General features: G+C 34.5%; 92 protein-coding genes (2 of these 92 cut by a window edge). 65 read left to right on the forward strand and 27 right to left on the reverse strand.

Translation table 11 applies throughout. The annotated features are described in order from the left end of the window. The 4 genes from nusA to ACNQGH_RS03900 form a co-directional block, all read left to right on the forward strand. Positions 1–871 carry the 3' portion of a transcription termination factor NusA gene (nusA, locus tag ACNQGH_RS03885; protein ID WP_143385956.1) on the forward strand. The gene continues 383 nt to the left of window position 1, outside the view, so the window shows 871 of its 1,254 coding nt (coding positions 384–1,254); its start codon lies beyond the left edge, outside the window; the stop codon is at positions 869–871. Between the two features lie 101 nt (positions 872–972). After that, positions 973–3,870 (forward strand): translation initiation factor IF-2, encoded by a 2,898-nt coding sequence (infB, locus tag ACNQGH_RS03890; RefSeq protein WP_417954671.1) that lies wholly within the window; start codon positions 973–975, stop codon positions 3,868–3,870. Positions 3,871–3,947: 77 nt separating this feature from the next. Continuing rightward, on the forward strand, positions 3,948–4,418 hold the full coding sequence (locus ACNQGH_RS03895) for a hypothetical protein (RefSeq protein ID WP_417954672.1): 471 nt from the start codon (positions 3,948–3,950) through the stop codon (positions 4,416–4,418). Positions 4,419–4,454: 36 nt separating this feature from the next. Further along, complete coding sequence (locus ACNQGH_RS03900) at positions 4,455–5,054, forward strand: DUF6563 family protein (RefSeq protein WP_417954673.1); 600 nt, start codon at positions 4,455–4,457, stop codon at positions 5,052–5,054. Positions 5,055–5,080: 26 nt separating this feature from the next. On the opposite strand, the gene ACNQGH_RS03905 is transcribed toward ACNQGH_RS03900, so the two are convergent. Beyond that, complete coding sequence (locus tag ACNQGH_RS03905; protein WP_417954674.1) at positions 5,081–5,473, reverse strand: SPOR domain-containing protein; 393 nt, start codon at positions 5,471–5,473, stop codon at positions 5,081–5,083. 221 nt (positions 5,474–5,694) lie between these two features. Between ACNQGH_RS03905 and ACNQGH_RS03910 the strand changes: the two genes are divergently transcribed. From ACNQGH_RS03910 to queG, 10 genes are all read left to right on the forward strand, one after another. Beyond that, positions 5,695–7,029, forward strand: a complete 1,335-nt coding sequence (locus ACNQGH_RS03910) for a c-type cytochrome (protein WP_417954675.1) — start codon at positions 5,695–5,697, stop codon at positions 7,027–7,029. Between the two features lie 29 nt (positions 7,030–7,058). Further along, positions 7,059–10,115, forward strand: a complete 3,057-nt coding sequence (locus ACNQGH_RS03915) for a TAT-variant-translocated molybdopterin oxidoreductase (protein ID WP_417954676.1) — start codon at positions 7,059–7,061, stop codon at positions 10,113–10,115. Positions 10,116–10,153: 38 nt separating this feature from the next. After that, positions 10,154–11,557, forward strand: a complete 1,404-nt coding sequence (nrfD, locus tag ACNQGH_RS03920) for an NrfD/PsrC family molybdoenzyme membrane anchor subunit (RefSeq protein WP_417954677.1) — start codon at positions 10,154–10,156, stop codon at positions 11,555–11,557. After that, positions 11,550–12,074 (forward strand): DUF3341 domain-containing protein, encoded by a 525-nt coding sequence (locus ACNQGH_RS03925; RefSeq protein ID WP_417954678.1) that lies wholly within the window; start codon positions 11,550–11,552, stop codon positions 12,072–12,074. The genes nrfD and ACNQGH_RS03925 overlap by 8 nt, the downstream gene beginning before the upstream one ends. Positions 12,075–12,082: 8 nt before the next feature. Then, positions 12,083–12,631 (forward strand): c-type cytochrome, encoded by a 549-nt coding sequence (locus ACNQGH_RS03930; RefSeq protein WP_417954679.1) that lies wholly within the window; start codon positions 12,083–12,085, stop codon positions 12,629–12,631. Positions 12,632–12,658: 27 nt separating this feature from the next. Beyond that, positions 12,659–14,011, forward strand: coding sequence for a quinol:cytochrome C oxidoreductase (locus ACNQGH_RS03935; RefSeq protein ID WP_417954839.1), 1,353 nt, complete (start codon positions 12,659–12,661; stop codon positions 14,009–14,011). Positions 14,012–14,030: 19 nt separating this feature from the next. Then, the gene (locus tag ACNQGH_RS03940; protein WP_417954680.1) at positions 14,031–15,185 is read left to right on the forward strand and encodes a cytochrome c oxidase subunit II; all 1,155 of its coding nucleotides are present in this window, start codon (positions 14,031–14,033) and stop codon (positions 15,183–15,185) included. 28 nt (positions 15,186–15,213) lie between these two features. Further along, complete coding sequence (locus ACNQGH_RS03945) at positions 15,214–17,010, forward strand: cytochrome c oxidase subunit I (protein WP_417954681.1); 1,797 nt, start codon at positions 15,214–15,216, stop codon at positions 17,008–17,010. 161 nt (positions 17,011–17,171) lie between these two features. Further along, positions 17,172–18,194, forward strand: coding sequence for a Holliday junction branch migration DNA helicase RuvB (gene ruvB / locus ACNQGH_RS03950; protein WP_417954682.1), 1,023 nt, complete (start codon positions 17,172–17,174; stop codon positions 18,192–18,194). 46 nt (positions 18,195–18,240) lie between these two features. After that, a complete protein-coding gene (gene queG / locus ACNQGH_RS03955; RefSeq protein WP_417954683.1) occupies positions 18,241–19,164 on the forward strand; it encodes a tRNA epoxyqueuosine(34) reductase QueG in 924 nt (307 codons plus the stop codon). A 40-nt stretch (positions 19,165–19,204) separates the two neighbouring features. Here the strand turns inward: queG and ACNQGH_RS03960 are convergent, their stop codons facing one another. The 4 genes from ACNQGH_RS03960 to ACNQGH_RS03975 form a co-directional block, all read right to left on the reverse strand. Next, a complete protein-coding gene (locus ACNQGH_RS03960) occupies positions 19,205–20,230 on the reverse strand; it encodes a LacI family DNA-binding transcriptional regulator (RefSeq protein WP_417954684.1) in 1,026 nt (341 codons plus the stop codon). Between the two features lie 241 nt (positions 20,231–20,471). Continuing rightward, entirely contained in the window at positions 20,472–21,491 is a 1,020-nt protein-coding gene (locus tag ACNQGH_RS03965; protein WP_417954685.1) for a LacI family DNA-binding transcriptional regulator, read from the reverse strand. A 124-nt stretch (positions 21,492–21,615) separates the two neighbouring features. Beyond that, complete coding sequence (locus ACNQGH_RS03970; protein ID WP_417954686.1) at positions 21,616–23,361, reverse strand: alpha-glucosidase; 1,746 nt, start codon at positions 23,359–23,361, stop codon at positions 21,616–21,618. 35 nt (positions 23,362–23,396) lie between these two features. Then, positions 23,397–24,305, reverse strand: a complete 909-nt coding sequence (locus tag ACNQGH_RS03975) for a carbohydrate kinase family protein (RefSeq protein ID WP_417954687.1) — start codon at positions 24,303–24,305, stop codon at positions 23,397–23,399. Positions 24,306–24,693: 388 nt separating this feature from the next. Between ACNQGH_RS03975 and ACNQGH_RS03980 the strand changes: the two genes are divergently transcribed. The 28 genes from ACNQGH_RS03980 (at position 24,694) to ACNQGH_RS04115 (ending at position 67,607) form a co-directional block, all read left to right on the forward strand. Further along, the gene (locus tag ACNQGH_RS03980) at positions 24,694–26,700 is read left to right on the forward strand and encodes a glycosyl hydrolase family 95 catalytic domain-containing protein (RefSeq protein ID WP_417954688.1); all 2,007 of its coding nucleotides are present in this window, start codon (positions 24,694–24,696) and stop codon (positions 26,698–26,700) included. A gap of 556 nt (positions 26,701–27,256) precedes the next feature. Beyond that, positions 27,257–30,229 carry a SusC/RagA family TonB-linked outer membrane protein gene (locus ACNQGH_RS03985; protein WP_417954689.1) on the forward strand — a complete coding sequence of 991 codons (2,973 nt, stop codon included), beginning with the start codon at positions 27,257–27,259 and terminating at the stop codon, positions 30,227–30,229. An 11-nt stretch (positions 30,230–30,240) separates the two neighbouring features. Next, entirely contained in the window at positions 30,241–31,824 is a 1,584-nt protein-coding gene (locus tag ACNQGH_RS03990) for a RagB/SusD family nutrient uptake outer membrane protein (protein ID WP_417954690.1), read from the forward strand. A gap of 291 nt (positions 31,825–32,115) precedes the next feature. Further along, the gene (locus ACNQGH_RS03995; RefSeq protein WP_417954691.1) at positions 32,116–35,430 is read left to right on the forward strand and encodes a VCBS repeat-containing protein; all 3,315 of its coding nucleotides are present in this window, start codon (positions 32,116–32,118) and stop codon (positions 35,428–35,430) included. Further along, positions 35,423–38,683 carry a VCBS repeat-containing protein gene (locus ACNQGH_RS04000; protein WP_417954692.1) on the forward strand — a complete coding sequence of 1,087 codons (3,261 nt, stop codon included), beginning with the start codon at positions 35,423–35,425 and terminating at the stop codon, positions 38,681–38,683. Before ACNQGH_RS03995 ends, ACNQGH_RS04000 begins: the two co-directional genes overlap by 8 nt. Positions 38,684–38,738: 55 nt before the next feature. Next, complete coding sequence (locus ACNQGH_RS04005) at positions 38,739–40,091, forward strand: vanadium-dependent haloperoxidase (protein ID WP_417954693.1); 1,353 nt, start codon at positions 38,739–38,741, stop codon at positions 40,089–40,091. A 2-nt stretch (positions 40,092–40,093) separates the two neighbouring features. Then, positions 40,094–41,011 (forward strand): GyrI-like domain-containing protein, encoded by a 918-nt coding sequence (locus tag ACNQGH_RS04010; RefSeq protein ID WP_417954694.1) that lies wholly within the window; start codon positions 40,094–40,096, stop codon positions 41,009–41,011. A 140-nt stretch (positions 41,012–41,151) separates the two neighbouring features. Then, positions 41,152–42,459 (forward strand): MFS transporter, encoded by a 1,308-nt coding sequence (locus ACNQGH_RS04015; protein ID WP_417954695.1) that lies wholly within the window; start codon positions 41,152–41,154, stop codon positions 42,457–42,459. Next, complete coding sequence (locus ACNQGH_RS04020; protein ID WP_417954696.1) at positions 42,452–43,627, forward strand: glucosidase family protein; 1,176 nt, start codon at positions 42,452–42,454, stop codon at positions 43,625–43,627. Before ACNQGH_RS04015 ends, ACNQGH_RS04020 begins: the two co-directional genes overlap by 8 nt. A 1-nt stretch (position 43,628) precedes the next feature. Next, entirely contained in the window at positions 43,629–44,567 is a 939-nt protein-coding gene (locus tag ACNQGH_RS04025; RefSeq protein ID WP_417954697.1) for a carbohydrate kinase family protein, read from the forward strand. Between the two features lie 42 nt (positions 44,568–44,609). Then, positions 44,610–45,824, forward strand: a complete 1,215-nt coding sequence (locus ACNQGH_RS04030) for an MFS transporter (RefSeq protein WP_417954698.1) — start codon at positions 44,610–44,612, stop codon at positions 45,822–45,824. Continuing rightward, positions 45,821–47,686, forward strand: coding sequence for a trehalase family glycosidase (locus ACNQGH_RS04035; protein ID WP_417954699.1), 1,866 nt, complete (start codon positions 45,821–45,823; stop codon positions 47,684–47,686). Before ACNQGH_RS04030 ends, ACNQGH_RS04035 begins: the two co-directional genes overlap by 4 nt. 74 nt (positions 47,687–47,760) lie before the next feature. Further along, positions 47,761–48,186, forward strand: a complete 426-nt coding sequence (locus tag ACNQGH_RS04040; RefSeq protein ID WP_417954700.1) for a CBS domain-containing protein — start codon at positions 47,761–47,763, stop codon at positions 48,184–48,186. A 160-nt stretch (positions 48,187–48,346) separates the two neighbouring features. Then, the gene (locus ACNQGH_RS04045) at positions 48,347–50,629 is read left to right on the forward strand and encodes an NADP-dependent malic enzyme (RefSeq protein ID WP_417954701.1); all 2,283 of its coding nucleotides are present in this window, start codon (positions 48,347–48,349) and stop codon (positions 50,627–50,629) included. A 96-nt stretch (positions 50,630–50,725) separates the two neighbouring features. Continuing rightward, entirely contained in the window at positions 50,726–51,307 is a 582-nt protein-coding gene (gene ruvA, locus ACNQGH_RS04050) for a Holliday junction branch migration protein RuvA (RefSeq protein ID WP_417954702.1), read from the forward strand. Between the two features lie 23 nt (positions 51,308–51,330). Then, complete coding sequence (gene sov, locus ACNQGH_RS04055; protein WP_417954703.1) at positions 51,331–58,482, forward strand: T9SS outer membrane translocon Sov/SprA; 7,152 nt, start codon at positions 51,331–51,333, stop codon at positions 58,480–58,482. Between the two features lie 94 nt (positions 58,483–58,576). Continuing rightward, complete coding sequence (gene gcvH, locus ACNQGH_RS04060; RefSeq protein WP_417954704.1) at positions 58,577–58,957, forward strand: glycine cleavage system protein GcvH; 381 nt, start codon at positions 58,577–58,579, stop codon at positions 58,955–58,957. Next, positions 58,911–59,333: a VanZ family protein gene (locus ACNQGH_RS04065; protein WP_417954705.1), complete on the forward strand. Its 423-nt coding sequence runs from the start codon at positions 58,911–58,913 to the stop codon at positions 59,331–59,333. Before gcvH ends, ACNQGH_RS04065 begins: the two co-directional genes overlap by 47 nt. Positions 59,334–59,519: 186 nt before the next feature. Continuing rightward, the gene (deoC, locus tag ACNQGH_RS04070) at positions 59,520–60,263 is read left to right on the forward strand and encodes a deoxyribose-phosphate aldolase (RefSeq protein ID WP_417954706.1); all 744 of its coding nucleotides are present in this window, start codon (positions 59,520–59,522) and stop codon (positions 60,261–60,263) included. An 18-nt stretch (positions 60,264–60,281) separates the two neighbouring features. Then, positions 60,282–62,399 carry an energy transducer TonB gene (locus tag ACNQGH_RS04075; protein WP_417954707.1) on the forward strand — a complete coding sequence of 706 codons (2,118 nt, stop codon included), beginning with the start codon at positions 60,282–60,284 and terminating at the stop codon, positions 62,397–62,399. Between the two features lie 107 nt (positions 62,400–62,506). Then, positions 62,507–63,409 (forward strand): heme o synthase, encoded by a 903-nt coding sequence (gene cyoE, locus ACNQGH_RS04080; RefSeq protein ID WP_417954708.1) that lies wholly within the window; start codon positions 62,507–62,509, stop codon positions 63,407–63,409. 2 nt (positions 63,410–63,411) lie between these two features. Then, positions 63,412–63,999, forward strand: a complete 588-nt coding sequence (locus tag ACNQGH_RS04085) for a cytochrome c oxidase subunit 3 (RefSeq protein ID WP_417954709.1) — start codon at positions 63,412–63,414, stop codon at positions 63,997–63,999. Positions 64,000–64,041: 42 nt separating this feature from the next. Next, the gene (locus ACNQGH_RS04090; RefSeq protein ID WP_417954710.1) at positions 64,042–65,019 is read left to right on the forward strand and encodes a cytochrome c oxidase subunit 3; all 978 of its coding nucleotides are present in this window, start codon (positions 64,042–64,044) and stop codon (positions 65,017–65,019) included. A gap of 16 nt (positions 65,020–65,035) precedes the next feature. After that, positions 65,036–65,386: a cytochrome C oxidase subunit IV family protein gene (locus ACNQGH_RS04095; protein WP_417954711.1), complete on the forward strand. Its 351-nt coding sequence runs from the start codon at positions 65,036–65,038 to the stop codon at positions 65,384–65,386. 76 nt (positions 65,387–65,462) lie between these two features. Further along, the gene (locus tag ACNQGH_RS04100; protein ID WP_417954840.1) at positions 65,463–66,104 is read left to right on the forward strand and encodes a hypothetical protein; all 642 of its coding nucleotides are present in this window, start codon (positions 65,463–65,465) and stop codon (positions 66,102–66,104) included. Between the two features lie 12 nt (positions 66,105–66,116). Next, positions 66,117–66,803, forward strand: coding sequence for an SCO family protein (locus tag ACNQGH_RS04105; protein WP_417954712.1), 687 nt, complete (start codon positions 66,117–66,119; stop codon positions 66,801–66,803). Between the two features lie 2 nt (positions 66,804–66,805). After that, positions 66,806–67,348, forward strand: a complete 543-nt coding sequence (locus ACNQGH_RS04110; protein ID WP_417954713.1) for a DUF420 domain-containing protein — start codon at positions 66,806–66,808, stop codon at positions 67,346–67,348. A gap of 7 nt (positions 67,349–67,355) precedes the next feature. After that, positions 67,356–67,607 (forward strand): hypothetical protein, encoded by a 252-nt coding sequence (locus ACNQGH_RS04115; protein ID WP_417954714.1) that lies wholly within the window; start codon positions 67,356–67,358, stop codon positions 67,605–67,607. Between the two features lie 16 nt (positions 67,608–67,623). Here ACNQGH_RS04115 and ACNQGH_RS04120 read toward each other — a convergent pair whose 3' ends face one another. After that, the gene (locus ACNQGH_RS04120; RefSeq protein ID WP_417954715.1) at positions 67,624–69,033 is read right to left on the reverse strand and encodes a DUF4403 family protein; all 1,410 of its coding nucleotides are present in this window, start codon (positions 69,031–69,033) and stop codon (positions 67,624–67,626) included. 195 nt (positions 69,034–69,228) lie between these two features. On the opposite strand from ACNQGH_RS04120, the gene ACNQGH_RS04125 reads away from it, so the two are divergent. From ACNQGH_RS04125 to tsaB, 3 genes are all read left to right on the forward strand, one after another. Continuing rightward, on the forward strand, positions 69,229–70,665 hold the full coding sequence (locus tag ACNQGH_RS04125) for a TolC family protein (protein WP_417954716.1): 1,437 nt from the start codon (positions 69,229–69,231) through the stop codon (positions 70,663–70,665). A 6-nt stretch (positions 70,666–70,671) separates the two neighbouring features. Then, positions 70,672–71,976 (forward strand): efflux RND transporter periplasmic adaptor subunit, encoded by a 1,305-nt coding sequence (locus ACNQGH_RS04130; RefSeq protein WP_417954717.1) that lies wholly within the window; start codon positions 70,672–70,674, stop codon positions 71,974–71,976. Between the two features lie 83 nt (positions 71,977–72,059). Next, positions 72,060–72,728, forward strand: a complete 669-nt coding sequence (tsaB, locus tag ACNQGH_RS04135) for a tRNA (adenosine(37)-N6)-threonylcarbamoyltransferase complex dimerization subunit type 1 TsaB (protein WP_417954718.1) — start codon at positions 72,060–72,062, stop codon at positions 72,726–72,728. Positions 72,729–72,734: 6 nt separating this feature from the next. Here the strand turns inward: tsaB and ACNQGH_RS04140 are convergent, their stop codons facing one another. From ACNQGH_RS04140 to ACNQGH_RS04155, 4 genes are all read right to left on the reverse strand, one after another. Then, a complete protein-coding gene (locus ACNQGH_RS04140) occupies positions 72,735–73,568 on the reverse strand; it encodes a mechanosensitive ion channel family protein (protein ID WP_417954719.1) in 834 nt (277 codons plus the stop codon). 81 nt (positions 73,569–73,649) lie between these two features. Continuing rightward, on the reverse strand, positions 73,650–74,159 hold the full coding sequence (locus tag ACNQGH_RS04145) for a YtxH domain-containing protein (RefSeq protein WP_417954720.1): 510 nt from the start codon (positions 74,157–74,159) through the stop codon (positions 73,650–73,652). Positions 74,160–74,427: 268 nt separating this feature from the next. Continuing rightward, positions 74,428–74,628 (reverse strand): dodecin family protein, encoded by a 201-nt coding sequence (locus tag ACNQGH_RS04150; RefSeq protein WP_417954721.1) that lies wholly within the window; start codon positions 74,626–74,628, stop codon positions 74,428–74,430. Between the two features lie 120 nt (positions 74,629–74,748). Then, positions 74,749–75,648, reverse strand: coding sequence for a NifU family protein (locus tag ACNQGH_RS04155; protein WP_417954722.1), 900 nt, complete (start codon positions 75,646–75,648; stop codon positions 74,749–74,751). 152 nt (positions 75,649–75,800) lie between these two features. Between ACNQGH_RS04155 and ACNQGH_RS04160 the strand changes: the two genes are divergently transcribed. The 3 genes from ACNQGH_RS04160 to ACNQGH_RS04170 are packed head-to-tail and all read left to right on the forward strand — an operon-like array spanning position 75,801 to position 77,660. Then, positions 75,801–76,799: a PorP/SprF family type IX secretion system membrane protein gene (locus tag ACNQGH_RS04160; RefSeq protein ID WP_417954723.1), complete on the forward strand. Its 999-nt coding sequence runs from the start codon at positions 75,801–75,803 to the stop codon at positions 76,797–76,799. 12 nt (positions 76,800–76,811) lie between these two features. Continuing rightward, a complete protein-coding gene (locus ACNQGH_RS04165) occupies positions 76,812–77,330 on the forward strand; it encodes a gamma carbonic anhydrase family protein (protein ID WP_417954724.1) in 519 nt (172 codons plus the stop codon). Between the two features lie 27 nt (positions 77,331–77,357). After that, positions 77,358–77,660 carry a hypothetical protein gene (locus ACNQGH_RS04170; protein ID WP_417954725.1) on the forward strand — a complete coding sequence of 101 codons (303 nt, stop codon included), beginning with the start codon at positions 77,358–77,360 and terminating at the stop codon, positions 77,658–77,660. 23 nt (positions 77,661–77,683) lie between these two features. Here ACNQGH_RS04170 and ACNQGH_RS04175 read toward each other — a convergent pair whose 3' ends face one another. Genes ACNQGH_RS04175 through ACNQGH_RS04195 form a run of 5 tightly spaced genes read right to left on the reverse strand, consistent with a single transcriptional unit; the run spans position 77,684 to position 81,757 of the window. Further along, positions 77,684–78,397 (reverse strand): LytR/AlgR family response regulator transcription factor, encoded by a 714-nt coding sequence (locus ACNQGH_RS04175; protein WP_417954726.1) that lies wholly within the window; start codon positions 78,395–78,397, stop codon positions 77,684–77,686. Between the two features lie 50 nt (positions 78,398–78,447). Beyond that, on the reverse strand, positions 78,448–79,536 hold the full coding sequence (locus tag ACNQGH_RS04180) for a sensor histidine kinase (protein ID WP_417954727.1): 1,089 nt from the start codon (positions 79,534–79,536) through the stop codon (positions 78,448–78,450). Beyond that, the gene (locus tag ACNQGH_RS04185; protein ID WP_417954728.1) at positions 79,537–79,902 is read right to left on the reverse strand and encodes a DUF4907 domain-containing protein; all 366 of its coding nucleotides are present in this window, start codon (positions 79,900–79,902) and stop codon (positions 79,537–79,539) included. Continuing rightward, positions 79,886–80,893 carry a Kelch repeat-containing protein gene (locus ACNQGH_RS04190; RefSeq protein WP_417954729.1) on the reverse strand — a complete coding sequence of 336 codons (1,008 nt, stop codon included), beginning with the start codon at positions 80,891–80,893 and terminating at the stop codon, positions 79,886–79,888. The genes ACNQGH_RS04185 and ACNQGH_RS04190 overlap by 17 nt, the downstream gene beginning before the upstream one ends. A 15-nt stretch (positions 80,894–80,908) precedes the next feature. Next, complete coding sequence (locus tag ACNQGH_RS04195) at positions 80,909–81,757, reverse strand: hypothetical protein (protein WP_417954730.1); 849 nt, start codon at positions 81,755–81,757, stop codon at positions 80,909–80,911. 229 nt (positions 81,758–81,986) lie between these two features. Here ACNQGH_RS04195 and ACNQGH_RS04200 point away from each other — a divergent pair, with 229 nt between their 5' ends. Next, positions 81,987–83,309 carry a DUF4270 family protein gene (locus ACNQGH_RS04200; RefSeq protein WP_417954731.1) on the forward strand — a complete coding sequence of 441 codons (1,323 nt, stop codon included), beginning with the start codon at positions 81,987–81,989 and terminating at the stop codon, positions 83,307–83,309. Further along, positions 83,310–84,545, forward strand: a complete 1,236-nt coding sequence (locus tag ACNQGH_RS04205; protein ID WP_417954732.1) for a BamG family beta-barrel-assembly machinery protein — start codon at positions 83,310–83,312, stop codon at positions 84,543–84,545. A 1-nt stretch (position 84,546) separates the two neighbouring features. On the opposite strand, the gene murI is transcribed toward ACNQGH_RS04205, so the two are convergent. From murI to ACNQGH_RS04245, 8 genes are all read right to left on the reverse strand, one after another. Next, positions 84,547–85,323, reverse strand: a complete 777-nt coding sequence (gene murI, locus ACNQGH_RS04210) for a glutamate racemase (protein ID WP_417954733.1) — start codon at positions 85,321–85,323, stop codon at positions 84,547–84,549. A 108-nt stretch (positions 85,324–85,431) separates the two neighbouring features. Then, complete coding sequence (locus ACNQGH_RS04215; RefSeq protein ID WP_417954734.1) at positions 85,432–85,932, reverse strand: OmpH/Skp family outer membrane protein; 501 nt, start codon at positions 85,930–85,932, stop codon at positions 85,432–85,434. Positions 85,933–85,952: 20 nt separating this feature from the next. After that, a complete protein-coding gene (locus ACNQGH_RS04220; RefSeq protein ID WP_417954735.1) occupies positions 85,953–86,975 on the reverse strand; it encodes an OmpH family outer membrane protein in 1,023 nt (340 codons plus the stop codon). Positions 86,976–87,013: 38 nt separating this feature from the next. Continuing rightward, positions 87,014–89,758, reverse strand: a complete 2,745-nt coding sequence (bamA, locus tag ACNQGH_RS04225; protein WP_417954736.1) for an outer membrane protein assembly factor BamA — start codon at positions 89,756–89,758, stop codon at positions 87,014–87,016. After that, positions 89,691–90,431: an isoprenyl transferase gene (locus tag ACNQGH_RS04230; protein ID WP_417954841.1), complete on the reverse strand. Its 741-nt coding sequence runs from the start codon at positions 90,429–90,431 to the stop codon at positions 89,691–89,693. The genes bamA and ACNQGH_RS04230 overlap by 68 nt, the downstream gene beginning before the upstream one ends. Before the next feature lie 4 nt (positions 90,432–90,435). After that, positions 90,436–91,119, reverse strand: a complete 684-nt coding sequence (porG, locus tag ACNQGH_RS04235) for a type IX secretion system protein PorG (protein ID WP_417954737.1) — start codon at positions 91,117–91,119, stop codon at positions 90,436–90,438. A gap of 156 nt (positions 91,120–91,275) precedes the next feature. Then, entirely contained in the window at positions 91,276–92,160 is an 885-nt protein-coding gene (locus ACNQGH_RS04240; protein ID WP_417954738.1) for an NAD kinase, read from the reverse strand. A 74-nt stretch (positions 92,161–92,234) separates the two neighbouring features. Continuing rightward, a complete protein-coding gene (locus ACNQGH_RS04245) occupies positions 92,235–92,894 on the reverse strand; it encodes a CBS domain-containing protein (RefSeq protein WP_417954739.1) in 660 nt (219 codons plus the stop codon). A gap of 113 nt (positions 92,895–93,007) precedes the next feature. Here ACNQGH_RS04245 and ACNQGH_RS04250 point away from each other — a divergent pair, with 113 nt between their 5' ends. The 10 genes from ACNQGH_RS04250 (at position 93,008) to ACNQGH_RS04295 (ending at position 103,479) form a co-directional block, all read left to right on the forward strand. Continuing rightward, positions 93,008–93,721 carry a pyridoxine 5'-phosphate synthase gene (locus ACNQGH_RS04250; protein WP_417954740.1) on the forward strand — a complete coding sequence of 238 codons (714 nt, stop codon included), beginning with the start codon at positions 93,008–93,010 and terminating at the stop codon, positions 93,719–93,721. An 83-nt stretch (positions 93,722–93,804) separates the two neighbouring features. Further along, entirely contained in the window at positions 93,805–94,569 is a 765-nt protein-coding gene (locus ACNQGH_RS04255) for an alpha/beta fold hydrolase (protein WP_417954741.1), read from the forward strand. Between the two features lie 49 nt (positions 94,570–94,618). Next, on the forward strand, positions 94,619–94,963 hold the full coding sequence (locus ACNQGH_RS04260; protein WP_417954742.1) for a phage holin family protein: 345 nt from the start codon (positions 94,619–94,621) through the stop codon (positions 94,961–94,963). A gap of 83 nt (positions 94,964–95,046) precedes the next feature. After that, positions 95,047–95,418, forward strand: coding sequence for a hypothetical protein (locus ACNQGH_RS04265; RefSeq protein WP_417954743.1), 372 nt, complete (start codon positions 95,047–95,049; stop codon positions 95,416–95,418). Positions 95,419–95,564: 146 nt separating this feature from the next. Further along, complete coding sequence (locus tag ACNQGH_RS04270) at positions 95,565–96,431, forward strand: DUF3347 domain-containing protein (RefSeq protein ID WP_417954744.1); 867 nt, start codon at positions 95,565–95,567, stop codon at positions 96,429–96,431. Positions 96,432–96,481: 50 nt separating this feature from the next. Continuing rightward, positions 96,482–97,198 (forward strand): DUF3347 domain-containing protein, encoded by a 717-nt coding sequence (locus tag ACNQGH_RS04275; RefSeq protein ID WP_417954745.1) that lies wholly within the window; start codon positions 96,482–96,484, stop codon positions 97,196–97,198. Between the two features lie 2 nt (positions 97,199–97,200). Beyond that, a complete protein-coding gene (locus tag ACNQGH_RS04280) occupies positions 97,201–97,761 on the forward strand; it encodes a helix-turn-helix domain-containing protein (protein WP_417954746.1) in 561 nt (186 codons plus the stop codon). Between the two features lie 104 nt (positions 97,762–97,865). After that, entirely contained in the window at positions 97,866–98,315 is a 450-nt protein-coding gene (locus ACNQGH_RS04285) for a heavy metal-binding domain-containing protein (RefSeq protein ID WP_417954747.1), read from the forward strand. Positions 98,316–98,372: 57 nt separating this feature from the next. After that, entirely contained in the window at positions 98,373–100,904 is a 2,532-nt protein-coding gene (locus ACNQGH_RS04290; RefSeq protein WP_417954748.1) for a heavy metal translocating P-type ATPase, read from the forward strand. Between the two features lie 73 nt (positions 100,905–100,977). Continuing rightward, positions 100,978–103,479 carry a multicopper oxidase domain-containing protein gene (locus ACNQGH_RS04295; protein ID WP_470303805.1) on the forward strand — a complete coding sequence of 834 codons (2,502 nt, stop codon included), beginning with the start codon at positions 100,978–100,980 and terminating at the stop codon, positions 103,477–103,479. A gap of 402 nt (positions 103,480–103,881) precedes the next feature. On the opposite strand, the gene ACNQGH_RS04300 is transcribed toward ACNQGH_RS04295, so the two are convergent. After that, on the reverse strand, positions 103,882–104,097 hold the full coding sequence (locus ACNQGH_RS04300) for a hypothetical protein (protein ID WP_417954749.1): 216 nt from the start codon (positions 104,095–104,097) through the stop codon (positions 103,882–103,884). Positions 104,098–104,704: 607 nt separating this feature from the next. Further along, the gene (locus ACNQGH_RS04305; protein ID WP_417954750.1) at positions 104,705–105,295 is read right to left on the reverse strand and encodes a hypothetical protein; all 591 of its coding nucleotides are present in this window, start codon (positions 105,293–105,295) and stop codon (positions 104,705–104,707) included. A gap of 452 nt (positions 105,296–105,747) precedes the next feature. Between ACNQGH_RS04305 and ACNQGH_RS04310 the strand changes: the two genes are divergently transcribed. The 4 genes from ACNQGH_RS04310 to serB all read left to right on the forward strand — a co-directional run bounded on the left by ACNQGH_RS04310 (position 105,748) and on the right by serB (position 110,787). Next, positions 105,748–107,073: a trigger factor gene (locus tag ACNQGH_RS04310; protein WP_417954751.1), complete on the forward strand. Its 1,326-nt coding sequence runs from the start codon at positions 105,748–105,750 to the stop codon at positions 107,071–107,073. A 254-nt stretch (positions 107,074–107,327) separates the two neighbouring features. Then, positions 107,328–108,002 carry an ATP-dependent Clp endopeptidase proteolytic subunit ClpP gene (gene clpP, locus ACNQGH_RS04315; RefSeq protein WP_417954752.1) on the forward strand — a complete coding sequence of 225 codons (675 nt, stop codon included), beginning with the start codon at positions 107,328–107,330 and terminating at the stop codon, positions 108,000–108,002. 86 nt (positions 108,003–108,088) lie between these two features. Next, a complete protein-coding gene (clpX, locus tag ACNQGH_RS04320) occupies positions 108,089–109,321 on the forward strand; it encodes an ATP-dependent Clp protease ATP-binding subunit ClpX (protein ID WP_417954753.1) in 1,233 nt (410 codons plus the stop codon). 227 nt (positions 109,322–109,548) lie between these two features. Further along, entirely contained in the window at positions 109,549–110,787 is a 1,239-nt protein-coding gene (gene serB / locus ACNQGH_RS04325; protein ID WP_417954754.1) for a phosphoserine phosphatase SerB, read from the forward strand. Positions 110,788–111,002: 215 nt separating this feature from the next. On the opposite strand, the gene ACNQGH_RS04330 is transcribed toward serB, so the two are convergent. Then, positions 111,003–112,526, reverse strand: a complete 1,524-nt coding sequence (locus ACNQGH_RS04330) for a GH3 auxin-responsive promoter family protein (protein WP_417954755.1) — start codon at positions 112,524–112,526, stop codon at positions 111,003–111,005. 95 nt (positions 112,527–112,621) lie between these two features. Between ACNQGH_RS04330 and ACNQGH_RS04335 the strand changes: the two genes are divergently transcribed. After that, on the forward strand, positions 112,622–113,416 hold the full coding sequence (locus tag ACNQGH_RS04335) for a DUF2797 domain-containing protein (protein ID WP_417954756.1): 795 nt from the start codon (positions 112,622–112,624) through the stop codon (positions 113,414–113,416). Positions 113,417–113,470: 54 nt separating this feature from the next. Here ACNQGH_RS04335 and ACNQGH_RS04340 read toward each other — a convergent pair whose 3' ends face one another. After that, a protein-coding gene (locus ACNQGH_RS04340) for an AsmA-like C-terminal region-containing protein (RefSeq protein WP_417954757.1) crosses the window boundary here: on the reverse strand, positions 113,471–115,343 show its 3' portion. It continues 743 nt past the right edge of the window; 1,873 of the gene's 2,616 nt are visible here — the last part of the coding sequence; the start codon falls outside the window, past its right edge; the stop codon is at positions 113,471–113,473.

Raw genomic sequence — 115,343 nt, forward strand, 5'->3', positions numbered from 1 at the left:
TCTTTATAAACAATTTAAAGATTTAATTGGAGATATTTACACTGCAGAAGTGCATCATGTTCGCCCTAGAGTTGTAATTTTGGTCGATGATGAAGGGAATGAAATAATTTTGCCAAAAGAAAAACAAATACCTTCTGATTTTTTCCGCAAGGGAGATAATGTAAGAGGGATAATTGAAAGCGTTGAATTGAAAGGAAACAAACCTCAAATTATTATGTCCAGAACTTCTGAGAAGTTTTTGGAAAAATTATTTGAACAAGAAATTCCTGAAGTATTTGATGGATTGATTATGGTGAAAAAAGTAGTGAGAATTCCAGGTGAAAAAGCAAAAGTTGCTGTAGATTCTTATGATGATAGAATTGATCCGGTAGGAGCATGTGTTGGTATGAAAGGTTCTCGTATTCATGGAATTGTTCGTGAATTAGGAAATGAAAATATTGACGTAATTAATTATACAAGTAATATTCAATTGTACATAACCAGAGCATTAAGCCCTGCAAAAGTATCTTCAATTAAAATTAATGAAGATACTAAAAGAGCGGAGGTTTTCTTGAAACTTGAAGAAGTTTCTAAAGCTATTGGTCGTGGTGGACATAATATTAAATTAGCTGGTTTATTAACTGGTTATGAATTGGATGTTATCCGTGAAGGTGATGTTGCAGGTGCAACTGCCGATGAGGATGATGTTGAATTGACTGAGTTTTCAGATGAAATTGAAGACTGGGTTATTGAAGAATTTGCAAAAATTGGTTTAGATACTGCTAAAAGTATTTTAAAACAAGATGTAGAAGATTTGGTAAGAAGAACAGACCTAGAAGAGGAGACGATTCTAGATGTAATGAGAATATTGAAGGAAGAATTTGACAGTTAGTCATTGCTTCTGACACAATAAAATATTCCACTTTCATTTCTTTCTCTTTTGGAGAAGGTTAGGGTGAGGAACAACAAAAAAGGTAATAATAAAAAGGTTTTATGTCTGAAGAGAGAATTATTAGAATAAACAAAGTTTTAAGGGAATTGAATATTTCTTTAGAAAGAGCTGTGGATTATCTAAAAGATAAGGGTATTGCTATTGAAGCAAATCCAAACACAAAAATTTCTGATGATGTATACAATGTCTTGTGCGGTCAGTTTGCTGGTGACAAAGGGAATAAGGAGGCTTCGAAAGAAGTAGGGGAAGAGAAAAGAAAAGAAAAAGAAGCTTTACGTGTGGAGCGAGAGAAAGAAATCGAAGACAAACGTAAGCAAGATGACGAACGACTAAAACAACAAGAAGTTATAAAAGCGAGAGCTGTTGTGACTGGTCCGGTTCAAGTTGGGAAAATTGATCTTAATCCTAAAAGACCAACAGTTGTTCCTGCTCCTGCTAAGGTTGCTGAAAAAATTGAAATTCCTGTGGTTAAAGCTCCGGTTGAAAAACCTGTAATAGTGGAAGCTGTTCAAAAAGAGCCTGTTCAAAAAGAGCCTGTTCAAAAAGAACTTTCAGAAGAAAAACCCGTTTCAGACAAAAAAGAAATTAAACCTGTTGTTGGAATAAAAGAAGTTAAGAAAGAACCTGTAAAAGAGGTTGTTGCTGAACCGATAAAAGCGGCTCCAGTTGAAGAAACTCCTGTTGATGAGACTATAACAACTCAATATCAAAAATTATCAGGAACTACTTTAACAGGTCAAATAATTGATTTATCTCAGTTTAATAAGCCTAAAAAGAAAAAAGAAGAGCCTAAAATTACTCCAAACAAACCGGGTGCACCTGGAGCTGTAGGAGCTAGTAATGCCAATAAAAATAAACGCAAGAGAATTGCTCCAAAACCAGGTACTCCTAGACCGCCTGCTGTTCCCGGAGTTCCAAATCCGAATAAAATTACCCCGAATACCGGCGGTGGTGGTGGATTCAATGCAAATAGAAGTGCCAGACCTGGTTTCGTAAAAGGAAACAGACCTGCCATTGTTGCAAAAGTTGAGCCTACGGAAGAGGAAGTTAAAAATCAAATTAGAGAGACTTTAGAAAAACTACAAGGAAAAGGTGGTAAATCTAAAGCGGCTAAATACAGAAGAGACAAAAGAGATACGCACCGTCAGAAATCTGATGATGAGCAAAGAGCTATTGATGAGGGAAGTAAAACAATTAAAGTTACTGAATTTGTTACTGTAGGTGAAATTGCAATTATGATGGATGTGCCAATTACTAAAGTTATCGGTACGTGTATGTCACTTGGAATCATGGTTACCATGAATCAGCGTCTAGATGCAGAAACATTGACTATTGTAGCCGATGAGTTTGGTTATGAAGTGGAGTTTATTACTGTTGATATTGAAGAAGCAATTCAGGTTGTTGAAGATAAAGAAGAAGATCTGGTTTTCAGAGCGCCTATAGTTACTGTAATGGGTCACGTCGATCACGGTAAAACATCTTTACTGGATTACATTCGTAAGGAAAATGTTATTGCTGGTGAGTCAGGTGGAATTACACAGCATATCGGTGCCTATGGGGTAACATTAGACAACGGACAAAAAATTGCATTTTTGGATACACCAGGACACGAAGCTTTTACAGCAATGCGTGCCCGTGGAGCTCAAGTTACGGATATTGCTATTATTGTAATTGCAGCGGATGATGATATCATGCCACAAACAAAAGAGGCTATTAGCCATGCTCAGGCAGCAGGTGTGCCAATTATTTTTGCTATCAATAAAGTGGATAAGCCAAATGCTAATCCTGAAAAAATTAAAGAAAAATTAGCAGGTATGAATTTACTTGTTGAAGATTGGGGTGGAAAAATCCAGTCTCATGATATTTCTGCCAAAACAGGATTAGGAGTAAAAGATTTATTAGAAAAAGTATTATTAGAAGCTGAATTATTGGATTTAAAGTCTAATCCAAATAAAGCGGCTCAAGGAACTGTTGTTGAGGCATTCCTTGATAAAGGTAAAGGATATGTTTCTACTATATTAGTACAGCACGGAACCCTTAAAATTGGTGATTATATGCTAGCGGGTAAACATCATGGTAAAATTAAAGCCATGCATGATGAACGCGGAAATATAGTTACTGTTGCGGGACCTTCTACGCCGGTATCAGTTCTGGGATTAGATGGTGCTGCTACAGCGGGTGATAAGTTCAATATTTTTGAAGATGAAAAAGAGGCAAAACAAATCGCTTCCAAACGTTCTCAATTAATGCGTGAACAATCAGTTCGTACACAAAGACATATTACATTAGATGAAATTGGACGTAGAATTGCTTTAGGTCAATTTAAAGAATTGAATATTATCCTTAAAGGAGATGTTGATGGTTCGGTTGAAGCATTGTCAGATTCGTTCTCTAAATTATCTACTGAAGAAATTCAAATTAACATCATACATAAAGGTGTTGGGGCAATTACAGAAACTGACGTTATGTTGGCTTCCGCTTCTGATGCAATCATTATCGGATTTAATGTTCGTCCTGCTGGAAACGCAAGACAATTGGCAGACAAAGAAGAGATAGATATCCGTTACTATTCTATTATATATGCGGCAATCGATGACTTGAAAGACGCGATGGAAGGAATGCTAGCTCCGGAAATGAAAGAAGAAATTCTGGGTACTGCAGAAATTAGAGAGATATTCAAAATTTCTAAAGTTGGTTCTATTGCCGGAAGTATGGTTATGGATGGTAAAATTGTTAAAAACGCCAAAATGAGAATCATCAGAGAAGGTGTTGTTGTCTTTACTGGAGAGTTATTGGCTTTGAAGCGATTTAAAGATGATGTAAGAGAAGTTGCTAAAGGATACGATTGTGGTATTCAAGTGAAAGGATACAATGATATCGAAGAAAGAGATGTTATTGAATCGTACCATGAAGTAGCAGTTAAAAAGAAATTGAAATAAAATTTCAATATTTAGAATTAAAATCCCGATTTTGTCGGGATTTTTTTATTTTTATAAGTTACTAAAAAATGAAATCCATGAATAAATTACTTATATTATTTTTTGTTGCCTTTACTGCTGTTGTGTTTTCTCAGAATAAAACGGAATATCATACAATATCCCTAAAAGACAAAAATGATAAAACATCAGGATTTAATTTCTATGTCGAAAATGTGTATGATGGAAGGCAGTTTAAAGAAAATATCGGAACCGTTCAAAAAGGGGGATTCAACAGAAAGGTTTTAGCGAATTTTGAAAAAGCTTTAACAGAAGAATTCTTTGATTACCTCGCTGTTATTTGTCCAAAACAGGAAAACAAACCTAAAATTTCTATTCGGATTAATGACTTATATGTTTCTGAACTTACTCGAGCAATGTCTGAAACAGGTTATGCAACAGTAGTGATTGATATTATTGAGTCTAAAGGTGGGACTGATTATGTCGTTGGGACATATACCGCTTCGGCAGAGAGTAACGGGATGGATGTTACTAATAAACACGATGAATGATTGAAAAAAGTTTTACTACAATGTTTAACCGATTATATGAAAACAAGCGATAATGATAAAACTCCTATAGTGTTTTCCGGGGATCAGAATATTAAAAGTAAAACGATAACTGCGATTCCTTCCAAGGGTGTTTATTTGACTTATGCTGATGTTTTAAACGACAGACCACTTGACGATAGCAATTTTCAATTTGTAAACAAAAAGGAAAGATTTTATTTGCTTAATAAAGCTACTAATTCTGAAGAGTTGAATTATTACGGATTAAGTGATGGGAAAATTTTTTATTTAAATGTCTCCAAGTATGCAAGTGCAAAATATTATGCTAAAACCGAAATAATAGGAGGTAAATATTATATAGAAGATGTAGTTTACAATGCTAATAATGCCATTGCTATGGGAGCGATGTTTGGGTTGATTGGTGTTGCAATTGCTTCTTCCGCTGGAAATAGCTCCTCAGTGCCGATGCTTATTGATTGTTATTCGGGACAGCCCTCTTTTTTGTCAAATAATGAAATGAAGGCTATGTTGATGCCTTATCCGACACTTTTGAAAGACTTTAAAAACAGCAAGAAGAGGGGTGAAGATATAAAAGCCATACTTAAAAGGTATTACCAAGAAGCCGTGGTTCAATACTAAAAAAGACACCCAATCAGGTGTCTTTTTTAGTATTTGCTTGGTTTTATCAGAAGTACATTTTTGTATTTTTTTCTAATGTTTATTAGATTTCGTTCTGCTTCTATGCGATTTTTGAAATTTCCTACCCAAACTTTATAGTTTGGCGTATTGAATATAATTGTCCCGTCTATGTCGTTAAATTCTTGTTTGAATTCATTTAATGTGTTTTTTGCTTTTTCGCTCTCGCCACTAAAAATTTGAACTTTATACCAGTCATTCGCAGCGTTTGTGACGTTTGTTTTTCTTTTTTCGTTTAGTAATTGTTCGAATTTTGGGTCTTGATTTACCGTGATATTTCGATCTTGCGCATTAATATAGCTTGTCATAAGACCTAATGTAACAGTGTAAAAAAGGGCTTTTCGGGGTGTTAAAATTCTCATAATGTGATAGTTTTTATGCAAAAGTAATACATATAGAATGAAAGGAAATAATAAATATTATTTAGAATTAATATAAATTGAATTTAAGACTATTTTAAGGTTTTGAGAATAGTTCTTAAGTCGTATTTTTGTCCCAGTTTTTAAAGAATGTATTAATTTTTTCTAAAAGTAATATAATAGAAAAAATCGTACCAAATTTTAGTAGATAATCATTATACTATATGGAAAAGGTGGGTAACCATAATTCGATCTCAAGGAAATTATATTTAAGCTTAGGGCTTACGCTGATTTTCTCCTTAACTTCAATTGCGCAAGTTGCTGCTCCAGCAACAACAACAGCAACGCCAGCAGCTCCTGCTGCAACACAAGGTGGTGACCCTGTAAAGGGAAAAGAACTTTTTAATGCAAATTGTGCGGCATGTCATAAATTGGATGCCAAATCAACAGGACCTATGTTAAGAGGTGTTTCTGCTAAGCACGATATGGCTTGGATTTACAAATGGGTTCACAACAGTTCTGAGGTGATCAAATCTGGAGATGCAGCTGCTGTAAAAGTTTTTGAAGAAAACAATAAGGCTGTAATGACAGCTTTTCCTCAATTAGCCGAAGCGGATATTGATAATATTATTGCTTACACGTCTGAACCAAAAGCGGAAGCTCCGGTTGCTGCTGCAGGTGCTGCTTCAGTTCCAGGTGCTGCAGGTAATGATAGCGGTATTTCCAATAATGTTATACTTGGCGCTCTTGCTTTAGTGATGGCTATGCTGGTAGTGATGTTGTTTTTAGTGAATAATGTTTTGACGAAAGTAGCAAAGTCTAATGGAATTCAAGTAGCTCCAAAGGCAGCAACTACTCCAATCTGGAAAGCATTTGCTAAAAATCAATTTCTAGTACTGGTAACGTCTATATTTTTATTATTGTCCGGCGCTTACTTTGTATACGGTTTCTTGATGCAGGTAGGTGTTGATCAGGATTACGAGCCGATTCAGCCAATTCATTATTCGCACAGAATACATGCTGGTAGTAATGGTATTAGTTGTAAATATTGTCACTCTTCTGCGAGAGTGAGTAAAAATGCAGGTATACCGTCTCTAAATGTGTGTATGAATTGTCATAAGAATATTTCTGAAGTTTCTGATACTACTGCAACTCCGGATCATACCAAAGCATTCTATGATGGAGAAATCCAAAAATTATATACCGCAGTTGGTTGGGATCAGACAACTCAAAAATATACTGGAAAAACGCAGCCAGTTAAATGGGTTCGTATCCATAATCTTCCTGATTTTGTTTACTTTAATCACTCACAACACGTTACTGTAGCTGGTATTGAATGTCAGACTTGTCACGGCCCGGTTCAGACTTTTGAGGTTCAAAAACAATTCGCGCCATTAACTATGGGTTGGTGTATTAATTGTCATAGAAAAACCGAAGTTAAAATGGAAGGGAATGATTATTATACAAAAATTCATGAAGAACTTTCTAAGAAATACGGTGTAGACAAATTGACTGCAGCGCAAATGGGAGGTTTAGAATGCGGTAAATGCCACTATTAATCAAATTATTAAGATTTTAATATTTATATATGTCATCAAACAAAAAATACTGGAAAAGTGTTGAAGAGCTAGACGAAAATAGTTCTATTGTTGAGGCGCTTAGAAATAACGAATTTGTTGAAGAAATTCCTACTGATGAATTTTTAGGAAATAATGATGCTTTATCATCTTCGTCAACAACACGTCGCGATTTTTTAAAGTACGTTGGGTTTAGTACTGCCGCTGCTACGCTTGCAGCTTGTGAAGGTCCTGTGAATAAGTCGATACCTTATGTGCTTCAGCCAGAACAAATCATTCCAGGAGTAGCAGATTATTACGCAACCTCAGTTTTTGATGGTTTCGATTTTGCAAATCTTTTGGTAAAAACACGCGAAGGGCGTCCTATTAAAATAGATAATAATACTATTGCCGGGGCAAAATTTTCTGCCAATGCTAGAATTCACGCGTCTATATTGTCATTATATGACAGTATGCGTTTAAAAGAACCTAAAATTGAAGGTAAAAGTTCAACCTGGTCTGATATTGATTCTAAGATTAAATCAAGTATTGCTGATGCAAAAGCAAAAGGGGGGCAAATTGTCCTTTTGACAAATACATTGGCAAGTCCGTCAACTGAAAAGGTGATTGCTGATTTTATTGGTAAAAATCCAAATGCAAAACATGTAATTTATGATGCTGTATCTTCATCTGAAGCTTTAGATGCTTTTGAAGCGGTATATGGTGAAAGAGCTTTGGTTGATTATGATTTTTCAAAAGCTTCTCTTATAGTGTCTGTTGGAGCAGATTTTCTTGGAGATTGGCAAGGTGGGAGTTATGATTCGGGTTATGCTCAAGGCAGAATTCCAAAAAACGGAAAGATGTCTCGTCATTTTCAACTAGAATCAAATATGACTTTGTCTGGTGCTGCTGCTGATAGACGCTTAGCTATGTCTACTGCAAATCAAAAACAAGCATTAGTATATATATATAATGTTATAACTGGCTCGTCTGTTGCGGTTAGTTTAGATGATAAATTTAAATCTGAAGTTAATAAAGCTGCTCAGCAATTAAAAGCTGCTGGTTCAAAAGGAGTTTTGGTTTCAGGTATTCAAGATAAAAATGCACAACTATTAGTTTTGGCTATCAATCAAGTATTGGCTAGTGAAGCTTTTAGTACTTCGGGAACGAGACAAATAAGAAAAGGATCAAACGATAAAGTTACTCAATTGGTTAATGAAATGAAAGCGGGAAGCATTCATACATTGATCATGAGTGGTGTAAACCCTGTTTATACGTTAGCGGATAGTAAATCATTTGCTGAAGGTTTGAAAAAAGTTAAAACTTCTGTGACTTTTTCTTTGAAAGAAGATGAAACTGCTTTACTTACTACAATTGCTGCTCCGGTTCCTCATTATTTAGAGTCATGGGGTGATTTGAGTTTGACAAAAGGGACTTACAGTGTTACACAGCCAACTATTCGTCCTTTGTTCAATACGAAACAATTTCAGGACGTTTTATTGTCTTTAAATGGTATTGGTGGAACTTTTTACGATTATTTAAAAGCTAATGCTGCAACAATTGTTTCGGGTTCTACTTGGAATAAAGTATTGCATGACGGTGTTTTTGTTGGGGCTATCCCGGCTTCTTCTGGATCTTCTGCTGATTACAGTGCTGCGGCTATTGCTTTGGCTCAATCAAAAGCTGCTGAAGGAATGGAATTGGTTTTGTATACAAAAACCGGATTAGGAGATGGGCAACAAGCCAATAACCCTTGGTTACAAGAATTACCAGATCCGATAACAAGAGTTTCTTGGGATAATTACGTTACTGTTTCGAATGCGGATGCTAAGAAGTATGTTTTGTCTAATGAAATTGTAGCTAATGGTGGTTTGAATGGTAGCTATGCTACAATTACAACAGCTGATGGTTTAAAATTAGAAAATGTACCGGTAATAGTTCAGCCAGGTCAAGCAGTTGGTACTATTGGTTTAGCTTTAGGTTATGGACGTAAAGCGGCTTTGAAAGAAGAAATGCAAGTAGGTTTAAATGCTTACTCATTATATAAAGGTTTTAATAATGTTCAATCGGTAACATTGGTTAAAGCTGACGGAGAACACGAATTTGCTTGTGTTCAAGGTCAAAAAACATTAATGGGAAGAGGTGATATTATCAAAGAAACCTCTTTGGAAATTTTCAATACTAAAGATGCTGAGTTCTGGAATGAACAGCCTATGGTATCTTTGGATCACAAAGAAGTGGAAGCTACAAAGGTAGATTTATGGGATTCATTTGATCGTTCTACCGGACATCATTTTAATCTTTCTATCGATTTGAATGCTTGTACTGGTTGTGGTGCTTGTGTAATTGCTTGTCACGCTGAGAACAACGTTCCTGTTGTCGGTAAAGCTGAAATTAGAAGAAGTCGTGATATGCACTGGTTGCGTATTGACAGGTATTATTCTTCTGAAAGTACATTTGCAGGAGATAATGAAAGAAAAGAAAATATTGCAGGTTTATCCAGTTCGTTATCTACATTTAATGAAATGGAAAAGGCAGGAGATAATCCTCAAGTTTCTTTCCAACCGGTAATGTGTCAACACTGTAATCATGCGCCTTGTGAAACTGTTTGTCCAGTTGCTGCAACCTCTCATGGTCGTCAGGGGCAAAATCAAATGGCTTATAATAGATGTGTTGGTACGCGTTACTGTGCTAATAACTGTCCTTATAAAGTGCGTCGTTTTAACTGGTTCTTGTATAACAAGAATAGTGAATTCGATTATCATATGAATGACGATTTAGGACGTATGGTATTGAATCCAGACGTAAATGTTCGTTCTCGTGGAGTTATGGAAAAATGTTCTATGTGTATCCAAATGACACAAGCAACAATTTTAAATGCAAAAAGAGAAGGAAGACCTATCGTAGATGGAGAGTTTCAAACGGCTTGTTCAAACGCTTGTTCTACCGGAGCAATGGTTTTTGGAGATGTAAATGATAAAGAATCTAAAGTTACTAAGCTAGCTGAAGACGAAAGAATGTATCATTTGTTAGAGCATGTTGGAACAAAACCAAATGTGATTTATCATGTTAAAGTTAGAAATACCTAGTACAAAAAATAATTAATTAAGAATCAATATAAAGGATTATGTCGTCTCACTACGAAGCAACCATTAGAAAACCCTTAGTTATAGGTGATAGATCTTATCACGACGTAACTGTAGATGTAGCTGCACCTGTTGAAGGTAAAGCAAACAAACATTGGTGGATTGTATTTTCAATTGCATTAACCGCATTTCTTTGGGGAATGGGTTGTATCATTTACACCGTATCTACAGGTATTGGAACATGGGGTTTAAATAAAACTGTAGGTTGGGCCTGGGATATCACTAACTTCGTTTGGTGGGTTGGTATCGGTCACGCAGGAACCTTAATTTCAGCGGTATTATTACTTTTCCGTCAACGATGGAGAATGGCGATTAACCGTTCAGCAGAAGCAATGACTATTTTTTCTGTTATTCAGGCTGGTTTATTTCCAATTATACACATGGGTCGTCCATGGTTAGCGTATTGGGTTTTACCAATTCCGAATCAGTTCGGTTCATTGTGGGTAAATTTTAATTCTCCTTTGCTTTGGGACGTATTTGCAATCTCCACTTATCTTTCCGTTTCATTAGTTTTCTGGTGGACTGGTTTGTTACCTGATTTTGCCATGTTGCGTGATAGAGCAATAACTCCTTTTAACAAACGTATCTATTCCATATTGAGTTTTGGATGGAGCGGTAGAGCGAAAGACTGGCAACGTTTTGAAGAAGTTTCTTTAGTACTTGCAGGTTTAGCAACTCCTTTAGTGCTTTCTGTGCATACCATTGTATCAATGGACTTTGCTACCTCGGTAATTCCAGGTTGGCATACTACAATTTTCCCTCCTTATTTTGTTGCTGGAGCTGTTTTCTCAGGATTTGCAATGGTAAATACCTTGCTTATCATTATGAGAAAAGTTTCTAACCTTGAAGCTTACATTACTATTCAACATATCGAATTAATGAACATCGTAATCATGATTACTGGTTCTATTGTCGGTGTTGCTTATATTACGGAGCTTTTCATAGCTTGGTATTCAGGAGTAGAGTATGAGCAATATGCATTCTTAAACAGAGCAACAGGACCTTACTGGTGGGCATATTGGTCAATGATGACTTGTAACGTTTTCTCTCCACAATTCATGTGGTTTAAAAGATTAAGAACAAGCATTATGTTTTCTTTTATTATTTCAATTGTGGTAAACATTGGAATGTGGTTTGAAAGATTTGTGATCATTGTAACATCATTGCACAGAGATTATTTACCATCTTCTTGGACAATGTTCTCTCCTACGTTTGTTGATATTGGAATTTTCATTGGAACTATAGGTTTCTTCTTTGTATTGTTTTTGTTGTATTCTAGAACATTCCCTGTCATAGCACAAGCGGAAGTTAAAACAATATTAAAAGGAACTGGAGATAATTACAAAAGAGAAAGAGAAGCAAATAAAGATTTACATCATGAGTAATAAAGTAATATACGCCATTTATAATGACGATGATATTTTGATGGATGCGGTTAAGAAAACCAGAGCAGCACATCATCATATCGAAGAAGTTTTTTCTCCATTTCCTGTTCACGGTTTGGATAAAGCAATGGGGCTTGCTCCTACAAGATTAGCAATTTGTGCGTTCATCTATGGGTTGATCGGTTTGTCATTCGGGACTTGGATGATGAATTATATTATGATTCAGGATTGGCCTCAGGATATTGGTGGTAAACCAAGTTTCAGTTACATTCAAAACATGCCTTCTTTTGTTCCAATTATGTTTGAAGAAACGGTTTTCTTTGCAGCTCACTTAATGGTTATTACTTTTTATATGAGAAGTAAATTATGGCCTTTCAAACAAGCTGAAAATCCGGATGTAAGAACAACAGATGACCATTTTTTGATGGAAGTTGCTGTAAACGATAATGAAAGTGAGTTAATTTCCTTCTTTGAAAGTACAGGGGCAGTAGAAGTTAAAGTAATAGTAAAGAATTAATTGTCGATATGAAAAGTCTATATAAAATAACATTTGTAATTTGTATTACTATTTTAGTTTCGTCTTGCCATAATAATTCGAAGCCTAATTACCAATACATGCCTAATATGTATGAGCCTGTAAGTTATGAAACTTACGAAGAGTCTACTGCATTTAAGAACGGTAAAGAAGGTCAACTTCCTCCTGAAGGAACAGTAAATAGAGGTTTTGAACCTTATGAATATGAGAATTCAACTGCAGGGTATGATTTAGCTAAACTGAATTCAGTGTCGCCGCTAGATTCTATATCGGTTAAGGACGAAGAGAAATCTAAAGAATTATTTGAAATTTATTGTGGTATTTGTCATGGTAATGCAGGTGATGGTAAGGGTAAATTAGTTACACAAGGAAAATTTCTTGGTGTACCGAGTTATAAGGATAGGGTGATAACAGAAGGAAGTGTTTTTCATGTTCAGACCTACGGTTTAAATTCAATGGGTTCTTATGCTAACCAGTTGAATCAACACGAACGTTGGTTAGTGGCATCTTATGTTTTAAAACTGAAAGCTAAATTATAATTGTTGAACAAACTGATCGTAATAGATATGTATACATTTTCAAGTAAATTAAAAACATTTTCTTTTGTCTTAATGGCTGTTGGCCTTTTAGGAATAGGATATGGTTTTTTAACTGCACCAAAAGATATTCAAGAAGTTGAAAAACTACTTGCTGCTGAAACTCATGAAGGTCATGGTGAAGCAAAGCATGAAGTTGCCGCAGCAACTACTGAAGCTCATAATGAAGTTAGTAAAACTAACGAAGTTAAAGAAGAAGCGGAACATAAAGAACATGTAACTCATGTTTTGAAGCAATTGCAAAATAAGCCTTGGGCTTCTTTATATGTTGCTTGTATTTTCTTTATGCTTATGGCTATGGGAGTTTTGGCTTTTTATGCAATACAACAGGTGGCTCAAGCAGGTTGGTCACCAGTTTTGTTTCGTGTTATGCAAGGTATAACGGCATATTTGCCTGTTGGTTCAGTTGTGTTTTTTGTAATTCTTATCATTTGTGGATTACACATTTTTCCTTCAAATAGTATATTTATTTGGTTAGATCCTGAAGTTGTAGCACATGATAAAATAATTGCTAATAAATCAGGGTATCTTAATTTTCCTTTTTGGATAGTAAGAGCGGCGATTTTCTTGGCAGGTTGGAATTTATACCGTTATTTTTCTGCTAAAAATTGTTTAGCGCAGGATCAGGCTAATGATGATCTTGCCTATAAAAAGAATTTTAATATATCAGCAGGATTTTTAGTGTTCTTTATCGTTACAGAATCTATTATGTCTTGGGATTGGATTATGTCTATCGATCCGCACTGGTCCAGTACTTTATTTGGTTGGTACGTTTTTGCTAGTTTCTTCGTAAGTGGAATTACAATGATTGCCATGGTAACATTGTACTTAAAATCCAGAGGCTATTTAGAGCATGTTAATACAAGTCATATTCATGATTTAGCTAAGTTCATGTTTGGGATAAGTGTATTCTGGACTTACTTATGGTTTTCACAGTTCATGTTGATCTGGTACGCTAATATTCCTGAAGAAATAACATATTTTGTAACAAGAATACAACTATATAACCTTCCATTTTTTGGTGCGGTAGTGATGAACTTCTTATTTCCAATATTGATTTTAGTAAATACTGACTTCAAAAGAATAACTTGGATTTTAGTTATGGCAGGTATGGTAATCTTATTAGGACATTATATTGATTTCTTTAATATGATTATGCCTGGAACAGTAGGGGATAGATGGTTTATTGGTGTGTCTGAAATCGCATCTGTTCTTTTCTTCCTTGGATTATTTTTATATGTTGTTTTTACAGCATTAACTAAAGCTCCTTTGTTACCAAAAAGAAATCCATATATCGAAGAAAGTAAACATTTCCATTATTAATATTTAAAGAAAAAAACAGATGACAAGTTTGTTGGTAATTATAGTTTTAGTTTTATTAGCTGTTGCTTTATGGCAATTGACTAAAATATTCGACCTTACTCAAGTAGGATCAAATACTGAGAGTTCTCAAGTAGCTACAGATAATGATAATAATGTACAGGGTTACTTAATGTTTGGTTTCTTAGCATTTATCTACATTTTTACAATCTACGGATTGTTTAAATGGGGGCCTCTTGTACTGCATACGCCAGCTTCAGAGCATGGGTCTCTTGTGGATAGTCTTATGAATATTACATGGGTTTTAATTTTTATTGTTCAGGCAATTACTCAGGTTCTTTTGCATTATTTTGCTTTTAAATATAGAGGTAAAAAGGATCAGAAAGCGTTGTATTTTGCTGATAATAACAAATTAGAAGCAATATGGAGTGTTATCCCGGCAGTAGTACTTGCTGGTTTAATTTTGTACGGTCTTTATGCTTGGACCAACATCATGTTTATTGATGATGAAGAGGATACTGTTGTAATTGAATTATATGCTCAACAATTCAAATGGACTGCAAGGTATGCAGGAAATGATAATGTTTTGGGTAAGGCTAATGTTAGGTATATCGAAGGTGTAAATACACTTGGTGTAGATTTAGGAGATCCTTATTCTCAGGATGATATCGTTGTTTCTGAACTGCATATTCCTAAGGGAAAGAAAATTCACTTTAAAATGCGTTCTCAGGATGTTTTGCATTCCGCGTACATGCCTCATTTCAGGGCTCAGATGAATTGTGTTCCTGGGATGGTTACTGAATTTGCTTTTACTCCAATATATACTACAGCTGAATATAGAGATTTGCCTTTTATGATTGAAAAGGTGGCTCATATTAATGATCTTAGATCTAAGAAAAGTGTAGCATTAGTGGCAAAAGGGGAAACAGCGCTTGATCCTTATACTTTTGATTATTTGTTGTTATGCAACAAAATTTGTGGTGCTTCTCATTACAATATGCAAATGAAAGTAATTGTAGATACTCCGGAAGAATACAAAAAATGGTTGAGTGATAAGGCAACATTAGTTCAGGAAGTTAAAGCGGCTAAAACACCAGCTCCTGCAGAAGGAGAGACTAGTAAAGACTCTACTGGAACCAAAGACACCGCAGCTGTTGTTAAAATAGCTATGAAATAATTATTAAGAAAATTTAAAGTAAACAAATATGTCAGCAGAAGGTCACGATCACGGACACGATCACGAACACGAACATCACCATAAAGATACTTTCATTACTAAATATATTTTTAGTATAGATCACAAAATGATTGCCAAACAATACTTGATAACAGGTATTATAATGGGTGTTATTGGTGTTGGAATGTCGATGCTTTTTAGAATGCAATTGGCATGGCCAGAAGAATCATTCAGGATATTCAATATTTTACTTGGTGATAAATTTGCTCCGAACGGAGTTATGGCAAATGATATTTATTTGGCATTAGTTACTATTCATGGGACGATAATGGTTTTCTTTGTTCTAACCGCCGGATTAAGCGGAACTTTTAGTAACCTGTTAATACCGCTTCAAATTGGTGCGCGGGATATGGCATCAGGTTTCATGAATATGATTTCCTACTGGTTGTTCTTTTTATCAAGTATAATCATGGTTAGTTCATTGTTTGTAGAAGCAGGACCTGCTTCAGCCGGATGGACAATATATCCTCCTTTGAGCGCACTTCCACAAGCAATTCCTGGTTCTGGAATGGGTATGACTCTTTGGTTGATTTCTATGGCTGTATTTATTGCATCTTCATTAATGGGATCTTTAAATTATGTTGTGACTGTAATCAATCTTAGAACCAAAGGTATGTCTATGACAAGATTGCCACTTACTATTTGGGCTTTCTTTGTAACTGCAATTATTGGTATAGTTTCTTTTCCAGTTTTATTATCAGCTGCTTTACTGTTGATTTTTGACAGAAGCTTTGGTACATCGTTCTTCTTATCTGATATTTATATTGCGGGTGAAGTATTACATTATCAAGGGGGTTCACCAGTTTTATTTGAACACTTATTTTGGTTCTTAGGGCATCCTGAAGTTTATATTGTATTGTTGCCGGCCTTAGGTATAACATCTGAAGTTATTGCTACAAACTCTCGTAAACCAATCTTTGGTTACAGAGCGATGATCATGTCCATATTAGCAATTGCATTTTTATCAACAATTGTATGGGGACATCACATGTTTATATCAGGAATGAATCCATTTTTAGGATCTGTATTTACATTTACGACTTTATTAATTGCTATTCCTTCAGCTGTAAAAGCCTTTAATTATATTACGACGCTTTGGAAAGGAAATTTACAATTGAACCCGGCAATGTTGTTTTCTATTGGTTTGGTTTCTACTTTTATAACAGGTGGTTTGACGGGTATCATTTTAGGAGACAGTACATTGGATATTAATGTTCACGATACGTATTTTGTTGTAGCTCACTTCCACTTAGTAATGGGTATTTCTGCTCTTTATGGTATGTTTGCCGGTATTTATCACTGGTTTCCAAAAATGTTTGGAAGAATGCTTAATAAAAACTTGGGTTATGTTCACTTTTGGGTAACTGCTGTTTGTGCGTATGGTGTATTCTTTCCAATGCACTTTATTGGATTAGCTGGTTTACCGAGACGTTATTATACGAACACCAACTTTCCATTATTTGATGATTTACAAAATGTAAATGTTCTTATTACTACATTTGCTTTGATCGGTGGAGCTTTTCAATTGGTTTTCTTATATAACTTTTTCAGTAGTATTTTCTACGGAAAAAGAACGGTTCAAAATCCTTGGAAATCCAATACACTTGAATGGACTGCACCGATAGAACATATCCATGGTAACTGGCCGGGAGAAATTCCTGAAGTACACCGTTGGCCTTACGACTACAGTAATCCAGCACATGATGTTGATTTTGTACCACAAAATGTTCCAATGAAAGAAGGTGAAGAAGTTTTACATCACTAATCTTACTATAATAGATAGCCTCTGCGAAAGTAGAGGCTTTTTTTGTTTTTGGTAGATATGATACTTTTTATTTATGTATCACAGTTGTTTTTCAGTTATAATTTTGATAAAGTCTTCAAAGGGAATTCTGCCAAACTAAATACTTTCTTTATCTTTGTTAAATGAATGAAAATTTAGATCCAACCGCAAACGGTTATAATGCAGAAGAGCTTGATCTTGAAAAGAGATTAAGACCGCTTTCATTCGATGATTTTGCCGGTCAAGACCAAATATTAGAAAATTTAAAAGTCTTTGTTCAGGCTGCAAATCAAAGAAATGAAGCACTTGATCATACCCTTTTTCACGGCCCTCCAGGCTTAGGAAAAACAACTTTGGCGAATATTCTTGCCAATGAGTTGCAAGTAGGCATAAAAATCACTTCTGGCCCCGTTTTGGATAAACCCGGAGACTTAGCTGGCTTGTTGACTAATCTCGAAGAAAGAGATGTATTGTTTATTGACGAAATTCATCGTTTAAGCCCCATAGTTGAAGAATATTTATATTCTGCGATGGAAGACTTCAAGATTGATATAATGATTGAATCGGGGCCCAATGCAAGGACTGTTCAAATTAATCTAAATCCATTTACTTTAATTGGTGCGACAACTCGTTCAGGTCTCTTGACAGCGCCCATGAGAGCACGTTTTGGAATTTCATCACGACTTCAATACTACACAACGGAATTGTTAACTACAATTGTGGAACGGAGTGCAGCTATTTTTAAAATGCCTATCACTATGGAGGCTGCAATTGAGATTGCGGGCAGAAGTAGAGGAACGCCGCGTATTGCCAATGCATTATTGCGTCGTGTTCGTGATTTTGCGCAAATAAAGGGAAATGGAAAAATTGATATAGAAATTGCTCGTTATGCGCTAAAAGCACTGCATGTTGATGCCCACGGATTAGATGAAATGGATAATAAAATATTAACCACTATCATTGAGAAGTTCAAAGGCGGGCCCGTTGGTTTATCAACTTTGGCGACAGCTGTCTCAGAAAGTAGTGAGACAATTGAGGAAGTTTATGAACCGTTCCTTATACAGGAGGGCTTTATTATGAGGACCCCAAGAGGAAGGGAAGTCACCGACAAAGCCTATAAACATCTGGGAAAACAGAATACTAATATTCAAGGCGGGTTGTTTTGATGCAATTGTTTCCTGGTCGGTTGTTTAGTTATTAATTAATCTTTGTGTGATAATTCAAAAATCTAAATATACAGAATTCATTAAATCCGAAGCAAGACGCCTTGGATTTTTGGCTTGTGGTATTTCTAAAGCCCAGTTTTTAGAAGAGGAAGCTCCGCGCTTAGAAAATTGGTTAAATAAAAATAGAAATGGTGAAATGGCCTACATGGAAAATCATTTCGACAAACGTTTGAATCCAACGTTACTTGTTGATGATGCTAAAAGCGTCGTTTCTCTTTTACTCAATTATTATCCCCCTCAACTCCAGAATCAGCATTCTTATAAAATCTCAAAATATGCTTATGGAGAAGATTACCATTTTGTAATTAAGGAAAAACTTAAAGAATTTTTACACGCTGTTCAATCCGTAATAGGTGAGGTTTCCGGACGGGCCTTTGTAGATTCAGCACCAGTATTAGACAAGGCTTGGGCTGCCAAAAGTGGTTTGGGCTGGATTGGTAAAAACAGTAATTTACTGACTCAAAAAGTAGGGTCGTTTTATTTCATTGCAGAACTCATCATTGATTTAGAGTTGGAATATGATAATGCAACGACAGATCATTGTGGTAGCTGTACCGCTTGTATCGATGCTTGTCCTACAGAAGCAATAGTAGCGCCTTATATAGTGGATGGGAGTAAATGTATTTCGTATTTTACAATTGAACTTAAAGAGAATATTCCTCAGGACATGAAAGGAAAATTTGATGACTGGGCTTTTGGTTGCGATGTTTGTCAGGACGTCTGTCCATGGAATAAATTTTCAAAAGCTCATAGAGAACCATTGTTTAACCCCAATCCGGAATTACTTTCAATGTCCAAAAAAGACTGGAAAGAAATTACGGAAGAAACATTTAGGGCTGTATTTAAAAATTCGCCTCTTAAAAGAGCAAAATTTCAGGGAATCAAGCGGAATATTGATTTTTTAGGGTAATTTGATATTTTATAATCAGCTGATGTAAAAAGGGATTCAATTAAATTTTCAGAGAAGATTCCCGGATAATAACACTTGTTTCTAATTCAATAGTTCTTGGTGTAAAAGGAATTCCTTCTTTGTGGCAATTCATTTCTTCCAATAATAAATTAAAAGACTCAATTCCCATTTCATGGCTTGGCTGATCGATGGTGCTCAATTTAGGTGTCAGTACTTGTGACATGAACCAATTGCTGAAACCAATTACAGCAACTTGTTGCGGAACTTTAATTTTGTTGTCGTTAAAATGCGATAATACACCTACTGCAACCAAATCTGTGATTGCAAATATCCCATCAACATCAGGATGATCTTTTATTATCTGTCTTGCGAAATCTAATCCTTCCTGAAAAGTCACGGTTTCACAGGTATATACTAATTTGGTATCAAAAAGAATATTATTTTTTTCTAAAGCTTTTTTATATCCGATGTAACGGTCAATTGAATTTTGAGGATTTAAAGGACCCCGAATATGTGCAATTTTTTTGCTGCCATTATCGATTAGATGCTGAACAGCATTAAATGCAGCTTTTTGGTCATCTATAATTACTTTTGAGCAAGAAATCAGTTTGTTTATTTTATCAAACATAACAAAAGGAATATTCCTGTTGATTATTTCTTTTAAGTGATCGTCGTTATTTGATTCGTTGGAAAGTGAAATAATAATGCCGTCAACTCTTTTCTTTATAAGAAGTTCTACTTGTTTTTTTTCTAATTCTAATGACTCATTCGATTGTAAAATAATTACCAAATAGCCATTTTTCTCCGCTTCATCAATAATGGCATTTATCACATTCGAAAAAAAATGATGCACTACTTCAGGAATAATTAAACCAATAGTTTTTGATTCTTTTGTTCTTAAATTTACGGCAAAGCTATTGGGTGTATAATGTAGATTTTGGGCAAGATCAATTACTGCTTGTTTAGTTTTTGCACTAACATCAGGATAGTTTTTCAATGCTTTTGAAACAGTTGTAATTGAAATCCCTAATTTGGTTGCAATTTCTTTAAGAGTGATGTCTTTCATAAATTGGATTTCTACGTATTTAATTCACAAAAATATTTTTCAAGAACAGTTTTTACTTTACAATTTAATACGTTTTTGTTGTAATTTACATTCTTTAAAAACTGCTGTGCTTTACGATATTCTGCTACAAGATATTAATTTTTATCGTATTTCTGTTTTTTTTATTAAAATAAACAAATTAATATAAATTAGTTAAATTGTAAGTTGGGGTAGTTTACGGTTTTGTTAAATCGTTATTTTTTTAAGTGGACTGTCTTTCAATGATGCTGGTTTCTAATTCAACTGACTGAAAAACTATAGGTAAATTGTTCTTCTTTAGATTAATTTCGTCAAATAGAATTGATGCTGATCTTCTTCCGATTTCAAATCCTGGTTGGTCAACTGTTGAAAGTTTAGGACTTATTACACTTGACATAAACCAATTGCTAAAGCCCAAAACGGCAATCTGTGTTGGAATAGCAATACCTGTTTCGTTAAAGTATTTAATAATTCCCACTGCAACTAAATCGGTAACTGCAAAAATTGCGTCTATCTCCGGATGTTCAGTGACTGCTTTTTTTGCGTATTCATACCCATTTTCAAAATCCATGTTGTCATCACATACATAGACCAATGAAGAATCGTAGCTAATGTTATGGTCTTCCAGTGCTTTTTTGTATCCTAAAAATCGGTCAATCGAATTCTGAGGTAAATACGAGCCTCTAAAATGAGCAATTTTTTTATATCCTTTTTTTATAAGATAGCTAACAGCATCATAAGCTGCTTTTCGATCGTTAATAGTTACTTTTGAACAGTTAACAAGCTTTGCGATTTTATCAAAAAGCACTAGCGGAGTATTATGTGAAATGATAGTCTTTAAGTGTTCAAATTCACCGGTTTCGTTAGATAAAGACATTAAAATCCCATCAACTCTCTTATTCAGTAAAAGATCAATTTGTTTTTTTTCAAAGTCGAATTTTTCATTTGACTGTAAGATAATAACCAGATAGTCCCGCTTCTCGGCTTCTTCAAGAATTCCTTGAATAACATTTGCAAAAAAGTCATGAACAAGTGTAGGAATTATCAGACCTATTGTTTTAGACTCTTTCGTTCTTAAGTTTACTGCAAAACTGTTTGGCGTATAATGGAGCTGATTTGCTAATTCAATAACTGCGTTTTTTGTCTTTTCGCTTACATCTGAGTAGCCTTTCAAAGACTTTGAAACGGTGGTTATCGAAATTCCCAGCTGATTGGCAATTTGTTTGAGAGTGGTGTTGTTCATATTTCGATTCTCTATAAAAGCCGAATAAAAAACTGCTTCTTGAAAAACGAATTTACAATTAATTTACTGCAATTCAATTTTCAGGAAACAGTTTATTTTAAATTATGGATTTATGATTTGATTTTTATTTTAATTCCATTACGATCGCTTCGTAAGGTCGCAAGATATTGTTTTTTAGTTTTTTAGTTCCGGGATAATTGGTTAGGATGATTTTAGATTGAGCAACTGGAATTCCTATTCTATAAGTGCTGTTTTTGTCCGTAAAATTCAATAGCACCAATAGTTTTTTACCGCCCAGTTCTCTTGTGTAGGCGTATACATTTGGATTTTCTTTGTCTAATAATGTATATTTTCCATAAACAAGCGTCAACTCTTTTTTTCGTAATTGCACTAATTTTCTAAAATAATTCAATACTGAATTTGGATTTTTTTCTTCTGCTTCAGCATTTACTGTCTTGTAATTTGGATTTACTTTCAACCAGGGCGTTCCAGTAGTAAAACCAGCATTTTGTGTAGCATCCCATTGAAAAGGAGTTCTTCCATTTTCTCTGGAAGTTTGCTTTTGTCCTTCTAAAAAGGCATTCAGATCACCACCTTTATTTTTTAATCCGATATATTTGTTACGGGTATCGACATCATGATAGTCGTCAATCGAACTGAATCGAATATTGACCATTCCTAATTCATCGCCATAATAGTAATAAGGAGTTCCTCGCATTGTCATTATAAAAGTAGAGAGCATTTTTGATGAAACTTCTCGGAATTCAGGAGTGTCATTACCAAACTTGCTTACCATTCTGGGCTGGTCATGATTAGCAAGAAAAATAGAAAGCCAGCCTTTGTCTTTAAAGACCTCGTCATAACGAGAAAAAATTTCTTTGTATTTTACAAGTCCAAAATCATTTAGGTGTTTGCCAATGTCAACACTTTCGAAATGATACGCCATGTTTAATTCTTTTCGTTCCGGATCTACAAATAGCATAGCATCCTCAGGGGAACTACCAGCACCTTCAGCAACGGTCATGATGTCATATTTACTAAAAACTTCTCTGTTCATTTCTTGTAAATATTCATGCAAATGAGGACCGACTCCATAGTATTTTATAATGTTCTTTTCATATCCTTTAGGTAATTCTGGCCAGGTGGTATCTTTGGACGCAAACTGAAATGCATCCATTCTAAAACCATCAATACCTTTGTCCAGCCAAAATTTCATGATGTCATATACTTCATGTCTCACTTTTGGATTTTCCCAATTCAAATCGGGCTGCTTTTGTGAAAAATAATGCAGGTAATAGGAATTTGTCGGCGGATCATATTTCCAAGCATCACTATTCACATCAAAAAAGCTCCATCTATAAGGAGGTTTGCCTTTTTCGGCCGGCCACCAATGATAGTAGTCTCTGTATTTATTGTCTCTGGAACTTCTGGATTGTCTGAACCATTCGTGTTCGTCGCTACTGTGATTTACAACTAAATCCATGACAAGTTTGATACCGCGCTTGTGCATTTCTTTTAATAAAAGATCAAAATCTTCCATAGTTCCAAAATCCTTCATGATTTCACGATAATTGCTAATGTCGTAACCATTATCATCATTGGGAGAGGAGTAAATCGGATTGAGCCAAACAGCATCTATTCCCAAACTTTTAACATAATCTAATTTGGATATAATTCCTTTTAAATCTCCAACTCCATCGCCATCACTATCCTTGAAGCTTCTGGGGTATATTTGATATACAACAGCTTCTTTCCACCATTTGGGGTCGTTTTTTTGAGTTGTTTTTACAGACATATTTTGTGCGATTGTGCTTGCAGCTGCCAATAGTGTCAGCGCTGAAAACAAGCATAATTTGATAATGGGTTTCATGGTTAATTGAGTTAATGGCATCAGGCTATTCAGTATTATTTTTTTACAGGATTCATAAATGCATGAATTTCTTTAGCTGTTATTTTTGGGTTTGCTCCTTCTTTTTTTGCTACCAAAGCACCCATGGCACAGGCAAAATCAATTGCGTTTTGGGGTTCGTCGTGGCTTAATAATTTAGAGAGTAATGCGGCCAAAAAAGAATCTCCGGCTCCCACTGTATCAACAGTATCAATTTTATAGCCACTATTGTAGTACATTTTTCCGTTATAATATAAAACCGCTCCGTGGCTGCCTTTGGTCACACAGATGTGTTTTGTATTGGTGTGCTCCGCAATAAAAAGAATGTTTTGTTCCAACGAATAATACGGGGAGTTAAGAAAACGACTTGTTTCATACAATTCATCATCATTAAATTTCACAAAATCAGATTGTAGCATTAATCGGATAAGTACTTGTTTGGTATAAAACGGAGCACGTAAATTGACGTCAAATATTTTGTATTTGGCATAATTAATGAGCTCCAATAAAGTATTAAACGAAATCAAATCCCTGCAGACCAGGCTTCCGTAAACAAATGCATCCGCTTTTTTTACTACATTTTCAATTTCTGGATTGCATTCAATTTTATCCCAGGCAACAGGATAACTGATGGTATAGGACGCAGATCCTTTTTTATCCAATTGAACCAATACTTCACCAGTTGAAAAGGAATTGTCGATTTGAATAGTGTTGGTCGATACGCCATTTTCTTTTATAAATTCCAATAATTCTTTGCCAGTCTTATCGTTTCCGACACGGCTTATTATTTGAGCTTTTACTCCAAGTGAAGCCAGACGAAGTGCCACGTTTAAGGGTGCACCGCCAATTTTTTTATGTGTTGGAAAAACATCATACAGCACCTCTCCGAAACAAACAACGCTGATTTCTTTTTTGATAGTATTCATTGTTAAGTATTTATGTTCTCTTATGTGATAATCCTTTAGTTTCGGGCGTTACAAATAGTATAAATACCACTTGCGAAACCATAATAAAAGCAAAAAAGGCAACTATCGGACAATAATTTTTACTGCGCTTTGTCCTATGGCAAGTGCCGTAATAAATAATAAAATCAATAAAAAAATACTTGCGAACTTCATTTAAAAGTAGATTTATTTTTATATTATCTTCATAAAAATAGAATTCTTTTTTTTAATTATTCAATCTGCAGCAATCAAAAACGTTTTCGGTAAGTCGAAAACGTTTTCGATTTGTAATCAATATACTATATGGGATTATTTATTTTTTTAACGAATTAATTATATAAGTTTGAAGATATTATTAAAAATTACAACTATGATTTCAAATTTTAAGAGTCTGTTATTGGTTTTTTTGACGAGTCCAATTGTTTTTGGTCAAACAAAATCTGATGAGTGGCATTTGTATGCAAACTCAAGAGAAAATTATTACGGAGTTGCCATGGCAAATGGTCAAATAGGTATTGTTACGGATGATACTCCTTTAAAAACAAAGGAAATAATATTGAATGGTGTTTATGATGGTAGTCCTGAAAATGGGATCAGTAGAATTGTAAGAGGAATAGAATTTTTAAACTTACATCTTACAATAAACAATCAGGAAATAAAATCGGGCAATATCGATAATTGGAGTCAAGTGGTTTCCATGAAAGAAGGGACAAGTACAACTTCATTCAATTTCAAGGATTTTGCAAGCATTAATTATACGATTTTGGCCAACAGAGCTGTTCCTTTTTCTGCAATGGCAATTGTCGAAATTACTCCCAGTAAAGACATTGAAATAGTGGCTAATAATTATATGACTGTTCCGGAGGAATTGAAAGAAGCCAAAAGTCAGTTTCGGGTATTAAAAGACGGTCAGTATGTAATGCCTGTTTTTGGAACAACAGCCAAAACATTAACGGGGAAATATACCGTTGCAGCTTCTACTACGTTTCTTTTTGACGGGCAAAGTGAAGTGTTAAAACAAAGTGGCAATGAAGTTGGTTTTTCTAAAAAATTATTGAAAGGAAAAAAATATCGATTTGCTATTGCCGGTGGGATTTGCACTTCGAAAGACATTACGGATCCATTGAACGAATCTGAAAGACAACCTATATATGCATTGCAACAAGGAATTGATAATTTATTGAATCGTCACAAACAAGCTTGGGCTGAATTATGGAATACAGGAGACATTCAAATCGAAGGAGATTTAGATGCGCAACAACGTGTTAGATTTGCTTTATACAATTTGTATTCCTACGTACGTCCGGAAACAAGACAAAGTGTTGCGCCTATGGGATTGTCTTCTCAGGGATATAATGGACACATTTTTTGGGATAGTGAACTTTGGATGTACCCTACACTTTTAGCCCTGCAACCTGATATGGCAAAATCTTGTTTGGATTATCGTTCCGACCGCTTGCAAAAAGCAAAACAAAAAGCTACCATATATGGCTATAAAGGAGCGATGTATCCATGGGAGTCCGATGATACAGGAGAAGAGGCGACACCAACCTGGGCCTTGACAGGAATCTTTGAACAACATATTACGGCTGATGTTTCAATTGCGTTTTGGAATTATTACGCTTATACACAAGATAAGTCTTGGTTGCGAAAAGAATGGAATGTATTAAAAGAGACTGCTGATTTCTGGGTAAGCCGTGTAGTTAAAAATCAAGATGGCAGTTATTCCATTTTGAATGTTGTTGGTGCAGATGAATATGCACAGCATGTAGATGATAATGCATTCACAAATGCTTCAGCTATAGAATCATTAAAAAATACGATTAAGGCAGCCACCATTTTAAATGAACCTATTGATCCAAAATGGGTTGCAGTTTCAGAAAAATTAGTAATTCATACAGAGAACGGAATCACTCAAAATTACAAAGGATACAAAGGACAGGTTATTAAACAAGCCGATGTGAATTTATTAGCCTATCCTTTACATATTATTACTGATCAAGCACAAATCAAAAAAGATTTGGAGTATTATGCTGAAAAAATAGATAAAAAAGATGGACCGGCGATGGCTTCAGGAGTTTTGTCCGTATTATATGCTCGGTTGGGAGACAAAGAAAAAGCCTATGCTTATTTTGTAAAATCATATTTGCCAAACAGCCGTCCTCCTTTTGGAGTGTTTTCGGAATCCGCCAATAGTAACAATCCCTATTTTGCAACAGGTGCCGGTGCAATGCTTCAAGCAGTGATTTATGGTTTTGGAGGCGTGGAACAAACCGATCAGGGATTGAAGTATACTAAAGGGCTGTTGCCAGAAAAATGGAAGTCTTTGAAAATAATAGGTTTGGGATTGGACAATAAAACAATTACAATAGAATAAATAGCATAAAAACAATATTTTTCTACCACGAATACACTTGCTGCCTTTTCTAAAGGGTTGGAATAGTGTATTCGTGGTTTTTTTATTGGAAGCATCCAAAATGTGTTAGTGCTGCTTTTTCGATTGTGAATTATACTAAGAAACTCTTTCTGGAAAAAGCTTAAATTTTAATTAACTATTCTATAAAATGCAGGTTGAAAAAAATCTTTAAATTCACTAGGGTTTATCAAATAAATATAAAATTGCTTTTTAAATTAAAGAATAGATGCTAATTTTTGCCGAAAGCGTCTCTTATTACGGGATGTTCCAATGTTTGGGTTGCTAAGTTGGCTAAAATTACAATAATGTGTTTTTTTTAATGCTTTTTTTTAAACTTTATATAATTTTAGTATTAATATTTTAAAGTATCTATTTTTAAAATCGAAAACGTTTTCGGCTCAACGAAAACGTTATAGTTTCTATTTTTCTTAATATTATCATAAAATTAGTGTTATGTTTACTTCATATTTTAAAACAAACCATTAAAACAAATTATTAACCAACTTATTTATTACGTATGAAAAATAGTCTACTAAAAGGCTTGATGGTGTTTCTAACGATACTATGTACCAGTTTGACCTATTCGCAAGATGTGTCTGGTACCGTATCTGACGCTAGTGGTCCGCTTCCGGGGGCTTCTATATTAGTTAAAGGGACAACAAATGGAGCACAAACAGATCTCGATGGAAAATTTACTATCAAAAATGTTGGCTCAAACGCAGTTTTGATTTTCAGTTACATTGGTCTTAAAAGTCAAGAAGTAAGTGTAGCAGGAAAAAGCTCAGTGACTGTAATGTTAAAAGAAGATTCAGCTGAATTAAAAGAAGTTGTAGTTATTGGCTACGGTTCTGTTAAAAAGAAAGACGCAACTGGCGCAGTTGATCAAATTGGAGCAAAAGATTTTGATAATGTTTCTTCTCCTTCACCAGCTCAATTATTGAGAGGTAAGGTAGCGGGTGTACAAGTAACCCAATCCAGTGGGGAGCCAGGAGGTGGGGTTGCAATCAGAGTAAGGGGAAATTCTTCTATTCGTTCAGGAAACGGTCCGTTAATTGTTATTGATGGTGTGCCATTGGATGGTGGAAATGTTTCTGGTGGTGGTGATGATTTATTGGGAACTTCTTCTTCAAGAAATCCATTGAACTTTGTGAATCAAAATGATATAGAAAGTATCAGTGTATTGAAAGATGCTTCTTCTACTGCTATTTATGGTTCTCGTGGTGCTAATGGTGTAATTGTAATTACGACTAAAAAAGGAAAATCAAAAGAACCTCAGTTAACCTACAGTACCTCAGTACAATTCAGCAAAATGGCTGGTAAATTTGGTGTTATGAATGCAGATGAATTTGTTGCTGCTGGTGGAGTTGACAAAGGATCAAGAACTTACGACTGGAAAGATGCAGTTTTACGTGATGGGTTTTCTATGAATCATGATTTATCTTTTAGCAAAACAACGGAGAATTCTAACACTAGAGTCTCTTTTGGAGCATCAAACACAAATGGTATTGTGAAAAATTCAGGTTTGGATAAATATTCTGCCTCTGTTTACAATTCAAATGATTTCTTTGGTGGAGCTATAAAGGTAGAATCAAGATTGATTTATGCCTCATTAAAAGATGAGACTACATTGTTATCTAATAATGCAGGTTTTATCGGAAATTTAATTGGTACAGCGTTGTACTGGAACCCAACATTACCTATTTATAATACTAATGGTACTTATAATGTAGTAAGTAATACGTATTTGAATCCGGTACAATTATTAAATGCATATAAAGATTATACCAACACGAACAAGGTATTAGGAAGTATTAATACAACCTGGAAGATTAATAGTCACTTGAAATACCAATTCTTATTTGGTATCGAAGGTTCTAATTCCATCAGAAAAAGTCAACTTTTACCCACCATTGATATCTTGAATGTTGCTCAGGCGGCTGTTCCTGGATCAACTGAAGTAAAACATGGTCAGGCTTCAATCAATAGTCAAAACAAGTTTAATAAAACTTTTGAGCATACTTTGAATTATAATAATGATTTTGGAGATAATTTTAATTTAGATGCATTAGTAGGGTATTCCTATTATGATTATAATGCTGATGGAAGTTTTTCAAGTGGTAAAGGATATGATATGGCTCAAACTAACTTGATTGATAATATTGAAGGAGGTCTTCAAAATGAATTTAGAGTTTTTTCTTATAGAAACAGGGTAGAATTACAATCTTATTTTGGCAGGGTAAATGCTACTTTGTACAAAAAATTGATTCTTACTGGTACTTTACGTTCTGATGGATCTACTAAACTAGGGGTAAATAACAAATACGATTATTTTCCATCTGCTGGTATAGCTTATAAAGTTATAGATAATAAAGAAGGTATAGTTAACGATTTCAAAATTAGAGGAAATTATGGTATTACAGGAAATCAGGAATTTGCTCCAAACTCTGCAATTTCAAGAGGTTCTTATGGTATCAATGGTACTTTAAGTATAGATAGTAATGCTAATGCAGATTTGAAATGGGAAACTACTAAATCATATGGTGTCGGTACTGATTTTGAATTGTTTAACAATAAATTAACCGGTTCATTGGATTATTTCCAAAGAGATACTAAGGATTTGATTTTCCCTGTACCTGCCGCTGCTACCCAACCGGGTCCACCATCTCCACGTTTCAAAAACTTACCGGGGAACTTAATTAACAAAGGTGTTGAGGTTGCTTTGAGCTACAAAGTAATTGATACGGAAGATTTGACTTGGGATGTCTCAGGAAATGCGTCTTTCTTAAGCAATGAAGTTAAAAACTTTGCCGGCTTCATCTCCACAGGAGGATTGAATGGTCAAGGATTGTCAGATGCTTATGCACAGGTAATTACGAATGATCATCCGGCATATACATATTATATATATGAATGGAGAGGGTATGATGCCAACGGAAACTCGATTTATGCTGATGCAGCGGGTAATGACACTGGTTTAGGAACAGCAGCCAAAAAATTATTAGACAAACAGCCTTTGCCTAAAATAAATGTTGGTTTCTCTACTAATCTTACTTTCAAAGGATTTGATGCAAGTGCTTCTTTTTATGGTGCATTTGGTCATTATATCTACAATAACACTACGAATGCATATTTCTTTAAAGGGGCTTTCCTTGGAGGAAGAAACGTTACTCAAGAAGCGGCTACTTCAGCTCAAGCTCAAGGAGATCCAAACTCGCCATCTACTAAATACTTAGAAAAAGGTGATTTCTTGAGAATGGGTAATTTAACTTTTGGTTACACAATTAAAGGAGATGCTTTAGAGAAATATAAAATTAAATCAGCTCGTTTTTATGTAAACGGTTCTAATTTATTTATAATTACAAGTTATTCAGGGTCAGATCCTGAGGTAGATACAGATAAATCTTTGAATGGTGTGCCTTCTGCAGGTATGGAATATTTGTCTTACCCAAGAGAGAAAAGTGTAGCTGTGGGACTTAACGTAACATTTTAATTAAAAAAACAATGAAAAGAATAAATATTATAAAAAGCATCTTGTTTGCAAGTACAGTAGTACTGGGAGTAAGTTGTACCAATCTAGATGAGGAAGTGTTAGATGGTGTAGTTATAGGGGGTGGAGCAACTGCTCCGGTTAATACTGCATCTCTGTTAACCAAATCTTACGAAGGATTAAGAGCCTTTCAAGATATAGGCGGAATGTATGCCTTAGATGAAATGTCAACCGATGCTTTAGTGGGGCCTACCCGTGGGGGTGACTGGGACGATAATGCAAAATGGAGACAATTGCATACCCATACTTGGGCACCGGATCATAATGAAGTTAAAGGAGCATGGAATTCTTTGTTGTCAAACGTTTATAACTGTAATTTAGTTGTAGAAAACGGTACGGCTGCTGAAGTAACTCAAGCCCGTTTTTTAAGAGCATTTTACTACTATAGTATAATTGATTTGTTTGGTCAAGTGCCTTACAGAGAAGTTGGCAGTTCATTAGAAGAGGATCCAAAAGTATGGACCAGACAAGAGGCTACAGCTTTTGTAATTACTGAATTGGAGGCTGTTGTCGCAAGTTTGCCTGCACGTACTGCTGGAGATGCGAGTATTGCAAACAAGGATGCCGCTCACTTTTTATTGGCTAAATTGTATTTAAACAAAGGAGTTTTCAATGCAGCTGATGCTGCAGGGCCTTATGTTTTTGATGCAGCTGATATGACAAAAGTGGTGACTCATGTAGATGCAATAAGCAGCACTCTAGCAGATGATTATTGGGATAACTTTAAACCGAATAACAATACTTCACCGGAGATATTATTCTCTTCTAAAAATGTAAGAGGAGGAGCTGGAGGAGGAATTCAATCAAGATGGAGAGCGGGTATGCACTACCAGCAAACACCAGATGGATGGAATGGTTTTGCCACTGTAGCGGAATACTATAACAAATTTAATCCTAATGACAGACGTATTAAAAATTCGGATCAAGCTATTATTGATGCTTTTGGAAACAATGTAGGGTTTCAAATAGGCCAAATGAAAAACGGAAAAAATCGTGATGAAAATGGTAAAGATAAAGATGCGAATGGAGTGGCATATACTAATATTCCTGCAGGAACTGTAAATCTAAAAGATAGAAATGGAAATCTTTTGATTTATACTGCCGCTTTAACTTTGATTACTGGAGGCGCTACACTTGAAACGGCTGGTATTAGAACTCAGAAATATATTCCGGATGCGGCTAATTTAGGTACTCCAGAAAATGATTATGAACTGATGCGTTATTCTGATGCTTTATTAATGAAGGCAGAAGCAATTCTAAGAGGAGGAACTGGAGTTAATGATTTAGTAAAACTTGCAAAATTAGTTGCCAGAACGAATGTGCCAGGAACTATTCCGACTACATTAGATGCTATTTATTTAGAAAGAGGTAAGGAATTATGGAATGAAGGATGGAGAAGAAATGATATGATTCGTTTTGGTAAATTCCTGGAAAAAAGAGAACTAAAACCATACGTTTCTGATAATAGATATGCTTTGTTTCCTATACCAGCAGACGCTTTGTTTAATCCGAATTTAAAACAAAACCCTGGTTACTAAGGCTTTGTTTGCAATTTATTGTGTTTTGAGTTAGTTGTAAAGAGGGTATTTATTTACCCTCTTTATTTTTTTTATACTACACCGTTTTTTCTTACGGTATTTAAAAGTGTACGCCACTTTAGAGGTTTTTTTTAAATAGCGAAAAAAACAGCTAATTTTCATTGGTTTAGCACTTAGAAATGAGCTTTTTTTATTTAAAAATCACCTATTTATTTTTATTATTAATTTTTTTTTATAATGAATAATATATAAATTGGTCAAATCTAATTACCTAATTAAATAGTTTTAAATATGTTTAATCGTATTATTTTATTTCTACTTTTTATTTTGCTTTTCTCCAACTGCTCTAAAGAAAATTCAGGAAATGAGGATGCTTTATTTTCTAAATTAGACTCTACAAATACCGGAATTAATTTTGTAAATGAAATTAAGAATGGTGAGAATATGAATATATTCAAATACAGAAATTTTTACAACGGTGGGGGTGTTGCAATCGGAGATGTCAATAATGATGGACTTTGCGATGTGTATTTTACTTCTAACCTTGGTGCCAGTAAACTCTATTTGAATAAAGGAAATTTCAAATTTAAAGACATCTCTAAAAAAGCGGGTGTCGAAGGGAATAAATCATGGTCAACAGGTGTTGTAATGGTTGATATAAACGGAGATGGATTACTTGATATATATGTTTGTAGCGCAGGGAACAACATTAACTCCATAAGAAAAAGTCAGCTTTTTATTAATAACGGTAACTTGACATTTACTGATAAGGCTGAACAATACAATCTTGCTGACACAGGTATTACAACCCATGCTGCTTTTTTTGATTATGATAAGGACGGTGATTTAGATTGTTATATTTTAAACAATAGTTTTATTCCGGTAAGTAGCCTTAATTATTCCAATAAAAGAGATCTACGGGATAAAGACTGGGATGTAGCTGATATTCTTAAAGGCGGTGGGGATAAACTACTGCGAAATGATAATGGTAAATTTACTGATGTCAGTAAAGAAGCCGGTATATACGGAAGTCTTATCGGTTTTGGTTTAGGAGTTACTGTAGGAGATGTAAATGGCGATTTATATCCGGACATTTATATTTCTAATGATTTTTATGAAAGAGATTATTTATACATTAATAATAAAAACGGAACTTTTACAGAGCAAATTCAAGGATGGGCGTCTCACATCAGTCAATCTTCTATGGGTGCCGATATGGCTGATATAAACAATGATGGTAAAGCCGATATTTTTGTAACAGATATGTTGCCTGAACACGATGAGCGTTTAAAAACTACTACAAATTTTGAAAACTATGATTTATACCTTAGAAAATTAAATTTGGATTTTTTCAATCAGTACATGCAAAATACATTGCAACTCAACAATGGCAACAATCAATTTCTTGAAATTGCGAATTATGCGGGTGTCTCTAAAACAGATTGGAGTTGGGGTGCATTAATGTTTGATATGGATAATGACGGCTACAAAGATATTTATGTATGTAATGGGATTTATAACGATTTGACCAATCAGGATTTTGTTGATTTTTTTGCTAATGAATTCATGCAAAAAATGATAGTTACTGGTAAGAAAGAGGAAATTGAAACGATTATCACTAAAATGCCAAGTACACCAATACCAAATTATGCATTCAAAAATAATAAAAATCTAACATTTACTAATGAAGCCAAAAATTGGGGATTGGATACACCAAGTTTTTCTAATGGTGCTGCTTATGGCGACTTAGATAACGATGGTGATTTGGATTTGATCGTCAATAATGTCAATATGGAGGCCTTTGTTTATAAAAATAATTCTGAAAAAAATAAAGAAAATCATTTTATAAAAGTGAAACTAAAGGGGGATAACCAAAACAAATTTGGAGTTGGAAGTATTGTTCAATTGTTTTCAGGAAAAGAAATTTTAAGACAAGAGTTAATTCCGTCAAGAGGTTTTCAATCCTCCGTTGATTATGTTATGACTTTTGGAATTGGAACAAAAAAAATTGATTCCTTACAAGTGATTTGGCCCAACAGTAAATTTCAAACTATTAAAAAAATAAAAAATAATTGTACAATCAGTTTGAATAGTATAGATGCGAAATTAAATTATATTCCTAAAATTGATAAACCGAAACCATTGTTTTTAGAAAAGAAAAATCAGTTTTTAACACATAAAGAAAATGATTATATCGATTTTGATTATGAAGGTTTGATCTCGAAAGAACTTTCGCAAGAAGGACCTTCGTTAGCTGTTGCAGATGTTAATGGAGACGGAAATGAGGATCTTTTCATTGGCGGAGCCAAAGGACAAGCGGGTAAAATCTATTTGAATAACGGTAATGATTATACGACTACGGGTCAAAAGGATTTAGAAAGCGACTCGAGTTATGAAGATACTGCAGCCAGTTTTTTTGATGCAGATGGGGATGGCGATCAAGATTTACTAGTGGGTTCCGGCGGAAACGAAAAAACAGATCAAACGAATTATAAAAACAGATTGTATTTGAATAATGGAAAAGGGATTTTTACAAAAAGTAAATCAAATATTCCATCGACAAACAATAATGTATCGGTAATAGCTACAAATGATTTTGATACTGATGGCGATATTGATGTTTTTATCGGCAGTCGAAGTGTTCCCGGGGTCTATGGAATTGATCCAAAACAATTATTATTGGAAAATGATGGTAAAGGAAATTTCACAAACGTCACTGATAAGAAAGCTTTCAAATTGAATGAGGTAGGAATGATTACTGATGCTGTTTGGGAAGATATTGATAATGACGGTAAAAAAGATTTAATTATTGTAGGCGATTGGATGGCCCCTCGAATATTCAAAAATACTGGAAGACGTTTTGCCGACTACAAATCGAACCTTACGGAATTAAAAGGTTTTTGGAATGCGGTGAGTTGTGTAGATTTGAATAATGACGGCAAAAAAGACCTTGTGCTGGGAAATAAAGGAACTAATACTCCTTATAAAGCGTCAAGTACTAATCCGATGCGATTATTTGTAAATGATTTCGACAATAATGGAACTATTGAGCAAATTGCAACCCGGTTTATTGATAATAGAGATGTACCTATTCATTTAAAACAGGAATTGGCCAAACAAATACCTTCTGTCAAAAAGAAGAATTTAAGTTATGCCGACTATTCCAAAAAATCATTTCAGGAACTTTTTGCTCAAGATATAGTTGATAATTCGATCCAAAAAACAACAACAATTCAGGAAAGTGTCATCGCTATTAACAAAGGAAATGGAAAATTTGAAGTAAAAGTGTTACCAAAAGAAGTTCAGTTTTCCTGTGTAAATACGATCTGTACTTTGGATATAAATAAAGATGGAATCTTAGATTTGATTCTGGGCGGCAATCAATATGAATTCAAGCCTCAATTCTCCAGATTAGATGCCAGTTATGGAACTGTTCTCTTAGGAAGTAAAAAGGGAACTTTTTCTATATTGCCTTATAATAAATCAGGTTTCTTCATGAAAGGTGAAATAAAACATATTAAAACAATAAAAAACAAGAGTAACACTATTGCTGTTATAGCTGTTATTAATGATAATATCCCTAAAATATTTACACGCAATGAATAATTTTTTTAGAATAGCATTCGTTTTATTGCTGATGGTCAGTTGTTCAAAAAAACAAGATCAGTTATTTGAAAAACTACCGTCGGAGAAAAGTAATATTACGTTCAATAACCAATTGTTAGAATCCAAAAACATTTCTATTTTAGATTATCTCTATTATTACAATGGCGGCGGAGTCGCATTGGGAGATATCAATAATGATGGTCTGGTAGATATTTATTTTACTTCAAATCAAGGTAAAAATAAATTGTATTTGAATAAAGGAGGGAATAAATTTGAAGATATTAGTAAGAAAGCTGCCGTTGAAGGTCAAAGTGACTGGAATGCGGGTGCTATAATGGCAGATGTAAACGGTGATGGCTATTTAGATATTTATGTTTGTGCGGTTGTTGGCATCAATGGTTTTGAAGGGCATAACGAGTTGTTTATCAATAACAAGAACAATACATTTACCGAAAGCGCCGCTGAATATGGATTAGATCTTGATAATTATAGTTCATCGGCTGCATTTTTTGATTATGATAATGACGGTGATTTAGATATGTACTTATTAAATCATGCTGTCCATTCTGAATTGTCATTTGGTAATGCTGAAATTAGAAATAAGAGAAGCTACGAATGCGGAGATAAATTATTTAGAAATGACAATAATAAATTTGTTGACGTAAGTGAGCAGGCCGGGATTTTTGGTGGTGCTAATGGGTACGGTCTAGGAATAGCGGTTTCTGATTTTAATCTTGATGGGTATCCTGATATTTACGTTTGTAATGACTTTCATGAAGACGATTATTACTACTTAAATAACGGGGACGGGACTTTTACGGAAAGTTTGAAAAAACATTTTGGACATACCAGTAGATTCTCAATGGGAGTGGACGTTGCAGATGTGAATCATGATGGATTTCCTGATATTATGACATTAGACATGCTTCCGGAGGACGAAAAAGTTTTGAAATCTTCATTGGGTGATGACAATGTTCAGATGCTGAAAATGCGAACAGAGAAATTAGGCTATCATTACCAGTACACCCGAAACATGTTGCAACTGAATCAAACAGGAGATCATTTTACAGAAACGGCTTTATTAAGTGGTGTTGCGGCTACTGATTGGAGTTGGAGCCCATTATTTGCGGATTATGATGAAGACGGAGAACAGGATATATTTGTATGTAATGGAATTCCGAAACGTCCCAACGATTTGGATTATGTGAAATACTTTTCAAATGATCAGATAAAAAGTAAAATCAGCACAACTAAATTGTTGGACAAAGAAGCTTTAAGGAAAATGCCAAAAGGCAATGTCTCCAATTATGTTTTTCAAGGTTCGAAAGATTTAATGTTTAAAAACAGATCGAAAGACTGGATCGAAAATGATTCTATAATTTCAAATGGCAGCGGTTATGCTGATATTGATAATGATGGGGATCTAGACGTAATTACGAATAATTTAAATAGTGTAGCATCCGTTTATATAAACGGTACCAATAAGAATTCGAACTATTTGAAATTGAAATTGCAGTTTGGCGGAAAAAACACTTTTGGTATTGGGACCAAAGTGATTTCTTATTCTAAAGGCAAAAAACAATTCAAAGAACTCCAGAGTACAAGAGGATTTCAATCTTCTTCGGAGCCTATTATTCATTTTGGTTATGGTCAGACAAAAAAGGTAGATTCGTTAGTGGTTATTTGGCCGGACAAAACCTATCAGACATTGAAGGATGTTAAAACCTGTCAAACACTGACTATAAAACCCAATAACAACCGAAAAGCATTTGATTATGCTAAATTGCATCCTGCGGTGCTGCCTATTTTTAAAAAGGTAGCCACTAATTTAGGGATTGACTTTATGCATCAGGAAAATGATTATATCGATTTTGTGTTCCAAAAATTAATTCCGTACCAACGTTCTGATCGTGGACCAGCAACGGCAGTTGGCGACTTAAATGGAGATGGTAGGGATGATGTTTTCTTTGGTGGAGCCAAAAATAAAAGAGCAGCCATTTACCTTCAAAATCCAACAGGGTTTACTAAAAAACCATATAAGGAAATTGAAAACGATTCTGTTTTTGAAGATGCTTCGGCTGTAATTGGTGATTTTAACAACGATAAAATAAACGATTTGTTTGTGGTTTCCGGTGGCGGTGAAAATGCATCTAATTTGCAAGACCGATTGTATTTAGCGAATACGGGTCAGTTGGTAAAAACGGATTTGCCTAAATTAGCCCAAAATGCTTCGGTTGTAAAAATGTTCGACTACGATAAAGATGGTGATTTAGACGTTTTTATTGCCAATAATTCGGTGAACAATAGATTTGGAAGTATGCCGGACTGTTATTTGCTGAACAATAATAAAGGTGTTTTTACTATTGTGGAAAATAAAACTTTTTCGAAAATTGGAATGGTTACCGACGCTATTTTTAATGATTTTAATACAGATGGTAAAATAGATATTATCGCTATAGGGGAGTGGATGAAACCTACTTTTTTCGCAAATACTAATGGAAAGTTTAAAGATGTAACTGAAACAGTCTTTCCTGAGAAAAGCAATGGAATATGGCAATCTATACTGCCTTTTGACATTGATAATGATGGCGATCAGGATTATTTGGTTGGAAACTGGGGAATGAATTCTAAATTCAAAGCTTCCCAAGCGTTTCCTATGAAGATGTATTACGATGATTTTGACGGAAATGGTTCTTTTGAAACTATTGTGGCTAAAGAAAAAAATGGGAAATACTACACGACCCTGGGACTGGATGAATTAGCGGAGCAATTTAGTGGAATGCTCAAGAAGAAATTTAATAGCTATAAATCATTTGCCGGTAAAACATTAGAAGAGGTTTTTGATCCAAAAATGCTCGAAAAGGCAAAATTATATGAAGTGCACAATTTGAGATCGGGGTATTTAAGAAATGACAAAGGAAAATTTACTTTTGTTGCTTTTTCGAATAAAATGCAAGTGGCACCAATTACCTGTTTTGTAAAATCAAATTTTGATTCTGATAAAAAAGAAGAAGTTTTTGCGGCAGGAAATTATTTTGGAGTGTCCCCTTATCACAGCCGATTTGATGGGTTTTCAGGAGCTTTAATAAAAAACGAAAAAACAATCTATTTGGGAAATCAAATTGGTGTCGATTTAACTCAGAAGGCCGTTAAGCATTTGGATGTTATCAATTTCAATGGTAAAAAATATTTATTGATTACCATCAATAATAACAAAACTGAGGTGTACGAAATGCCTATGGTTAAAAATTAATTTAAAAAATACTGCAAACAAAATACTACAAACAAAATAATTAAACCAAAATAAAATGAAATCTAAAATTTATCTTTTAGGACTTATAACGTTCTTTTTAATTTCTTGTAAAAAAGAAAATACAATTAAGGTTACAACAAATGATTTCTGTGCTGCTGTGGATACTGTAACCGGAATTATGGTTCATGATATCTTTTCACCTCCCGTTGCGAGTAGAATTTACGTTTATCCAAATGTGGCGGCCTATGAGATTATGGCTCAAAACAGTACTAAATACGAAAGTCTGCAAGGGCAGTTAAAAGGATTGGATTCTATCCCTAAACTAGATTCAAAAAGTGGCGTTAATAAAAATTTGGCGGCACTTATTGCCCATATTGAAGTAAGTAAACAATTAATTTTTTCTGAAGCAGCGTTAGAGAAATACAGAGACAGTTTATATGAAAAATGGGAAAATGAGAATGCTAAGGAATTCCTGGTTTCTAAAGAATATGGATTAAAGGTGGCAGATCGGATAAAAAAGTGGATGGGGAAAGACAATTACAAGCAAACCCGAACTTTTTCTAAATTTTCTGTTTATGCAAATCAGAAAGGAAGATGGCAGCCCACCCCACCAGCTTATATGGATGCGGTTGAACCACATTGGGGTGAAATAAGAACTTTAGTTATGGATTCTGCTTCTCAGTTTAAACCAATTGCGGCCTATTCTTTTTCTACGAATAAAAATTCTACTTTTTACAAAGACGCAAAGGAAACCTATGACGTAGGAAATATGATTTCCAAAAAATTAATAATCATGGAGAAAAATAAAAGTACTGTAATTCCGGAAGAATCAGCGATTGCCACTTTTTGGGATTGCAATCCGTATGCTACAGTTACTCAAGGTCACATGATGTTTGCCAAGAAGAAAAATTCACCGGATGCACATTGGATGAATATAACCAAAATTGCCTTGAAAAAAGATAAATCTGATTTTGGAACTGCCGTTTTTGCCTATACTAAAACATCAATTGGAGTTTTTGAAAGTATTATCAGTTGTTGGAATGAGAAATTTAAAAGTAATGTAGTTAGACCTGAAACCTATATTAATCAAAATATTGATGAAAATTGGAGACCACAATTGCAAACCCCCCCTTTTCCAGAATATACTAGCGGACATTCCGTGATTTCTTCCTGTTCGTCGCTGATTTTAACCTCTATTTTTGGAGATAATTTTAGTTACATTGATGATTCGGAAGTCTCTTTCGGATTGCCTAAAAGACCTTTTAAGTCCTTCAAGCAAGCAGCTGCAGAAGCTGCAATAAGCAGGTTGTACGGAGGGATTCATTATCGGGCAGCAGTTGAGAACGGGATCAAACAAGGGAATAATATTGGCAATTATTTAAATAAAAAATTAAAGATGCTTAAATAATAATGACAGCAAGAAAAAAATATATAATAGGGTTTAGTACATTTTTTTTATTGTTTTTAGGGTGGTATTTATTTATAAAAAAAAGTGATTATTGTATTTCATTTAAAGTTAATGCCGCCACAGGAACTATTTTTCAAGGTATTCAGGAATGGTCTGCATCTCAGGAAGTAAATCAAAAGGAAAAGTATACCATTACGGAAAAGAAGAATTTTGATTTCATAAAGGAAGAGATGAGAAGGGGGAATGTCCAAACGGAATATACCTGGGAAATGAAATCGATTAATGATTCGGTTACTTCAGTAAATGTCGGTATAAAGGATTTCAATACGAGTTTGTTCAATAGGCTTACTGCTCCTTTTTACAATACCAGATTTAAAGTGGAACAAATTAAAAAAATAACTGATTTTAAAAACGGCTTAAATAACCATATAAAAAACTTTAAAGTCAAAATTGATGGTGAAGGTACTTCTGAAGAAACATTTGTGGCGTATTTAAAGCTGACCAGTGTATTGCAGGAAAAAGCACAAAGCATGATTGCCAACGATGGAATTATTACTGGTTTTTTGCAGCAGAACAATATTAAGATAATAGGAAGGCCTTATTTAGAAATTGAAAGTTGGGATCTTGATAAAGAAACAATCCGTTTTAATTATTGCTTTCCAATTGATAAGAACACGAAAATTATCGAAAATGAGTTTGTTAAATTCAAAACATTGCCAGCTGTTAAAGGTTTGAAGGCTACTTATTATGGGAGTTTTAGGACCTCGGACAGAGCATGGTTTGCTTTACAGGATTATGCGAAGAGAAATAATATTATATTGGAAAATAAACCGGTAGAAAATTTTATTACAAATCCTTTTAATGGGGGTAATGAATTGGAATGGGAAGCTAAAATATTTATTCCAGTTGCGATAAAATAAATAGCTTTTTATAGTTTATTTTAACATTTCGAAAACGTTTTCGGTTATTCCGAAAACGTTTTTTGTTTTAATTATCATTGAATTGGGAATTTAAAAATTAAATTTAAAAAAAATTAACAAACCAATACATTAACCAAAGAATGGGAAGTAAAATAAAATTAGATTTTTGGCAAATTTGGAATATGAATGTTGGTTTTTTTGGTATTCAATATAGTTTTGGTTTACAACAAAGTGCCGTAAATCCAATTTATGATTTTTTAGGTGCAAGTCCTGACCAAATTCCATTACTTAATCTTGCGGGTCCGGTTACAGGATTATTAATACAACCTTTAATTGGTGCATTGAGTGATAAGACATGGCATCCGAGGTGGGGAAGACGCAAGCCTTATTTTTTCATTGGTGCTATGATGTGTAGTGTTGCCTTATTGCTGTTCCCATTTAGTAGTTCGCTATGGATGGCGGCGGGCTTACTTTGGATATTAGACGCCGGTAATAATACCGCAATGGAGCCTTATAGGGCTTTCATTGCTGATAAACTAGATGACAATCAACTGCCTTTAGGTTTTCAGATGCAAAGTTTTTTTACTGGTTTGGGGCAAACCTTAGCCAATTTGTCTTTATTCATTTTTCCGCTGATTATTGTGGGGAAAACAGGTTCGTTGCCCACTTGGGTTTATGCTTCATTCTTTTTAGGAGCAGTTTGTTCTATTGGAACAATTTGGTGGAGTATGAAAACAACGAAAGAAATTCCACCTACAGCCGAAGAGCTTTTGTATATTAAATCAAATAAAGGTGGGGTATTCGATCCGCTGATAGAAATTTTTTCTGCAATTGGTGATATGCCTAAAGTCATGTGGCAATTGGCTTTAGTCTATCTCTTTCAGTGGTACGCTTTGTTTTGTTATTGGCAAAATTCTTCCAAAAGTATCGCTTTATCCGTTTGGGATGCTACCCCAAAAAGTAATCCTGAAGCTTATGAAGCAGCAGTTGGATGGACAGGATTAGTTAATGGATGGTATAATGTTGTAACTTTTTTGACGGCATTTGCGTTAGTAGGATTTGCAAAAAGATACAGCCCCAAAAAAGTGCATGCGTTTTGCTTGTTTATAGCGGCAATTGGTCTTTTGGTTTTTCCACATATACATGATAAGAATTTATTGTTTTTTGCGATAACAGGCTTTGGTATAGGCTGGGCCAGTATGATGGGGATACCCTATTTAATGGTCGTGTCAGATATCCCAAAAGAAAGATATGGGGTCTACATGGGTATTATAAATATGATGATTGTTATTCCAATGATTATTCAAAATGTCTCATTTGGATATATCTTGAAACATTTTTTGAATAATGATTCTCGATTAGCTATAACTTTTGCAGGTGTATTATTGATTATTAGTTCAGTATGTACCTTAATTATTAAAACAAAAAAACAAGAATTAAGTGAATGATTTAAATTATACAAAGGCAATAGAATTACTTCAAAAAGTATCTTCGTCTGAAGGGTTTCTGGCAAGTGCCCAAAATATTTCTAATTATAAAAGAGTCTGGGCCCGTGACGGTGTGATTTGTGGATTAGCTGCTTTAGCCGCCGGAGATGATGATTTGATTGCGACTTTTCGTAAGACATTAGAAACATTGGCCAATAATCAACATTATAATGGGACTATTCCATCAAATGTAATGACAAATGGGGATGTTGTTGAAGTGAGTTATGGAGGTTTAGCGGGAAGAGTAGATGCTGTTACTTGGTTTGTTATTGGGATTTGCCAATATGCTTTCTATAAAAATGATATCACTTTCGTGAAAAAATACGAAGGTAATATTCAAAAATGCTTACAGCTTCTTGAGGCTTGGGAATTCAACAATAAACATTTGTTGTATGTGCCTCTTTCAGGAAACTGGGCGGATGAGTACATAACTGACGGCTATGTTTTATATGATCAATTGCTTAGGATATGGGCATTGAGAAGTTATAATTATTTTGCAAAGGATAATTCGGTTGCTGCTAAAATTGAAAAAATTACCGAGCAACTTGAAATTAATTTTACTCCTAATTCAGTAGGGGAGAAATACCACGAGAGGGCTTATAATGAAGCTAATGTTCAGGAATTCATGCCTTGTTCTTTTTCACCGGCAGGTTATAAAATACAATTTGATGCTTTCGCCAATTCCTTGGCTTTGTATTTGAATATTGGCAATCAAAATTTCCAAAAAAGTATTTTAGAACATGCCGTGAAACTTTCAAATGAAAGACCTTTAAAATTAATACCTGCCTTTTGGCCGCCAATTGAGGAAAGCGATTTAGATTGGAATTTGCTCAGAAATAATTGCAAATATGAATTCAGGAATTATCCAAATGAGTTTCATAATGGAGGAAGTTGGTCAATGGTTAATGGTTTTTTTGGTCTGGCGTTACTCGCAAAAGAAAAAGGAAATGAAGCAAATGAAATTTTGAATGCTATAAATGAAGCAAATGCTATTGAAAATTTTAGTTTTTACGAAAATTTCAATAGTGAAACCAAAGCTCCAAATGGAGTTCCATTTTGTGCATGGAGTGCAGCAGCAGCAGTGATGTTACATCAAAGTTTGTATACAAATTTTAAATTTTTAGTTTAAATTGGAAAAAACAATAGACATAATATGCGCAGGAGAAGTATTGATTGACTTTATTGGTCATGAAGTAAATACTTCGATAAATAGGACAAAAGATTATCACCGTTTTCTGGGGGGGTCGCCTACAAATGTAGCGGTGAATGCTGCAAGATTAGGATTGAAATCCGTATTGGTCGCTACTTGCGGTCAGGATGGTTTGGGAGAATATATTGTTCGAAAACTAAAACTAAATAATGTAATTACTTCCCAAATTAGAAAATCAGATACTGAGCCAACATCAGTTATTTTCGTATCAAAATCTACTGGTACGCCAGATTTTATTCCTTATAGGGAAGCAGATTATCACATAAAACAAAGTCAAATTCCAGAAGAGTTACTGCAAAGTGCTAAGATCTTTCATACTACTTGTTTTGCTTTAAGCAAAAATCCAGCTCGAACAACGATTTTGGAAAGCGCCAGAAAAGCTAGAGCGTTAGGATTGCAAACTAGTATAGATATTAATTTTTCGGAAAGAATATGGCCTGATAGAGAAGAAGCGAAACAAGTTTTAAAAGAATATTTGTCAACTAATCCTCTTGTGAAATTAAGTGAGGATGATTGCTACAGACTTTTTGCAACAGCGAAAACTGAAGATTATATTTTTGAATATTTCCATGAACTAGGCGCTTCAACTATTTGTCTGACAAAAGGAAAAGACGGTGTAGTATTATCGGATAAAAATTTCGGAATGTTTCACCAAAAGGCCACCCATATTGATGATATAAAGGATACAACAGGAGCAGGCGATGCTTTTTGGACTGGTTTTTTGTATGGACAATTATTGAATAAAAATTTTGAAGAAACAATAACGATAGCTCAAAAATTAGCTGTTTTGAAACTTCAAAATGTGGGTAGATTACCAGAAGGAATTAATATTCAAGAATATTTGAACGCTGATTCTTAAATTGAATCAGAATCAAATTTGTAGGTTTTAAAAACAAAAGAAATGAAAAAAAACGCCGTCAAAATTGCGATGTATCTGAATTATTTTGTGTTTGCAATTTTGCTGAACAGTGTAGGAATTGTAATTCTCAAATCTCAGGTGAATTATGGAGTAGATGAATTGCAAGCCAGTATTTTGGAAGCATTCAAAGATTTACCCATTGCTATAGTTTCTTTTTTAATAGCTTCTTTTTTACCACGGATTGGTTATAAAAAAGCCATGCTTATAGGACTGGCATTGGTTTCGGTAGCCTGCATAAATATGTATTTTGGGAACTCATTTGGTACGGCAAAGGTGCTCTTTGCCACTGTTGGGGTGTCATTTGCCTTAATAAAAGTCTCCGTATATTCGTTAATTGGAACAATAACAGAAAATCAGAAAGAGCATAATAGTTTGATGAGCAGTATTGAAGGAGTTTTTATGATAGGAATTGCCTTAGCTTACTTTTTATTTCCTGCTTTTAATTCTGATACAAATCCGGATTCATGGTTAAATGTCTATTGGTTGTTGGCTGGAATTTCATTAGTCTCATTTGGATTTTTGTTTTTTACAAAATTTGAAACCCAAACTGAAATTCCCGGAGTTAATTTGGTCGATGATTTTGTACAAATGTTCAAATTATTTGCTCAGCTGCTAACTGTCGTTTTTGTAATCAGTGCTTTTTTGTTTGTAATGATAGAACAAGGGATTATGTCCTGGCTGCCTACATTCAATAGTAAAGTGCTGCATCTGCCACAAAATGTAAGTATTATGATGGCAAGTATATTAGCCATTACTTTAGCAGTCGGACGGCTTTTAGCCGGTGTGATTACAAAAAAAATAAATTGGATTTGGGTGCTCAGTTTTTGTATCGTAATGGCGATGTTAATTGTTGTTTTTCTACTCCCAAAAACAGTTGGGTTAGAGGTAAAAGAAATTAATTCACTTACCGATATTCCATTGATAGGATTTGCATTTCCATTGGTTGGACTTTTTATTGCACCGATTTATCCGCTTTTAAATTCAGTTGTTTTGAGCGCTTTGCCAAAAAAATTGCATAGTTCGATGACGGGTTTAATTGTTGTTTTTTCCGCTCTTGGAGGTACGCTTGGATCTAGAATTATTGGTTATTTATTCAAAAATGAAGGTCCTGAAAATGCTTTTTTCTATACTTTAATTCCAATGTCTTTACTACTTGTTTCATTCTTTATACTAAAAAAACTTACTTCTAAAATATGAATTTACTAATTAACATAGACAGGGTATTTCATGAATTACTACTTCAGGAAGATACTGATAAAGATAAAAAAATCACTAAAGATGATAAAGGACCTAAAAAGTTTGCTTTAGTAGATGAAAACACAAAACAAGAGATTGTTATTGAGGGAACGTATCATTTGTCAAATTTACTTCAGGAATTGGCTTTATTAAAGGAAAATAAGGTGAATGTAGGTGAAGTAGATTTGAGCCGCATTCAAGAAAATCCTGTAGAACGGATTTCAAGAAAAATCAGAGATGATTATTGGAACGAATTGACGCGAACTATTGATAGAAAAGGTTTAGATCAAATTCTTAAGGACGAAAAAACCACCAATGAAGTCCCTACCCTTTATGTTTCGGCAAAAGACAAACAAGGGGTTGCCTATTTTCAGGAACTGGAAAAAGAACTTCAGAATTTTAAAGTAGGTATTTTACCGGAACATTTTTCGATGGAATATGTAGAGACATTAAATACAAAACCGGGTATTTTGGCTTTAGCTTTAGAGCAAAAAAGATCCAGTTTGCAAGGAGTGCCCTTTGTAGTACCCGGAGGAAGGTTTAATGAGATGTATGGTTGGGATAGTTACTTTATTGGAGTTGGTTTAATTATAGACAATCAACTCGATAAAGCGATGTCTATAGCAGAGAATTTTAAATATCAAATTATTCATTACGGTAAAATTCTAAATGCGAACAGGAGTTACTATTTAACAAGGACACAGCCACCATTGTATTCTTCTCTGATAATAGAAATTGTAAAAAAGAAAGCGCCAAGTCCGGAGTGGTTGAGAGGCCATTTGGAAACGGTTATCTTGGAATACAATACGGTTTGGATGGTGCAGGGAAACCGATTGACACCAACAGGTTTAAATCGATACAGAGCCGATGGGGTTGGTATGCCTTTCGAAGTAGAGCCTGGGCATTTTGATGATGTTTTAGAACCGTATGCAAAAAAATACAACTTACCCATTGCGGAATTTGAAAAACGATACTTAAACAGGACTCTTGTTGATGCTGAGCTTGATACCTACTTTATTCATGATCGAAGTTTGAGAGAAAGTGGTCACGATACAACTGATAGACTGATAAATAGATGTGCTAATTTGAATTCGGTGGATGTCAATAGTTTTCTGTACAAATATGAAAAGGATATCGCGTATTTGATAAAGGAATATTTCAACAATGCTTTCCAAGTTGGAGCGCTGACCTATACTTCGGAAGAATGGGAAGAGAAAGCGCTTTTTAGAAAAGGGAAGATGGACGAATTGTGTTGGAATGAAGAATTAGGCATGTATTTCGACTATGATTTTGTGGCTAAAAATCAATTTCCATTTGAAGCAGCAACTACATTTTTTACTTTATGGGCTGGTTTGTGTAATGAGGACCAGGCTAAAAAATTAGTTGAAATAGCGTTGCCTCAATTTATAAAAGAGGGAGGCATTACAGGAAGTACCAAAGCGAGTAGTGATCGTTTTTCAAAAGATGCACCACAACGGCAATGGGACTATCCGTTTGGTTGGGCGCCACATCAAATGTTATTGTGGGAGGGGCTAATTAAATATAAGTTTTTCAATAAGGCGCAAGAAATGGTCTACCGATGGTTGTGGTTAATTACCAAAAATTCCGTAGAATACAACGGAACGATCCCTGAGAAATTTGATTTAGAAATCAGTTCGCATAAAGTTTTTGCTGAATATGGCAATGTGGGAACTGAATTTGACTATATCGCCAAAGAAGGATTTGGTTGGGTGAACGCATCGTATCAATATGGGTTGCAGTTATTGAGCGACAATTTAAAACAACAACTAAATCAGCTGACTTCGCCTGAAGAATTGTTTTAATGTGAAATAAATAAAAAAAATTATCTTTTGAATGCTATTTTTTTTAACTTTATGGTAAATTAAACCTAACTATCATGACTGTTAATCAAATATTAAGCACAAAAGGAAAGGAAGTTTACGCAGTACTTTCCACTAACACTGTATACGAAGCTTTGACAGTGATGAGCGAGAAAAACATTGGGGCCATTCTTATTATTGAAGAGGGGGTTTTGAAAGGAGTTTTGTCTGAAAGAGATTATGCCAGAAAAATCGTTTTGAAAGCTAAATCTTCAAAGAAAGCCTTGGTTCATGAAATCATGGAAACGGAAGTGTTTACTGTAAAACCTTCCGATAATTTAGATTATTGCATGGAATTGATGAGTACTAAAAGAGTGAGGCATTTGCCTGTTTTAGAAAACGATACGGTAATAGGAATTATTTCCATAAGTGATGTTGTAAAAGCAATAATCGACATCCAAAAAGATACGATTCAACATTTAAACTCCTATATTACACAATAAAAGTTAAATAGTCCGATAAATAAAATAGCTGCGAATTTTTGCAGCTATTTTTATTTGTATCTGCTCGGGCTAGCCTGTTTTTTTATAAAAGAATAGGATAAAAGCCAACTTTTTAAACCAAGTCTTCTATCTTTGTATGAGAGAATAAAATCTAAAAACAATGGACAAAAACAGCAAAAGAAGAGAAGCATTATTATACCATGCAAAGCCAACTCCTGGTAAAATTCAGGTAGTTCCTACTAAGAAATATGCAACACAAAGAGATTTGTCTTTGGCATATTCCCCTGGTGTGGCCGAGCCATGTTTAGAAATTGCAAAAGATGTTAATAATGTTTATAAATATACAGCTAAAGGAAATTTGGTAGCAGTAATCACTAATGGTACTGCAGTGTTAGGGCTTGGAGACATTGGTCCTGAGGCGTCTAAACCCGTAATGGAAGGTAAAGGATTGCTATTTAAAATATTTGCCGATATTGATGTGTTTGACATTGAAATCGGGACTAAGGATATTGAGGAATTTATCCAGACAGTCAAAAACATAGCGCCAACTTTTGGTGGAATTAATTTAGAAGATATTAAAGCTCCGGAATCTTTTGAGATAGAGAGAAGATTGGTTGAAGAGTTGAATATTCCTGTTATGCATGACGATCAACATGGAACGGCTATTATCTCATCGGCTGCTTTGTTGAATGCATTAGAACTGGCTAATAAAAAATCAGAAGATGTAAAAATGGTTGTTTCGGGAGCTGGTTCTGCCGCTCTTGCCTGTGCTGATTTGTATGTTTTGTTAGGAGTTAAAGTGGAAAATATATTGATGTTTAACAGTAAGGGAGTCTTGACAAAAGACAATCCTGCTCTTTCGGATTTGCAACAAAAATATGCTAGAGACATAAAACCAATAAGTCTTGAGGAAGCATTAATTGGTGCAGATATCTTTTTAGGTTTGTCAACAGGAGGTATTATGTCTCCACAAATGTTGATGGGAATGGCAGAAAATCCAATCGTTTTTGCAATGGCAAATCCAGATCCGGAAATTGACTATAATCTTGCTGTTGCAACTCGAAAAGATGTTATAATGGCTACGGGACGTTCTGATTTTCCTAATCAGGTGAATAACGTTCTCGGATTTCCTTATATTTTTAGAGGAGCGCTTGATGTTCGTGCAACCAAAATAAACGAAGCCATGAAGATGGCAGCTGTGAAAGCACTCGCTTTATTGACAAAAGAATCTGTTCCAGAACAGGTAAATGTTGCCTATGGGGCAACTAAGTTGGTTTTTGGAAAAGAATACATAATTCCAAAGCCATTTGATCCAAGATTGATAACTATTGTGGCACCAGCTGTTGCAAAAGCTGCGATGGATTCTGGAGTGGCGTTAAATCCTATTACCGATTGGAAAAAGTATGAGGAAGAACTTTTGGATCGTTTGGGGAATGATAACAAAATGGTTCGGTTGATTACCAATAGAGCTAAAATGGATCCAAAAAGAATCGTTTTTGCTGAAGCGGATCATTTAGATGTTCTTAAAGCGGCTCAAATTGTATTAGAAGAAGGTATCGGTTTCCCAATTTTATTAGGGAATAAAGAAATAATTTTAGAATTAAAAGAAGAGCTTGGTTTTGATGCCGATGTTCAAATTATTGATCCAAAAATAAAAGAAGAGGAATCTAGAAGAAATAGATTTGCAAATACCTATTGGTCATCCAGACAAAGACGTGGGATATCTTTATTTGATGCTCAGAAATTAATGCGTGAAAGAAACTACTTTGCAGCGATGATGGTCAATGAGGGCGAAGCAGATGCATTGGTTAGCGGACATTCCAGAAGTTATCCATCAGTTGTAAAACCAATGTTGCAACTTATTGGTAAAGCTCCCGGGGCTTCTCTTGTTGCCACTACAAATATGATGATGACGGCCCGTGGGCCAATGTTTTTATCAGACACGGCTATAAACATCAATCCATCAGCGGATGATTTGGCTAAAATTGCTATTATGACTGCGAAAACTGCAAGAATGTTTGGAGTGGAGCCCGTAATTGCAATGATATCGTATTCTAATTTTGGTTCTTCAACAAATGAAAGTGCTGCAAAAGTTAGAGAAGCAGTCACTTATTTGCATAAAAATCATCCTGATATGGTTATTGATGGAGAAATTCAGGCTGATTTTGCATTGAATCCAGAAATGTTGAAGGAAAAGTTTCCGTTTTCTAAACTGGCGGGTAAAAAAGTAAACACCTTAATTTTCCCGAATCTGGAATCGGCCAATATTACCTATAAACTTTTGAAAGAGTTAAATAAAGTAGATTCAATAGGACCTATCATGTTAGGAATGGGAAAACCAGTTCATATATTTCAACTTGGCGCAAGCGTAGAAGAAATGGTAAATATGGCTGCTATTGCTGTGATTGATGCGCAGGAAAAAGAGAAGAAAAAGAATCTGTAAATTGGATAATTCTTTGATAGAAAGAGCATTTAAACCGATAGATTTAGCGAAATTATGTGCTATTTTTATTATATTTGGTGACATATATTATAAAAAATGATTGCACATATACAGGGGAAATTAGTAGAAAAGACACCAACACAGGTAGTTATTGATTGCGGAGGTGTAGGATATCATGTAAATATATCCTTACATACCTATTCTTTACTCCCCAATACTGACTTTATAAAATTGTATACGCATCTTCAAATAAAAGAAGATGCGCATACTTTATTTGGTTTTGTAGAAAAATCAGAAAGGGAAATTTTCAAATTATTATTATCAGTTTCTGGTATTGGGGCCAGTATTGCCAGAACCATGTTGTCATCATTAGACCCAAAACAAATTACAAATGCTATTGCATCAGCTGATGTGGTTACAATTCAATCCATAAAAGGAATTGGTAGCAAAACGGCACAAAGAGTAATACTTGATTTAAAAGAAAAGGTATTGAAATTGTATGATTTAGATGAAGTTTCTATGTCGCAAAGCAATACAAATCGAGATGAAGCGTTATCTGCTTTGGAGGTGTTAGGTTTCGTTCGAAAAACTTCAGAACGAATCGTAGAAAAAATTGTAAAAGAGGATCCAGATGCTTCTGTTGAATCGATTATTAAGAAGGCTTTAAAGAACTTATAAAAGGTACTCAAAACACGGATTATATGCATAAAATTTGTATTTTTTTGCTAGTTATATTTTGTGGTTTTGTATCGCAAGCTCAGGTAACACCAGTCGCTCAGGATACAATTAAAACTGGTTTTTCTACAGGAAAAGTCCAGTTAAAAGATCCGCAAAGTGTTCTCTCCGCTTACACCTATGACCCCGTTACCGATCGGTATATTTATACCAATTCTGTTGATGGGTTTTCTATTAACTATCCTATTATTTTAACTCCAAAAGAGTATGAAAGCTTGGTTTTGAAAGAATCTATGCGAGATTATTTCAAGAAAAAAGTAGATGCGATTGACGGAAAAAAAGAAGGTAGCGAAGCAGCTAAAAAAGATTTATTGCCAAGGTATTATGTGAAATCAGGACTTTTTGAGTCTATTTTTGGAAGTAATACTATTGATGTAAAACCAACTGGATCCATAGAAATGGATTTGGGGATGCGTTATACAAAACAGGATAATCCGTCCTTTTCTCCTAGAAACAGATCCAATCTTTCCTTTGATTTCAATCAAAGAATAAGCATGAGTTTAATGGGAAAAGTGGGAACACGACTCAGTGTAAATGCTAATTATGATACCCAGTCCACATTCGCTTTTCAAAATTTAATCAAGTTAGAATATGCCCCTTCAGAGGATGATATTATTCAAAAAATTGAAGTGGGGAATGTGAGTATGCCTTTGAATAGCTCTTTAATAAGAGGGGCGCAAAGTTTATTTGGTGTAAAAACGCAATTGCAGTTTGGTAAAACTACTGTCACTGGTATTTTTTCGGAGCAAAAATCACAAACAAAAAGTTTAATTGCGCAAGGGGGAGGAACGATTCAGGACTTTGATTTGTATGCACTGGATTATGATAATGACAGACACTTTTTCTTGTCTCAATATTTCAGAAATAAATACGATGCCTCCTTAAAAAATTATCCGTTTATTGATAGTAGAGTTCAGATTTCAAGATTAGAGATTTGGGTTACCAACAAGCAAAATAGGGTAAATACAACAAACAACAATCTACGGAATATTATTGCGCTTCAGGATTTAGGTGAGGGGCAATTAACTGGTTTAGCCGACAATCAAGTAGTAGTTTTAGATCCTTCCACCGGAATATTTAATAATCCGGTTGATTCTCCTTCTGACAATTCAAATAATGATTACGATCCTGCACAAATAACGACAGGAACTGGTTTGTTGAATAATAACATACGGGAAATTGTTACTTCAAGTTCTGGATTTAATATTACCGTTAGTGAAGGCCAGGACTATTCTAAATTGGAAAACGCAAGGAAATTGAATCCTAACGAATATACTTATAATGCTCAATTAGGGTATATTTCATTGCAACAACGTCTGGCTAATGATGAGGTTTTAGCCGTTGCCTATCAATATACAATTGGGGATAAAGTGTATCAGGTTGGTGAATTTGGTAATGATGGTGTGGATGCAACAGTTGTAACAGGTAATAGCAACACATCAAATCAAGCAATCATAACGCAAAGTTTGATATTAAAAATGCTGAAAAGTAATCTAACCAATGTCAAAAATCCGGTTTGGAACCTGATGATGAAAAATATTTATCAGATTCCAGGCGCGTATCAAGTGAAACAGGAAGACTTTAGATTTAATATTCTTTATACAGATCCATCCGCTTTAAATTACATTACAGAGGTGCCGGGAAGTCCTTTTCCGCCGAATCCGTCGCCTGAAAATAAAGTTGCCGAAACCCCTTTGCTCAAAGTATTTAATTTAGATAAATTGAATTACAATAATGATCCACAGGTGGGTGGCGATGGCTTTTTTGATTTTATGCAAGGCTTGACAATCGACGCTCAAAACGGTAGAATCATATTTACTAGCAAAGAGCCATTTGGGGAACTGTTATTTTCGAAATTATCAAATACTGGTTCTGGAGAAAATTATAATGATACCAATACCTACAATCTTAATCAGAAGAAATATGTATTTAGAAGCATGTATCGTAACACCCAATCGGGCGCTTTACAAGACAGTGAGAAAAATAAATTTTTATTAAGAGGAAAATATAAATCCTCCGGAGGCGACGGAATACCAATCGGTGCTTTCAATGTTCCCAGAGGTTCAGTGGTAGTAACGGCTGCAGGGCGGGTTTTAGTTGAAGGGATTGATTATAGTGTGAATTATCAATTGGGGAGAGTTCAGATTTTGGATCCGTCTCTTCAGGCTTCAAATACGCCTATTGAAGTTTCCTTAGAAAATAATTCTATTTTTGGTCAGCAGACCAGAAGGTTTATGGGTGTAAATGTAGAGCATAAAATTGCTGATAATTTTTTGGTCGGTGCTACTTTTTTAAAAATGACAGAGAAGCCATTTACCCAAAAATCCAGCTTTGGTCAGGAATCTGTAAACAATACCATTTTTGGATTTAACACTAATTTTTCTACCGAAGTGCCTCTTCTGACCCGATTGGTAAATAAATTACCAAATTTAGATACGGATGTTCCTTCCAATCTTTCTATAAGGGGAGAAATTGCATTTTTGAAACCAGATTCGCCAAAAGCAGATCGTTTTGAAGGAGAATCAACTATTTATGTTGATGATTTTGAAGGTTCTCAATCTACCATCGATATGCGTTCCCCGTATGCTTGGAGTTTGTCATCGACTCCGGAGAAAAATGCCAGAAGCACTTATGATTTTAATGGTAATGCCAACGATTTGAGTTATGGTTTTAAAAGAGCCAAGCTAGCCTGGTATTCAATTGATCCGGTGTTTTATACTCAAAAACCGTCCGGAATTACAAATGAAGAATTGTCTTTCAACACTACCAGAAGAATTTTTAGTGAGGAGTTATATCCTTTAACCGATATTGCACAAGGACAGTCCCAAGTTGTAAATACATTAGATTTAAGCTATTACCCTTCCGATAGAGGTCCTTATAATAATAGTTCCAACGTTGCAACCAACCCGGCGAGTAATTTTGGGGGGATTATGAGATCATTAAATTCTACTAATTTTGAACAGGGAAATGTAGAATACATTCAATTTTGGATCTTAGATCCTTACGTGGGAAGTGGTGAAATACCTCAGTCAAACATTGGTAAAATCTATTTTAATTTAGGCGAAGTTTCAGAGGATGTGTTGAAAGACGGTAGAAAACAATATGAAAATGGACTTGGTCCAGACCAGATAGTGGCAAATCCGCAGTCTATCTGGGGAGATGTACCGGCATCGCAATCTTTAATTTATGCTTTTGACACCAATGCGGATAATAGGGGGAATCAGGATGTTGGTTTAGATGGTTTGCCCAATGCAAAAGAAGGTGCGATTTACAATAATTATGCGTCTGATCCTGACCCTGCTGGAGATGATTATACCTATTATTTAAACGCCTCAGGAAATGTTTTAGACCGGTATAAAAAATACAATGGTGTAGACGGAAACTCCGCTGTTGATATTAATGATCCTAATCGAGGTTCTTCCACCGTTCCTGATGTGGAAGATATCAATAGAGATAATACGATGAACACAATCAATGCCTATTATGAATATAGTATTGATGTTAAGCCAAACATGAATGTTGGAGAAAATTATATTACTGATATAAGAAGTACCCAGGTTACATTGCCCAACGGATCTACAACTGATGCCAGATGGATTCAGTTTAAAATACCTGTTTCACAGCCAGAAAACACTATTGGAAATATCTCTGATTTTAGATCAATTCGATTCATGAGAATGTTCATGACAGGTTTTAATGATCTGGTAACAGTTCGTTTTGGAGCTTTAGATTTGGTGAGAGGAGAATGGAGAAGGTATACCAATACACTTGATTTTAATGATACAAATGTTGCTGACGACAAAACTACTTTAGATGTTTTGGCAGTAAATGTTCAGGAAAATAATGAAAGATGTCCCGTGAATTATATCACTCCCCCAGGAGTAGTTAGAGAGCAATTGTACAATAATAATACAGTTATCAATCAGAATGAACAATCATTGTCTTTAAAAGTGTCTGGTGACGGACTGGAGCCAGAAGATTCAAGAGCTGTTTTCAAAAATGTAAGTATTGACATGCGTCAGTTCAAAAAATTGAAAATGTTCTTACATGCTGAATCTTTGCCAAATGAAATTGCGCTTCGGGACAATCAAATGGTTGGTTTTATACGTTTTGGAAATGATTTCACACAGAATTTTTATCAAATAGAAATTCCGTTGAAAGTTACTGTTCCTTCTTCAACTTCGAGTTCAGATTGTGCGGCTTTAAATGCAGAAGCAGTTTGGCCTGAAGAAAATGAAATTGATTTGTCGCTGGCATTATTGACTAAATTGAAAATTCTGGCTATGAGCGTCGATCCGAGCACACTCCCACTGGATGGAATTTATTATCAAAATGAAGAGGAACTGGATCCCTCTTTGTCCAACAAAAATAATAAGCTGAGATTGGGTATAAAAGGGAATCCTAATTTTGGATTAGCGCGAACATTAATGGTTGGTGTAAAAAGTAATGAAACCCATCAGGATATTAAAGGTGAAGTTTGGTTTAATGAACTTCGTTTAGCTGATATGGATAACCACGGCGGGATGGCCGCCGTGTTGAATGTAGATTCAAATTTTGCAGATTTTGCAACTGTTTCAGCCACCGGTAAAAAAAGTACCATAGGTTTTGGAGCATTGGAAGAAGGACCAAATGAAAGAAATCGTGAGGATACCAAACAATATAATATTGTAACGAATGTCAATTTAGGCAAATTATTGCCTCCAAAATGGGGGATTAATTTACCGTTCAATTATGCTATCGGTGAAGAAATGATTACTCCTGAATATGACCCTTTTAATCAGGATATTAAATTAAAACAGTTAGTGGATAATACTGCAGATAAAGCGGAACGGGATAATATTCAAAGTCGGGCCATGGATTATACAAAACGTCAAAGCATCAATTTTATTGGCGTTAGAAAAGAAAGAAAACCAGAGCAAAAACAGCACGTTTATGATCCGGAAAACTTCACTTTTTCGCAGTCTTTTAATCAGGTAGAGCGTCATGATTTTGAAATAGAGGATTATGTAGATCAGCAAGCCAATTCCTCTGTAGATTATGCTTATAGTTTTCAGCCAAAACCTGTTGAGCCATTCAAAAAAACAGCTTTCATGAAGAAAAGTGATTACTGGAAACTGTTGAGTGATTTTAATTTTAATTACCTGCCTTCCAACATCTCCTTCAATACCAATATTATCAGACAGTACAACCGTCAGCAATTTAGACAAGTTGATGTGGAAGGAATTGGTCTTGATCCATTGTATCGAAGAAATTTTGCGTTCAATTATCAGTATGGTTTTAATTTTAATTTGACAAAATCATTAAAATTAAATTATACGGCTTCCTCCAGTAATATCGTTAAAAGTTATTTAAACGAAAATAATGAGCCAATTGATACTTTTACAATTTGGGATAGTTATTGGGACATTGGAGATCCTAATCACCACATGCAGCAATTGGTTCTAAATTATGAGTTGCCAATTAATAAAATTCCGCTATTTAGTTTTATAAAAGCAAATTACTCGTATACGGGTGATTATAGCTGGCAACGTGCTTCTAATGCATTATCGCAAATAGAAATTGAAGGGAATACGTATAATTTAGGGAATACGGTTCAAAATTCAAGTTCGAATAATTTGAATGCTACATTCAATATGGATGCGCTTTATAAGTATTTGGGAATAACAAAAAATACAAATAAAGCAGTTGCTAAACCTAAGGCGACTGTGCCGAAACCCGGAGAAAAAATTGTAAATACAAATACGCAGCAGATTGGAAAAAATAATGAATTTGTGGATGGTTTGATTGGCGTTTTAACCAGTGTCAAAAACATCCAAATGAATTATACAGAGAACAGTGGTACAATATTACCAGGATATACGCCAAGTGTCGGATTTCTTGGTTCATCAAGACCATCATTGGGATTTATTTTTGGTAGCCAGGATGATGTGCGATATGAAGCGGCTAAGAACGGATGGCTTACCAATTATCCTGATTTTAATCAAAATTATTCACAGGTAACCAACAAGTTATTTAAAGCTACGGCAAATGTGGATTTATTACCTGATTTAAAAATCGATTTGTCATTAGACAGAGCTTATTCTAAAAATTTTTCAGAACAATATGATGTTACTGACGGGCAATATAATTCGAGATCTCCCTATAGTTACGGACTTTTTTCAATTTCTACTGTCCTGATAAAAACGTCTTTCTCCACTAGCGATGAAAATACATCTGTCGCTTTTGACGATTTTAGAAATAATAGGCTGGCAGTTGCGAATCGATTGGCAACGCAACGGGGGATAGATATCAATAATCCGGCAAATTTGGATTCAGAAGGGTATCCTTTAGGTTATGGTAAAAATAACCAGGCGGTATTATTACCAGCTTTCTTAGCAGCTTATTCAGGAACCAATGCAGCAGATGTTTCACTTGGAATTTTTAGGAACTTTCCAATACCAAACTGGGCTGTAAAATACAATGGATTGATGCGTTATGCTTTTTTCAAGAAGAATTTCAAGCGTTTTTCTATGCAGCACAGTTATAGGGCTTCTTATACTATTAATTCGTTTAGATCTAATTTTGAATATGATAAAGCGCCAAACGGTGTGGATGCAAGTGGTAATTTTTTCAACAGCACCATTATGTCAAACATCAATTTAGTGGAGCAATTCAGTCCGCTTATCAGAATGGATTTTGAATTGAAAAATTCATTAAAAGTGCTAACCGAAATAAAAAAAGACAGAGCATTGTCAATGAGTTTTGATAATAATCTGCTGACAGAAGTAAAAGGAATTGAATATGTTGTTGGACTTGGTTACCGATTTAAAGATGTGATTTTCTCTTCCAGACTGGCCGACAACCCAACAGGAATTATAAAAAGTGACATTAACTTGAAAGGGGATCTTTCGTATCGAAACAATCAAACGATTGTTCGGTATTTAGATTATGATAACAATCAGTTGGCGGGAGGACAAAATATCTGGTCTTTAAAAATTACTGCGGATTATGCATTCAGTAAAAATCTGACTGCGATTTTCTATTATGATCATTCCTTTTCGAAAGCAGTAATATCAACTTCTTTTCCTTTAACTAATATTAGATCCGGATTTACACTTCGTTATAATTTTGGGAATTAATTTTTTTAAAATCTAAACAAGATTTGAATTGAGATTGTTACATTTGTGACCTAAAATTCAATTATCAATTAATAATTTATCAATTAGTATTTATATGAACATACCAGCAAATTTAAAGTACACTAAAGATCACGAATGGGTTAGTATTGAAGGCGATATCGCAACAGTAGGGATTACTGATTTTGCTCAAAAAGAGTTAGGGGATATCGTATATGTTGAGGTGGAAACTTTAGATCAGACTTTAGAAAAAGATGAGGTTTTTGGAACTGTTGAAGCGGTTAAAACTGTTTCTGATTTGTTTCTTCCATTATCAGGTGAAATTATCGCTTTTAACGATGCATTGGAAAATACACCGGAAAGTGTGAATTCAGACCCTTATGGAGCGGGATGGATGATAAAAATAAAGATTGCAGACGAAACTGAAGTGGATGGGTTGCTTTCAAGTGAATCTTACAAAGAACTTATTGGTGCCTAAACAATTCTATTTTTGGGCGGCTTTATCTTGGACAGGGTTAGTAGTCTTTTTTTGTTTGATCAAATCAAGTGATATTCCGGCTGTTTCCATTACGAATCTGGATAAAGTTGTTCATTCCTTTTTTCATTTTGTATTTACATCTCTTTGGTTTTTGTTTTTTAAGAAACAATTAAAAAGTTCCAATTTTTTTAAACCTTTGGTTCTGTCAGTTATGTTTTCCTTTTTTTTTGGAATCGCAATTGAAATAGCGCAGGCATTGTTTACTACAACTAGGAAAGGAGATTTGCTTGATGTTGTAGCAAATTTATCTGGAGCGACTCTCGCTGTTTGCATAATTTTGTTTTTTAATAAGTACACCAAATTAAATAAAGTCTAGTACGGATTATAATCCCACTTCGGTGGGATTTTTTTATATCAAAAAGAATTTTGTTTTTTGTGCAATCAGTAATTTATAAAATAAGATTGCATCTTTACGAAGTAGTTCTTAATAGTGATTTAAATGTGAATTTAAAATGTATTTTTGCTAATAAGATTGTATTGGTATTATAAAATCACAAGAAAAATGAATATTAAGCAATATTTGGATTCTACTTATTTAAAAACGGCATCGCAAGCAGGTCTTAGTGAAGCAGAAAACAGTATAGTTGCTAAGAAATTTATTCAGGAAGCCATTGATGAGCATTTTAAGCTTATTATGATTCGTCCCAATATGGTTTCTATTGCCAAAACAATGATTAGTAGTGCTGATTCGAATTTACAAATAGGTACCGTAATTGATTTTCCAGAAGGAAAGTCCGGGGTAGAGGAGAAAATTGCTGAGGCAATTCAAGCGATTGAAGATGGAGCCGATGATTTGGATTTCGTTTGTAACTATGAAGCATTCAAAAAAGGAGCTATTGATTTGGTTAAAGATGAGGTTCTGAAATGTACGCTTTTGGGACTTGAAAACAATAAGGTTGTAAAATGGATTATTGAAGTGGCAGCACTCGATGACAAACAGATTATACAATTGTCTGCTTTGATAAAAAATATTGTTATTTCGAATTTTAAAGAAGAATTGTACCAATCGGTTTTTGTAAAGTCTTCAACAGGATTTTACAAAACAATTGATGATTTACCAAATGGGGCTACTATTCCAGCCATTATTATGATGTTGGAAAATGCTTCACCACTTCCGGTGAAAGCAGCTGGAGGAGTAAGGACTTATGATGAAGCCGTGGAAATGATTCGATTGGGGGTAAAGCGAATTGGAACCTCCGGAGCGAAAGCAATTGCCAATGGGCAAAATTCACAAACTGATTACTAAATTCATAAAGAAAACAGCATGAAAAAAGGTTTGTCAACGTTACTTTTATCATTTTATTCGTTTTTTATTTATTCGCAAGATAATAGTGCGACTGGGTCGAGCGTATCAGCCGAACGGTTTCCTGTTTTTTTGAATTGTGAGAATCTGCAATCCAAGGAGTTGGAAAAATGTTTTTACTACCAGGTGCAAAATTTTGTATTTCAAAATTTTGAAGTTCCTGAAAACCTTAAACAAAATAATTTTAAAGGAAGTGTAGAAGTACTTTTTGAAGTAGATAGTAACGGCGTTTTTAAGGTGATTTATGTAAATGCAAACGATGAAGGCCTGGTAAAAGAAACCAAACGGGTTTTTGGTGCATTTCCTAAAATTAAACCGTCAACTTATAATGGGAAACCAACGTATTCTAAATATACAATTGCAATCGCTATTCCGTTAAAAAGCCCGGAGCAGCTGGCTTCAGAAGCACTTGCTCGAGCAGAAATTTTGCCAAAAGAAAGCAAGCAACTTACGGAATTAGATAGTATTGTTTATAAAAAATTCAATAATCCACAGTTCGAAAGTCATTTGAATATTCCTTTTTCCCATAGTTATTATTCACAGTTTGACGCCTCCTTAAATCAAGTTGGAAGTAATAATCATACTGCATCGAAACCGTATACTTATGTAGAAGTTTCAAAATATTATGATCTTAAAAAAGTAAATGATAAGCTCAGGAAAAATGTTTCCGGCTGGTGGGCCAGGAAATTATGGAATGAGAGTACGGTTGAGATTCTGGGAGAGGGCTATTGGTTTACTTTAAATCCCATATTGGATTTGCAAGTAGGTAAAGCGTCTCAAACCAAAGCGAATTACACGTATGTGAATACCCGCGGAATTAATTTTCGTGGTGGATTAGGAACGCAAATTAATTTCACCACTACGGTTTTTGAAAGTCAGGGACGATTTGCAGATTATTACAATCGTTATGCAGAGTCTATACGGCCAGCGGGAGGGAATCCTGCAATTATTCCGGGTATGGGAATTGCTAAAGATTTCAAAACGGATGCCTATGATTTTCCATTAGCGGAAGCCAATATAACTTTTGCACCCAGTAAACATTTTGATTTGCAATTGGGTTACGGAAGGAATTTTATTGGAGATGGGTACCGCTCTTTATTAGAAAGTGATGGAGCGAGTCCGTATCCGTATTTTAAAATAAACACTAATTTCTGGAAAATAAAGTATACCAATACATATCTATGGCTTAAAGATGTTCGACCAGAAGTTACGATCGAAAAAACATATGCTACGAAATTCATGGCAAACCATTATTTGAGTTGGAACGTGTCGAATAAATTTAATCTTGGGTTGTTTGAATCGGTAGTTTGGACAAATACCAATGATAGAGGATTTGATGTCAATTTTGTAAATCCAATTATTTTTTACCGTTCGGTTGAATTTGCTTCGTCTGCCAGGAGTGGAAATGCAGTTTTAGGGCTGACCTATAAATACAAATGGAGTAATCAGATAAATGCATATGGACAATTTATTTTGGATGAATTTTCTCTGGGAGACGTTAAAAAGGGAGATAATAGCTGGAGAAATAAATTTGGTTACCAGTTAGGCTTTAAATACTATAATGCTTTTCAGGTTGACAATTTAATAGTGCAATTAGAATACAACCATGTGCGTCCTTATGTGTATTCTCACAGTAATCCTATTACAAATTATGCGCACAACAATCAAAGTATGGGACACCAATGGGGTGGAAATTTCAAAGAGTTTATAACAATCGCCCATTATCATAAGGACCGGTATTTTGCTGATGCAAAAATAACTATTGGTACTCGCGGATTAGATTTTGACACAGCTGAAGACAGTTTTAACTACGGGGGGAACATCTATAAGGATTATGATGAAAAGAGAGCTTTTGATAGTGGAGTGAAAGTAGGGCAAGGAAATAAAACGGCCGTTTTTATTACGGATATTCAAGCCGGATATTTGATAAATCCAGCGACCAATCTAAAACTTTACGGAAGCTATATTTATAGAAATTTTGATCCGACGAAGAACACCGCGACGACATTTACCGAAAGCTCCAATTGGTTTACTTTAGGAATACGTTCCGATGTTTTTAACTGGTATTTTGATTATTAGCTTTAATTATATTTCAAAAAAAACTTTTTTTATGAATAGTTTTTTGCCAAATCCCTTTTGATATCCTACTTTTGCAAAAGTTTTTACAAAGCAAATAAACATTAGTATTGAACGCAACACAAAATACCCTTTCATTAAAATCTATTTATATTGATTTCCGCGAAATAACCAAAGCGCGCCTCGCTGTCAGCGTTGTGTTTTCTTCTATAGCGGGATTTATGCTTGGGATTGCCGATATTCATTCTTTCAGTTGGATAGTGCTGCTGAAACTGGCTATTGGTGGCTATTGTATGGTAGGTGCTTCTAATGCTTTTAATCAGGTTATTGAAAAAGATTTAGACGCTTTAATGGATCGGACAAAAAACCGTCCCGTTCCGGCAGGCAGAATGTCATCTGGTACGGCTCTGCTTATTGCCAGTCTTCTTACGATGGCCGGTATAGTTTTGTTATACACGATCAATTCAAAAACTGCCATGTTTGGCGCAATTTCTATATTTCTTTATACAAGTGTCTATACGCCTTTGAAAACAATGACCTCATTGTCAGTGTTTGTAGGTGCATTTCCTGGGGCAATTCCTTTTATGTTGGGATGGGTTGCAGCAACGGGAGAATTTGGTATCGAAGCAGGAACCTTATTTTTAATTCAGTTTTTCTGGCAGTTTCCTCATTTTTGGGCTATCGGATGGTTTTTATATGAAGATTACGAAAAAGCAGGTTTTTTTATGCTTCCTACAGGGAAAAAAGATAAATCTACTGCCCTGCAAATCATTCTATACACGGTCTGGCTTATTATAGCTTCACTTTTGCCAGTTTTGGGTTATACCGGTCAGTTGTATATTACACCAATAGCAGCTGTTATCGTGTTTTTGCTTGGACTTTGGATGCTTTATTATGGAGTGCAATTATATAAATTGAGAACAGCAAAAGCAGCGAGGACTTTGATGCTGGTGAGTGTTTCTTATATTACATTGTTGCAATTGGTTTATATATTTGATAAATTTTTAAGATAGTTATGGGGATTACAATGACAACAGACGAACATAAATCTAGAACGGCGCGATCATACAAGTTGATACTGCTGTTTGCGATGGTTAGCATGACCATGATGTTTGCAGGACTTACGAGTGCTTTTGTGGTAAGTAAATCGAGAACCGATTGGTTGAAGGATTTTCAATTGCCGACCGCTTTTTACTTTAGTACCGTTGCAATCATTGGTTGCAGTGTTACTTTTCATTTAGCAAAAAAAGCAATCCAAAAAGGCAATCAAAAGGGGACTACTGTGTTTCTTTTGTCTACCTTAGCATTGGGGATTTTATTTGTGATTTTGCAATTTGCAGGCTTTGGACAGATCGTGTCAAATGGATATTATTTTACAGGAAGTGAGAGTTCAATAACAACAACGTTTTTATATATTGTAACCGTTGTGCACCTGGTTCACCTTGCAGGTGGTCTAATTTCACTGCTAATTATAATTTATAATCATTTTAAACAAAAATACAATTCAACTCAAACTCTTGGAATTGAACTAGGTGCAATGTACTGGCACTTTCTTGATTTCTTATGGGTTTATTTATTTTTATTTTTATATTTCTTTAAATAATAAAAAAACGTAAATTTGGGAACTTTTTAACGAATAACTTATATGGAAGCGACAGTTACTACTGCAAATAGTGAAGAAAAAACTTGGGGAGGCGGCACAGAGCCAATGGGAGCAAGTTATGGCAAATTGATGATGTGGTTTTTTATCGTATCGGATGCCTTAACATTCTCTGGATTTCTAGCAGCTTACGGATTTTCTAGATTTAAATTTATTGAGACATGGCCATTGGCTGATGAGGTGTTTACACACTTTCCATTCATGCACGGCGTATCTGCTCCGATGTATTATGTAGCATTAATGACATTTATTTTGATTTTTTCATCTGTAACAATGGTTTTGGCTGTTGATGCGGGTCATCAAATGAAAAAAAATAAAGTTGTTATTTACATGTTTTTAACAATTATTGGAGGTATGATCTTCGTTGGTTCACAAGCATGGGAATGGAAGAATTTTATAAAAGGAGAATATGGTGCTATTGAAACAAAAGGAGGTAGCTTACTTCAGTTTGTTGATAAAGAAGGACATCGTGTAGCACTTGCTGATTTTGCAGCAACTTTGCCGGAAGAAAGAGAACAATTGAAAAGAAACAAAGGAAAATGGTTCATGGATGAGTCTTCTTTACCAGCGTATTCAGTTGCTGAAGTTCAGGCAGGTTTTAAAGCGCATCCTGATCTTTTGATTAGAACAGAGACTATTACTGCTGAAAAGAGGAAAACAATTCTTTCCAGAAAAGATTCAGAATTACGATTAAATCAAGCCAGTTTAGTGATAGAAGGAGCTAATTTAACGCACAATGAATACGGAAGTAAGTTATTTGCTGATTTCTTTTTCTTTATCACAGGGTTTCACGGTTTTCACGTATTTTCGGGAATCATTATAAATATCATTATATTTTTTAATGTTCTTGTAGGAACTTATGAGAAAAGAGGAAGTTATGAAATGGTTGAAAAAGTGGGGTTATACTGGCACTTTGTCGATTTAGTTTGGGTATTTGTATTTACGTTTTTCTACTTAGTTTAATTTTAGATTTATCATTATGTCACACGAACATGTTTCTAATACAAAAAGAATTTGGACAGTTTTTGCTCTTTTGTCTGTAATAACGATTGTTGAGGTAATTTTTGGAATTCTTAAGCCAGAGGTTCTTCATATGCATAGTTTTATGGCAATGAGCTTACTAAACTGGTTGTTTATAATCTTAACACTTGTAAAAGCATATTTTATTGTATGGGCTTTCATGCACATGGAAGGAGAGAGAAGTACTCTTAGAAATGCAGTTGTTTTACCAGTAATTTTTTTAATATTATATTTGCTTTTCATTCTTTTGACTGAAGGGAATTATATTTATGAGGTTTTTAAGAATTCTACGATTAAATGGAATTTTTAACAAGATATTAATTCAAAAAAAGGGTACGCATTGCGTGCCTTTTTTTATTTTTTGTGCTTTAAATTTTATTATTGTAATGAAGAAGAATATTGTCCTTTTTGTCCTTTTTATTTTGCCTATTGTTGCTTATCTTTTTTTTGCATCCGGTATAAATAGTTTTACGAAATTACCTGTTATTACTGCTAAAATTGCTGATTTTGGGGATTGGAAATCTTTAAAAGATGAAAAAGTTAGTTTGAATAATAAAATAACTATTTTAGGATTTTCGGGTTCTGAAATTTTAAAAAACAGAGGTAATTTTTTTAATCTAAATGAAAAAATATACCAGCAATACCATACTTTCAAAGATTTGCAATTTGTTGTCATTTGTCCTTTAGGTAGTGAGCATGATGCTAAGAAGGTTGTTAATGCATTAGGTGCTTTTACTGATGTCAGCCAATGGCATTTTGTCTTTACTTCTCCTCAGGAAATCAATAGCTACTATAACCAGCTTAAACTTGTAGGTAAACTGGATAAAAATTTAGGTACTCCAAATGTTTATATTGTAGATAAAGAGCGAAATCTTAGAGGTAGAAAGGAAAAGAAAGAGTATAAGGAAGGTTATAATACATTCCATCCGGCTGATTTGAGCAATGAAATGTTAGATGATTTTAAAGTCATTTTGTATGAATATCGTGCAGCACTTAAAAAAAATCATAATGCTACAAAAGAACTTTAATTCTTAAAATTTATGCTTAAAAATAAATCATATATAGGGATCTCCTTCATTATTTTACTTTTTGGTATTTATGCAGTACCAAAAATAATCGATAGAATACAAAATAACAATGTTGTAAAAGGAGATCGTTTGGATAAAATCGGTACGACTAAAAACGATGATGGTAAATTAGTGAAAATTGGTCCTGCTCCAAAATTTGAGTTAGTAAATCAGGATAATAAAAAAATAACTAATGAGACCTATAAAGGGAAAGTGTATGTTTTGGAATTTTTCTTTACTACCTGTCCTTCAATTTGTCCAAAAATGAATCTGAGCATGTTGGCTATTGAAAATACTTTCTTTGGAAATCCAAATTTTGGAATTGTTTCTATTACTATCGATCCAACTCATGATACACCTGCGGTTCTAAAAGAACACGCTAAATTATTAGGCGTAAAATCGTCTAATTGGAATTTCCTTACAGGTGATAAAGATTATATTTTTGATATTGCCAATAAAGGTTTTAATCTGTATGTGGGTGAAAATAGTAAGGTGAGTGGTGGTTTTGAGCATTCCGGACTGTTTGCCTTGATCGATAAAAATGGGTATATCCGTTGCAGAAAAGATGATTTTGGTAATCCGATTTTATATTACGATGGATTAGATAAAAAAGGGGTTAGAGCTATTCAGCAAGATATTAATATTTTATTAAAAGATTAAAAATGGAAGATAATTCACTTGAACAGAAATTCAGTAAATTTATTATAATAGTTTCAATTGTAATTCCATTAGTTGTAGCAATTCTTTTTGGAGTGAAACTAAAAGATTTTGGTTACAATGTGGAACCACTTTCTTTTTTACCGGCAATTTATGCAACTACAAATGGATTAACGGCTATTATTTTAGTTGCTGCGGTAGTAGCAATCAAAAACGGTAAGAGAAAACTTCATGAACAGTTGATGACAACTGCAATACTTCTTTCGGTAGCTTTTTTAGTGATGTATGTTGCGTATCATATGACTGCTGATTCCACTAAATTTGGCGGAGAAGGGCTTATCAGATATGTTTACTTCTTTATTTTGATTACACATATCATTTTGTCGATAGCTATTATCCCACTTGTTATGATTACCTATGTGAGGGCTTTGGCAACACGATTTGATAAGCATAAAAAAATTGCCAAAATTACATTTCCAATCTGGTTGTATGTTGCCGTTACCGGCGTAGTGGTTTACTTACTGATTTCACCTTATTATGTTCAATAAAGATAAAATGAAAAAGACAGCAGGGATACGATTTTCAGGATTTGTAAAGACAAGTTTCTTTTTTTTGGTTTCTTTCTTCTTATACTTGCCTGTAAATGCGCAATGTGCGATGTGTCGTGCTGCATTATCTGGCGAGGGAAATAAAGCTAAAGCAGCGGCAGTAAATGATGGAATTGTTTACTTAATGGTTATTCCTTATCTTCTTGTCGGAGCTATTGGTTACGCTGTCTATCGGATGAGACGAAATAAATCAAATTAGATTTATTTGTCCGCTATTACTTTAAACCGTCAACCGATACATTTACCGTTCCTTTTACCTTTATAAAAGCAATGATAGCCTGATTGGTCAGTTCAATTTTTTGGAATTGAATGTCCTCCATTTTTCCATTTACAAAAACACCTGGCATTGGTGAATAATTCTTTAAATAATTCATCATGCTATGTTTTCCTTCGTCTAAATTTGGTTTTATGGAATAGCGACAACTTTGCTGAATTTTTCTTAAAACCAATCCTTGAGCCAGCCAGTTGGCAGTGCGCATTAATTTGTTCTTTGTATCTAAGGCATAATCTAATTTATCAAAAAATATTTCTTTTGTTTTGTCATTGTATTGTGGAAAACCTGCTAAATAAATGGTTCCGTTTACAGAGCCCAACAGGTCTAAAGCAATTATCATTTTACCGTTTTTGTGCCAGATTGCTACATTTTGAACTTTTACCTTCTTGCTTCCTGAACCAAATTCCTGCCCGGAAAAATTCTTGGTCATTATTTTTGAAGCCTCTTCATAAGTAGAAACGGCAACAATATTTGCAGTTATTTCTTCAGGGATTTTGGTGGCGGGTTTGAGAACAATTTTATTTTTGTCAAATGTAGATTCGGGTTTCTTACCTATCAATGTTTCCATAGTACATTTCATACCCATTTCTAACAAAAAAGTATTGCCTTTTAGTTTGGCAGTAGTGGAATAGATTTCAATTGGAACAATACGAAGCCAGCTGTCATATTCTTCATTCATTTGAAAGGGAGTGCAAATTTTTTCTAAGGCAGAAAGAAGATTGGGTTTGAAATCCATGGATTTTGCAATAGCATCATCAATCTTCTTTTCAATTTTCGATTTAAAAAGTTTAATCGCAGGATTGATAAGATAGGTTACAGGAACATTTTTCCCAAAAATGGTCATACTTGGACTTTCGTTCCAATCTAAGGATTTTAGTTCGGTTTTAGTGTTTAATTTCCAGTTAATCAAACCCGTATCGCTTATTAAAGTCACTACACCGTCAAGGTTAAATTCACGAGTGTCATAAAATTCAATACCCAATTTTTTTGTGCCAATCCGATATTTTACTAAAGCTTTCAGCGGTAAAATGGTTTTTATTTTTTCACCTGAAATCCCTTTGTCGTTTGTAATGGTAATTGGCGCTTGTTTCCAAACTTTCATTTCTATATTGTCATCTTCAATACTATTGTCTTCATAGATCAACCCGTTTAAAGTTAAGTTAGTTTGGTTTTCAATATCTTGTAGCTTTATGCTGATCGGTAAATTGATAAAGGAGGGGATGTTTTCATAAACTAACGGAGTAGCATCGTCTGGTTCAGGTTTTAATGCGGCTATTTTTTGAGAAGTGGAGCAGCCGGAAATTAAGACAATAAGAAGGATAACCAGTAAGCTTAAAAAGGATTTTAGCATTTTGTTTTAGTTTAAAAGAGCAAAATTAACAAAAGAAACATATTTTTAGGATTTTTTGTAACAAATGGTAATTTTCAAAGTCTAATTGTTTTTATAACTGATTTATGGGTGAAATATTTCATTGTGTTCCATAGTTCTTTTATCAGAAAAAGGTAAATTTGTTTAGCAGTGATACTGCACTTTTATTCAAAATATATGAAAAAAAGAAGTTTTCTTAGTTTAATTCTAATGTTAATTTGTAGTGTTACTATTCAGGCGCAATCAAAAAAATGGACCTTGGAAGAATGTGTAAAATATGCTATACAAAATAATATTTCAATCAAGCAAACCGAATTAGATTCTAAAACGGCAGCTATTGATAAAAAAGGCGCAATAGGAAATTTTCTTCCATCTTTAAATGCCAGTGCGTCTCATTCTTGGAATATCGGTTTGAACCAGGATATTACAACAGGACTTTTACAAAATAAAACTACTCAGTTTACCTCTGCGGGAGCTAATATTGGGATTGATATTTACAAGGGATTACAAAATCAAAATACACTTCGAAAAGCCAATCTTTCAATAATTGCTGCAAAATACCAACTGCAAAAAATGCAGGAAGATGTAGCCTTAAATGTTGCAAATGCTTTTTTACAGATTCTTTTTAATAAGGAGAATTTAAAAGTGCAGCAAGAACAATTAGGCATTAATCAAAAACAATATTCCCGTTCAGAAGAATTAGTTAATGCAGGATCAATTCCTCGTGGAGATTTGTTGGACATAAAAGCAACTGTTGCCTCTAATAATCAAAATGTTATTGCAGCCCAGAATGCTTTACTAATTTCAAAACTTAGTTTAGCTCAATTGTTACAATTAAAAGAATTTGAGAACTTTGATATTATTGATGATACTAACGCCAAAGACGAAAACAATATTTTAGCACAAGCTCCTACAGCAATCTACGATAAAGCAAAAGAAAGTAAGATAGAATTGAAAATTGCCAAAACCAATTTGGAAATAGCAGAAAAAAATGTTGCTATTGCAAAAGGGGCATTTCAACCAACACTTCAGGGATTCTATAGTTTCAGTTCCAGGGTTGCTTACAGTGAGAGAGTTATAGGTCTGCAGCCTAATACGTCAAATCCTACGTCTGTAGTTGGGTATGTGGAAGGGACAAATCAAAATGTTTTGCAAAATAATTTTTCTCCAGTATTAGGAAATGCACTGCCATTTTGGGATCAATTTAGCAATAACAAAGGGCAATCTTTTGGAGCTCAATTAGCTATTCCAATTTTTAATGGATTTTCAGCAAGAAATAATGTGGAACGTTCTAAAGTGAGTTTAGAAAAATCAAAAATCGCATTAGAGCAACAAGATTTAGATTTGCAAAGAAATGTTTATACTGCTTTCACGGATGCAAAAGGTGCATTAAACGCCCATGAATCTTCAGTGGTAGCATTAGAGTCAAGACAAGAAGCTTATAACTATGCCAAAGAAAAATATGCAGTGGGATTGATGAATTCTTTTGATTTCAACCAATCACAAACCTTACTCACTAATGCACAATCGGAGGTTCTTAGAACGAAATATGATTACATTTTTAAAATCAAAATTTTAGAATTCTATTTCGGAATTCCAATCATTAAAAACTAGATTATTATGTCAAAAAAAACAATTTATATCTTAATTGGTAGTGCTGTGGTAATTATTGCATTATTAGTAGTGCTTTCAAAAAAAGGAATTATTGGAAATAAAGATAAGGGAAAGGAAATCGAAATAGCCAATGTTGAGGCTACAACAATTGTTGAAACTGTTTCCGCTACGGGAAAAATTCAACCTGAAATTGAAGTAAAAATATCTTCTATGGTTTCAGGTGAAATTATTTCGTTACCTGTAAAAGAAGGTCAAGTAGTTAAAAAAGGAGATTTATTGGTAAAGATAAATCCCGATTTATATACTTCAGGATTAAATAGAACGGTTGCAAATTTATCGGGGACAAAAGCAGGTTTGAGTCAGGCGGATGCCTCTTTTAAAGAAGCCAAGGCAAGTTATGACAGAAATAAAACGTTGTTCGATAAAGGGATTATTTCCAGATCAGATTGGGATAAATCAATCGCTTCTTTTGAGGTTGCAAAGGCAACCAAACAAACGGCTTATTTTAATGTAAGAAGCGCCTCTGCTTCGGTAAATGAAGCTCAGGATAATCTTGGACGAACAATCATCTATGCACCTGCCGATGGAACTATTTCGGTGCTTAACGTAGAACTTGGAGAACGTGTTTTGGGAACCCAGCAAATGGCTGGAACAGAATTATTGAGAGTTGCCAACCTGAATAACATGGAAGTTGAAGTTGATGTAAATGAAAACGATATTGTAAAAATAAAAGTAGGTGACGAAGCAAAAGTTGAAGTCGATGCTTATTTAAAAAAGCAGTTTAAAGGAATTGTTACCAGTATTTCTAACTCGGCAAGTTCTTCTTTGACTGCTGATCAAGTGACTAATTTTAAAGTAAAAGTACGAATACTCAAGGAATCATATCAGGATCTCTTAGAAGGAAAACCAGATACCTATTCTCCTTTTAGACCAGGAATGACAGCAACGGTTGATATCATTACCAAAACAAAAAAGAATGTCTTGTCTGTGCCAATAAGTTCCGTTGTAGTAAAATCAGATACAGCTGCAGTTAAGGAAATAAAAATAGAGGATCCTAAATCCGATGAGAAAAAAGTAGTGCCTAAAAGTGATAAGAAATTGGAATGTGTTTTTGTAAAAATAGGTGATAAGGCTAAAATAAGAATCATTACAACAGGAATTCAAGATGACACCAATATTGAAGTTTTAACTGGGCTTAAAAAAGGGGATGTAGTTATTACGGGGCCTTATACTATAGTTTCTAAGGAGCTTAATTCTGGAGATAAAGTAACATTAAAAATAGAAAAAGATAAAGAAGAAAGTAAGAAGTAATACATAAAGTACCTATATTTGAAAATCACAATTATAAATTTATTTTATGATTGTAATTTTTACGTTAAAAATAAAAAATAAAATTGGATTATATACTTAACATTGAAACCGCGACTAAAAACTGTTCTGTTGCTCTTGCAAAAGAAGGAAAAATGATGCTATGCAAAGAAATTGCAGAAGAAGGATATTCTCACGCGGAACGATTACATGTTTTTATTGAAGAAATTATACAAGAAGCAGGAATTACTTTCAAAGATTTAGTGGCTGTTGCGATAAGTCAAGGTCCTGGGTCCTATACTGGATTGCGAATAGGAGTTTCGGCCGCAAAAGGGCTGTGTTATGCCTTAGGCGTGCCTTTGATTGCGGTTGATACACTGAAAATCCTGGCTTCTCAGGTGACCGTTTCTAAGGGTCTGATTATCCCAATGATTGATGCCAGAAGAATGGAAGTGTATAGCGCTATTTTTGACCCGAATTTTGAAAATAAGAGAGGAACTTTGGCTGAAATTATAACTGAAAATTCATTCGAAGATTTTTCGGAAACACTTTACTTTGTGGGAGATTGTGCCGAGAAATGCAAAACCGTTTTAACTAGAGATAATTTTGTTTTCTTAGACGATATCAAATATCCTTCCGCTAAGGAAATGAGTTCGTTGAGTTTTGAAAAATTCAAAATAAACGACACCGTAGATGTCGCTTATTTTGAACCGTATTATCTGAAAGATTTTATGATTACCACTTCAAAGAAATAGAAATCATTACAATTGAGAATCTGTCTTAGACAATCCTTTTGCATAAGGCTGAATAACAATTCCGGCAGCATCAAAGGCTATCTTGCAACTTTCTAAAGTTTGAGAGAAAACTGCGCCAAAATCTTCATTATTTGCCCAGGGCCTAACTGCAAGTTGAATGGCGTTATCGGTTAAATTCTTTACTGAAACTTCAGCAATTGGAGTTTTAAGTATTTTTGGATTGCTGTTTAAAACAGCCGTAATGATATCTCTTGCTTTTTTAATGTCGGTATCATACGAAATAGCGATAGTCAAATCGGCTCTCCTGAACCCCTGTAAGGAGTAATTGATGATAGTGCCATTTGATAAGGAACCATTTGGAATAAAAATGGTTTGATTGTTTCCGTTGATTAATTTGGTCACAAATATTTGGATTTCGCTAACTGTTCCTATGTTGCCCTGTGCTTCAATAGTATGTCCTACTTTAAATGGTTTGAAGAGGATTATCAGCATTCCGCCTGCAAAATTAGATAATGAACCTTGAAGCGATAAACCTATAGCAAGTCCCATTGCCCCAAGAATAGCAACAAATGAAGAACTTTCCACTCCTAGTTTTGAAATGATAGTTACAAATAATAGTACTCTCAAAGTCCACAGCAAAACATCAGACAAAAAGGTGGTCAATGTAGGATCCAAATCCCTTTTTATCATTGTTTTTCTAATTATTCTGTTGATAAGCCGGATGGCGTAAAGGCCGACAAATAAAATAACAAAGGCGGAAATTACTTTGGGGGAATAATCAATTAATTCTTTGATGAAAGTGTCTGCGTAGCCAGTTAATTGACTTGGATTTAAGATCATTTTTTGAGTAATAAAAAACCCTCTCAAAAGAGAAGGTCGGATTTGAATTGCAAAAATACAAATAAATTATTTTTCTATAAATTAATCTGCATCTTCTTCTGTTCTATTTATGTTTTTTTTAGCAATTTCGCTCGCTTCTGAAGCGGCATCATCTGCCAATGTGTTTGTTTTGTCGGCAATAGTTTCAGCAGCTTCCGAAGCTACTGCTTTTGTTTCACTGGCAGCCTCTTCCACTTTATCAACAGTTGCCTCCGTTTTTTCTTTTACACTTTCTGCTGCTTTTTCTAAAGCATCAGTTGTTGTTTCCTTAGTATGACCAGTAAAATCTTCCACTTTAGCTATAATAGGCGCAGCAGTTTCTTTTACTTTATCAAATGTGTCTTCAGCAAATGTCTCTACTTTAGCTATAATTGGAGCAGCATTTTCTTTTGCTTTATCAAATGTTTCCTCTGCGAAAGTCCCCGCTTTTTCAACGTAAGGTGCTGCGGTTTCTTTAGCCTGTTCAAAAGTTGTTTCTGCTTTGTCCGCTAATTCACTGGCTGTTTCTTTGGCTGAGCCAAACAAATTTTTTAAAAATGAAGATAGTCCCATGTTATTTATATTTAATTAGTCTTACAATATTAAGCAATTTTTTCTAAGAATGCTTTATTAAACCATTAATAATTTGCTGAAAATCAGTGTTTGGCGCTAAACAGGTTTGATTTTGGCAAACCTAAAATAGCGTTTTGTCACTTTTATATCGTAAAGCTAAAAATGGAAGATTTGATATTTTAGGGGTTCCCGTAAATAGCCTAAAAATAAAATATAAATAAAAAAAGCGTCTCGGATGAAACGCTTAAATTAATTTGACCAAATTAATCTATTCGAGTTCGAAAGTTAATTTTAAGTTTACTCTGTATTCTGTTATTTCACCTCCACTTACGGCTGCGCTATGGTCTTTAATGTATACAGAGCGTATGTGTTTTACGGATTTAGCCGCCTTCGCAACTCCTTTTCGAGCTGCATCTTCCCAACTTATTTCTGAATTGGAAAGTACTTCAATTACTTTTAATACTGACATAATTTCTATTTGTTAAGTTAAAGATTAAATGTACCTATTTTATTTAAAATTTCTATTTAAAACGGGAATTATTTTATGTAACTATAATAGTATCAGTTAAATGTGTGTTTTTGAGTTTGCTTATGCGTTTATGGCTTCCACTTTAATTTCTTCGTCGTTCAACATACTTTTCAGCATGTTTTCGATGCCGCTTTTTAAAGTGAATGTTGATGACGGGCAGCCGCTACAAGCTCCTTGAAGGATTACTTTTACGGTTTTATCTGCTTCGTTATAAGAGTCAAATGCAATATTACCTCCGTCAGCTTGTACAGCGGGTTTTACATATTCCTCCAAGATGTTGATGATTTGTTGTGAAGTGACATCCAGATTATCAAATTCTTTTGCTTTAGTATTTTCTTCAGCGGTTACGGCTTCGATGAAATTTTCATCTAAAACAGTCCCTCCGTTTTCGATATATTGCTTAATGAAACTTCTTATTTCTAAGGTAATTTCCTGCCATTCATTGATTTCATATTTGGTTACGGAGATGTAGTTTTCGTCAATAAAAACTTCTTTTACATAAGGAAATTTGAATAGTTCTTTTGCCAATGGCGAAGCACCGGTTTGATCAATATTTTTGAATTCAATGGCATTTTTGGTCAACATTCTACTCACTACAAATTTTAAAGCTGCAGGATTAGGAGTTGTTTCTCCGTAAACGGTGATAGGTTGTTTTTTTGTTTTGTTTTCGTCTGGAGTAATAATTATTCCGCCATCGTTTACAAATTTTTCTATTTGTTCTGCCACTGCATCTTTTACATCTTCCCATTCCACAATGCTATATTTTTCAATAGCTATGAAATTTCCTGAGATGTAAATTGTTTTTACAAAGGGCAAATAAAATAGTTGTTGTGCGAGAGGGGACGATTTCGCCTCGTCTATATTTTTGAATTCAAAACTTTCATTTTGAGTAATAAAATCTGGGAATTCAAATTTTAATATCGTTGGGTTTTGGGTTTCTTTTATGCTAACTTTTGTCATGATCTTAGTAAATTTTTACAAATTTAGTAAAGTTATTTTCCACGAATAGCTATATTTGAATATTAATAAAATAAATTAACAATAATTTAGTTATTAACAAGGTATTTATACCGCTCATTGAGTCAGCAATTGCTTGATATAATAGTGTTTCTATGTATAACAAAATTAAATTTTTTGCGGTCCTGTTTTTTGTATATAGCTATACTTTTTCACAGGAAGGGGTCACTGTCTATTCGGATTATCTGTCGGATAATTACTATTTGATTCATCCTTCAATGGCTGGGGCGGCAAACTGCGCGAAAATTAGACTTACTGCACGTAAACAATGGTTTAGCCAGGAAGATGCACCGGAACTTCAAACGCTTAGTTTTAATGGTCGGGTAGGGGAAAAAGCAGGAGCGGGAATTATTCTTTTTAATGATAAAAATGGGTATCATTCTCAAAAAGGAGTTAAGTTTACCTATGCTTATCACCTTATGTTTTCAAGAGATGAAATTGATTTAAATCAGTTGTCTTTTGGTATTAGCGCGGGATTGATTCAAAGCCAGTTAGACGAAACAGAGTTTATGCAATCCGGCGATTTTGATCCTATTATTGATGGAACCGTTGTACAGAAAGATTCCTATTTCAATTTTGATATTGGAGCATCTTATAATTATTTAGATTTTTATGTTCATGGTACTGTAAAAAATGCAATTGAAACCAGAAGAGATATTTACACTGAATATGAAAGCGATAACCTAAGAAAATATTTGTTGAGTGCCGGTTATGTTTTTGGGGATGCTGATAGAATATTATGGGAACCATCACTGCTATTTCAATTAGTGGATAAGACTAAAGAAAAAGCTATTGACTTTAATTTTAAGGCCTATAAAAATATGGATTTCGGAAAACTTTGGGGAGGTTTGTCCTACCGCCGAAGTTTAGATGGAGCTGAATACACAGATGGAAGTGGAATTTCGAAGCAGAAGCTTCAATATATTACTCCCATTGTTGGAGTTAATTTTAATAATTTCATGTTTGCTTACACGTATTCACATGTGTCAGGTCCCGTGAAATTTGATAATGGAGGCTTTCACCAAATTACTTTGGGAATCAACTTATTTTGCAAGGCTGAAAAATACGAATGCAACTGTCCGGCAATCAATTAATTTACTTTATTTATGTTAGTTAAATCTGTTAACGGAAAAACACCTTCTATACCTGAGGATTGTTATGTAGCCGAGAATGCCACTATTGTTGGTGATGTTAGCTTTGGTACTTCATGCAGTGTTTGGTTTAATGCCGTAGTAAGGGGTGATGTAAATTTCATCAAAATAGGGAATAAAGTAAATATTCAGGATGGCGCCATTATTCATTGTACCTATAAAAAACATCCAACAATTATTGGGAATAATGTTTCAATTGGACATAATGCCATTGTGCATGGCTGTATCGTTCATGACAATGTATTGATAGGAATGGGTGCAATTGTTATGGATAATTGTGTAATCGAAAGCAATTCTATTGTTGCGGCCGGTGCTGTTATTACCCAAAATACGGTTGTTGGCTCCGGGTCGATTTGGGCCGGAGTTCCTGCCAAAAAGGTGAAAGATATTGATCAGTCTGATTTTGCAGGGGAAATCGAACGCATTTCAAATAATTATGTAATGTATTCCAGTTGGTTCAAGGAAGAAGAGTAATCTGTTGTACTTTTCAATACTAAAAGAATGGGCAAAAAAAAGGATAAGGCTTCACATATACTAAACACTTCGGCAACATTGCTGGGAATTTGTTTTATTGTTCTTACTTCAATCCATTTAAATAATACTAAAGAAACTACCGTTATCGATCAACTTATTGCGGTTTCCATTGTTATGTTTATGACCAGTAGTATTTTGTCTTTTTTATCGATGCGTAATACCAAAAAGCCTAATGTGAGCATGGAAAAAACGGCGGATATGATTTTTTTGATAGGACTTTTTTCACTGTTTATCATCACAATGTTGATTACCCTGAATATTATTAAATAAGGGTTTCTAATGAATTCAAGAAGCTATAAATTGATTTTTTCAAAGAAGGAGTTCTTGTAGCTTTCACTAATAGGGATTCTTTTTTCGGCAATAATAACCTTGTTTTTTTGGATTGATTTCACGTGTTTTATATTGATGATGTAAGACCTGTGAATTCGTGCAAATCCTTTGGATGAAAGCAAATTCTCCAGTTTTATAAGACTGATTAATGTTAGGGTGTACTTATTGTCAGTGGTGTATATTTTGACATAATCTTTCAATCCTTCTATAAATAAAATATCAGAAAAATTCAATTTTACATTTTCATATTCAGCTCTTACAAACATAAAATCCTGTTCGATTTCAGGAGTAGAAATTGGATTGGTACTTATCGGTAAATTTTGTGGGTTGAAAATTTGTTGTGCCCTCAATACGGATTTTAAAAACCGATGAAAAGGAATCGGTTTTACCAAATAATCGACTGCGCCAAGATTAAATCCTTCAACCGCATAGTTAGAATAGGCGGTTGTAAATATGATCAGTGGCTTTTTTTCTATCGCATTAATAAAATCAATCCCAGAAAAATGAGGCATTTCTATATCCAAAAAAATCAAATCAACATTGGACTGATTGATTATCGAAATGGCATCGATGGCATTTGTGAATGTGTAGACCAGTTCAAGAGAATCCACCTTGCTAACAAATTCTTTAAGTAAATCAACCGCTAATGGCTCGTCATCTATAATTACACATTTCATCTTTTGTTTTTTATTTAAAATTTGGAACAACTAAAATCAACATCTGGTTTCTAATTAAAAGAAGTTTGAATCTGGTCTAGTTTTAAATTTAAATGAACACTGTAATTACTATCCGTTTCAATAATAGTGAGTTGGTGCGCATTAGGGTAAAGAAGATTCAGACGATTTTCAATATTTATCATTCCAATTCCCGAATTTTCCGGATCTTTTCTGTGATTTTCAATTTTGTTTTCTACCCAAAAATCTAAAATAGTATCTTCAATTGTTATTTTGATTTTTACAAAAGCGGCTCCTTTATAATCGGTGCCATATTTGAATGCATTTTCAATAAATGAAATCAAAAGCAAAGGCTCGATGTGTTTGTTTTTTGTCTCACCATGAATATTTATGGTGATGTTTTCAATGTTATTCAATCGTAGTTTTTGTAATTCAAGGTAGTTTTTAATGTAATTGATTTCTTTCTCCAGAAACACGGATTTATTATCGGTTTCATATAGCATATACCGCATCATTTCTGATAAAGTTACGATTGCGTCCGGAACTAAATCGGATTTTTTATAGGCTAGTGAATAAATGCTATTTAATGAATTAAATAAAAAATGTGGATTAGTCTGTTTTCTCAGATAGTTTAATTCTGTTGATGCCCTGTGCGTTTCTGCAATAAGCTTATTTTGCTGATTGTTATATAATTCAGACAAGGTTTTTATAATGGTACTAATTGTAATGATTAATATATAAAAAAAAGAAGGAATAAACTTAAAAAATAGCGGCTGATTTCTTTTGGGCCCTGGTTTTAATAAAATCTCTTTTCCAGATGAATTAATCATTTTGAAAGGTCTCATATTCTTAAATTCGGGCATAAAAAAATTGTATCTGATAATCATAAAAAGGATTATTATGAAAATTAGAATAGTAAAATATTCCCAATATTTTTTTTGCAAAAGCAATAAAGGAACCAAGTATAAATAATTCAGGTAGAATAATAGTATTCCTGTAATCCACTGGACATAAAAATCAGTAGTAATGTGAAAAGGACTTTCATAAAATTGAACCAGTGAGGTGACAATGAAGAAACACCAAATCATACTATGAAAAAGTATTTGGTTTAAATTATTGTTTTTAATTCCTTCTATGTTCATCTAAATTTTTACAGCTAATAAAAATAAATCTTTTTTTGTTACCGTAGGCGATAAATCGTCTTTCAATTTTTGTAATACCAAGTTTCCAACTTTAAGCGCTTCTTGTTCAGTTTTGAAACTTTTATTTTTGCTGATAACGGGAATTACGGTTTGTTTTATTATAATTTTTTTATTGCAAGTTATGAAATAACCCCAGCCTGTAGCCGTTTTTAACGATTGTACGTTTAAATTTTCATTTTTGTTACAAGAAATAAATAGGAATAAACCCGATAGTAAAAGCACCTTGTTTTTTGTTTTTATAAAAGGTGAAATCTTCTGGATTGTGATCCAGAAGATTTTTGTTGTTGAATTAGTTGTCATCATCATTTTGTTCTTCTAAAGGTTTAAATTCCCATGAATCATCAAAATAGGATGTTCCGGTTCTTCCCAGCATTATAAATCCTCGTTGATTAATAGAAAAACCTATTGCATCTGTTCTGGCAGATCCTTCAAGGGGCGTTCTTTCTAACCAAATATCAGTTGTTGGATTGTATTCCCAAATCGATTTTGAACTTTCACCACAAGCTACATATCCTAATCCATTCATAGAAAAACTGGACGCATTAGAACGGACAATTACATAGTCATCGTTGTAATCATAATCGTCGTCGCCGTCTTGATCAATGTCACGTTTTCTTGTCCATACATCAGTTGCCGGATCAAACATCCAAAAATCGACCTGGTAGACTCCACTGTTTACGCCTGTCCCAAAATAAGCTTTATCATCTATTACAAAAACAGTTGCATTCCTTCTTTTGTTTCCACTAAATCCATTTGCCAATGACCAGGAATCCGTGGATGGGCTGTACTGATAAAAGTCTTTCAGGTAATTCCCATCATAACCAGTTCCGAAATATGCTTTACCGCCGACTTGGAATCCTACAGCGGAATAACGTGCTGTTCCGGCAAAATCAGCTTTTTGTGTCCACGTGTTACTGGTTGGATTGTATTCGTAAAAGTCTTTTAATTTATTAGTGCCATCATACCCAAGACCCACATAGCCTTTTTCATTTAATTCAAATCCGGAAGCTGAACTTCTTGCCGCTCCAATAAAATCAGCTTTTTGTTCCCAGTAATCGCCTGTTGAATTGTAAGCCCAAAGGTCTTTTAGGTATTCATCTCCTGTATATCCAGTGGTTACAAAAGCGTAAGTGCCAATTACAAAACTTGTAGCGCTTGATCTTGCAGGGCCGTCAAAGGAGGATTTTTTAATCCAGTTTCCAATTAAATCTTCGGAATCATCATCATTACTGCAACCTGTAAATACTAAACTTGCGAAAAGTGTAGTGAACAATATTCCTTTTTTAAAACTATTCATAATGTATTGTATTTGTTATTGTTTGTATTTTATTCCTATGCTTAAAATATATCCGTTACTGCTATTCAAATCAAATTTTGAGTCTCCACTTGGGTTTATCAGTTGGTACTTTTTGTTAGATTCATAGCCTCCTTTAAGAGTTATAAACCAGTTTGCATCCATGTTTCTCTCATATTCTATAGCAGTAGTTATCTGTGAAAAACTAACTTTTGTAGCTTCATTTAAATCGTTAAGAACGCTCGGGCGATCTAGATTGTAATAATTTCCATTGAAACTATTTGTAAAACGGAACCTATTTCGACTGGTATTTGAATAGGAAATAACCGTGTTTGGAAAACCGACTTCCAGAAATGCACTAGGGTTTATCTGATGGTAAAAAGAAAAAGTAGGCAGTAGTTCCGGTTTGCCAAAAAGCATCATCCTTTTTACTCCAAAGCGAATTGTATTTGTAGGATTAATAGAATGGTTAACTTCAAAGCCGCCTAAAAGAGATATATCAGAAATTCCAAGATTATTCTCGAAATTGACCGTTGGATTGATTTCTAAATTCAATTTTGTTTTTTCGGTTACTTGATGAGAAAATTCAAAATCATTTTCGAAACTGGTAAAATGATTAAGATTATTTTGTAAATCATAATTTTCTAATGGATAATTGACTTCAGTATTTTTGTACCTGAAGGTGTTGGTTATTTTATTTTTCGAATCAATATTCTCAAAAAAGGTTACTCCAAGTCCGGTTTCATTTACTGTGATTTTTTCAGTTGGTTGTGTTTTTATCTGCAACTCTAAGGAATACCCGCTTTGCGCCGATGCATTAAGAATTGGAATCATAAACAACAGATTTGCTAAAGTCTTTATTCTCATTATTTTTTTATTGATTCAAAAGTAGATAGGTTATCCAATTAAAAAAAAGAAGATATATATACTGCCCAATTTCATAGACAAACGGGGCATTTGTAAGGTTGAATGATTAATTAGAGCCGCTGTCTTAATTGTAGATTAGAATTGGCCTTTTATAGACAAAAAGGTTCCAACGGTATATGTTATTATGCGGTATAAAATGGTCTCCTATATATTTGTTCAAAAAACATTTATGTATAAGGTATTGTTGTTACTGTTTTTTGGACTTGCGATAACCTCGTGTAACTCAGACGTTGATGAAGGGGAGTTTGTTGTTGGTTCGGATTATCTATCGCTTAATAATAAAGTAATTTTGATCGATACAGTAACTGTTGCTGTTGCGACAATTAATTTTGACTCGCTGGTAACATCAGGTCAGAGTCGAATTTTGGTTGGAAATTATGACGATCCTATTTTGGGGAAAGTAAAATCAGAGAGTTATTTCCAGTTTTCAGCGTCCAATTATGCGCTGTATAATGTCAGTTCTGATACTGATGCTCCAAATTACGTATTCGATTCTATTAAATTGATTTTAAAAGAAGATAAATACTTCTACGGTGACACAACGAAAGTTCAATCTCTTAGTATTCATAGATTGACACAAAAGGTCAAGCCAAACACAGATGATGATAGTTTTTACAATAATTCCAGCTTAAGTTATGATGCTGAAAGTTTGGGCAGTATTTCATTTAAACCAAAACCAAACAGTAAAGATTCAGTAGTTGTTAAACTGAATTACGAATTTGGAAATGCCCTTTTCCTAAAATTAAAGAAACTTGAAATATCTAATTTTGATGAATTTACAGAATATCTCAAAGGATTCGTCATCAAGTCAACCTCTGCCAATTCTTCCAGCATTGTGGGATTCAATTTGTCTAGCGCACTTCGGTTGTACTATTCAAAATACCAAGGCGATTCAGAAACCTCATTTAGTAAAGACTTCTCTATTCTGGATGCAGCAAAGCAATTTAACAATGTTACTTTGGATAGAACAGGAACGGTAATTGTGGATTTGCCTGTTTCATCAGGTAAGTTGTCCAGTGTAGAAACCGGTAATAAGGCCTTTATTCAATCAGGGACAGGAATTGCATGTCGAGTAGATTTTCCCAACATTAAACAATTGAAATATATCGCTGAGAAAGGTGCGATTGTAGATGCTGAATTAATTATAAAACCTGTAAATAATACCTATTCGGCGACATACCCTTTAGTTGATTCATTACGGGTTTTTGTCGGGGATAATCTAAATAGAATAAAAGGCACGCTGAATACCACAGCTGGAAAGCCTGTGTATGCGATCTTGAATAATACAAGTGACGAATTCAATGAGAATGTCGGATATAAAATTTCGATTGGGGCCTTTTTACAAACTGAAATGCTAAAAGAATCGGATGCTAGATCTTCATTAATTCTCACATTGCCCAGTATTTCAAAAGGGGTTGACAGATTAGTTTTAGGCGATCAGAAAAACACGAACAATAAAATTCAATTGAAAATTTATTATATTTCTTATTAGATGAAAAATAAAATAGCATTCGTAGGTTTATTTTTTTTTATAACAATGGCTTCTTTTTCACAAAGTATTTCCAGTTCTCCCTATTCGCTTTATGGTTTAGGAAGCTTATATGATTCAGACTTTGGTTCGATTCCTTCGCTAGGTTCTTCAGGAATTGCTCTGCCTTCGAACCGATCTATCAATAATCTAAATCCTGGATCTTTGGGATTTATGTACCAAAATCATTTTCTGTTTGATGTTGGAGGTAAAGCTATTTTAACGAGTTATGAAAATAATTCAAAAAAAGAAAATCGGAATAACGTTCAGTTTTCCCACATTGCTTTTGCCTTTCCAGTGTCGCCAAAGTCAGCTTTTAGTTTAGCGCTGAAGCCCTATTCGAGCACAACGTTCAAAATCGCTAATTTATCATTGCCAATTCAGGATAGTCAGGAAAACTATACCTTGAATGCTACAGGAACTGGTGGATTGAATGATTTTGATGTTTCGTATGGCTATAGAATTGGTAAAAGGCTGGCATTAGGAATTGCCAGCTCGTTTCTTTTTGGAAATACGACAGATCAGAGAGATTATACTATTTCTAATTCAGTAACCAATATTTATAAAAAAACAAATTATAATGGAATTAGGGCATCCCTGGGAGCTCAGTTTAAAGTCGATTCTACATTTACTTTGGGAATGAATTTAAAATCGCCAACAAAAATAAATGCTGTAAAAGTACAATCCGTAGGGACAGTAAATAATTCAGGAGCTGCTGTAATTGAGTCAGAACTTGAATCGGATACGGATGATTATTATATGCCATTGGAATTAGGGGTGGGTTTAAGTAAAGTTTTTAAGAATAATCTAAATCTGACACTTGATTATGGAAAAGGTTTTTGGAGTAGCACGAATCAATCGGAGTGGTATGGAAATTTTATCAACCAGGATAAATTTGCCTTGGGTCTTTCGTATAGTAAGCCAAAAAACATAAGAAGTTATTCCGATAGGATTAAATATTCAACAGGACTGAATTATGATACCGGTTATCTCGAAGTTGATAATAAAAGAATCAATTCCCTGTCCCTTTCGTTTGGAGTTTCGCTTCCGATCGAAAATACTTTTTCAGCGCTGAATATTACATATTCCTATGGGCAAAAAGGAAGAATCAGTGATGGACTTATCAAGGAAAATTATAATAAATTGTCTCTTAATTTAGGTTTAGATGGAATTTGGTTTGTCAAAAGAAAATTCGAATAGATTAAAATTCGATTTGTTCAACAGTATATCTATTTGCTAAAATTTCAGTTAAAACCTTTGGATTACTATTGGTATAGAAAACGGGTTCGCTTTTTTCGGCTGACGACAGCCCTATTTTTTCCTGCAATATTTTTTGCGTCTGTTTAGCGACAGCTTCACCGGAATCAATAATGTGAATGTGTTCCGGTAGTATTTTTTTTATTTGAGGAATCAAATACGGATAATGACTGCAGCCTAATACTAAATAATCGATGTTGGCCTCGATCATAGGAGTAAGGTAGGAGTAAAGTAGTTTTGTCATTTCCGGTGAATTGATATCACCATTTTCGATCAGTTGCACTAATCCATGGCCTACCTGTTCAATTATTTTTGTGTCTTGATACATTTCAGTGGTCTTATTGAAAAGCTCACTGTTTAATGTGCCTTGCGTAGCAAGTATTCCTATGATTTGTGTCTTAGAATGTGTGACTGCTGGTTTTATGGCGGGTTCAATACCAATGAAAGGAACATCGTATCGTTCTCGCAGTTCTCGAATCGCATTAGTAGTGGCAGTATTGCAAGCTACCACAATCAATTTACAGTTCATTTTTAGCAGGAAATTCGTATTTTTCATACTTAAGGCAACAATCTCATCTTTCGATTTTTGACCATAAGGAGCATTCTTACTATCTGCTAAATAGATTGTTTTTTCATTAGGGAGTAAATCATGAATTGCGCTCCAAATTGAAGTGCCTCCAATACCTGAGTCAAAAATTCCGATTGGTTGATTGTTGTTCATATAAACAAAGTTAAGTGCTGCGATTTAAATATCCTAAAATTTATTATAACAAAAAAAAACTGCTCAATCCAAATTTTGGGTGAGCAGTTTTTAAGTAGTATCGGTTTTTTAGAAACCTAAATCTTTTTTTACATCAGCCGTCAAGTTTGGACCATCAGCAAGTAACAGTGTAGAACCATCTAACACATATTGAAATCCTTTTGCTTTACCAACTTTTTGGATAGAAGTTCTTACTTTTTCCATTAAAGGTTTTACAATATCAGATTCTTTTTGTTGTAATTCTTTTTGTGCATTGTCTCTAAAATCAACAATTCTTTTTTGCATATCTTGAACTTCTTTAGAACGTTCTCCATTTACAGCTTCAGTTACTGTTGCAGATTCTGCTTCGTATTTTTTTAATTTTGTTTGGTATTCTTCAACCATTTTTTTGTAATCAGCATCATAAGTACCACTCAATTTCTCCAATTGTTTTTGAGCTTCTAACATAGCTGGCATTTTTGCCATAATCTCACTCACGTCAACATGTGCTGTTTTTGCTTGTGCATTCATAGTTTGGTTTGCACCAAAAAAAAGTATTCCGGCAATTAGTAAAGTTTTGATTTGTTTCATCGTTTTTAAAATATTTAGTATTAATTTTTGTTTGTATTTTCTTTTAATTTTTCTGCTGCAGCTTTTTTAATAGCTTCTCTTTCTTCAAGAGTTTTTTTTCTTTTTTCTTCTAAAGCCTTTTTACGGTCCTCCAAGACTTTTTTACGATCTTCTAAGATTTTTGCTTTTTGTTCTACTTGTTTTACTTTAGCATCTTCTACTACTTTTTTTGAAGCCACTTCTGTCGAATCATTAACCACCGCTTTTGTTTTTAAATCTTCTGTTTTAGCAGAGACAGAAACCGTGCCATTTTTTTTTGCTGCTCTCTCAGACAGCAGTTGTTTTCTTCTTTCTTCAAATTCTTTTTTCTTTTCTTCCTGGAGTAGTTTCCTGTCAGCCATGATTTTATCTCGTGCTGTTTTTTTCTCATCCAATGCTTTTTGCCTGTCAGCCAAAACTGGATTTTCATCTAATGCATCCTCTTTGTTTTCTTTTGCTTCCTCTTCTTTAAGTTGTTTTTTGCTTAGTTGCTCTCGCTTTTCAGTTCGATTCAATACGCGAATAACCTGATCGCTTATGTCAAATCTTTTCGCTGCAAAAAGCATGGTCAAATCAGAAGATTTATCAAAAATGAAATCATATTTTTTTGCTTCGGCTATATCTTGCACAGCAGTAAAAACCTGGTCTTGTATTGGCTTTGCTAACACCAACTTTTGCTGCATTAAATCACCATTGGCGCCAAATCTTTTTTGTTGGTAATCTAAATTCTGGTCTTCAAGGAACTTAATTTCTGTTTCTCTTTCGTTGATAAGTTCTTTCGTCAATAAAGCTTGCTCCGCCTTTAATGCATTTTTTAGTTTGTCAATTTCATTTTTTTTAACTTCAACCTCTTGCTTCCATTTTTGGGCTTTTTGCTCTAATTGGATTTTTGCTTCAGTATAATCAGGTACATTCTGAAGAATATACTCCATGTCAATATAACCTACTTTGGTTCCCCTAGTTTGCGCATCAACTGTATTTACTGCCGTTAGTGCTAAAAATATAAATAAAAATTGTTTTCTCATAACTTTAATGTATTAGAAAAATTTTTAACTAATTTTTTTTAAAATTGTTGTCCAATGATAAAATGGGTTTCCCATCCGTTTGGTTTGGTTGTTCCTGGTAAGGCATCAAAACCATATCCGAAATCTATTCCCAATAATCCAAATGCAGGCATGAATACGCGTAAACCAGCTCCTGCGGAACGACTTAATGCAAACGGATTATAGCTTTTGAAATTCGCATAAGAAGAACCTGCTTCTAAAAACGTTAACGCATAAATAGATGCTGACGATTTCAGTGTTATAGGATAACGCATTTCCAATGAAAATTTATTATAAACCGTTGCTCCAATTTGCTCACCAACACTGTTTACTGGAGTTAATGAGTTGTTTGGATATCCTCTCAACTGAATGGTTTCTCTACCATCCATCGAGTAATTTGCTAATCCATCACCACCTACATAGAATCTTTCAAACGGTACGACACCTCTGTCTTGGTTGTATGCCCCAAGGAATCCAAATTCAGTTAAGGTTCGGAGTACTAATTTACCATAAATTTTTGTGTACCAGTCTGCTTTAAACTTAATTTTATAATATTCTAACCAATTAAATTTCTTCTGATCTACTTTTGCTGGGTCAGCGGCAGCATCTTGATAATTTGATACTTTGTTTGGCGTAAGATTCGTTGTGCTTGGAATAGCTTCAACATAATCTCCTTCATTTACCTGAATTCCGTTTGAACCAGTATAAGTTGTTCCTTTATACTTGTATTTGTATTCTTGTTGATCGCCTAATGTTGCGTAATCAGTTCCGTTTATTAAAGAGTATGGAGGAGTTACTTTTGCTGAAATACTAAACTCTGAACCGTAGGTCGGGAAAATTGGATTTACCCCTTTATTGCTTCGGGTTAATCCTATTGTGTACGCTAGGTTTCTTGACGTTCCATTTCCAAAAGTAAATAACCCTGTGTTGTAATTATGCAGGTCGTAATGTTGGTAACTTATTGATTGTGACAATACAAAGAAGTCATCTGGCACTGTTAATCTTTTCGCTAGACCAACGGATAAAGTAAGGATGTTAAAACTTTTAGTTTTATCAACTCTTTGCGTTACATAGTTATTTAAAAACTGCTTGCTATACGATAGTGATGTGCTAAATTGTACTGGTTTTTTTTGCCCAAACCATGGTTCGGAAAATGACATACTATAGGTTTGAAAGTAAGTACTACCTTGTAATCTCAAAGAAACTTTTTGACCATCTCCCATCGGTAATGGTTTGTAAGCATCTTTATTCAAAAGATTTCTGGCTGAGAAATTGTTAAATGACAATCCCAAAGTACCAATGAAACCACCTCCGCCGTAACCACCTTGAAGTTCTATTTGGCTGGATCCTTTTTCAACAAGATTGTATTCAATGTCAACAGTTCCTGCGCTTGAATCTACATTTTTGAATTTGGGATCAATCGCTTCCGGATCAAAAAATCCTAATTGTCCGATTTCACGAATGGTTCTTACTAATTCTTCTTTGCTGTATTTTTCTCCAGGTTTGGTTCTTAGTTCTCTATAAATTACACGGTCATTTGTTTTGTCGTTTCCTACAACCGTAATTTTATTAAAATAAGCCAAAGGCCCTTCCGTAACTCTTATCTCGAAATCGATCGTGTCGTTTGCTGTTTTTACCTCTACTGCATTTATATTTGAAAATAAATACCCGCTGTTTTGATATAAATTGGTAATGTCTTCACCATCAGGTTTAGATTTGTCAGCAATTCTTTTTTCAAGAAGTACACCATTATAGGTTTCTCCTTTTTTAACACCTAATATTCTTCCCAATAATTGATCTGAATAAACCGTGTTTCCTAAAAATTTAATATTTCCAAAATAGTATTTGTTTCCCTCTTCTACATTTATTTTAATTGACAATGCATTTTTGTCTTTGTTATAAGTGACAGAATCCGAAAGTATTCGGGCATCACGATATCCTTTTTCTTTGTAAGCGGCAATTACTTTTTCCAAATCGGTTTTGTATTTTGCCTGTATAAACTTAGATGCTTTTAAGACCCGAATTGGATTTTTCTGTTTCGTGTCTTTCATTGCTTTACGCAAAACTTTATCGGATAGTTTTGTATTGCCTACAAAATCAATGTTTTGTATTTTTATTTTTTGACCTTTATCAATGTTAACAAGCAGGTTTACCTGATTTACTGTTGCAGTGTCTTTAATGGTATTTATAGTTACTTTAGTATTGTAGTAACCATCTTTTTTGTATTTATTTTCAATGTAATTTTTGGTAGTGGTAATTAGATTTTCGTTTACAATTTTATTTTTAGTAAGACCATTATCTTTAATTAAAGCTTCCGTTTTGTTTTTCTTAACACCAACAAATTTCACCTCATTTAATTTGGGTAATTCGGCAATATTTAAGTCCAGGTAAATGCTGTCGTTTTGGATTCTATTCACATAGAATGAAATTTCATCAAAAAGGCCTAGTTTTCCAAGTTTTTTAATAGCGCTGCTTATTTCTTCACCCGGAATTGTTATTTCCTGTCCTTTTTGAAGTCCTGCAAAAGTCACTACAGTCTGAGAGTTGAAACTTATTTTTCCAATAACCGCCACATCGGCAAGAATGTATTTTTTTCCCTGATCAAAAGGAACTCTTTCTTGAGCTTTAATTTGAGTAAAACTACCAAAAATCAAAATTGTAAGGACTGTTTTTATGCTTTTATGTAACACTAAAAAATTATTTAATTTGTTCACTTGTTTTTCCAAATCTACGTTCTCTTTTTTGATAACTAATAATAGCCTCATATAAATCTTGTTCTTTAAAGTCTGGCCACAGGATGTCAGTAAAATATAATTCTGCATAGGCTATTTGCCACAGCAAGAAATTACTTATTCTATGTTCTCCGCTGGTTCGTATTAATAAATCTACATCAGGTAAATTTTGCGTGTAAAGATGCTCATTTATAATTGAATCGTCAATAGTGTCTATTGAAATTATATTATTTTTAACTTTACTACAAATGTTTTTAACCGCATTGACTAATTCCTCTCTGGAACCATAGCTTAACGCCAGTGTCAATGTCATTTGCGTGTTGTCCTTTGTTTTGTTTATTACATCGAGAAGTTCTTTTTGCGCAGATTTTGGTAATTTTTCCAGGTTACCAATAGCATTCAGTTTGATGTTGTTTTTTTGTAGGGTGATCAGTTCTTTTTTTAGCGAATTGATCAATACTCTCATTAAAGTTTCCACCTCCAGTTTTGGTCTGTTCCAATTTTCAGTAGAGAAAGCATAGAGCGTAAGGTATTCTATGCCTAGTTTAGCACTGGCTTCAATTATTTTTTTAACTGATTTTGTTCCGCTTTCATGCCCTAAAGCTCTTAAAAGTCCTTTTTGTTTCGCCCAACGCCCATTGCCGTCCATTATAATGGCTAAATGTGTGGGTAAATTTGTAGCGTCTATTGTAGGTAGTAAATCCATTTCTTTAATCTGCACAGTAACAAGGTTTGTTTCCAAAGGTATACGTCAGGGTTAAACCCGAAAAAACATACCAATCATTATTATTTAAATTTCCAAATCTCAACATTTCTAAATTATCATTCTTCGGATTACTTCCATCCACGTTGTCGGTAAGCGCATATCGTGCTCCAACCTCTGCAGCCAATATGAAATTAGGCGTAATGTTTGATTTTATTCCTAAATGAATTGGAATGGCAAAGGAACCTGCACTTTTATCTTTTCTTGTTTCACCAGCTAAAATATATAATTCATCATATCTAAAATAGCTTATTCCGGAATATATATAAGGAGTGACTTTAGTCCCCATTTTATGAAGATTAAAATCGAAAAAATTGAATTCAAGGCCTAAAGATACTTCTTTTATACTATTTTCAAAACGATATCCTCTTTGGTTTCGGCCGGCTTCTTCAGAATCCAAATCGTTTGAGGCAATTTTTGACTGTGTGTAGGAAAATCTATAGGAATGTCTTGTGCTTTTATTCCATTTGTATAGTAATCCCAAAGCAGGCTCGTTTGGAGAGATATAGGTGGTGGGACCAACATCTCCAACGTAGTTGCTGCCCCCTACAAAAACACCAATCTCATGAATTTGAGCATGGATTGCCAAAAGGGGAAATAGGCATAACAATAAATTAAAAATTTTGTTCATTTAGTTAAAATTGCGTGCAAATATAATAATTATCAATACGATTCAATACCCATCTTGTTAATTGTCTTTTATTTTAAATAATTAACAATAAATAGGTGTCAGATAAATCCAAACGTGAAAAATAGATAGAATCGTATAGCTTTTAACTAAAATGATTTAATTCCTTTTGTCTTCTCCCCAAAGTAATTTGCTGCGAAGTGTTTTTAAAAATGTTTCGTCGGGAATTTCAACCATATTGATTTGAAATGGAGTTTTCTTAATGGTCAGGATAGATTCGTTTTTTATGGTAGTTACTCTGGAGTCTAATGAAACTAAATAATTATCCTCTCTACCGGAAACTTTTAATTTGATTTCGGTTTCATCCGGAACTACAAGTGGTCTGGCGGTAAGATTGTGTGGGGCGATGGGAGTAATAACCAGGCTTTTTACAGTTGGGGTCAAAATGGGGCCGCCACAACTTAAGGAATATCCGGTAGATCCTGTCGGTGTAGAGATGATCAGGCCGTCAGCCCAATAAGAGTTTAAATATTCATCGTCCAAATAGGTGTCAATTGTAATCATCGCAGTGGTGTCTTTTCGGCTAACCGTAATTTCATTCATCGCAAAATTAATTTCCTGAATGGATTCGTTTTCGGTAGAACACGTTAGACTGAGTAAAGTTCGCTTGGAAAGCGTGTATTTTTTGTCAATGACAAATTGCATAAATTCTGCAATATTTTCTTTTTGAACGGTGGCTAAAAATCCTAATCGTCCTGCATTGATGCCTAATATTGGAATGCCTGAATTCCGAACCAATGTAGCGGCTCTCAAAATAGTTCCGTCACCACCAATGCTGATGAGCAGGTCAAAACTTTGGTCTAATTCGGTGTGGGAAGCAAAGGTTTTATATTTTGTTTCTACAATCTTTTTTTCGTTAACCATCGCCAAAAAATTAGATTCGATGATCATCTCAACGTTGTTCTTATTAAAAAAAATAAAGATGTCGTTTATAATTGGTTCTGTACTATTTTGATAATATTGTCCGTATATGGCTACTTTCATCTTTTTTTAATCGTTTAATCACTGATGGGTTTATTAGGTAATGGCTCAACTGTTTGGTCAAACAAACCGCTGCCCTATATATTAAGGTATTTGTCTAAATAATCAGAACGTTCCTTCAAGTTGTTGATGTAATTGTCTTCTTGATGCTCCGATATGATTTCGTAATTGTATCTTCTGAAAGTTTGGATGATTTCATTCATGGCTCCTAAACTTATTTTCATGGTTACCTGAACGCTTTCAACATCAGCATCAGATATAAATAGACCCAAAAGCTTCCCGTTGTTGCTTTCAACAATTTGGGTAATTTGACTCATCGAATAATCCAGAATTGGTTTTTTGACAACAATAATTCCTCCGGGTTCTTTTAAAAAGGGCGTTTCATGAAAAAATTTCATGATGTCCTCTATTTCATAATAGCCAACATATTTATTGTTTTCATCTAAAACAGGAACTAAATTGGTATGATTTTTTGCGAAAACTTCTAAAACATCCAGCCAAATGGTATTGGTTCGGGTAAAAAATCCTTCCAGTGTAAATTTATAATCAATTACTTTTTTATCACTATCAAAGGTTTCTATATCATCGGATGCAATGCTGCCAATATAAATTCCCTCATCAATCACCGGGAAGTGTGAAAAGTGCAATTCATCAAAAAAGTCTTGAACAACCGCAATAGTATCTTGGCTGTCAATAGCTTTAAAATCATTGGTAATATAGTTTGTAATTTCTGTCATAAATTAATCGGCGATATTTCATGCAAAATAATCAAAAATAAGCAAAAACTCCTAAGTTTTACTTTGTATTTTTGCTCTAATAAATACTATTATCACAATCAAAAAGTGTTCCAATGACAAAGTTAAGTGTAAACATCAATAAAATAGCTACTTTACGAAATGCCCGTGGTGGAAATGTTCCCGATTTATTAAGAGTCGCAGCCGACATTCAAAAATTTGGGGCGGAAGGAATCACGATTCACCCACGTCCTGATGAACGTCACATTCGCTATCAGGATGCCCGCGATTTGAAATCTATTGTTTATACCGAATATAATATTGAAGGAAATCCGGAGAAAACGTTTATTGATCTCGTTCTTGAAATAAAACCGACTCAGGTTACTTTAGTTCCTGATGCTATCGATGCTATAACTTCTAATGCAGGTTGGGATACGATAAAACATGCCGATTATCTCAAAGAAATTGTTCAGGAATTTCAGCGCAATGGAATACGAACTTCCATTTTTGTCGATCCAGTTCTCAAAATGATCGAAGGAGCAAAAAATATCGGGACCGAAAGAATCGAATTGTATACCGAAGCATTCGCACACGAATACAGTTTGGGTAACGTAAGAGGAATACAGCCTTATATGGAATCGGCGATTTTGGCCAATCAAGTCGGATTGGGAATTAATGCAGGTCATGATTTAAGTTTGGATAATATCCAGTTTTTCAAAGAAAATATTCCGGGATTACTCGAAGTTTCTATAGGTCATGCTTTAATTTCCGAAGCCATTTATCTGGGATTAGACAATGTGATTAATATGTATCTGCAAAAACTAAAATAAAATAATCGGGGAATGACCATGCTTTCACTGCTACAGCATGGTTGTGCTTTCCACGTGCAATTCTGCAATCTAAACCTTGAACAATGCTTTACTCAAAAATTGAAGGCTCTGGCCAACCACTTTTAATTCTCCACGGATTTTTGGGGATGTCTGACAATTGGAAAACACTAGGGGCACAATTAGCTTCTGATTTTCAAGTTCACGCCCTCGATTTACGCAATCACGGGCGAAGCTTGCATTCAGAAGCATTCAGTTATGAAATAATGGTTCAGGATGTTTTCGAATATTGTCAAGCCCATAATTTAGAAAAAATAAATATCATCGGGCATTCTATGGGGGGTAAAGTAGCCATGCTTTTGGCAACAACACATCCAAAATTGGTCGATAAATTGATTGTTGCTGATATCGGGCCAAAATTTTATCCGCAACACCACCAGGATATTTTGGCAGGATTAAATGCCGTTGATTTTTCAATAAAACCAAGCCGAAATGAAGTCGAAGAAATTATGTCAAAATACATTCCTGATTTTGGAACAAGGCAATTTCTAATGAAAAATTTGTACTGGCAAGAGCCAGGGCAATTAGCCTTCCGATTTAATTTGGCAGTTTTCAATACTAAAATGGATGAAATTGGAATTCCATTACCTGAAAATTTAGTTTTTGATAAACCAACTTTGTTCATTCGCGGTGGAAATTCCAATTATATTCTGGACAGCGATTTCGAAAACATAAAACACCATTTTCCAAAGGCAAGGGTTGAAACAATTTCTAATGTAGGACATTGGCTTCACGCCGAAAATCCTGCCGTTTTTTATCAGACCGTTATCTCATTTCTAAAAATAAAGTAATCGGATTTAAATTTTTCTTACATTTATTGAAATTTTAAAACAAAAAACCATGAATTTATTAATCAGAATTCTTGTTACTGCAGGATTAGTGTTATTAATTGCCCATTTTATGCCAGGTGTTCATGTGGCTGGATTTACCACAGCATTAATTGTAGCGGTTGTTTTGGGTTTGCTTAATATATTCATTAAACCAATATTGGTAATACTGACTTTGCCAGTTACCATTCTTACATTGGGATTGTTTTTATTAGTGATCAATGCATTAATTATTTTATTGTGCACCAATATTGTAGGTGGATTTCATGTTGATTCCTTTTGGACCGCATTAATTTTTAGTATTGTTTTATCATTATTACAATCTATAATGAATGGGATATTGGGAGAAGGAAAGTAATTAGTTGTTTTAACAAGTAATTGGGAGTTAATAAATCAGCAGTAGTCGGTAATTTAATACCTTTGTTCCGTAAATCGTGATCAATGTCAAAAAAGTTTTGCATAGTGTTATTTGTTATGTTTGGGTTCTTTATGATGCCAGGCATAGCTTTTGCGTGTGGAACTAAATCGGAGAAAGCGTGTTGTAAAAAAGAAGTTTCTTCAAAAGCGGAGAAGGCTGGCTGTTGTAACAAAGAACATTCTTCGAAAGAGAAATCGCATGAGGGTTGTACTGGAGCCTGTAAGAATATTTCTTGCGGTGGTTCCACAGTCCATCTGGCTTTAACTTCATTATTTTACACCAGTTTAAATAATAAAAACTTCAGTTTTTCTTCAGAAAAGCAAAACTATTACTATTCAGAAATCTTCATTTCTTCTGATTTCCGATCCGTTTGGCTTCCACCCAAAATAAGCTGAATTCCTTTTTCGACAGCCATAAAACTGTTTAATTCAAAGCGCTAATGCTTTAAAATCGTTAAATTTATAGTCAAATTCAATTTAAGTAACGCAAAGTATTGCTTCAATATTGCTTTTGATAGATTCACTTCAAATTATTTAAAACTATGTATTCAATAAAAAAAATAGTGATAGCAATTATGGTATTGCTTTCAATTACAATCGCTAACGCGCAAATTAAAAATGCCAAAACTGGAACGGTAAAAATCTATGGGAATTGCGGAATGTGTAAAACAACGATAGAGAAAGCCGGAAATTTGAAAAAAGTAGCTCAAGTAGATTGGAATAAAGATACTAAAATGGCTACCCTAACGTACGATTCACAAAAAACGAATCAGGAAGAAATAGTAAAGCGCATTGCTTTGGCGGGTTATGACAGCGAAAGCTTTCTTGCTCCGGAAGCAGCTTACAATAATCTTCCAGCATGTTGCCAATACGAAAGGGAAGCCAAAGTGGCTGTCGTATCCGAAACGAAAACGAAAATTATGAACAATCATGAAGATCACGGTCAAAATTCGAAAAATCTAAATCAGGAGCAGGAAATAAATCAATTAAAACCAGTTTTTGATTATTACTTTTCATTGAAAGATGCTTTGGTAAAAACAGATGATAAAGCGGCTTCTTTGGTTGCAAAAGATTTATTAGCGTCATTAAATGCTGTAAAAATGGAGAAACTGGCCACAGATGTTCACCTGGTTTGGATGAAAGTTATGAAGGATTTGTTGGCTGGAGCCACAAATATTTCAGAAACAGAGGACATTAAAAAACAAAGAACGCTCTTTATGTCTTTATCGAAAAAGATGCACGATTTGATCAAAGTCGCTAAGTATGAAACGCCTGTTTTTTATCAGTTTTGTCCAATGGCAAATGATGGAAAAGGGGCTAATTGGTTGAGCAAAGAGGATACTATCAAAAATCCTTATTATGGTTCTCAAATGTTGAGTTGTGGTAAGACAGTTGAAACGATTAAGTAATTTACCTGTAGTAACTTTAAAATAGAATTAAAAATTGGCAACATAAAAACATGAAAAATATAATCCTTTCTTCCATTGCAGCAGCAGCATTCTTACTTACAGCTTGTAACCAAAAAAATAAGCAGGTAGAAACAACAAATCCTGAAACAGCCAAGAGTTCATCGGAACGATATGCCTGCTCCATGCATCCTGAAATTACTGGAAAAAAAGGAGAAGTATGTTCTAAATGTGGAATGGAATTAACAGAGCCTGTGTCTGTAACTCCTAAAGCCGGAACAAAAACTCCTACTCTTGACATGCCTGCAGCTGCAACAAAACCAGTTGTTTCTTCTTCATTTACTATTGATGGGATTGTAAGTAACTATTTGAAGCTTAAAAACGCATTGATAAAAGATGATTCTAAAGCTGCGGCCAATACGAGTAAATCAATAGTGGCAACTTTAAATGATGTAAATCCGAATTCATTGGATGCAAACCTAAAAAAGAAGTATAATGACATTGCTGCCGATGCTAAAGAACAGGCAGCACATATTGGCAGTAGCTTTGGAAAAATTGATCATCAAAGAGAACATTTTGCGATGTTGAGCAAAGACGTTAATGATTTGATAAAAATCTTTGGGACAAAACAAAAATTGTATCAGGATTATTGTCCAATGTATGCCGAAGGAAAAAATGGCTATTGGATAAGTGAGACCAAAGAAATTAGAAATCCGTATTATGGTTCCGAGATGTTAAACTGTGGTAGAATGGTAACGGTGATTCAATAGCTATGAAACTCTATATCAAAAATATGGTATGTGATCGCTGTAAAATGGTAATAAAATCCGAATTGGAAAATAGGGGAATTTTCCCTATTTCAGTTGAATTGGGCGAAGTTGAATTTTTAGGTGAGTTCAAGGAAAATGAGAAGCAGGATTTAGAAAAAAAGTTGCAATCACTTGGATTTGAATTGTTAGAGGATAAAACGACTATAACTGTTGAGCGGATCAAATGCTTAATTGTTGATTTGGTTCACCACCAAAATAATGAATTAAAAATTAATTTATCAAGCTATTTGTTGGAACAATTGGGACAGGATTACAGTGCATTGAGTAATTTATTTTCTGAAGTTCAAGGGACAACGATTGAACATTATTTTATTGTTCAAAAGATTGAAAAAGTAAAGGAGTTATTAATGTATAGAGAATTAACAGTAAGCGAAATTGCTTTTAAATTGAATTATAGTGATGTATCACATTTGAGTAATCAGTTTAAAAAAATAACAGGTTTTACACCAACTCATTTTAAACAATTAAAAGAAAACAACAGATTGCAAATTGATAATTTGTAAAATTTACAAATCATTTCCAAAATTCTACAACAGTTAAAAATAGAGGTCATGTACCTTTGAGTAGTAGAAAAGATCTTCAGTTTAATATTTTAAAATAGTAAAAAATGAAAACATTAATTATTGTACTAAGCGTATTCTTGGCGGTAAATTCAATGGCATCAGCGCAAGAAGCGGTAAAATCGTACCAAAAGGAAACTCAGAAAGAAATGTATACTTGTCCCATGCACCCAAAAGAGATGAGTAGTAAAAAAGGGGAGTGTAGTAAATGCGGAATGGAATTGGTAAAAACACTAAGACACGACACCTCGGGTAAAGGGAAAAAAACAGCAGTAGTTACAAAATACGTTTGCAAAATGGATGGTCAAACTTCTGATAAACCAGGAGAATGTTCTAAATGCGGAATGAAAATGATTCCTCAGGAAGTTCAAAAGCCAACCTACTCTTGCCCAATGCATCCGAAAGAAATGAGTGATAAATCTGGAAAATGTCCCAAATGCGGTATGCAAATGACTCCAAAAGAAAGTGATAAAAAAGAAGAGAATCACCATCATTAAATTTTTTCAAAACGGTTCTGTAATTTTTTATAGAACCGTTTTTTTTAATTAAACAGTATGAAACATACCTATACAATCACTGGAATGAGTTGTGACGGTTGTCGTTCCAAAGCCGAAAAATCATTGAATGCTATAGATGGGATTCAAGCAACAATTACTTTGGATCCGCCTATGGCAACAATAATCATGGATAAACACATTCCTACAACTCAATTACAGAAGGCTTTGACGGCCGCCGGAAACTATACAATAGCAATGACTGGTGGGGTCGATTCAAACGGAACGGCTGATAAACCAATTGATAACTGTTGCAGTTCCAATAAATCACAACAGCAATCAATAGTGACTTTGCCCGGCAATGCGCAAGGCAAATATTATTGTCCAATGCATTGCGAGGGTGAAAAAGTCTATGATAAACCGGGAAGTTGCCCAGTCTGTGGAATGAATCTGGAAAAAGTTCCGGAATTGAGTTTGGCAAAAATAATGTACACTTGTCCCATGCATCCCGAAGTAATCAAAGACAGTCCTGGTTCTTGTCCTATTTGTGGAATGGATTTAGTGCCGATGGAGCCCTCAGATAGCGAAGAAAATAAAGTATATAGTGAGTTAGTGCGCAAAATGAAAATTGCAGTTATATGCACTGTTCCTATTTTTTTAATTGTAATGTCAGATATGATTCCTAACAATCCGTTGATGAGAATTATGGATGTTTCCAAGTGGAATTGGGTACAGTTTGGCTTGTCGCTTCCTGTAGTTTTTTATGCGTGCTGGATGTTTTTTGTGCGTGCCTGGAAGTCCGTTGTTACCTGGAATCTCAATATGTTTACGCTAATCGGAATTGGTACTGGAGTGGCCTTTTTGTTTAGTTTAGCCGGAATGTTTTTTCCAGCTATTTTTCCAAATGAATTTAGAACTGAAGAGGGGACAGTATTACTTTATTTTGAAGCAACTACAGTCATATTGACGCTGGTTTTATTGGGGCAATTACTGGAAGCAAGAGCGCACAGTCAAACTAGTGGCGCAATAAAAGAACTCTTGAAATTAGCGCCAACTGAAGCTACTTTGGTAATCGATGGAAAGGACAAGGTGATCTCGATTCACGACATCAAAAAAGGAGATTTATTACGGGTAAAGCCTGGAGAGAAAATCCCGGTTGACGGTAAAATCACCGACGGAGAAAGCGCAATCGACGAATCAATGATTACTGGCGAACCGATTCCTGTTGATAAAATAGTAGGGGATACCGTTAGTTCAGGAACTATCAATGGAAATAAGTCCTTTGTGATGATTGCCGAAAAAGTAGGTTCGGAAACTTTACTTTCACAAATTGTGCAAATGGTCAACACCGCCAGTCGCTCTAAAGCCCCAATCCAAAAACTGGCAGACAGAATTGCTAAATATTTTGTACCGATTGTGGTTTTTGTCTCTGCGGTAACGTTTTTTGTCTGGGCAAAATTTGGACCTGAGCCGGCAATGGTTTATGGATTCATTAATGCCATTGCAGTGTTGATAATTGCGTGTCCTTGTGCTTTGGGATTAGCGACGCCTATGTCGGTCATGGTTGGTGTTGGGAAAGGTGCGCAATCAGGAGTATTGATTAAAAACGCCGAAGCACTGGAAAGAATGAATGAAGTTACTGTTTTACTAACGGATAAAACGGGAACTATTACCGAAGGAAAACCTTCTGTTGAAAAAGTGTTTTCATTACAAAATGACGAAAATGGACTATTGCAAAGTATTGCTTCCCTGAATCAGTACAGTGAACACCCTTTGGCGCAAGCAGTAGTCAATTTTGCGAAAGCGAAAGATGTTTCGTTAATCGAGGTAACCGATTTTGAAGCGATTTCAGGCAAAGGAGTTGTCGGAACGGTAACCAACAAAAAGGTGGCACTCGGAAATAAAAAATTAATGGAGCAAGTGAACACTACGGTTTCGGATGAACTGGAAAATAAAATTATTGCAGAACAGAAACTGGGAAAAACAGTTTCTTACATTTCTGTTGATGGAGTTGCTGTGGGATTTGTGTCGATTGCTGATGCCATTAAGACAACAAGCATACAAGCGGTAAATGAATTAATACGTCAAGGTTTTGAGGTGATTATGCTGACCGGTGACAATGAAAATACGGCAAAAGCAGTTGCTTCAGCATTGAATTTGAGTTCTTACAAAGCAGGTTGCTTACCAGAAGACAAACTGGCAGTGATTAAGCGTTTGCAGTCTGAAGGAAAAATTGTTGCAATGGCAGGTGACGGAATAAATGATGCTCCGGCATTGGCACAAGCCGATATCGGAATTGCTATGGGAACCGGAACTGATGTTGCTATTGAAAGTGCTAAAATTACCTTGGTAAAAGGAGACTTGCAAGGAATAGTCAAAGCCAAAAATTTAAGCCAGGCAGTAATGCGAAATATCAAACAAAATTTATTTTTTGCCTTTTTCTATAATGTACTGGGAATTCCTATTGCCGCTGGAGTTTTGTATCCCTTTTTTGGAGTCTTGCTTTCGCCAATGATAGCTGCTTTGGCAATGAGTTTCAGTTCGGTTTCAGTAATTGTCAATGCATTGCGTTTGCGGAATCTAAAACTATAAAAAAATCAAGATTAAAAAAATCAAGATTAAAAAAATAAGGATTGAAAAAATAAGGATTGAAAAATAAAAAAGAATGAAAAGTAGTATCGTATTAATTTTTTTATTGAGTATTTGTCCCTTTGTACAAGCGGAAAACAGGAATGAGAGAAAGATTTCTAAAAAAATAGAAATTTTTCAGGTGCAGCCTATAACATATACATGCCCAATGCATCCTGAAATTCATGCCAGTAAGCCTGGGAAATGTCCCAAGTGCGGTATGGATTTAATTAAGGAAAAAGTAAAGCCAGTAAAAAAATCCGTTCTAAAAAAGCAAGTACCAAAAGCAGCTGTTAAAAAAGAAACGCCAATAAAAGCAAGCAGTATTCAAACGAAAGCAGCACATGATGATTTGCACCAAAAGCATTCAAATGTTCCTGCACATAACGCTGGGGTCAAAGAGGAACTGGTGAAAACTGTGAGAAATACACCGTCAAGAACAGTTCGTTACGATTTATATGTTCGGGATACCCTTGTTACTTTTGGCGATAAGCCCAGAAGGGCGATTGCAGTAAATGGACAAATTCCGATGCCAATGCTCATTTTTACCGAAGGTGATATTGCCGAAATTTATGTGCATAATGAATTAGACGAAGATACATCGCTGCATTGGCACGGGTTATTTTTGCCGAATCAATACGATGGCGTACCTAATCTTACCCAAATGCCAATCAGGCCGCACACGACTCACAAATATACGTTCCCAATTGTCCAAAATGGAACGCATTGGTATCATAGTCATACCGGTTTGCAGGAACAGATCGGGATGTATGGTTTGTTTATTATGAATAAAAAACAGGATGATTTGACTTTTAGAAAAGGGATAGATGATTTACCAACGGTTCCAATTATTTTGAGTGAATGGACGTATAAGAAGCCGGAAAATGTACATCGTATGTTGCACAGCGCATCCGATTGGTTTGCGATTCAAAAAGGGACAACGCAAAGTTATTCTGAAGCCGTGAAATCGGGGCATTTTAAGACAAAGGTCACCAACGAATGGAAACGAATGAATGCCATGGATGTTAGCGATGTATATTATAACAAATTTCTAATTAATGGAAAAAATGAAAGTCAAATTTCGCAATTAAAAGCGGGCGATAAAGTGCGATTGCGGATTGCGAATGGTGGAGCCTCGACTTATTTTTGGTTGACCTACGCTGGTGGAAAAATAACCGTAGTAGCAAATGATGGTAATGATGTCGAGCCTGTCGAGGTCGACAGGCTAATTGTTCCGGTTGCTGAAACCTATGATGTAATTGTAACTGTTCCAGCCGATAAAACCGCTTACGAATTTTTAGCCACTTCTGAAGACCGAACAAAATCAGCTTCCTTGTATTTAGGTGATGGTATCAAGCAATTGATTGCTCCTTTACCCAAATTAAAATATTTTGAAGGGATGAAGATGATGAATGACATGATGAAAATGAACGGTGATCTGGATGATATGGGAATGCAAATGTCGCTCAATAAAATGGACATGAACGCAGTAATGTATCCTGAAATTACCGGTGATGCTGAAAAGAAAATGGAGGATAAAATGGATGGAATGAAAATGGCTGATGACCATGCAAACCACAATCAGTATGATTCCAATGCACTTTCTGATATTGTTACCCTGAATTACGCGATGCTGAAATCACCAATTAAAACAGCATTTCCAAAAGATACATCCCTAAAAGAATTAAAGTTTGAACTCACTGGAAATATGAACCGTTATGTTTGGAGTTTGGATAATAAAGTAGTTTCGGAAACAGATAAAATCTTAATTAAAAGAGGAGAGGTCGTTCGCATGGTGATTCATAATAATTCTATGATGCGACACCCCATGCATTTGCACGGACATGATTTCAGGGTGATTAACGGGCAAGGGGATTATGCACCGTTAAAAAATACGATTGACATCATGCCAATGGAAACCGATACGTTAGAATTTGCAGCCACCGAAAGTGGTGACTGGTTTTTTCATTGTCATATTTTGTATCATATGATGAGTGGGATGGGCAGGATTTTCTCTTACGAAAATTCTCCTGTTAATACCGAAATAACAAATCCAAAATTAGCACAACGCAAATTATTTGGTGATGACCGGGCATTTCATCTGATGGCAGAAAATGATTTTGCCACCAATGGGAATGATGGAATGGCAATGTTAGGAAATACACGCTGGAGTATTGGAACAGAATGGCGTTTGGGCTACAGCGATATGCACGGTTATGAAACCGAAACACATATTGGACGATACATTGGGAAAATGCAGTGGTTGATGCCGTTCATAGGTTTTGACTGGCGATACAGAAAAATGAAAGAAGGAGAGATGGAGAAAAATCTTTTCGGTCAAGAAAGCACCAAAGACAAACGAGCTGTTGCAAGTTTAGGATTTGAATACACATTGCCCATGCTAGTGAAATTTCAGACAGAAGTTTTTAGTGATGGAAAAGTCAGATTGCAATTTGAACGAATGGATATTCCTGTTTCAAAAAGATTGCGAATGAATTTAATGTGGAATACCGACAAAGAATATATCGCTATATTGTAAAAAGAAATTTAGGAATTACAACCCATTATGATAGCGATATGGGACTTGGTTTTGGGTTGAGTTTGAATTATTAGAGAATTGAAAATGTAATCCTTCGGTTCGAGGGAATGATATTAAATTAGGGAATCGTCAGTTCGAGTTGAGTAGCAATTTGCGATAGAAAACTACGAAGCATCGAGAACTCTTTTATAATAAAGGCTTCTCGATACAATTTTGAACAGTAATGCTGTCGAATTACTGTTCAAAATTACTCGAAGTGACGGTCACGACCTAACTTAATAACATTGGGTAGTGTCTCCTTCATCGGAATGTTATATTGTTTTTATGTAAACTTCAAACGGATTAATAATTGCTCCATGAATGTTTTACTATTGTGCAACAACATATTTATAAGCAATCAAATCAATCTTTTTTATGTTGTTCCGTGTGATTTTGATTTCCGTTAATCGTATTATCTCCCACGTTCATTCCGTTTGACATTCCGATCATAATTGCAGTAATAATTAGCATAATTTTTCTTTTTGCCCAAAGAATAGGGTGTTTAGATTGCTCCAAACGTGTTTTGTTATTGTGTTTGTACATTTTGTAAATGATAAATGATTGGACATTTGTTATCATCTTTATGCATGGAATTGCATAAATGGATAGAAAAGAAATTTTCTAGGCTATGTATAAACTTTTATAAGAGTTTATTGAAGGAATCATTTCATTTACAAAGAGATGTTGAACTGTAAATGAACTTACTTTTTGATAAAGCAGCGTTTGTAATTTTAGAAGTACTCGAAGTTGAAGACTATAAAGATCTTGAAACTTGAGGTATACTGCGTGAAATAGGAATATTTTTTTTTTAGGCGAATTTGTATGATTGAACACGTATGATTTCGAACCCTTACAGTTCCATTCTCTTCTGAGAATTACGTTCGAGAATTGATAATAATCTACTGAGTTTGATTGAGAATCTGAAGCACCATCATTCACCATCAGGCCAAAAGCCAGAAAGAGTGAAATGAGATATTTTAAATACTTTGTCAATCTATTTAATTTGAATTATTAGTGTGTTGTAATACGTTTCTAAGTTTTTGGAGCTAAAATACCATTTATTTTTGGGATTAGTGCTGTTGTCTAAATTCGTAACACGTATACCCCATTGTGCAAAGTTTCCACGCTAGCACTAGGACTTTTTGACTTTTCTTTTTTTAACATTTCTAAATTAAATTTTGTGTAATTAGTTATTAAAACAATTTTTTTCATAGTCAATAACGAATTCTAGTAATTTTTCTTCATTTCGAATTTTGATTTCATCTTTTACTATTTTATCAAGTGAAATTTTACAATCTGTAAATTTTGCTAACATTTCTTTTTGAGTTATTAGTCTACTAAATCCGTTTGGAATTAATTCAATCATTTTTTCTTGATTTGGATTTTTTACTAAAAATACTCGATAAATTGCAAAATAGGGACTTTGTCTTGTTTCTACTTTCACTAATTTATAGTATAATTTTACTTTATTTGCATAATATCTTTCAGCGAAAAGATTATCATCAACGCTATCATATATTGTTACTTTATCATCATCCATTTTAATTTTGAATGATTTTAGGTCTTTTGGATAATAATCTTTTGAAACACCATTTTTTGAAACTGTGATTTTTTCTTGAATTGATAAAATTTTATTGTTTTTGAAAATCATATCTCCTTTAATTAAAATTTGGACACTTAGACTGTCATTTTCTTTAGTTGTTATTTGTCCGTTATAAGTTTGAGAAAAGCACAATGATAATTGTAATAAGAATAAAGTTGAGAATAATAATTTCATAGTTTTGTTTTAATATTTGCTTTTTTATTATTTTTTGCAGTTTCGTGATAAAACTAAACAAGTCACCCGTAATTAGCTGTTTATGTGAGGATAATAGTGACATATTATTCATTTCAAATATATAAATAAATTATTACAAATTTTTAAAAGAACTTTTTATTGGGGAATACCTCGGGCCGCGTAAAGGATGGCAATGGAGCTCTTTTATGGCTGCCTTTTTTTTTGCAGTATATAAAAAGCGGGAACGTACAGTCTGACCCGTAGTTTTTATGGAGGGACCCACCGAAATTATTTTTCATTTCAGACCTGTGGTTTTATTAATTAACCTCCTAAAATTCAATCCCGTCCCGTCCTGACGCTTCGGGATCAGGATCGTGAATAAAAAGCTTGTTTGGGTTGTAAAAATTTTATAATTTTGCAACCCAATTTTATTATGTAAATTAAAGAAGAAGATGGATATTAAAAGAGTAGCAATAGACGCAGTAAACGAAACAATTGTAATGACAGTTGTTCACATGGATTACAAAGGTCAAGTAGCAAAAAGGATAAACGAAAAAATGCCTTTAGCTACCGTTAAAGGATTTAGAAAAGGGGCTGTGCCAAAAGATCTTGTTGAAAAACAATATGGTAAAGCAATAAAACAAGAAGAAGTTCAAAAAGTTGTGGATTTAGCTTTAGAGCGTTTCGTACAATCAGAAAGATTAAATCTTCTTGGAACGCCGCTTGCTAAAGTAAACGAAAACTTTTCTTGGGATGTTGAAGAATTGGTTTTTGAATATGAAATTGGTTTGGTGCCAAACTTCGAATTGGATTTAGAAGCAAAAAATGAAATTGTAAAATATGTAGTTACTGCTGATGATAAATTAATCGAAGGTCAAGTAGAACGCATCCAAAAACAATTTGGGAAAGCTATTCCTCAAGATGTGGTTGAAGCGGGCTCTGATTTAACCGGAACTTTCACAAATGAAGAAAAAGGAATCAATAACACAACAACTATTTCTTTGGATATCTTCAAGGATAAGGCTACTGCTGATAAATTTATCGGTAAAAAAGTAGGTGATGTTGTGACTGTAAATACAAAAGATTTATTCGACGATGCGCATCAATTGATGGATGTTATGAAAGTAGGTCATGATGAGGTTCATGAACTTGCTGTTGATGTGGATTTCACGATCGAAGCAATCAATACAGCTGAATTGGCTGAATTGGACCAAGAATTGTTTGACAAACTTTTTGGAGCAGGAACTGTTGCTTCACTTGAAGAATTGAAAGCAAAAATTAAGGAAGATGCTGAAAATCAATTTGCACAACAGGCAGATCAAAAATTATTAGCTGATGTTCAGGATTTCTTGATCGAAAACACAAAATTCGACTTGCCATCTGAGTTTCTTAAAAAATGGTTGCAAACTGTAGGAGAGAAAAAGCTTTCTGCTGAAGAAGCTGAAGTAGAATACGCAAGATCAGAAAGAGGTTTGCGTTTTCAGTTGATTGAAGGCAGAGCAATGGCTTCAAGCGATATCAAAATTACTTTTGAAGACTTGAAATCATTTACTACAAAATCTATCAGACAACAAATGGCACAATTCGGGCAAACAAATCCTACTGATGAAGAAGTTCAGGGAATTGTTGCAAGAGTTTTGTCAAATCAAGACGAAGTAAAAAGACTTTCTGATCAAGTGGTAGCGGAGAAATTATTGGAATTGTTCAAAGAGAAAGCAAATCCTATTACTAAAGAAGTAACTTACGAAGAATTTATTGCCGCTTCATACGGAGAATAAATTCTAAAAAATTAAGTATATTTGAGCGTCAAAGAATAATTTTTTTGGCGCTCTTTTATTTGAATTAATTGCAGGAACTAATCCAGCTATTCGTTACAAGTTGTTTTATTGCTGCCTTTTTTGTAAGCAAATAAAGAACTTTTTACTTCTATCTGGGCCAAAAATGAGACATATTGACATCATTTGTAAAGAGGTATGACCTTTGCATTAAATGGAATTACAAGATAATAACGTAAAACTTAGAACAAATAAATATGAACTACGGTAAAGAATTTAAAAAATTTGCTACAAAGCACCAAGGGGTAAACTCAATGTATTACGATAAAATCGTAGGCGCAATGACTCCAAAAAACATGACTCCATATATCATCGAAGAGCGTCAGCTGAATATTTCACAATTAGACGTTTTCTCAAGGCTGATGATGGACAGAATTATATTTCTTGGAACAGGAATTGATGACCAAATTGCAAACATCGTTCAGGCACAATTATTGTTCCTTGAAAGTGCAGATGCTTCAAAAGACATTCAGATTTATCTGAATTCTCCTGGAGGAAGTGTTTACGCAGGATTGGGAATTTATGACACTATGCAATACATCAAACCAGATGTAGCAACTATTTGTACAGGAATGGCAGCTTCTATGGGAGCGGTTCTTTTATGTGCAGGAGCAGCAGGAAAACGTTCGGCATTACCACATTCAAGAGTAATGATTCACCAACCATCTGGCGGATCTCAAGGAGTTGCCACCGATATGGAAATCAACTTACGTGAAATGTTGAAACTAAAAGATGAGTTGTACAAAATTATTTCTCATCATTCAGGTCAAACTTTCGAGAAAGTACATAATGATAGCGAACGTGATTACTGGATGATCGCTGAAGAAGCAAAAGCATACGGAATGATTGATGAAGTTTTAGTAAGAGGATAAAAATAGTTACAGAGTATGAAGTTACAAAGTTCAAAATTTTGGACGCTGCAACTTTATAGCTTTGCAACTTTGCAACTTAAAAGAGGATGGCAAAAGTAATATTAGAGTGTTCGTTTTGTGGAAGAAAGAAACCAGAAACCAATTTGTTGATTGCTGGTATCAATGCACATATTTGTGATAAATGTATTGAACAAGCACACGGAATTGTTTTAGAGGAATTAAAATCCGGTGGGAGTTCAAAACTGGTTGGAGATTTGATTTTGAAAAAACCAAAAGAAATCAGAGCGTTCCTGGATCAATATGTAATTGGACAGGACCAAACCAAAAAAGTAATGTCAGTTGCGGTGTACAATCACTACAAACGTTTGATGCAACAGCAATTAGACGATGAGGTTGAGATTGAAAAAAGTAACATCATTATGGTGGGACAAACCGGAACAGGAAAAACGTTAGTAGCCAAAACTATTGCGAAAATGTTGGACGTACCTTTGGCTATTGTTGATGCAACTGTATTAACTGAAGCAGGTTATGTTGGAGAAGATGTCGAAAGTATTCTGACACGTTTACTTCAGGCTGCTGATTACGACGTAGCTAAAGCCGAACGTGGAATTGTTTTCATCGATGAAATAGATAAAATTGCACGTAAAAGTGACAATCCGTCTATTACGCGTGATGTTTCCGGTGAAGGAGTACAACAGGCATTATTGAAATTATTAGAGGGAACAGTTGTAAATGTACCACCGAAAGGAGGGCGTAAGCATCCGGACCAAAAATTTGTTGAGGTAAATACTCAAAACATTTTGTTTATTGCCGGTGGTGCTTTTGATGGAATCGAAAGAATTATTTCTAAACGATTGAATCGTCAGGCCGTTGGCTATAGTACTTCTAAAAATGTTGATAATATTGATAAAGACAATTTGTTGCAATATATTATACCAAAGGACATCAAAGATTTTGGATTGATTCCTGAGATCATTGGTCGTTTGCCAGTATTGACGCACATGGATCCTTTAGATAGAGAAACCTTGCGTGCGATTTTGACGCAGCCTAAAAATGCATTAATCAAACAATATGAAAAATTGTTTTTAATGGATGATGTTGAATTCACCATTACAAATGAAGCTTTGGATTTTATTGTTGATAAAGCTTTGGAATATAAATTAGGAGCTCGTGGATTGCGTTCTTTATGTGAAGCCATCTTAACAGATGCGATGTATGAATTACCAAGTTCTGATACTAAAATATTAGAAATTGATAGGGACTATGCTAAAGAAACGTTGAATAGGAATTTATTGAAACGTTTGGAGATTGCTTCTTAAAGTTTAAAAAAAGCCTTTGTCAAAATTTAAAATTTTGACAAAGGATACTGCTAAACCTGTTCATTTTATTTGAGCAGGTTTTTTTGTGTCTAATGCTTAATTTAGAGAATTAGCAATAATATAAGAAATTCAAACTTCCTTTTCCCTTTGTGAAAAAATACGAGATATTCTTTTTTATAAGCAATAGATTGTCGAATTTTGCGCCTTGTAAATCAATAGTAATAAAAATGGCAATAGAAGATAAAGAGATTATTTTGTTAAAAGTTTCTGGTCAGGATAAACCTGGAGTAACAGCTGGTTTAACATCCATATTAGCTACTTATGATGCTATTATTTTAGATATTGGTCAAGCCGATATTCATGATACGTTATCTTTGGGTATTTTGTTTGAAATACAGGCAGGGTCCAGTTCGGCACCTGTTTTGAAAGATTTATTGTTCAAAGCTTATGAATTGGGTATTAAAGTTAACTTTAGTCCAATTTCTATTCCGGATTACGAAAATTGGGTAAAAGCACAACGCAAGCAACGCTATATCATCAATGTTTTGGGAGAAAGATTAACAGCAGTACAATTGGCAGCTGTGACCAAAATAATGTCGGACCAAAATTTAAATATTGATTCTATAATACGATTGACCGGTAGAACCTCTGTGGTTGAAAAAGAAGAATATCCTCGTTCTTGTGTACAATTATCAGTAACGGGTAATATTGTCGATAAAACGTCAATGACTGCCAGTTTTATGGAAATTTCCAGAACCTTAGATGTGGATATTTCTTTCCAAGAAGACAATATGTATAGAAGAAACAGACGTTTAGTGTGTTTTGATATGGATTCTACCTTAATTCAAACGGAGGTAATTGATGAATTAGCTGAATTAGCGGGTGTAGGGGAGCAGGTAAGAGCCATTACTGAATCAGCTATGAATGGCGAAATTGATTTTAGCGAAAGCTTTAAACAACGTATGGCTTTGTTAGAAGGCTTAAGTGAAGACGTGCTACAAACGGTCGCTGAAAATCTACCCATAACACAAGGAGCACATCGCTTGATGAAGGCTTTAAAGTATTATGGATATAAAACTGCTATTTTATCGGGAGGATTCACCTACTTTGGGAATTATTTACAAAAGGAATTAGGGATTGACTACGTTCACGCTAATGAATTGGAGATTAAAGATGGTAAATTGACAGGTAAATATTTGGGTGAAATTGTTGATGGACAAAAGAAAGCCGAATATCTAAAAGCTATTGCGGAAAAAGAAGGTATAAATATCAATCAAACCATTGCTGTGGGTGATGGTGCAAATGATTTACCTATGTTGAACCTGGCCGGTTTAGGAATTGCTTTTCATGCCAAACCAACCGTCAAAGAAAATGCAGCCACTTCAATCTCTAGCCTGGGTCTCGACGGTGTTTTATATCTATTAGGTTACCACGACAGGCATATTGATATGATGGATGAGGTGTAATAGTGCAAATAATCATACAAAAAAGGCTGTTCAAAATTACTTTCGAACAGCCTTTTTTATACTTTAATGGCAGCTATTTTTTAGGTTTTTCCAATGTTTGTTTTTCGGGAGATTTACAAATTCCTCGCGCTCCACAACGCATTCTGTGTGGTCCGCAGGAACTCAGAAAAACTAGTGTTATCAAGATATAGAAGGTGCTTTTCATCTTCCCGTTTTTATACTGTTTGAAACTGCATGCTTTTTAATTGTTCCAGATAATCCCTTTGGTTGGATAATCGGGGGATTTTATGTTGTCCCCCCAGTTTATTTTTTCCTTTTAGCCAGTCGTAAAACAAATTTTTTCGAGCTACATTAATTACTAACGGATTTAACGTCATGTTGTTGTGTCGTTTTGCTTCGTAATCAGAATTTAGAGATTGTATCGATTCATCTAATGCTTTCTGAAATTGTGATACATCAGCAGGATTGTCTTTAAATTCAATCATCCATTCGTGGGCACCTTTTTCTTTTCCATCCATAAAGACAGGAGCAACGGTGTATTCAACAACTTCCATTTGGGTAATTTTACAGGCGTTGGCAATAGCCTGATCCGTATTTTCGACCATTAATTCTTCTCCAAAAACATTAATGTGGTGTTTGGTTCTTCCAGTAACCCGAATTCTATAGGGATTTAATGAGGTGAAACGAATGGTATCTCCAATCAAATAACGCCATAAACCAGAATTGGTAGTGATCAGTAATGCGTAATTTTTGAAAAGCTCCACATCTGCCAATCGGATCGTTTTTTGATTTTGGGTCCCAAAAGTATCCATTGGAATAAATTCATAAAAAATTCCATAATCCAGCATCAATAATAAATCACTGGAATAATTTAAATCCTGAATGGCAAAAAATCCTTCAGATGCATTGTATATTTCGTAATATTTAAAATCTTTTTTAGGCAGTATTTTTTTATACTGTTCGCGATAAGGCTCGAAATTTACACCGCCATGAAAGTACACTTCCAGATTGGGCCAAAGTTCAAATAAATTTCCTTTTCCGGTTTCTTCCAGCATTTTATTCATCAAAACTAACATCCACGAAGGAACTCCGGCGAAACTGGTTACATTTTCGTTTTTCGTTTCATTTATAATTGCCGCGATTTTACTTTCCCATTCACTCATTAGGGAAATTTTGTTGCTTGGCGTGCTGCTAAACTCAGCCCAAATAGGCATATTTTCTATTAATATCGCTGACAAATCTCCAAAAAACGTATTGTTGTCTTCATATATTTGAGAACTTCCGCCAAGACGTAGACTTTTTCCAATAAAAAGTTCAGACTCTTCGTTGTTATTGAGATACAAACACAACAAATCCTTACTTCCTTTATAATGGCAATCTTCTAACGCTTCATTGCTAACCGGAATAAATTTACTTTTGGCATTCGTTGTTCCACTGGATTTTGCAAACCATTTTATAGGAGTTTCCCAAAAAACATTTTGTTCGCCTTTACGAGTTCTTTCAATCAGCGGTTGCAATTCTTCGTACGTAGAAATGGGAATTCGATCAGCAAAAGTAGCATAAGAATTTATCGAAGAATAATCATACTGCTTGCCTAATACCGTATTTTTTGATGACTGAATTAAATTCATAAGCAATTCTTCCTGAACTTCATTAGGATATTTAAGGAAAAGTTCTATCTGATGAATTCGTTGTTTCAGAACCCACGAGGCAAACGAATTGATTATGGTTAGTGGCATTTTTAAATTATGAATTATGAATTACGAGTTATAACTTTACCAAAAATAACAAAATTTGTTTAACTTGATGTGTTAAACCTGAAACTTTAAAAAGAATGACTTACGAAGGTGTACTAACAAAAATGCAAACCGAATTTGGAAATCCAATTCAATATTATTTAGTTTTTGAAAATAGTTTTTTGAATGTGAATCAGTTGCTAAATAAAAATATCGAAATTAATTTTGTCGGACACCAATGTTTGAATTGCGGAAAGAAGAAAAAAATATTTCGTCAAGGATTTTGCTATGATTGTTTTTATTCGAGCGCCGCTGTGGGAGATTGGATTATGAAGCCTGAATTGAGTACTGCTCATCTTGGAATTCAGGATAGAGATCTAGCTTACGAGGAAAAAGTACAACTGCAGCCACATATTGTCTATTTGGCTTTGTCGAGCGAAGTCAAAGTAGGTGTGACCAGAAAAACTCAAATGCCAACTCGCTGGATTGATCAGGGCGCAACCCAAGCTGTTTCTATTGTGGAAGTTCCAAATAGGTATTTGGCAGGGATTACTGAGGTAGCTTTGAAAAACCATTATGCAGATAAAACCAATTGGAGAAAAATGTTGACCAACAATGTCGAACAAATCGATTTAATCGCTGAAAGACTGAAAGTAGAGCATCTCATTCCATCAGAAGTTCAGGAGTACTTTTATTCCCAGAAAAATGATTTGTACGAAATGCATTATCCTGTTTTGGAATATCCCAATAAAGTGAACAGTTTGAGTTTAGACAAAACACCTCAGTTTCAAGGAAAACTCACCGGTATTAAAGGACAATACCTTCTATTTGATGATGGGACAGTTTTTAATATTCGTGGTTCCGAAGGATATGTGGTAGCTATTAATGTATAAAAAGAAAGCCTAAAAGTATTTAAACTTTTAGGCTTTCTTAATCTGGAAAACAGTTTAAGGTGTTGTCTTTGGTTCTTCTGCTTTTTTCTTTTTGTTAAACAGACCATTTAATAAATCAGTGGCTTTAGTTTTCACTGCAGCTGCAGTTTCTTCCTTGGTCGTAGGGGTGCCAGTTTTTGTGGTATCGCTTGGTTTTTTATTCTTATTGATATAGTCACTTAAAGCTGAAGTTCCTTGTTTTACTAATCTTTCTTTTTGTTGATTCACTAATTGAGTCGTTAGCTTGGTCACTGCACTATTTATATCAGTTGTAATTTTTGGACTTGTAAAATTCCCCGTTAAAATGGCACTAATAGGAATGTTTTCGAATTTAGCAGCATCGGCTGGAGATAATTTTGCAATCAATGCATTGGCTTCTGTCCCCAGATATTTTGCCGGAACATTAAATTTTATATTATAATTCATGCTTTGATCAAAACCATGCGATCCTCCAACAGTCGCTTTGATGTCTTGATATTTGATGTCAAATGGCTTTACATTCACCTTGCCATCTTTGAAAGTAATGGCGGCTTTCAAATCATTTAAATTGATTTTGCTAACATCGATAAATTTAATATTTGAACCCAGTGCAGTTAGCAAAGTTGAATTATTTGAATTTATAGTTGTAGAAAGCAGTTGACCCAATAAATCCCCAGTAAGTGTTTTTAAATCAGGCTTCATGGCCGTTGCATCAAGATTACCATTCAGTTTGATGGTTGAATTCAATTTTCCGTTGATGATTCCGGCAATTGGCGCAATTTTTTTCAACATTTCAAGCTGTGTAAAAGACTGTGCAATATCTACTTGATTTAATTTTAAATCCATGTTGAAAACAGGTATTTTTTCTTTGGTGGAAACAGCTCCGTTCACGCCAATTGTCCCTCCAAAAATAGATGTTTTTACATTTTCTAAAGTAACTTTTTGGTCTTTTACAATCAATTTTCCCGAAACATCTTTCAAAGTTAAATTATCATATAAAACCGTGTTCGCTTTTGCGGTAAGGGTACAATTTAGGAAAGCCGGAATCTTCATCGCTTCCGCTTTTTTAGTTTGGGTTTTAGTCGCTTCAGTGGTTGTCATGAAGTCACTCACGGCAAATTGTTTAGAACTCAGGTTGAAGTTTCCTTTCAATTCCTGGTTTCTAAAAATAAATCCGTAAAAATTTTCTAAAACCCCCGTTACACTAATGTCGCTTTTTCCGGTAGTTGCATTTAGTTCTTTCAAGTTGACCTGGCTGGGATTAAACTGGACTAAGGCATTGCTAATATTCATTGTTTTGCCGCTTTCGTCTACATAGTTGAAGCCGGATAAACTCATAGTCCCCGCGTTTTTAATATTTTCATATTGATTTTTTTCTACGGATTGCATATCGAATTTCGTCGTCACATCCGCATTTAAAATACCCGATAAAGGTTTGTCTAACTTTATAGGATATGCTTTGGAGAGATTGGCTAAGTTAATGGTTCCTTTTAAAGCCGCATCAACGATGGCATTCTGTGTTATGTTTTTGATATTGGCTTTTGCATTGAAAACATCCTGGTCTATTTTGAAAGAAAGTTGATCAAGGTTGACGTAGGTGTCATTGAGAATTCCTGTTTCATTAATGATTTTAGTGTCAATAACTATATTTTGAACTGATTTCGGTAAATTAGGATATTGAAAGGAAGCATTATTGGAGGCAATTTCAATTTTGAATTTAGGAACAGTTGTATCGCTATACAATCCTTTTGCAAACCCCATAACGGTAAAATCGCCCGTTGTTTTTACATTATCCAAACTTGACGCATAAGCCGTTGGAATCACTCCCAAGAAATTTTTGAATGATGAAGTTGGCGTTTTGAATTTCAAATCATATTGTTGACCCGCTTCAACCATCTGAATAAATCCA

This window comes from Flavobacterium kochi (assembly GCF_048286715.1).
GTDB lineage: Bacteria > Bacteroidota > Bacteroidia > Flavobacteriales > Flavobacteriaceae > Flavobacterium.

Coding starts and splice junctions, on each gene's coding strand:
- ACNQGH_RS04275 (WP_417954745.1), top strand. CDS start 96,482: ATGAAAAATATAATCCTTTCTTCCATTGCAGCAGCAGCATTCTTACTT.
- ACNQGH_RS04215 (WP_417954734.1), bottom strand. CDS start 85,932: ATGAAACAAATCAAAACTTTACTAATTGCCGGAATACTTTTTTTTGGT.
- ACNQGH_RS04065 (WP_417954705.1), top strand. CDS start 58,911: ATGGGTTGCTTTCAAGTGAATCTTACAAAGAACTTATTGGTGCCTAAA.
- ruvA (WP_417954702.1), top strand. CDS start 50,726: ATGATTGCACATATACAGGGGAAATTAGTAGAAAAGACACCAACACAG.
- ACNQGH_RS03975 (WP_417954687.1), bottom strand. CDS start 24,305: ATGAATACTATCAAAAAAGAAATCAGCGTTGTTTGTTTCGGAGAGGTG.
- ACNQGH_RS04130 (WP_417954717.1), top strand. CDS start 70,672: ATGTCAAAAAAAACAATTTATATCTTAATTGGTAGTGCTGTGGTAATT.
- ACNQGH_RS04250 (WP_417954740.1), top strand. CDS start 93,008: ATGACAAAGTTAAGTGTAAACATCAATAAAATAGCTACTTTACGAAAT.
- serB (WP_417954754.1), top strand. CDS start 109,549: ATGGCAATAGAAGATAAAGAGATTATTTTGTTAAAAGTTTCTGGTCAG.
- ACNQGH_RS04095 (WP_417954711.1), top strand. CDS start 65,036: ATGTCACACGAACATGTTTCTAATACAAAAAGAATTTGGACAGTTTTT.
- ACNQGH_RS04000 (WP_417954692.1), top strand. CDS start 35,423: ATGAATAATTTTTTTAGAATAGCATTCGTTTTATTGCTGATGGTCAGT.
- ACNQGH_RS04335 (WP_417954756.1), top strand. CDS start 112,622: ATGACTTACGAAGGTGTACTAACAAAAATGCAAACCGAATTTGGAAAT.
- ACNQGH_RS04205 (WP_417954732.1), top strand. CDS start 83,310: ATGAAAAATAAAATAGCATTCGTAGGTTTATTTTTTTTTATAACAATG.
- ACNQGH_RS04295 (WP_470303805.1), top strand. CDS start 100,978: ATGAAAAGTAGTATCGTATTAATTTTTTTATTGAGTATTTGTCCCTTT.
- ACNQGH_RS04280 (WP_417954746.1), top strand. CDS start 97,201: ATGAAACTCTATATCAAAAATATGGTATGTGATCGCTGTAAAATGGTA.
- ACNQGH_RS04240 (WP_417954738.1), bottom strand. CDS start 92,160: ATGAAAGTAGCCATATACGGACAATATTATCAAAATAGTACAGAACCA.
- ACNQGH_RS04300 (WP_417954749.1), bottom strand. CDS start 104,097: ATGATAACAAATGTCCAATCATTTATCATTTACAAAATGTACAAACAC.
- ACNQGH_RS03980 (WP_417954688.1), top strand. CDS start 24,694: ATGATTTCAAATTTTAAGAGTCTGTTATTGGTTTTTTTGACGAGTCCA.
- ACNQGH_RS04190 (WP_417954729.1), bottom strand. CDS start 80,893: ATGAATAGTTTTAAAAAAGGAATATTGTTCACTACACTTTTCGCAAGT.
- ACNQGH_RS03965 (WP_417954685.1), bottom strand. CDS start 21,491: ATGAACAACACCACTCTCAAACAAATTGCCAATCAGCTGGGAATTTCG.
- ACNQGH_RS04230 (WP_417954841.1), bottom strand. CDS start 90,431: ATGGATTTACTACCTACAATAGACGCTACAAATTTACCCACACATTTA.
- ACNQGH_RS04010 (WP_417954694.1), top strand. CDS start 40,094: ATGACAGCAAGAAAAAAATATATAATAGGGTTTAGTACATTTTTTTTA.
- ACNQGH_RS03895 (WP_417954672.1), top strand. CDS start 3,948: ATGAATAAATTACTTATATTATTTTTTGTTGCCTTTACTGCTGTTGTG.
- ACNQGH_RS03970 (WP_417954686.1), bottom strand. CDS start 23,361: ATGAAACCCATTATCAAATTATGCTTGTTTTCAGCGCTGACACTATTG.
- ACNQGH_RS04045 (WP_417954701.1), top strand. CDS start 48,347: ATGGACAAAAACAGCAAAAGAAGAGAAGCATTATTATACCATGCAAAG.
- infB (WP_417954671.1), top strand. CDS start 973: ATGTCTGAAGAGAGAATTATTAGAATAAACAAAGTTTTAAGGGAATTG.
- murI (WP_417954733.1), bottom strand. CDS start 85,323: ATGAACAACAATCAACCAATCGGAATTTTTGACTCAGGTATTGGAGGC.
- ACNQGH_RS03915 (WP_417954676.1), top strand. CDS start 7,059: ATGTCATCAAACAAAAAATACTGGAAAAGTGTTGAAGAGCTAGACGAA.
- ACNQGH_RS04040 (WP_417954700.1), top strand. CDS start 47,761: ATGACTGTTAATCAAATATTAAGCACAAAAGGAAAGGAAGTTTACGCA.
- ACNQGH_RS04285 (WP_417954747.1), top strand. CDS start 97,866: ATGAAAACATTAATTATTGTACTAAGCGTATTCTTGGCGGTAAATTCA.
- ACNQGH_RS04265 (WP_417954743.1), top strand. CDS start 95,047: ATGTCAAAAAAGTTTTGCATAGTGTTATTTGTTATGTTTGGGTTCTTT.
- clpX (WP_417954753.1), top strand. CDS start 108,089: ATGGCAAAAGTAATATTAGAGTGTTCGTTTTGTGGAAGAAAGAAACCA.
- ACNQGH_RS04125 (WP_417954716.1), top strand. CDS start 69,229: ATGAAAAAAAGAAGTTTTCTTAGTTTAATTCTAATGTTAATTTGTAGT.
- gcvH (WP_417954704.1), top strand. CDS start 58,577: ATGAACATACCAGCAAATTTAAAGTACACTAAAGATCACGAATGGGTT.
- ACNQGH_RS04090 (WP_417954710.1), top strand. CDS start 64,042: ATGGAAGCGACAGTTACTACTGCAAATAGTGAAGAAAAAACTTGGGGA.
- ACNQGH_RS03930 (WP_417954679.1), top strand. CDS start 12,083: ATGAAAAGTCTATATAAAATAACATTTGTAATTTGTATTACTATTTTA.
- ACNQGH_RS04075 (WP_417954707.1), top strand. CDS start 60,282: ATGAAAAAAGGTTTGTCAACGTTACTTTTATCATTTTATTCGTTTTTT.
- ACNQGH_RS04330 (WP_417954755.1), bottom strand. CDS start 112,526: ATGCCACTAACCATAATCAATTCGTTTGCCTCGTGGGTTCTGAAACAA.
- ACNQGH_RS04035 (WP_417954699.1), top strand. CDS start 45,821: ATGAATTTACTAATTAACATAGACAGGGTATTTCATGAATTACTACTT.
- ACNQGH_RS04105 (WP_417954712.1), top strand. CDS start 66,117: ATGCTTAAAAATAAATCATATATAGGGATCTCCTTCATTATTTTACTT.
- ACNQGH_RS04100 (WP_417954840.1), top strand. CDS start 65,463: ATGAAGAAGAATATTGTCCTTTTTGTCCTTTTTATTTTGCCTATTGTT.
- ACNQGH_RS04085 (WP_417954709.1), top strand. CDS start 63,412: ATGGGGATTACAATGACAACAGACGAACATAAATCTAGAACGGCGCGA.
- ACNQGH_RS04165 (WP_417954724.1), top strand. CDS start 76,812: ATGTTAGTTAAATCTGTTAACGGAAAAACACCTTCTATACCTGAGGAT.
- ACNQGH_RS04180 (WP_417954727.1), bottom strand. CDS start 79,536: ATGAACATAGAAGGAATTAAAAACAATAATTTAAACCAAATACTTTTT.
- ACNQGH_RS03995 (WP_417954691.1), top strand. CDS start 32,116: ATGTTTAATCGTATTATTTTATTTCTACTTTTTATTTTGCTTTTCTCC.
- ACNQGH_RS04255 (WP_417954741.1), top strand. CDS start 93,805: ATGCTTTACTCAAAAATTGAAGGCTCTGGCCAACCACTTTTAATTCTC.
- deoC (WP_417954706.1), top strand. CDS start 59,520: ATGAATATTAAGCAATATTTGGATTCTACTTATTTAAAAACGGCATCG.
- nrfD (WP_417954677.1), top strand. CDS start 10,154: ATGTCGTCTCACTACGAAGCAACCATTAGAAAACCCTTAGTTATAGGT.
- ACNQGH_RS04195 (WP_417954730.1), bottom strand. CDS start 81,757: ATGAGAATAAAGACTTTAGCAAATCTGTTGTTTATGATTCCAATTCTT.
- ACNQGH_RS03960 (WP_417954684.1), bottom strand. CDS start 20,230: ATGAAAGACATCACTCTTAAAGAAATTGCAACCAAATTAGGGATTTCA.
- ACNQGH_RS03985 (WP_417954689.1), top strand. CDS start 27,257: ATGAAAAATAGTCTACTAAAAGGCTTGATGGTGTTTCTAACGATACTA.
- ACNQGH_RS04030 (WP_417954698.1), top strand. CDS start 44,610: ATGAAAAAAAACGCCGTCAAAATTGCGATGTATCTGAATTATTTTGTG.
- sov (WP_417954703.1), top strand. CDS start 51,331: ATGCATAAAATTTGTATTTTTTTGCTAGTTATATTTTGTGGTTTTGTA.
- ACNQGH_RS04175 (WP_417954726.1), bottom strand. CDS start 78,397: ATGAAATGTGTAATTATAGATGACGAGCCATTAGCGGTTGATTTACTT.
- ACNQGH_RS03900 (WP_417954673.1), top strand. CDS start 4,455: ATGAAAACAAGCGATAATGATAAAACTCCTATAGTGTTTTCCGGGGAT.
- ruvB (WP_417954682.1), top strand. CDS start 17,172: ATGAATGAAAATTTAGATCCAACCGCAAACGGTTATAATGCAGAAGAG.
- ACNQGH_RS04140 (WP_417954719.1), bottom strand. CDS start 73,568: ATGATCTTAAATCCAAGTCAATTAACTGGCTACGCAGACACTTTCATC.
- ACNQGH_RS04310 (WP_417954751.1), top strand. CDS start 105,748: ATGGATATTAAAAGAGTAGCAATAGACGCAGTAAACGAAACAATTGTA.
- ACNQGH_RS04245 (WP_417954739.1), bottom strand. CDS start 92,894: ATGACAGAAATTACAAACTATATTACCAATGATTTTAAAGCTATTGAC.
- clpP (WP_417954752.1), top strand. CDS start 107,328: ATGAACTACGGTAAAGAATTTAAAAAATTTGCTACAAAGCACCAAGGG.
- ACNQGH_RS04005 (WP_417954693.1), top strand. CDS start 38,739: ATGAAATCTAAAATTTATCTTTTAGGACTTATAACGTTCTTTTTAATT.
- bamA (WP_417954736.1), bottom strand. CDS start 89,758: ATGAGGCTATTATTAGTTATCAAAAAAGAGAACGTAGATTTGGAAAAA.
- ACNQGH_RS03910 (WP_417954675.1), top strand. CDS start 5,695: ATGGAAAAGGTGGGTAACCATAATTCGATCTCAAGGAAATTATATTTA.
- ACNQGH_RS04220 (WP_417954735.1), bottom strand. CDS start 86,975: ATGAGAAAACAATTTTTATTTATATTTTTAGCACTAACGGCAGTAAAT.
- ACNQGH_RS04200 (WP_417954731.1), top strand. CDS start 81,987: ATGTATAAGGTATTGTTGTTACTGTTTTTTGGACTTGCGATAACCTCG.
- ACNQGH_RS04120 (WP_417954715.1), bottom strand. CDS start 69,033: ATGCTAAAATCCTTTTTAAGCTTACTGGTTATCCTTCTTATTGTCTTA.
- ACNQGH_RS03935 (WP_417954839.1), top strand. CDS start 12,659: ATGTATACATTTTCAAGTAAATTAAAAACATTTTCTTTTGTCTTAATG.
- ACNQGH_RS03905 (WP_417954674.1), bottom strand. CDS start 5,473: ATGAGAATTTTAACACCCCGAAAAGCCCTTTTTTACACTGTTACATTA.
- ACNQGH_RS04115 (WP_417954714.1), top strand. CDS start 67,356: ATGAAAAAGACAGCAGGGATACGATTTTCAGGATTTGTAAAGACAAGT.
- ACNQGH_RS03945 (WP_417954681.1), top strand. CDS start 15,214: ATGTCAGCAGAAGGTCACGATCACGGACACGATCACGAACACGAACAT.
- ACNQGH_RS04155 (WP_417954722.1), bottom strand. CDS start 75,648: ATGACAAAAGTTAGCATAAAAGAAACCCAAAACCCAACGATATTAAAA.
- ACNQGH_RS04145 (WP_417954720.1), bottom strand. CDS start 74,159: ATGGGACTATCTTCATTTTTAAAAAATTTGTTTGGCTCAGCCAAAGAA.
- porG (WP_417954737.1), bottom strand. CDS start 91,119: ATGAACAAAATTTTTAATTTATTGTTATGCCTATTTCCCCTTTTGGCA.
- ACNQGH_RS04260 (WP_417954742.1), top strand. CDS start 94,619: ATGAATTTATTAATCAGAATTCTTGTTACTGCAGGATTAGTGTTATTA.
- ACNQGH_RS03925 (WP_417954678.1), top strand. CDS start 11,550: ATGAGTAATAAAGTAATATACGCCATTTATAATGACGATGATATTTTG.
- ACNQGH_RS04290 (WP_417954748.1), top strand. CDS start 98,373: ATGAAACATACCTATACAATCACTGGAATGAGTTGTGACGGTTGTCGT.
- ACNQGH_RS03990 (WP_417954690.1), top strand. CDS start 30,241: ATGAAAAGAATAAATATTATAAAAAGCATCTTGTTTGCAAGTACAGTA.
- ACNQGH_RS04015 (WP_417954695.1), top strand. CDS start 41,152: ATGGGAAGTAAAATAAAATTAGATTTTTGGCAAATTTGGAATATGAAT.
- ACNQGH_RS04110 (WP_417954713.1), top strand. CDS start 66,806: ATGGAAGATAATTCACTTGAACAGAAATTCAGTAAATTTATTATAATA.
- ACNQGH_RS04160 (WP_417954723.1), top strand. CDS start 75,801: ATGTATAACAAAATTAAATTTTTTGCGGTCCTGTTTTTTGTATATAGC.
- ACNQGH_RS04185 (WP_417954728.1), bottom strand. CDS start 79,902: ATGATGATGACAACTAATTCAACAACAAAAATCTTCTGGATCACAATC.
- ACNQGH_RS04150 (WP_417954721.1), bottom strand. CDS start 74,628: ATGTCAGTATTAAAAGTAATTGAAGTACTTTCCAATTCAGAAATAAGT.
- ACNQGH_RS04170 (WP_417954725.1), top strand. CDS start 77,358: ATGGGCAAAAAAAAGGATAAGGCTTCACATATACTAAACACTTCGGCA.
- ACNQGH_RS04270 (WP_417954744.1), top strand. CDS start 95,565: ATGTATTCAATAAAAAAAATAGTGATAGCAATTATGGTATTGCTTTCA.
- ACNQGH_RS04305 (WP_417954750.1), bottom strand. CDS start 105,295: ATGAAATTATTATTCTCAACTTTATTCTTATTACAATTATCATTGTGC.
- ACNQGH_RS03940 (WP_417954680.1), top strand. CDS start 14,031: ATGACAAGTTTGTTGGTAATTATAGTTTTAGTTTTATTAGCTGTTGCT.